Source organism: Nocardia sp. NPDC049149, from assembly GCF_043197455.1.
GTDB lineage: Bacteria > Actinomycetota > Actinomycetes > Mycobacteriales > Mycobacteriaceae > Nocardia.
The window spans coordinates 112,941-204,995 of sequence record NZ_JBICTD010000015.1; the positions used below are offsets into that span (position 1 = coordinate 112,941).

Genomic DNA, 92,055 nt, shown 5'->3' on the forward strand with positions numbered 1-92,055 from the left:
GGCCGCGGACACCGCGTTCGTCAGCGGGCTGCACCAGGCGATGATTCTCGCCGCGGTGATCGCGGCGATCTCCGGCGCGATCGCCTTCCTCACACTGCGCAAGGAAGACCTGAACGAGGCCGCGCTCGCGACCCCTGGCATTCCGCCGGAGGCCGACGATGTCACCCGGCCGCTGCGGCTGCCTGGCCAGGTCGACGGCCAGGTTCGCACCAACCGATAGGAGACGGCGTCGTGTATCTCATCGGCGGGCAGCGGCGTGACCACATCAAGCTGGCCATCTCCGGCACCTACTCGACCGGGAAGAGCACGACCACCGAGGCGCTGTCGCTGGCCACCGGCATCCCACGCACGCACGCCATGACCGCGCGCGAAATCCTGATGGAGATCGCGCCGGGCAAGACACTGAACGAATTGAACTCGATCGAGTTGTTGCAGCTCGGCCTGCGCCGGTTCGAGGAACGGGTGCACAACGAATCCGGCAGCGACTCTTTCATTTCCGACGGATCCGTGGTGCACGAGTGGGTCTACGGCACCGCCCGTTTGCAGGTCGGTATCAACCCGGGCGCGAACTGGGCGCTGCGGGCGATGAAGGCGGTCACGGGTTTCGGCCGCAAGGCGCCGGTGACCGACTACATCGAGATGTTCGGCGATATCGTCAAGGCGCGGGCCAGTGTGCTCTACGACGCGTATGTCCATCTGCCGGTGGAGTTTTCGCTGCGCGCCGACGGGCATCGCCCGGTCTCCGAGCCGTTCCGGCGGCTGTCGGACCAGACGCTGCTCGAGGTGATTCGCGGGCTCGGCGTGCCGTACGAGGTCGTCGGCGGCAGTGTGTACGAACGCGTCAGCCGGATCATCGAGCTGTTCGACCTCGATGTCGTCATGCCGATCGAGCAGGCGATCGACGAGGCGCAGCACCGGGTCGGCAGTTCTATCAAGGCGATCGAGGACGACGAGCGGTACAAGCAGGCACAGCGGAAGAAGTCGCTGAGCCGCCGAGTCACCTACGCCATGCGCTACTGAACTACGCTTGCGCCCTGGACAAAACGTGGGACCCCGAGCCAATCGCTCGGGGTCCCACGGTGTTTCGTTCGGCGCCGGTGCTTACGGGATGGTCAGCACCTGGCCGGGGTTGATCGCGTCCGGGTTGTCGATGCCGCTCGCGTTCGCGATCTCCTGGTAGCGGTTGCCGTCACCGTAGAAGCGCTCGGCGATCGCCCACAGGGTGTCGCCCGGCTCGACCGTGTAGGTCTGCGCGGCCGGCGGCGGGGGCGGCACCTCTTCGGCGGGGGCGGCAGGCGCCTCCGCGACCGGCTCCGGGGCGGCCAGCGGGTTGTCGGTCTTGGTGTTGGACGCCCAGAGTGCGCTGCCGTCCTTGCCGTACAGCACCACGTTGCGGTCCGCCTGCACGGTCAGCCGGTCCGCGTCCTTGCCGTTCGTCTCGGTCGACCAGGCCGCGCCCTCACCCTTGTAGAGCACGAAGTTGCCGTCCGCCTGCAGCGCCGCGCGCTCGACACCCTGATTGTGAGTCAGGGTGGACCACACGACATTTCCGTCCGGCTCGGACAAGACAAGGTTGCCGTCGCTCTGCAAGGTAAGGGTGTAAGCACCACCCTGCAGGGACTGGCCGAGTCCGAGTTCTTCACCAACGCGCAGTGTGTCGCCCACGGTTCTTCCTTTCGAAGTTTTGAAGAGCATCCGACCGACGCGCGCCGAAACACTCAAGCGCGCATCTAGGCCGAAGATACTGCGCATTGCCGGGTTACGGAGGGATTACGCGCTCGGTTCGCCGAAAGTTCACTGTGGGGTGTGTCCTATTGCCGATCTTCGGCAGATGTGCAGCTAATCGCGAGCGTTACCCATATGCGTACCTGCGCATTCGCGGCGGCCTTCTCAACCACACGAACACACCATGTCCCGCCGTTCCCACTAGGGTTGTCGCCATGACTCGAATGTCGGGCGGACGCGCCGCCACAGCTGTCGCCGTCGTGCTCGGGTGCCTGGTGGCGGCGGGCTGTAGCGGCGCCGATGACGCTGCGGCACAACCCAAGACCGGCACGACAGACAAGGTGGCGAGCACGCCGGTCGAGGAATCCAGTTCGAACCTCGGCAGGGAATTCACCGCCGACCCCACAATCGTTGGGGCACATGCGATCCCGTTCACTTCATGGACCAAGGTCGCCGACGACCGGATCGCGGTCAACTTCCAGTCCGGCTCGCCGGAATGCTACGGCGTGGACGCCACTGTGCGCGAGACCGATTCGGCCGTCACCGTGGAGCTGCGGTCCGGCTCGCGCGCCGACGCGGTCGGCCGGATGTGCACCATGATCGCGGTGTTCGGGACGCTGACCGTGTCATTGAAGGCGCCGCTGAAGAACCGTCAGGTGCTCAGCGCGGCCAAGTAGGAATACGTACTAGAGCACGGGCTCGCCGACCGCATCGGCAAGCCGCGCGAACTCATGGTAGCTGCCAGCTTGCGGTGGACCCCAGGTCTGCTGCGCCATGACCCGAAGCGGCATGGTGATCGACACGGCGATCTGCTCGGGTGTCTGCACTGTCGGATCGTCGCACCAGACGAACAGTCCCGAACCGAGGTTGCGCGCGCTCTGCGTGGGGCTCAGCCTGCTGCCGTCGACGAACAGCGCGGGATCCCACAGCTGATAGGCGACCGGGGCGGGGACGTTGCCTACGGCCGTCGGCCCGCCCGCGACGTAGTAGGTCGGGGTGAAGGCCGCGTTCCTGACCTCATGGCCCGCAGCAATGAGGTCGGCGGGCGTGCGGGCCGTGCCGAAGAACGGCAGCGGCAGCTGCGGGATGCCTGCCCTGCTCCAGTAATCGACGACGATGTCCGTGCCAAGGGTCAGGGTGCCCGCGCCGGTGTGCAAGCCGTCGTTCCAGATGCGCGGGCGCTTGCCGTTGGCACGCACGATGTCCGCGCCCCAGTTGATCAGGCCTGAGAAGGCATCCACCGGCTGGGCCTGCGGTCCGTAGGTGGCCTTCGCGTACGCGCCGATCTGCGGGTATTCGTCGAAGCTCGCGACCTTGGCGCCGTCGAGGAGGAACTCGTCCGCGCCGAGGTGCCAGTAGCGGCCGGGGAACAGCGGCAGGAATTCCTCGAGGATGTCGCGCATCAGGTCGTAGGCGCGCGGATTCGCGATGTCGATGGCCGCGTCGGAGACCCGCCCGCTCGCGCTGCGCAGCTTCAACTCGGGGTGCGCGGCCAGGATGCCGTTCATGTGGCCGGGGAAGTCCACTTCGGGCACGATCTCGACCTGATACCTGGCCGCGTAGTCGACCAGCTCGCGGATGTCCTGCTTCGTATAGTGCTGCGCCGCGGTGATTTCCGGGTGCCGGTCACTACCGAGCCGGAAGCCGAAGGTATCCGAGAAATGCAGGTGCAGCAGGTTCAGCTTGAGGTGGCCCATCCGGCGGATCTGCGCGCGCAACAGCTCGACCGGCATGAACTCGCGACCGACGTCGAGCATCAGGCTGCGTTCCCGATACTGCGGCCAATCGGTCACGGCGCCACCGGGTATCACGGTCCGCTGGCGCAGCAGCTGAAGTGCCGACCTGGTCGCATAGAACGCCCCCGCGGTGTCGGCGCCGCGCAGCTCCATGGTGTCGGCGACCGAAATCCGGTAAGCCTCCGGTGTTTCCGGTGCGTCCGGCACGGGCCCGGTGGTCAGGACAATGTCACCGACGCTGCCGGCCGAACCGGGTTGCGCGGCAATGTCGTTGCCCGTGGCCGCTTGCAACGACGCCGCGAAATCCGTTGCGGTCTCCCGCAATGCGTCCTGCGTGTACAACACCCGCGCCTGCGCGCCCAACGAGAAGCCCGCACCGCCGGGCTGCCACTGCTTGAGCGAAGGCACCGTCCCCGGCACACCCGGCTCGGCCGAGGCGGCCGGTGTCCCACCGAAACCCACCATGGCGGCGACGAGCACCGCAGCCACAACGGAAGCCACTGCGCGCACAGACATGCGGCTACTCTACGAAACCCGCACCGCCGACACCCTCGACAAACGCCGAACGCCACGTCGGCGGACCGACGTGGCGCTCGAAAACTGCCGACTCAGTGGGCGAAGTGCCGCGAACCGGTCAGGTACAGCGTCACCCCGGCCTCACGAGCCAGGTCGATGGTCTCCTGGTCCCGCACCGAACCACCCGGTTGCACGATGGCACGAATGCCTGCCTGCACCAGCTGCTGTGGTCCGTCGGGGAACGGGAAGAAGGCGTCCGAGGCCGCGACCGAGCCCTTGGCCCGATCACCGGCACGCTGGACGGCGAGCTGCACGGCGTCCACCCGGTTCACCTGTCCCATGCCGACACCGACCGACGCGCCGTCGTGTGCGAGCAGGATCGCGTTGGACTTCACGGCACGGCAAGCGCGCCAAGCGAATTCGAGGTCGGCGAGGGTCTCGGCATCGGCCGCCTCGCCTGCGGCCAGCGTCCAGTTGGCCGGGTCGTCACCCGCGGCGTCGAGAACGTCGCGCTGCTGCAGTAGCGCACCGCCGCTGATCGGGCGCAACTCGGCGCCACCGCGGCGCGGCGGCTCCGCGACCAGGATGCGCACGTTCTTCTTGCGCTGCAACACTTCCACCGCACCGCTCGCGTAGGACGGCGCGACGATCACCTCGGTGAAGATCTCCGCGACCTGCTCGGCCAGCTCCACGGTGACCTCACGGTTGGCCGCGATCACGCCGCCGAAGGCACTCACCGGATCGCAGGCGTGCGCCTTGCGGTGCGCCTCGGCGATGTCGGCACCGATCGCGATGCCACACGGGTTGGCGTGCTTGATGATTGCCACCGTCGGTGCGGTGTGGTCGTAGGCGGCGCGCCAGGCGGCGTCGGCATCGGTGTAGTTGTTGTACGACATCTCCTTGCCGTGCAACTGCTTCGCCTGCGCCAGCCCGAGACTGCCGTCGTTGTTGGCGTAGAGGGCCGCGGCCTGGTGCGGGTTCTCGCCGTAACGCAGCACCGCGGAGCGCTCCCAGGTGCCGCCGAGCCACCCGGGGAACAGTGCGGGGGTGGCGGCCGGTTCGCTCGCGCCCGCCGCGGGGACGAGCACGTTCGTCAGCCAGCTCGCGACGGCCACGTCGTAGCTCGCGGTGTGTTGGAAAGCCTTGGCCGCCAACTCGGTTCGCTCGCGGTAGGTGAACCCGCCGCCCTGCGCGGCGGCCAGCACGCGGTCGTAGTCACCGCTGTCGACCACCACCGCCACCGACGGATGGTTCTTGGCGGCGGCACGCACCATCGACGGCCCGCCGATGTCGATCTGCTCGACGCACTCGTCGAGGCTCGCCCCGCTCGCCACGGTCTGGGTGAACGGGTACAGATTCACCACCACCAGCTCGAACGCCTCGACGCCGAGCTCGGCCAGCTGGTCGATGTGTTCCTGCCTGCGGAAGTCGGCGAGGATCCCCGCGTGCACCCGAGGATGCAGCGTCTTCACCCGCCCGTCGAGGGTCTCCGGGAAGCCCGTGAGGTCCTCCACCTTGGTGACGGGGACACCGGCGCCTGCGATCTTGCTCGCGGTCGAGCCGGTCGACACCAGCTCGATGCCCGCGGCGTGCAGGCCGGTGGCGAGCTCGATGAGACCGGTCTTGTCGTAGACGCTCACCAGCGCCCGGCGGATCGGCCTGCGGTGCGCCGACTCCGTCACTGCTGCGGGATCGAGGGTTGCTTCGCTGCGCTCAGTCACCGGAGAACTCGCTCATCTGGGATAACTGCCTTTCGTCCGTCGGAAACTATCCCCCGGGTCGCGACCGCGGCGACGACCTGCGCCAGCAACCGCCGTTCGACAACCTTGATGCGCTCGTGCAGGCCTGCCTCGTCGTCGTCGGGCAGCACCGGCACCGCCTCCTGCGCGAGGATCGGGCCGGTGTCGACGCCCGCGTCGACCAGGTGCACGGTCGAGCCGGTGACCTTGACCCCGTAGGCGAGCGCGTCGCGCACCCCGTGCGCGCCGGGGAAGGCAGGCAGCAGCGCGGGGTGCGTATTGATGATCCGGCCGCCGAACCGGTCGAGGAACGCGGCACCGAGGATCTTCATGAATCCGGCCGAGACCACCAGGTCCGGCGCGTGCGCGGCGACCGCGTCGGTCAGCGCGGCGTCCCATGCGGTGCGATCGGGGAAGTCGTTCAGCGCCACTCGGAAATGCGGCACCCCGGCGGCGTCGGCGTGGCCGGTGGCCGCACAGGTCCGGTCGACGCCGACGGCGACGATGGTGGCCGGGAAGTCGGGCGCGGCGGCCGCGTCGAGGAGTGCGCGCAGCAACGAGCCAGTGCCGGAGGCGAGTACGACAACGGTCGCCGGGGACGCGGCGGGGATCCACGGCGCGTGCGGGGACGGCTGGGGGGCGACAGCCGGCGGGGTGGGTCGGCTCAGCGCTCTACTCCTGCGATCGATCGGACGGCGGACGGAAGAGCTCCGCCGCGTAGAGCCTAACGACCCTCGACCCGGTCACTTTCCGGCAGGTCCGCCTCGACCACCTCGGCGTCCACGATGTCCGGTGTGGTATCCGCGCCGGGTGTGCGGACCGTGCCGATCGCGGTCTGCTCCTCGACGAGCTCGCCGTCCACCGCGACCTCCAGGTCCGGTCCGTCGTAGTCGGCGTAGTCGTCTTCGTAGTAGTCGCGGTCCTCGGCGTAGTCGTCGTCGGCGTAGTTCTCGTCGGTGGAGTTCTCGTCGTCGTAGTAATCGTCGTCGTAGTAGTCGTCCTCGTCGTACGCGTCGGCGTAGTCGGCGGGCACCGTCCCGACCGGGACGAGGAACCAGCGCGCGAACACGAGACCGGCATAGCCGGGGATGGCCAACCACGCGAAGGTCACCACCGCGAAGATCGGCAGCTCCAGCCCGACGTGGCCGAAGGTGCCGAGATCACCGCCAGCGATCGCGCCGAGCAACAGCAGGGCAACGGTCGCCAGCCCCGCCGAGCTCAGCGTCGCCCACGGCGCGGTGATCCGATCGGTCGAGGTGCGCGCGAGATCCAGCCCGCCGAGCACGCCGATCGCGGCGGGCAACACCAACAGCACCGGCCACCAGCCCGCGGCGGGTCCGGTCGGCACCGCCGCCAGCAACGGCACAGCCGGAATCGGGCCGCCCACAACGGAAAACACGCCGAAGGAGGCGGCGCCGAGCTGCGTGCCAGCGCCGACGAGCACGCCAACCGCCAGCACAACCAGGTTCGGCAGGTAGGCCAGCGAGAGCACGGTCAGGCCGATCACCCCTGCGACATTGCCCGCGCTCTGGTAGGTCTCGCCGACCCGGGTGACGTGCACGAGAAACGCGATGACGACGATCGCGGACGCACAGCCGAGCATGCGCAACACCGCGCGGCCCGCGCCGTACATCCCGGAGATCGCCCACTCGGGCAGCCGCAGCAGCGTGAACACCTGCCGCCGGTTCCTGCTCGCGATCCCGCCAACGGCCGCAACCAGATACAGGCCGCCGACCCAGGCGAACGCGGCGAGGGTGTTCGGCGGTTCCAGCGCGACGACGCCGGAGGCGTCCTCCGCGACCGCGAGACAAATGGCGGTGATCAGCAGTGGTCCGGCCAGCGCGGCGCCGACGATCCAGCCGAGATCGGCGCGCGTGCAGTCCGGTTCGACCGCGCGGGCACATTCCCGCCCGGCCAGCCACACCACGAGCGCGGTCGGCACCAGCGGAAGCAGGCCGAGCGAGGTCTTGCCGATCACCAGCGGAACCTGGTGCACCCCAAGCCATCCCGCGGCGATCGCACCGGAGGTGCCGGTCAGGTCGCTGCCCGCGCTCAGCAGGGTGGCGAGCGCGAGCACGATGACGGCGGTCAGCGCGTAGGTCGTCGGGCGTCCTGCGACGAGCACGAGGACGCGCGCGCGTTCCGGGGTGAGTGACAGAAACCCGGCCTCGTCGGCGTCGGTGTGCTGCGGTTCCGGCACACCACGGGACCCCGTGGTTCGGCGCGCAAGGGAGTTTCTCGGAGCACTCATGACAATTCAGCGTGGCAGCTTCCCCGGCGTGAGCGGGTCAGGCGCGCCGCGAACGCACCGGGTTCACCCGCCCCGCCGGGGGCTGTCCTCGAAGGGAAGGGCCGCTACTTGTTGTCGTCGGACGGCCGGAATGCCTGGGTGGCCTCGTTGGTCGGGTCGGCGCTCTGCTCGCCGCCGAACGGCTGGGCCTGCGGACCGCTCGGCTGCGCAGGCTGCTGGCCGGACTGTGCGGGCTGGCTCGGCTGCCCGTAGTTCGACGCACCATAGGGCGACTGCTGCCCCGGCTGCGCGGCGCCGAAATGCTGGGTGGCGCTGTCGTCCTGGCGCGGCTGCGGCGCACTCGGCGCGCCGTACGGCGAACCCTGTTGTCCCGCACCGTAGGCCGTGGTCGGCTGGCTGTAACCCGGCTGCTGACTGTAAGACTGGCCGGGCTGCTGCCCGTAGGCCTGCTGGCTCGGCTGGCTCTGGCCGTACGGCGAAGCCTGCTGGGCCGCACCGTATCCCGGCTGCTGGCCGTACGGCGACTGCTGGCCGTAAGGCTGCGCGGGCTGCTGGCCATAGCCAGGCTGGCTCTGCCCGAACGACGGCTGGCTCTGGCCGAACGACGGCTGCTGCTGACCGAAGCCACCCTGTCCGTAACCGGGCGTTGCCGTGGCAGCGGGCCGCGGCGCGGGCGCCTTGACGATGCCTGCCTCGAACAGCACCGCGCCGATCGCGGCAACGGTCTGCGCGAACGCGAACACCAGGAGCAGGTATGCGCCCCACTTCAACTCGACGCCGTCGCCGAAGCTGAAGGACTGGACCGCGAGCGCGAGGAAGCCCGCCGTGGACGCCGCGGCCGCGGCGCCGGTCCAGTTCTGCTTGGGCAGCAACGAAAGCCCGGCCAGCAGGCCGCCGAGCAACAGGATGCCCAGCAGCGACGCGCCGGATCCGTCGAACAGGCTTGCCGTCTCGGCGCTGCGCACCGGGGTGCCGCCGAATTCGATCGGCTTGCTGCCGAGGAACGGCACGAAACCGAGCAAGAAGTTGATCACACCGAGCGCGGCGACCGCGACCGTCAATAAGAACGGAAGACCTTTGGCCTCGGCACCCGACGCACTCGAGCCGGAACTGGCACCACCACCCGGGGTCGAACCGAGGCTGGCTGACGTGGCGGGCGCGGGCTGGTTGTACCCGGAGCCCCCGGACGGGTATGACATGTCGGTCGTCTCCTAGGTCGAGTCGTACGTGGTCTGCTCTGGTGGATCTCTCCTGACGCTACTGCACTCTTTCGCCCAGGTCATCCTTAACCGAGCCCCCTTAGTGGCACTTAAGCGGCCTGAGGCCAGGTCGCAAGGCGTTTGCCAACAGCTAGCACCGGCGCGGCTGCCCATTGTTCACCCGGTGCACCATTTGCCCGAAAACGTGGCTCGGCCCGGAGCCGCGCGACGAACAGTCGCGCACTCCGGGCCGAGGCCGCCGAATGCCCTAGCGGGGCGAGATGTACCAGGCGCCCGCGCCGCCGGTGCACTCGTAGTCGCCCCATTCGCCGTTTTCGATGCCGATGTTGCCCTGCCGCTCACAGGTGCTGAGTGCCTCGTACGGGCCGAGGCGGGCCGGGTCCGGTGCGGCCGAGGCGAGGCCAGCGCCTGCGAATCCGGCGAACGTGATGGCGGCGATGGTGGCGATGCGTGCGATGGTCATGCTGTCAGTCCTTTGCTGATCGGTGAATATGGCAGTGTTTTGGTCAGCGCCGAGGGATCAGCTGCCAGGCGCCGTAGCTGCCGACGCAGTCGAAGTCGGCCCACTCGCCGTTCTGGATGCCCTGGTTGCCGCGAGCGAGGCACTGGTGCTCGTACTCGAACGGACCGGTGTTCCCGGGCGCGCTCGGCGCCGCCGAACCCGAGTCGAAGGGGCCCGCGAACGCGGGGGCGATGGCGCCGAAGAAGCCGGCGACGGTCAGGGCGGCGGTGGCGGCGACACGGGCGGCCGCGGTACGGGTGCTGGTCATGGTCCTTGCTTCCTGGTCAGGTGTAGTGCGTTGCGAGGACAAGATTCCCGGCCAGCCGTCTCAGCGCGATTTCACCCGCATTTCACGAGGTAAGACCGGGTTGCGGCACCGGAATCCACACGCAACACCCCGTTCCGACCACCGATCACTCGCGATCGAGGGCGGCGAGGCGGTCGGTGTACCGACGCCAGCCGAAGCCGGTCGTGGCGAACTCGGCGGTGACATCCGCGCGTTGCGCCTGCGCGGAAGCCCGGTCGCCTTCCGCGTGCAGGAGCACCGCGGAGAGCACGCGAGCCGCCAGCAAGGGCACGCCGCCGATGCCCGCGGCGTAGAACTCGTCGAGCAACGTTCGCGCCGCGGCGGTTTCCCCCTTGGCGATCAGCACGTCGGCCAGGTCGACGCGGGCCAGGCCTGCCGCCTCCTCCTCGTGCGCGAGGGCGGCGCGGCAGTAGGACTCGGCGGCGTCGAGCTGACCGGCGACGAGAGCCGCTGCGGCGCGGGTCAAGTCGTTCAGCGGCAGAATCTGCCGATCGTCGAGCCTGCGGGCGTAACGATCGGATTCCTCGGCGACGGCAAGCGCCTCGTCCGGCCGCCCCAGATCGAGCAAGGCCTTGGCTTGGTTGCTCAGACCGCGGGACAGGCCGTGCTCGTCGTCATGCGCGGCATCCACCTTGCTCGATCTGGTGTAGGCCGCGAGCGCCTCGGCCGGGTCGCCTGCATACAGGAGCGCGGTACCGAGCGCGTCGGCGAACGACGCGCCCTGCGTGTCACGCACGGCGACCCGCTCACCTTCGCGCAGCCGGGCAACAGCCTCCGGCAGCCTGCACAGTTCCACGTCGACGATGCCCTGGTAGTAGCGCACCGTCTGGGCGAGTTCGGCATCGTCGAGTGGCGCGGCCAGCTCGCCCGCCTTGGCCAGCTGCGCCGCCGCCGACTCCAGGTCGCCGACCATCAACGTGTGAAATCCGTAGTGGCTCAACGCTTGTGCCAGCTCGTGTGCGGGGATGTCCGGCGCGTCGGTGTGCCATTCCCCGGTGAGTGCGGCGTAGTGGCGTTGCGCCTCCCGGAACCAAGCCCTGGCAAGCCACGGCACATGCATGTCCACCGCGAGGCGCAAACCCTCTGGCGCCCTTGCCGTTCCTGGCGCGTTTTCCAGCGCGGCCAGAATATTCGGCCATTCCGCGAACACCGCGGCCACCGATTCGGCGGCGGCGAAATCGTCGGGTGTGCCGATCGAGCGCACCAGGTTTCGACACCATCGCAGGTGCCAGGCCCGCAGCTGTTCGGTTTCCCCCGCCTCCTTCAAACGGGCAAGCGCATAATCACGCACCGTCTCCAGCAGCACGAATCGCCTTGTCTCGCCATAGGTTTGCACCGTGACAAGGTTCCGGTTCACCAAATCCGCGACAGCGGGGGCGATATCGCCGGCCTCCAGCTCGCCGTCGGGGACCACCGCCTCGGCCGTCTCCAGCGTGAACCCGCCCGCGAACACCCCGAGCCTGCGCAAGACCGTGCGCTCCCGCTCGGCCAGCAGCTCGTGACTCCAGTCGAGCGCGACCCGCAAACTGGTGTGCCGCCCGCCTGCGGCATCGCGCGCGCCGCCGACCAGCAGTCGCACCCGGTCGTCGATCCGTTGTGCCAGTTGGGAAATCGTCAAGGTCCTGGTGAGACCGGCGGCCAACTCGATGCCGAGCGGCAGCCAATCCACCGCAGCGCAGATCGCCACCAGCTCTTCCCGCTCCGACGCCGTCACCAAACCGTGCAGCCCGGCGCGCTCGATGAACAACGCCACCCCGACGCTGCGGTCGAGCGGACCGAGCGGATAGACCGACTCCTCCGGCGCTCCGACCGGACGCTGCGACGTCACGAGAACAGTGAAACCGGTTGCCACCCCGACCAATTCGGCGACCGGATCGAGCAGGTGCTCGGCGTTGTCGAGGACGAGGAGCGGAGGCGGCGTGGCCGCCTCTCGGCCGAGCGCCTCGATGATCCCCGGCAGCGGGTGATTCGGATCGATCGATCCGTCCGACACCAGTCCCGCCGCCTCCAGCGCCGCGGCGACGGCGGGCAACACGTCCTCGGCCCGACCGAGCGGCGCCAACTCCACCAGCGTGACGGCCCTGCCGGACTGGCAGACCGAACGGGCGAGTTCGATGGCAAGGCGCGACTTTCCGCTACCGGCGACGCCGACCACCGTCGTCAGTCCCGGCACGGCGAGACGTGCGGTGAGCGTGGTGAATTCGCGGCCGCGGCCGACGAAGCTCGTCGCCGTGACCGCCACCGCCGAGGGTGGCCTCGTCCGGTGTTCCGTTGCCTCGGAACGGTTCACGGTGCTGTCATCAGAACCGCTGCCGTCAGCCACTTCAGCGGCGTTGGCTCCGATGCCACCCGCTCCAGCGCTATTCGCCCCAGCGCCAACCGCTCCAGCGCTATACATTCCAGCACCAGCCGCTTCAGCGCTGTACGTCCCAGCGCCAGCGGCTCCAGCGCTCTTTGTGCTACCCGCACCTGTGCCCCGGTTCGCCGTGCCCTGCGGCTCGCTCCGTGATTCTTCGCGCAGCGCAAACCCACTCGGGCGAGCGTCGAACGACACGCCTTCGGTCGATTCGGCACGATTCGGCGAAACCTGATCCGCGACCGCCACGCTCCGCGCGGGCTGACCGGGCCCGTCCCCTGCGGCAGCCGCCCGCAACGACGGATCATGGTCGAGGATGCGCATTTCCAACGCCGTGGTATCCGGCGAGGGATCGACGCCCAACTCCTCCGACAGCACCCGCCGCAACCGCGCCAACCGGTCGAGCGCATCGGCCTGGCGCCCGGTGCGATACAGCGCCAACGCCAGCAGGCACGACAACGGCTCGTGCAACGGATGCCGCGCGACCAACCCGGTCAGCTCGGTCACCACCTCCCCCGCCGCGCCGAGTTCGAGATTCGCCTCCAGCCCGGCCACGGTCAGCGACAGCCGCCAATCGTCGAGCCGCTCACCCTCGGCCGCCGCGAACGGAATGGTCCGCAGATCGGCGAGCGCATGCCCGCGCCACAGCGCGAGCGCCTCTCTCGCGGCCGCCGCGACCGCCGCGTAGTCACCGGCCCTGCGGGCCGCGTGTAGTCGCTGTGCGGCCGCCTCAGCGGCCAGCAGATCGGTCGCGGACACGACCGCCTGATACCCCGCAGGCGTCCGTTCGATCACCTCCGCCAGCGGGCCGAGCGCAGACCGCAGCCGCGACACCACGACTCGCAGCCGCTGCACCGGCCGCTCGACCTCGGCCCCCCACAAATCCTCGGCCAATCGTCTATCCGGCACCGGCACACGATTCGCCAATGCCAACCGCACCAACACAGCCCGTTCCAGCGGCCGATCGACGGTCACCCCCGCACCGTCGGCCAACGCCTGCACTGGACCAAGCACCAGCACATCCACGCCGACAAGCATGCCTTGTCCGCAACGTCCGTGTTCGGCCACCCACCGTTGCCGAGCGGCACTGAACCATCCGACCGCGTCGTTCGTGTCTCAGCGGAAGACCTCTGCATACCTCCGGGAATAGATCCACGGATGGCTGGTCAGGATGCGCGGCCACTGCCCAGGCCGAGCCCACCACCACACATGACGAAGGCCGCCCCTCGCATCCGGGGCGGCCTTCGTTTGTGCCGTCGGATCAACCGCAGCCGCGACGTCGCGACCCACGAATCGGCCGAGTACGACGAAGGCCGCCTCCCGGGTCCCGGCAGGCGGCCTTCACTGTCACAAACGAATCAGGCGGTGACGCTTGCCTTCTCCAGGATCTCGCGCGCGAGGGCGGCGGTCTCGGACGGCGTCTTGCCGACCTTCACGCCCGCGGCCTCCAGCGCGTCCTTCTTCGCCTGGGCGGTGCCCGCCGAGCCGGAGACGATGGCGCCCGCGTGGCCCATCGTCTTGCCCTCGGGAGCGGTGAAGCCTGCGACGTAGCCGACGACCGGCTTGGTGACGTTGGCCTTGATGTAGGCCGCGGCGCGCTCCTCGGCGTCGCCACCGATCTCACCGATCATCACGATCAGCTTGGTCTCGGGATCCTTCTCGAACGCCTCGATGGCGTCGATGTGGGTGGTGCCGATGACCGGGTCGCCGCCGATGCCGATGGCGGTGGAGAAGCCGAAATCACGCAGCTCGTACATCATCTGGTAGGTCAGGGTGCCCGACTTCGAGACCAGGCCGACCGGGCCCTTGCCGGTGATGTTGGCCGGGGTGATGCCGACCAGCGCCTCGCCGGGGGTGATGATGCCGGGGCAGTTCGGGCCGATGATCCGGGTCTTGTTGCCCTTCTCCACGTTGTAGGCCCACGCGTACGCGGTGTCCTGCACCGGGATGCCCTCGGTGATGACCACGAGCAGCGGGATCTCCGCGTCGATGGCCTCGATGATGGCGTCCTTGGCGAACTTCGGCGGCACGAACGCGATGGAAACGTCGGCGCCGGTCTCCTTGATGGCCTCGGCGACGGTGCCGTACACCGGCAGCTCGACCGCGTTGCCGTCCTTGTCGGTGTGCGCGACGGTGGTGCCCGCCTTACGCGCGTTGACACCGCCGACGACCTGCGTGCCCGCCTTCAGCATCAGCGCGGTGTGCTTGGTGCCCTCGCCGCCGGTGATGCCCTGGACGATGACCTTCGAATCCTTGTTGAGGAAGATAGACATTTCCGGGTTCCTTACTTGGCCGCTGCCAGTTCGGCGGCCTTGTCGGCGCCTTCGTCCATTGTCTGCGCAAGAGTGATCAGCGGGTGCGCGGCATCGACGAGAATTTGACGACCCTCGTCCACCTTGTTGCCGTCGAGCCGGACGACCAGCGGCTTGTTCGCCTCGCCGCCGAGGATCTCCAGCGCCTTGACGATGCCGTTGGCGACCGCGTCACAGGCGGTGATGCCACCGAAAACATTCACGAACACGCTCTTGACCTGCGCGTCGCCCAAGATGACGTCGAGACCGGCCGCCATCACCTCGGCCGAGGCGCCGCCACCGATGTCGAGGAAGTTGGCGGGCTTGACGCCGCCGTGGTTCTCGCCCGCGTAGGCGACCACGTCGAGGGTCGACATGACCAGACCCGCGCCGTTGCCGATGATGCCGACCTCACCGTCGAGCTTGACGTAGTTGAGGTCGTTCTCCTTGGCCTTGAGCTCCAAGGGATCGGTCGCGTCCTTGTCCGCGAAGGCCTCGTGGTCCGGGTGCCGGAACTCGGCGTTCTCGTCCAGGGTGACCTTGCCGTCCAGGGCGAGGATCTCGTCCTGCGGGGTGCGCACGAGCGGGTTGACCTCCACCAGGGTGGCGTCCTCCTTGACGAACACCTCCCACAGCTTCTGGATGGTCACGGCTGCCGCGTCGAGCACCTCGGCGGGCAGGTGGCCCTGCTCGGCGATCGAGCGGGCGAAAGCGAGGTCGACACCCTTGACGGCGTCGACGGCGATCTTGGCGAGGCGCTCCGGCTTGGTTGCGGCGACCTCTTCGATCTCCATGCCGCCTTCCACCGAGCACATGGCCAGGTAAGTGCGGTTGGACCGATCGAGCAGGAAGGAGATGTAGTACTCCTCCGCAATGTCCTTGGCTTCGGCGACAAGGATCTTCTTGGTGATGTGGCCCTTGATGTCCAGGCCGAGGATGTTCTGCGCGTGCGTGAACGCATCGTCCGGGGTAGCGGCGTACTTGACGCCACCCGCCTTGCCACGGCCACCGGCCTTGACCTGAGCCTTGACCATCACCGGCTTGCCGATTTCCTCCGCGATGGCGCGGGCGTCCTCGGCCGTGTCCGTGACGCGGCCCTCGGACGAAGGCACTCCGTGCTTAACGAAGAGCTCCTTCGCCTGATATTCGAAGAGATCCATGTACTCACCGTCTCGTCTGCGTTGTGATGACAACGTCTTTGTTGGCGGCCCGACGTCGGAAGCGGGTCGGGTCGGACTCTAATCAGTCACATGGACGGCCAATCGGCCACGTTCATCCTAAGTGGCGCAGGTCACGGGCCGATGCCCGCGGCGGGAAAACCGCTGGCCAACGCTACTCGCCAGTAGGTTGCTGACCGCGCGCCAGGTAAACCCGCCGAAGCAACGAGGCACGGCTGCGTCTACTACCAAACGTCGTCGACGAACCTCCCTCGCGTGCCCAATGCACAGAGGGATATTCCGTGGTGTTAGCGTGATCAATCTCACATGTTCGGACAGATGGGCTGCTGCGCTTGCGGACGATGCAATCGTTTCGTTACCGTCATTGCGGTCGATGTCACAGCACGGTCACGACTAGGAGGACGGCAAGCTTGATGCAGCACAGCACTCCGCAGATGGAGAGCCGTTCCGCAGTTGACCCGTCGACGCCGCTGATCAGCAGGCACCTCGGCCCCGCGAACATCTCCCGCTCCACGATGTGGCACCGCCGATGAACTATCGCTCCGCACTTGAAGATCGCGCTCGATCCGGACATCGTTATCGCAACGATGACGAATCGTTCGGCGCGCAGGCTCCGCACCGCGCCGCAAGGCCGTCGGTGGACCGGCCGAGGAACTCGCTGTACGCGACACCCGCCCGTCCGCAGGACGACTTCGGCGCCCCGGCGCACAACGACTTCGACGCCGCGCCGCGCGCCGACTACGGCAGCGCGACTCCGCAGCACGACTACTTCCAGGCCGCCGGCGCCAACCAGGACAGCGCGCACTACGGCGACAACTCCTGGAACGCGAACGACTCGTGGTCCCAGCAGGAATCGTGGGCCCCGCAGGATGCCTGGTCGCAGCGGGACTCGTGGTCCGACGGCGCCGCATGGAACGCGGGCGAGGCCTGGGCCGAGCACGAGTCCGCGACCCCGGACTACCAGGGTGCCGCCGACTATCACGGCACATCCGACTACAACAGCACCCCCGACTACGACGGCACTTGGGCGCCCGAAGAGTCGTGGGCGCCGGACACCGAGTCGGACGCCCCTGCCGCAACACCGACCGTGATCCCCGCCCGCCGCGCTGGCAAACGCGGTGGCGCACACCGGCTGCCTGCACCGCCCGCCGCCCTCAAGGGTCGTGCCGCGGTCGCCGCCGTCGCCGCGGGTGCGGTCGTCGCCGCCGGACAGGCCGCGTTGGCGTCCACCCCCGACGAGCCGTCGAAGACCATCGACTACCAGGCCGCGGGCCAGATTCACGAGATCGCCGCGCAGTCGGTCAGCCTGGCCGACCCCACCGCGTCGCCCGAATCCCCGCAGGTGCTCAACGTCGCCGGTCCCACCAACCTCGGCGACTTCAACGACATCCTGCAAAAGGGCCAGAAGTACGCACAGGACCTGGCCGCCCAGGAAGCCGCGAAGCTGCGTCCGCTGTTCTCCAAGTTCGCCGCGGGCACCTTCACCTCCGGCTACGGCGCCCGCTGGGGTGTGCAACACCTCGGCGTCGACATCGCGGGCCCCATCGGCACCCCGATCGTCGCCGTCGCCGACGGCAAGGTCCTCGAAGCAGGCCCCGCCAGCGGCTTCGGCATGTGGATCAAGCTGCTGCACGACGACGGCACCATCACGATCTACGGTCACATCGACACCGCCACCGTCAGCCCCGGCCAGCGCGTCATGGCGGGCGACCAGATCGCCACCATCGGCAACCGCGGCTTCTCCACCGGCCCGCACTGCCATTTCGAGGTCTGGCTCAACGGTAGTGACAAGATCGATCCGCTTCCGTGGTTGGCCACCCGAGGCATCAGCCTTGGGCCTGAGCGGGACTGAGGTTCCGGCAGGCCGGTTCCGGGAAGGTTTGTGGTCAAAGAGACACGAGCCGGGCTCGAAGCCGCCGCTCGTTGAAGGGTCGGTGGTCTTGAATCCTTGAGATCCGCACCCCTTCTGTGAATCCGCACCCTCTGTAGCAGCCCGGAGCACGTGCGGCAGTTGAACCACAGAGGGTCGACGCTATTCACAGAGGTTCTACGCCTTGTGAAGAGTGTGGAACCTCTGTGGATAGAGCAGACCTTGCGGGGTGGGTGATGAGGGGCACGGTTCGGGGGCGGGGTTTGGGGGCTAGCGTCGGAGGTATGGCACGTACATCGACGTACACCCAGTTCATTGCGCTACCAACGGAAGTCGTGTGGGAGGTGCTCGGCGACCCGGTGCGGTGGCCTGCGTGGAATCCGGCGGTTACCTCGGTGCGGTTGCATGGGCCGGTGGCGGTGGGGACGACAGGTGACTATCTGCCTAGGGGGCGGGTTTTCGAAGCGGTGCACGGGCGGACGGCGCCGCCGTTCGTCATCACCACGCTGGTGCCGGGGCGGGCACTGACGATCGAGCAGCCGGAGCCGGCCGGGCGGATGCGGATGGCGTGGACGTTGACGCCGCGCGACGGCGGCACCGAAGTCAGCCAGCAGCTCACGTTCAGCGGAGCCTCGGCGGCGGTCGCCAGAATGGTGGTTGGATCACTGCTGGAAGCGGACACGCGCGTGTGCTTCGCTCGGCTTGCCCAGCTGGCCGGGCTGGAACCAGCAGCGAATGCGCTGACGGCCGTGATCGCTGGTGGCACAGGAGCTTTGGGGAAGCACATCGCGGCCGACCTGACCTGCCGCGGACATCGGGTGACCATTCTCACCCGTCGGCGCGACGCTGGGCTGCCGTTCACTCAGGTGGAGTGGGACGGCAAGACGGTGGGCACTTGGGTTGCCGCGCTACGTAATCCGGGGCCGACGGCGATCATCAACCTGGCAGGCAAGCTGGTCGACTGCCGGCCCACCTCCCGCAATATCGACGAATTGCGGCGCAGCCGAGTCGATTCCACTCGTGCGCTGGTGCAGGCGGCCGCGACCCTCGATGCGCCGATCGACTACTGGGTGCAGGCAAGCACCACCGCGATCTGGTCGGACGCCGGCGAAACCCGGTGCACCGAAACAACACCGCTGCCGGTCGGTCTGCCACAGATGACCGGGGTGGCCGAACCGTGGGAGCACGCGTTCGACGGCGCCAGCGCCGCGCACTCGACCGTGCTGCGCACCTCGATCGTGCTCGACCCGCAAGCGCCAGCGCTGCGGCGCCTCGGCCAGTTGACCAAGGCGGGGCTCGGCGGTCGGGTCGGGCCCGGCGATCAGTGGTTCAGCTGGATCCACGTCGAGGACTGGCTCGCGATCGTCCGCGCCACGCTCGGCCTCGACCCGACGGTCACGCTGCCGGACGGAATCCTGGTGGCCGCCACCGACTTTCCAGTGCGCAACCGGGAGCTGATGGCCGCCCTCCGCAGGCACCTGCGCCGCCCGCCTGCCCCGCCGACCCCGGCGCCCATTCTGCAGATCGGCGCGGTCTTCCTCCGCACCGACCCGGCGCTCGGCCTCACCGGCCGCCACGCCACCTCCGAAGTCCTCCAGCCAGCCGGCTTCGTCTTCCGCTACCCCACCCTCGACGAAGCCCTGACCAACCTGTTGCCGTCCCGCTGACCAATCGAGCAGTTGACGAGCCACTAGATAGCCGATCGCGAAACCCGAAACGCACCACCCACGTGCGCGGCAAGCTGGATCGGGAGCCTTGACCGAAGCATTCGACCTGATCCGGCAACAACGCCCGGCATTGCGAAGCCAGGGTCGTCCCGGCGAACGCCATCTACGGATCCGAACTCGACTCACACGCCAGTCGCCGCATGGGAGCGTTGCGCCACTGTCGGCCGAGGATGCCGACCGGTGCGTAAACACCACCACGTCCCACCTAGTGAGACTCGCTCCCACGAGTGGTACATGGTTGAGGCGGCACGCCGCAAACGCCTCCACCATGTACCACTCGTGAACGATCCACAGCGAATGCACCGCGGGTCGCACCACAAGGGGTGCGGATCAGGGTTTTTGATCTTCCATCGAGTTCAGGACCCTGTTTGCTCTGGCCCGGCAAGCCCTCACAGTTTGACGAGGGTGCGACTGTATTGCGGGATGAGCCGGATCTTGCCTGCTGTACCGAAGTCGATGGTGACCGTCGCCAGCGGGCCGAACCCTTCGGCGGCGACCACCTTACCGAGCCCGTACTTGTCGTCGCTGACCCGATCACCTACGGCGAGAACGAGATTGGCGTTGTTGCGGGCCGCGCCGCCGGGGGCGGGGCGCCGCGGGCCGCGATCGGCGCGCACGCCGGGCCGCTGCTCGGACCAGCCGTCACCGCGAGTCCAGTCGCGTTCCATCCGATCGTCGTCACCGCGACGGCGGATGCCCCTTGTCGCAGGGGAGCCCGCGGGCTCCAGCCGCCGCCAGTCGATCAAATGGCCCGGAATCTCTTGCAGGAAACGGGATTCCGGATTCGATACCGGCTGCCCCCACCCGGACCGCACCACCGCGCGGGTCAGATACAGCCGCTTCCTGGCCCGGGTGATGCCGACGTAGGCGAGGCGACGTTCCTCCGCAAGCTCGGTCGGATCGCCGAGCGCACGCATGTGCGGGAATTGACCGTCCTCCCACCCGGTCACGAACACCACCGGGAACTCCAGCCCCTTCGCGGTGTGCAAGGTCATCATGGTGACCACGCCGGTGCCCTCGTCCGGAATCTGGTCGGTGTCCGCGACCAGCGACACCCGCTCCAGGAACGCGGCGAGCGACCCGGGATCGGGTTCCCCGTCGGCCGCTTCCGGCAGCAGGCCCTCCGCCCTGGCCGCCTCCGCGTTGTTGTGCGCCTCGGAGCTGAATTCCCGTGCGACACTCACCAGCTCGTGCAGGTTGTCCAGCCTGGCGCCGTCCTGCGGGTCGTCGGAGGCCTCCAACTCGGCCCGGTAACCGGTGCGTTCCAGCACCGCGTCCACGACGTTCCCGACGTCGGGAAAGTCGAGATTCTCCTGCACGCCCGCCGCCCTGATCTCCTCGAGCAGGTCGAGGAATCCGGAGATCGCCCGCACCGCACGGGTGTTCAGCAGCGCGACCTTGCCGTCGGCGGCATCCCGCAGCGCCGCGGCGAATCCGATCCCCCGCTGTTCGGCGTGCACGGCGACACACGCTTCGGCCCGATCGCCGATGCCACGCCGCGGGGTGTTCAGCACCCGGCGCAGGCTCACCGCGTCGTCGGGGTTCTCCAGCACCCGCAGATACGCGACGATGTCGCGCACCTCCTTGCGCTCGTAGAACCGGACGCCGCCGACCACCTTGTACGGCAGGCCCATCCGGATGAAAATCTCTTCCAGCGCACGGGAATTGTTGTTGGTCCGATAGAACACGGCGACGTCGCTGTAGTTGGCGTCGCCCTGATCGACCAGCTTGTCGATCTCACGCGCCACGAACGCGGCCTCGTCGTGCTCGTTGTCGGCGACGTAGCCGGTGATCAGATCACCCTCGCCGGAATCGGTCCACAGCTTCTTGTCGCGCCGGTTCTCGTTGCGCGAGATGACCGCGTTGGCCGCGGACAGAATGTGCTGGGTGGAGCGATAGTTCTGTTCCAGCAGAATCGTTTCCGCGTCGGGGAAGTCGCGTTCGAATTCCTCGATATTGCGAATGGTCGCGCCGCGGAAGGCGTAGATGGACTGGTCCGCGTCGCCGACGACGCACAGCTCGCTCGGCGGCGCCTCGTCCTCGCTTCGGTCTTCCCGGTGGTGGCCGACGAGCTCGCGCACCAGGACGTACTGGGCGTGGTTGGTGTCCTGGTACTCGTCGACCAGCACATGCCGGAACCGCCGCCGGTAGTACTCGGCGACCTGCGGATGCTGCTGCAGCAGCGCCACCGTTTCCCCGATCAGGTCGTCGAAATCCAGTGCGTTCGCCGCGCGCAACCGCCGCTGGTATTCGGTGTAGACCTTCGCGACCAGGCCGGGCAGTTCGGTTTCGTCGGACTCGGCATCCGCGGTGGCCTGCTGCGGCCCGATCAGTTCGTTCTTCAGATTCGAGATGGCGGTCGCGAGCAGTCGCGGCGTGTATTTCTTGGTGTCGATGTCGAAGTCACGGCTGACCATCGTGAGCAGCCGCCGCGAATCGTCGGCATCGTAGATGGAGAAATTCGAATTCATGCCGGGCAGCAGTGCCGCCTGCATGCGCAAGATGCGGACACAACTGGAGTGGAACGTCGATACCCACATGTTGTTCGCGCGCGGACCGACCAGTCCTATTACTCGCTCGCGCATCTCCGCGGCGGCCTTGTTGGTGAAGGTGATCGCCAGCACCTGGCCGGGGGTCACCCCACGCGCGGCAAGCAGGTAGGCGATGCGCCGGGTGAGCACCGCGGTCTTGCCCGACCCGGCTCCCGCCACGATCAGCAGCGGCGCGCCGGTGTGCACCACGGCGGCCCGCTGCTGCGGGTTCAGTCCGTCGAGGAGACGCTCGGCTTCTTCGGCACGCCGCTTTTCGCGGTCGACACGCCGCTGCTCCTGTTCCGTGTCGGACGGCGGCGGCTCGGGCACCGGCGCGCGCCGAGGTTCCCGCACCGCACGCACCTCCTGCCCAGCCGAGCCCGCTGCCTCGGCGTTACCACCGGTGACCTGCGGGTTATGAGTTGAATCCGGCTGCCGGGCGCGGCCGGCCTGCATCTGGGGAGCCACCGTGATGTCCATCGCCCATCAACGCTACCGGCGGGCACCGACAGAGATGAAGCCCCGGGTTGCCTGGATGTCCGCCGGGTGGAAACCGTGGCCGCCTTCTCAGCAGATTCACAAAACCAAACGTTTTGCACATCTACAGGCCCGTGGCAGACTGGCCACATGATCAGTGCCCCCGCGATAGACCCGTTTCGGTTACAAACCGGATATCGGTATCGCCGCACTAGTCGTTGAACGCACCATCCTGGGGGGACAATTACAAGGCCCTACCAGGTCTGTTTCATGGTGAAAGAACCGATCGGTAACGAGCCGGACTCACCCGCCGATCCATGTTCTGACACGAGGAGATGAATGATGAGCACCCCTGCCACGACGACCGGGTCCGATTCGGCGCTGCCGCAGAGCGAGGCGGAGATCGACAATCTCCGCAAAGAGATCGACCAGCTCGACGCTGCGATCCTCGCCGCCATCAAGCGTCGCACGGAGATCTCCCGGATCATCGGCCGGACCAGAATGGCCTCCGGCGGGCCCCGCCTCGTGCACAGTCGGGAAATGAAGGTGCTGGAGCGATTCAGCGAACTCGGCCAGGAAGGCCACACCCTCGCCATGCTCCTGCTGCGCCTCGGGCGCGGCCGCCTCGGTCACTGACCCGAGCACGTCCCGCAGCCGCCACGCGCGGCCCTACCGCCATGCGGCTATCGAGAGACAACCGCATCCCCAAGGCCGCCCCGGGTGTTCACACCCCCGGGGCGGTCGTTTTCATGTCTGGGAGAGGCACAACCCCGCCGGCATCAGCTGAGGGCGATGTACTTGGTGGAGAGGTATTCCTCGATGCCTTCGGTGCCACCTTCGCGGCCGAAGCCCGATGCCTTGACGCCGCCGAAAGGTGCTGCGGGGTCAGAGATTACGCCGCGGTTGATGCCGACCATGCCGGACTCCAGGCCCTCGGCGACGCGCAGCGCGCGGTCGAGATCGCGGGTGTAGACGTAGCTGACGAGGCCGAACTCGGTGTCGTTGGCGGCGGCGAGACCTTCCTCTTCGGTCTCGAAGCCGACGATCGGTGCGACCGGGCCGAAGACTTCCTCGCGCAGAATCCGCGCCTGCGGCGGCACATCGCTGAGGATGGTCGCGGGGTAGTACCAGCCGGGTCCGCCCGGCGCCTTGCCGCCGAGACGGACCTGCGCGCCCACCGAGACGGCATCCTCCACCAGCTCGCTGACCGTGGTGAGTTGCTCCTCGTTGATCAGCGGGCCGAGGGTGGTCGCCGGGTCGGTGCCTGGCCCGAGGGTGACGCTGCCTGCCATCGCCTCGACGAACTTGGTGGTGAACTCGTCGAGCACCCCGTTCTGCACGTGGAAGCGGTTGGCCGCGGTGCACGCCTCGCCGCCGTTGCGCAGCTTCGCCAGCATCGCGCCCTGCACGGCCGCGTCGATGTCCGCATCGTCGAACACCACGAACGGCGCGTTGCCGCCGAGCTCCATCGAGGTGCGCAGCAACCCGTTGGCCGCCTTCTCCACCAGCTTCTTACCGACCTCGGTCGACCCGGTGAAGGTCAGCTTGCGCAGCCGAGGATCGTCGAGCAGCGGCTGGGTCACCGCCCCGGACCGGCTCGACGTGATCACCGAGAGCACCCCGTCCGGCAGCCCGGCCTCGCTGCAGAGCTTGGCGAGCAACAGCATGGTCAGCGGCGTCGCCGAGGCAGGCTTGACGATCATCGTGCAGCCCGCGGCCAGCGCAGGCCCGATCTTGCGGGTTCCCATGGCAAGCGGGAAGTTCCAGGGCGTGATCGCCAAGCACGGCCCGACCGGCTGCTTGTGCACCATGATGCGTCCAGTGCCCGACGGCGCGTGCAGGTAGCGCCCGTGCACCCGGACAGCTTCCTCGCTGAACCAGCGGAAGAACTCAGCGCCGTACTTCACCTCGTTGCGGCTCTCCGCCAGCGCCTTGCCCATTTCCAGGGTCATCAGCAGCGCGAATTCCTCAGCCCGCGCGGTGATCTGCTCGAACACCGTGCGCAGGATCTCGCCGCGCTGCCGCGACGGCGTTGCCGCCCACTCGGCCTGCACCGCGGCGGCCGCGTCCAGCGCGCGCACCGCGTCCTCGGGGGTGGCGTCGGCGACCTGGGTCAGCACCTCGCCGGTGGCCGGATTGTGCACCGCGAAGGTGCCACCGCCGGTGGCCGCGACGGGCCCGCCGATCCACAGCTGCGTCGGGACGGATTCGAGAACTTCACGTTCGGACACCATGACGCCAGCCTAATCCCGGCGGCTCCGCCGGAGTCCGTTCCGCGGACGCCGCGCGGTCGACCGTGGCGAAGGGGAGTTTGCCGTGCGCGCGTGCCGGGCGGTGAGTAACCTCGGCGAGCGTGAGCAGCGACATCACCGCGACGGCGGCCTGGCGGAAACTGCACGAGCACTTCGACGGGATCGCGGGACGCCACCTGCGGGATATCTTCGCCGATGATCCGGCTCGTGGTCGTGAGCTGACCATCGATGTCGCCGACCTGCATATCGATTACAGCAAACATCGCCTCACCAGGGAAACGCTGCATCTGCTCGTCGAATTGGCGCGAGAGGCACGGGTCGCCGAGCGCAGGGACGCCATGTATCGGGGCGAGCACATCAACACCTCGGAAGATCGTGCGGTCGCGCATATCGCGTTGCGCTTGCCCGAGGGTGCGTCGCTGACCATCGACGGCGCGGACGCCGGCGCCGATGTGCACGAGGTACTGCGTCGGATGGGCGATTTCACCGATGCGCTGCGTTCCGGCGCGTGGCGTGGCGCGACCGGCGAACGCATCAGCACCGTCGTCAATATCGGGATCGGCGGCTCCGATCTCGGCCCGGTGATGGTGTACCAGGCGTTGCGGCATTACGCCGACGCCGGGATCAGCGCGAGGTTCGTCTCCAATGTCGACCCGGCCGATCTGGTGGCCAAGCTCGACGGACTCGACCCGGCGACAACGCTGTTCATCGTCGCTTCCAAGACCTTCACCACCCTGGAGACGCTGACGAACGCCACTGCCGCGCGGCGCTGGCTGGTTGCCGCGCTAGGCGAGGACGCGGTGGCCAAGCATTTCGTCGCCGTCTCGACCAACGCGACGAAGGTGGCCGAGTTCGGCATCGACACCGCGAACATGTTCGGCTTCTGGGACTGGGTCGGCGGCCGCTACTCGGTCGACTCCGCGATCGGCCTCTCGGTGATGGCGACCATCGGCAAGGCGCGCTTCGCCGAGTTCCTCGCCGGAATGCATGCCGTGGACGAGCATTTCGCGAACGCCCCGCTCGACGCGAACGCGCCGGTGCTGCTCGGCCTGCTCGGCGTCTGGTACTCGAACTTCTTCGGCGCGGAATCCCGTGCAGTGCTGCCCTATTCGAACGACCTGGCGCGCTTTCCCGCCTACCTCCAGCAGCTGACGATGGAGTCGAACGGCAAGTCGGTGCGCGCCGACGGCACGCCGGTCAGCACCTCCACCGGCGAAATCTTCTGGGGCGAGCCAGGAACCAACGGCCAGCACGCGTTCTACCAACTGTTGCACCAGGGCACCCGCCTCATCCCCGCCGACTTCATCGGATTCGCCAGGCCGACCGACGATCTGCCGACCCGCGACGGCACCGGGAGCATGCACGACATCCTGATGAGCAACCTGTTCGCGCAGACCAAGGTGCTCGCGTTCGGCAAGACGGCCGAGGAGATCGCCGCCGAGGGCACCGACCCGAAGGTGGTGCCGCACAAGGTGATGCCGGGCAATCGGCCGAGCACCACCATCCTGGCTGCGCAGCTCACCCCGTCGGTGGTCGGACAGCTCATCGCGCTCTACGAGCATCAGGTGTTCGTCGAGGGCACCATCTGGGGCGTCGACAGCTTCGATCAGTGGGGTGTGGAACTGGGCAAGCAGCAGGCGCTCGCGCTCGCGCCGCTGCTGACCTCCGCGACCGAGCCTGCGTCGCAGGGTGATTCGTCCACCGATGCGCTCATCGGCTGGTACCGCGGCAACAAGTAGCTTCGGCGGGGCTGAATCACTCAGTCTCGCAGCACGATCTCGTAGTGCCCGGCACGCTGCCGCAGCACCAGATCGGCGCGGTCCTTCGTGGTCGCAATCAGGTCGGCGTTGCGCAGGTCGCTGTCGTGCACTTTGGCCAGCGCCGCCTCGAGACCGCGACCGCCGCGAATGTGGCGGCGCACCAACCGATCCTCGAGCACGTCACGCGGCGCGTCGAGGTACCAGCACTCGTCGAGCAGTTTCCGAACCGCGGACCATTCCTGGTCACCGAGATCGTCGAGCAGCAGATAGTTGCCCTCGACGATCGCGATCGTGTGCTGTTCGAAGACGACGCCGGCCGGAATCGGGTCGTGCACCGAGCGGTCGAAGATCGGCCACGGCACCGGGGCGCCGATCGGGGTGTCGCGCAATCTGCGCAGGTTGCCGACGAACCCCGTGGTGTCGAACGTGTCCGGCTCCCCTTTGCGCGCAAGGTTTCCCGCCGCGTCCAGCACCTCGTTGGTCAGGTGGTAGCCGTCCATCGGCGCGATCTCGGCGCAGCACACCGTGATATCGAGCGCATCCCGGATCCGCGCCGACAGGGTGGACTTGCCGGCACCCGGCGGACCGGCGATGCCGAGCAGGTACCGCCCGTCTCGCGCAGCGGCGTGTTCGCGCACCCGCTGCGCCAGCCAGCCCACTGACGTCTCGACCCGTGCCCCTACCATCGCGGGTCACCCTAACCGAGGGCGCGCGAACGGGGACCGGATCGGGGTCAGACCAAGGCTCTTTCGATGATGGCTCCGGTGTCGACCCCGGTCGGCAGGGTGCCGAACGCGATGCCCCAGTCGTCGCCGAGGCGGGTGGCGCAGAACGCGTCGGCCACGGCCGGATGACCGTGGCGCACCAGCTGCGCGCCCTGCAGCACCAGCGCCATCAGCTCGACGATGCGGCGGGCGCGATATTCGATATCGCTGAGATCGGCGAGTTCCTTGCCGACCTTGGCGATCGCGTCGTCGAGCCGCGGGTTCGCCCCACGCGCCAGCGAGACCTCGGCGAAGTACGCCTCGACCGTCTCCGGCTGACGGCCCATGGCGCGCAACGCATCCAGCGCCGCGACATTGCCCGAGCCTTCCCAGATGGACATCAGTGGCGCCTCACGGTAGAGCCGTGGCATGCCGGACTCCTCGGCATAGCCGTTGCCGCCGAAGCATTCCAGCGCCTCGGCGGCGTGCGCAGGCGCCCGCTTGCACACCCAGTATTTGGTGACGGCCAGCGCGATGCGCCGCAACGCCGCCTCGGCCGGATCGCTGCCTGCGCGGTCGGTCGCACCGGCCAGCCGCATCATCACGGTGGTCGCGGCGTCGGACTCGATGACCAGGTCCGCCAGCACATTCCGCATGGCGGGCTGATCGATCAGCTTGGCGCCGAACGCCTCTCGATACCTGGCGTGATGGGCGGCGAATACCGCCCCGGTCCGCATCCCGGTGGCCGAACCGATCACGCAGTCCAGGCGCGTCATGTTCACCATCTCGATGATGGTCTTGACCCCGGCGCCTTCCGCGCCGACGAGCCAGCCGGTGGCGTTCTCGTATTCGATCTCGGAGGAGGCGTTGGACTTGTTGCCCAGCTTGTCCTTGAGTCGTTGAATGCGAATCGGGTTGCGGGTGCCGTCGGGCAGCACTCGGGTCAGCAGGAAACAGGACAGGCCACCGGGTGCCTTGGCCAGCGTCAGGAACATGTCCGACATCGGCGCGGAGGTGAACCACTTGTGCCCGACGATCCGGTACGAGCCGTCGGGTTGCGGTGTCGCCGTTGTGGTGTTGGCGCGGACGTCGGAGCCGCCCTGCTTCTCCGTCATCGACATGCCCGCGATGAGCCCGGCCTTGGTCGAGGGTTCGCGCAGCCCGAAGTCGTAGACCCGGGAGCCGAGCAGCGGCTCGTAGCGCGCCGAGAGTTCCTTGTTGTGTCGCAGCGCGGGAACAACGGCGTAGGTCATCGAGATCGGACACATGTGGCCTGCCTCGGCGGCGCCCCAGGTGAAGAACTTCGCCGCACGCGCCACATGGGTGCCGGGCCGGTCGTCGAGCCACGGCGCACCGTGCAACCCGTGCACCACCGCGACTTTCATCAAGTCGTGCCAGTGCGGATGGAACTCGACCTCGTCGATCCGGTTGCCATAGCGGTCATGGGTGTGCAGCACCGGCGGATACTCGTTGGCGATGCGGCCCCACTCCTGCGCCGCGGATCCGCCTGCGAGCGTGCCGAGTTCGCGCACCTCGGGTTCGGCCCAGCCCGCACCCTCGCGGTGCAACCCTTCGAGCAGCGCCGGATTGCGCGAGACGTCGAACGGTGCGATATCGGGTACCTGGTTGAACACTTCATGCGTCTGCATCGGACACTCCTGATTCCGGCCGAGCGACGAGTCCGCTCGATGCCGCGCGCACGCCGAGTGCACGCAAGGCGAAGGCAATGAGTTCGGGGACAACACTTTCCCCGTGTTGCGCCGTGGCAAGCGGACCGACAAGCACCTCGCCGATCGCGCCGACCAGCGCGGCCGCACTGATCAACGGGTCTTGCGGAGGCAGCTCGCCGGACGAAACACCGTCCGCGACAGCCTGTTCGAAGGCCGCGGCGAAGGCGCGCCGGAAGCGGAGGCGTTCCGCGTCGACCGCGGTGTCGACCGGTTCGACGAGCAGCACGTAGGCGAGTTTCGGATTCTTCATGGCGCGTCCGGCGAAGGTCTCGACCGCCGCGGTCACCCGCTCGATGGCCGTGCCTGCATGGCTGGCGGCGGCAACGGCGGCCACTTCACGGATGACGACTTTGCGGAACACGGCGGTGACCAACTCGGTCTTGTCTGTGAAGTTCTTGTAGACGGTGCCGGTGGCAACGCCGGCCTCCGCGGCGACCGCCGCCATGGACAGGCCCGCGAATCCCGATCTGGACAGCACCTCGGTCGCGGCGGCCACGATCAAGCCCGCCTGCGCATCTAGGCGGGCCTGCACAGCAGGGGTTCTGCGGTAGGCCACGCAAGAAGTGAACCATGAATTCATTTCTTGCCACAAGGGCGGTTTTGCAACGTATGTTCAGGGCGTGAGCAGACTAATCACAGTCAACGCCCGCACGGGCGCCACAGAGTCGAACAGCAGCGGGGTGTGGTCATGAGCGTGCGAATCGAACGCAGCGGTCCGGTGACCACGGTGATCCTGCACCGCCCCGAGGCACGCAACGCGGTCGACGGTCCGACCGCGGCGGCACTGGCCGACGCCTTCCGCGAATTCGACGCCGACCCCAACGCCGCGGCGGCGGTGCTGTGGGGCGACGGCGGCACCTTCTGCGCAGGCGCCGACCTCAAGAGCCTCGGCACCGAACGATCCAACCAGGCCACCGAGGAGGGCGACGGCCCGATGGGGCCGACGCGGATGCGGTTGTCCAAGCCGGTGATCGCCGCCGTCTCCGGTTACGCCGTCGCGGGCGGGCTCGAGCTCGCGCTGTGGTGCGATATGCGAGTTGCCGAGCAGGACAGCACCTTCGGCGTGTTCTGTCGCCGCTGGGGCGTGCCGCTCATCGACGGAGGCACCCTGCGCCTGCCCCGGATCATCGGCAGCGGTCGCGCGATGGACCTGGTGCTCACCGGCCGCCCGGTCGACGCCGCGGAGGCGCTGCAGATCGGCCTGGTGAACCGCGTCGTCCCGACCGGCGAAGCCCGCAGTGCCGCAGAACAACTCGCCGCCGAACTGGCCGCCCTCCCCCAGGCCTGCCTGCGCTCGGACCGCATGTCACTGCTGGAGCAGGACGGCATGGACGAGGCCACTGCGCTCCGCAACGAATTCCGGCACGGCGTGACCGCGCTCGCACACGGGGCGCTCGAGGGTGCCCAACGCTTCGCCTCCGGCGCAGGCCGCCACGGCGCCCGCGCATGAATCGGCCCGAGGAACCGAGCGCCGGGCACAGCGCATGCCGATCAGCCGTGCGCGCAACGCGATTCGGGCCAGGCAGGAGGGAGCGGTAGCCGTGCGAGCGCCGGGCCGGTTGAGTGTCGTCGACGAGATCTTCCTGCGGACCCATCGCGGCCTCGGCACTCCCATTGCGCTGCAAGGGTTGTGGCGCACCACCGACCGTATCGAGCCCGACCTGTTGCGGCGGGTTCATGCGGCGTTGCGCACCGGCCCGCTCGGGCGGCGGGTAGTACGCCCTCGGATACCAGGGGCGCGCCGCGCCTGGCAGGCGAACACAGACGCGCATCCGCTCGTGCTCGCCGATCGGCCGCTACCCGTTGCCGCCCTCTTCGAGTGGGCCGACGCGCAGGGCGCCGACCTGGATCCCGAGTTCGGTCCTGGCTGGCGGCTGTCCGCGACCGCACTGGACGACGGCGGTTCCCTTGTCTCCCTGACCTGTTCCCATGCGCTCGCCGATGGCCGGGCACTGGTCCTGGCCATCGACGACGCGATGGGCGGCCGGTCCTTGGCAGCCGGACCCGATCACGCACGCACCGAAGCGCTCGATCCGCACGCTGTTGGCTCCGAGTCGGATTGGGTCGATGCCCGACGCCAGTGGTCGACCGTCCTGCGCGGCACGGCGAAGGCGTTGCGCGGCGGCATTCCTGAGCGCCCGCATCCCCCAACAGCCCGCGAACCGGTCCGCACCACCGGCGCGCCAACGCACAGCGCAGTGCTGCAATGTGCCGTCGCCGACTGGGATCGCGCCGCCGCCGCGCACCACGGCACCGCGAACAGCCTCTTCCTCGCATTGGTCGCGAACACACTGTGGGCCACCGGATTCCCGAACGACACGATCGACGCCAGCCTCCCGGTCGACACCCGCGACGAACCCCGCGTCGACAACGACCTCGCGATGACCGATATCACCGTCGACCGCACCGACACCCCGGCGACGATCCGCGAAAAGTCCCGCGCCGCTTACGAACATCGCATGTCGAGCCCCGGCGGCATGCCCGAGGAGCTGCTTCAGGTGATCCCCGACCGCTGGGCCTACGCGCTGTCCAAGGGCGCTGGCGAGCGAGACATCCTGTGCTCCAATATCGGCGCCATGCCTGCCACGCTGCGCACCCTCGGCCCCCATCGCTGCCTCGGCGTCGCCGCCCGCGCGATCCACCCCGGCCTCACCGCAGCACACCTGCCGCGCACCCGCTTGTCCGGCTACCTGTGCCGCCTCGCCGACGACTACGTGCTTTCGCTGGTCAGCCTGGACCCGGATCGCGTCGAATCCGGTTCCGCACTGGCTACCTTCGCCCGCAAGACCCTCGAGCTGCCGGTCCGCGTGTGGTGAGCCGAATTCACTCCGCGGTGTCGAGGTCGTGCGCGGTCAGCGCCGCCGCGAACAGCTGGGCGTGGTCGGCCCGGTTGGGGTCGTACCCGGTGAGCGTGCCGACCCGGTTGAGCCGATAGTTGAGCGTATTGCGGTGCACCACAAGGGCCGCCGCCGCTTGCTGGCGGTTGTAGTCGTTGTCGATGAGCGCGCGCAGCGCGTCGAGCAGATGCGGCTGGTCGTGTAGCGGATGCAGCAGCGTGAGCAGCCAGGAGCGTGCCGGACCCGGCCGTGCGAGCTGATACTGCAGCGCCACGTCCGCCATCCGGTACACGGCGGTCGGTCGCCGCAGTTGATAAGCGAGCCTGGCGATTTCGCCCGCCTCCGCCGCGGCGTCGGGTACGTCATCGATGCCTGCCGCGACGGCCAGTCCGGCAACCGTCCGCACTCCGGCGGCGTGCGCGACCTTGCTCACGAAAGTGTCGAGTGCACCGGCGAATTCGCCGGCCGCGCTCGGCACCAGCACCACCCCGCCGCCGCGTTCGACGGTGCTCAGCACCCGGTCCGACACCGCGTCGATCTCGGCCTGCACGATCCGCAACACCGGCCGCGCACCGGACGCAGGATCCGACTCGGCGACCCGGAAGACCAGTACCTCGAACCCGCCGTCCAGTGCGATGCCGAACCGCTCGGCCAGCAGATCGGCGGGCGATCCGTGCAACAGCGCCTGCGCCACAGTACGTTTCGCCTCGCGCTGCTCCCAGTGCAGATCCTGCCGCTCCCGCAGGTACGCGCCGGCGACACCGGGCGTCACCGCACCGAGGTAACCGAGCACGGACGGCACCGCGGCCAGGAGTTGTTCGCGCTGCTGCGGTGACGTCGCCGTGGCGGCCACCGACTTCCAGGCCGCGGCCGCGCCGAAGTGATAGACCGACAGCACGGTGTCGAGCGGGATCCCGGCCCGTGCCCGCCGCACCGCGACATCGATCAGCTCAGTCAGTTCCTCCTGCTGCGGCGGCCGCCCGTCGACCAGCGATCGCAGGAACAACCGCAGGTTGGCCTCAACGGCGTGCGGCAGATCGTCCTTCGCATCGGCCGACAACTCCCGATAGTCGGGCACCGCGACGAGCACCTCGGACAACAGATCTCGGGCAACGTCGGGCAGCACGGACCTGATGTATTTCGAGAGTTCGTCCAGCGCGGTGGCATCGGTGCGAGCGGTCATCCGCACATTGTTTGCACAGACAAACCGCTGCGCACAACACCTAGCCGCGAACCGGTCCGATTAGTGCATCCGACCAACCCAAATCCCGTCCGATGCACAAACATCGACCACAATCCCTTGGCATCCGAACGATGATCCACACCACAGCGGCCTACTGGGCGACGTCCTTGCGCTCGTTCCCGACCTCGTGCCGATAGCCCACAAGCACGGTGCAGATCAACGACAACGCCACCACGGTTTCGGCGATGAAGAACGAGCCGAAGTCGATCACCGAACCGATGGGTGGCGCGCCGGGCACCGCGTTGCGCAACGGGATCATCGCGAACAGCACCGCGGCCATCAAAGTGTTGGCGGGCCAGATCAGCCCGCGCTTGCCGGACAGCACGTAGAACGCCGCCGTCCCCGCCGCGAGGGCCAGCCCGAGCATCAGCACCATGACGAATAGCGCGAAGGTGAGCGACGCGGTCGACCTCGACACGGTGACAACCGTGCCGATCGCATCGCCGCGCTGCTCCTCATCGATCTTCGGCAGGATCTTGAAGAAGGCATCGAGGCTGTACAGGCTGAACACCATCGGCACGGGTCGGTCACCGCTCGCCGCCGTGGCATCGATGTTCACCCGGTACTTGTCGAACGGGTAGTCGGTGATCATCCCGCCGCCACCCATCGCGATCCTGACCTCGGAGGCCGAGATCGTCTCGCCTGCCTTGGCCAGGATCGGCTCGGGTTTCACGCCGTAGAGGTCGATCGTGGTGTCGGCGCGGAATCGGCCGAGTTCATCGGCCAAGGCACCACGCGGCATCGGCGTCACCTGGACAGACATTTCTTGCAGGGCGGCGTCGATCTGGATCACCACCACGTCGAGATCGACGCGGTCGGCGTCGTCGAGATGGCCGATCAGGTGCACCGTCTGCACGTGATCCTTCTGCAGCTGATAGAGCGTCAGGCTGACGACGATCGCAACGGCGACCACCAGGACGGCTGCCAGCGCGGCGAAGGTCTTCCGGAATCTCGTCACGCTCGTCTCCAGCCCTGGTGTGGTGGTGCGAAACAGCAACCACCACACCATAAGGGCCGCTCAGCTACGCCGAGGCTAACAAGCGGTGTGTCGAGCTCAGCGCACCGGCAGCAGCGCGCTGTCGGCCCGGTCGAGCACGTCGCTCGGCACCGGAATGCCCGGCTCGAGGTCGGGCGAATCGATCGGCTCGCCCCACACCTGGCGCACCGGCAGCACACCCGACCACACCCCGCCCGCGGCGATATCCGCCGGATCGTCGCCGGGGCCGCCCGCGCGGATCTTCACCGAGGCCTCGGCGAGGTCGAGCGCGAGCACCATGGTCGCCGCCAGCTCCTTCTTGTTCGGCGGCCGCACCCGCGCCCACGCGCCGGGCGCGGCGTGCTCGGTGATCACCCGGAGCGCGTGCAGCCGCTCAGCGGTGTCGGTGATCTCCGCCGCACGGCCGTGCACCACCGCGGAGCGGTAGTTCATCGAGAAGTGCATCGCCGAGCGGGCATACACGATGCCGTCGACCAGGGTGATCGCGACGGAGATGTCACCTGCCAATGCCGCGCGCAGGTTGCCTGCCCCGGTCGAGCCGTGCAGGTACATGGTGTCGCCGTCGCGTCCGTAGATGGTGGGCAGCACCACCGGCGCACCGCCGAGCAGCACGCCGAGGTGGCAGATCATCCCTGCATCGAGTACCGCTTCCAGATCGGCTCGATCGCTGCGTCCACGTTCCTTCGACCGGGTCAGCGTGCTGCGCGGGGTCGACGACAGCGGGGTTCTTGGAGCGGCTGAATGGGTCATATGACCAGGATCGGGTGCCGAATGGCACTATAGAAGGACCAATTCGAGAAAATTTGAACAGTCCATTCACGAGGTGACCGGTGCTCGACGAACTCCCCATCACGCTGGACCGCGCCCGCTCGGAACCGCTGTCGGTGCAGGTGGCCGCAAGTCTCCGAGACGCCGCAAGCAATGGACTGCTGCGCGGCGGCGACCGGCTGCCGTCCTCCCGCTCGCTGGCCGACCGGCTCGGCGTGAGCCGCACCGTGATCGCCGCGGCCTACGACCAACTGCACGCCGAGGGCTGGATCAGCGGCAAACGCGGGTCGGGCACCTACCTGACCACCGCGCCGCCCACCACACCCGCGCGCGCGATCGTCCACAACGGGGTGGGTATCGGCCCGACGCTGCTGGACCTGGAACCGGGCGCACCGTGTACCGACGCGATCGACCGGCCCGCCTGGCGCCGGGCCTGGCGGGCCGCCGCCGACGGCTCGCCGCTGGTGCGCAAAGACCGTGCGGGCGAGGCGGAATTCCGCACCGCGATCATCGAACACCTGCTCCGGCATCGCGGGCTCGGCGCAGGCGCCGAAACCACGCTGCTCGCCACCGCCGGAACCAGTTCCGCGGTAAGCGAACTCGCGGCCGCCCTGCTCCGTCCCGGCGACAGCGTCGCGATGGAGGACCCCGGATATCAGCGTGCCGCAGGCGCTTTCCGCGCCGCGGGAGTCCACGTGCACCCCGTTCCGGTCGACGCGGCAGGCCTGCGGGTCGACCTGCTTCCGCCGAACATCAGAGCCGTGTATTGCACACCGGGACACCAGTTTCCGCTCGGCCCCCGGTTGCCGGCCGCCCGCCGCGTCGAGCTCGTCGACCATGCACGGCGGGCCGATCTGCTGATCATCGAGGACGACTACGACGGCGAATTGCGTTACGACGCCGCACCATTGCCGCTGCTGGCGGCGATGGCGCCGGACGTGGTCGTGCACCTCGGCACCACGAGCAAGATCCTCTCGCCGAGTCTCGGCGTCGGCTGGCTGGTCGCCGCGCCGGAAATCACCGACGCGATCGTCGCGTATCGGCAGCGCACCGGGACCAGTCCGAGTCCGGCAGGCCAACAGGTGTTCGTCGCGCTGGCCGCGCACGGCGATCTGGCAAGGCACCTGCGCAGGCTGCGCAGAGAGCTGCCGCCACGGCGGGCCTTCGTGGTCACCGAACTCCGGCGCCGCGGGCTCGACGTGCTCGGCGACGACGCCGGTTCCCACGTGGTGGTGCCGCTGCCCTCGGCCGACGCGGAGGAACGCGCGGTGGCCGCCACGCAGGCGCAAGGGGTCGGTCTCGACCCGCTGATGCGCCATCACCTCGGCCCGGAACGGCACCACTTCGGTGTCGCCCTCGGCTACACCGCGCTGTCGTGGCCGGACCTGGCCGAGGCGGTGCCGATCGCCGCCGCGTGCCTGGCCCGGCCGTAGCATGGTCGGCATGACCGAACAGGACGTGCTGGCCAGGATCAAAGCCCTCGTCGATCAGGAGCACGAGCTCCGCGCCCAAGCCACGAAGGGCACGCTGGACCCCAAGGTGGAACGCCAGCAGCTCGCCGAGCTCGAGGTGATGCTCGACCAGGCCTGGGATCTGCTGCGACACCGCAGGGCACGCATCGATCAGGGTGAGTCGCCCGATACCGCAGAACCGAGCTCGCCGGGACAGGTCGAGGGCTACCTGCAGTAATCGCGATCATGTCGAGTGCACCTACCGAATACGACGTCATCGTGATCGGTGGCGGGCCTGCGGGCGAGAACGCCGCGGCCTACGCCATCGCCGGGAGCGACCGCACCGCGGTGATCGTGGAACGCGAACTCGTCGGCGGCGAATGTTCCTACTGGGCCTGCGTTCCCAGCAAGGCCCTGCTGCGGCCGGGGCACGTGCTGTCCGCCGCGCGCGCCATGGACGGGATCACCGCGACCGGCCTCGACGTCGAGGCCGTGCTGCGCAGGCGCGACGCCTTCGTCCACGACCTGGATGACGCGTCGCAGGTGCAGTGGGCCAACGACACTCGCATCGACGTCGTCCGCGGCACCGGCAGGCTCGTCGGTGAGCGGCAGGTCGAGGTCGACGGCACGGTGCTGCGGGCAAGGCAGGCGGTGGTGCTGGCCACCGGTACCCGCGCGAGCGTTCCCGACGTGCCAGGGCTGCGCGACGCGCTGCCGTGGATCTCCCGCGACGCCACCAATCTGCACGAGGTCCCGCGGCGCGTGGTGATCATCGGCGGCGGCGTGGTGGCCTGCGAGGCGGCCACCTGGCTTGCCTCGCTCGGCGCGGACGTCACCATGATCGTGCGCGGCACGGCGCTGCTCGCCAACGCCGAACCGTTCGCGAGCGAACGCGTCGCCGCCGCACTGGAATCGAGCGGCGTCAAGGTCGCGCTCGGCACCGAACCGACCTCCGTGCACCGTCCCGATGCCAAAGACACCGGCGAAGGACGCATCCATGGCGGCACGGTCACCGTGCGGCTGCGCAGCGCCGACGGCGACACCGAGCTCGAAGCCGACGAGATCATCGTGGCCGCGGGCCGCACACCGGCCACCGAAGGCCTGAACCTGGCCGCGGTCGGACTGCCGGACGGCTACGTGTCCGTCGACGACCACCTGACCGTCCGCGACGTGCCAGGCGACTGGCTCTACTGCGTCGGCGACCTGAATCACCGTGCCGCCCTCACACATATGGGCAAGTACCAGGCACGGGTGTGCGGCGACGTGATCGCGGCCCGCGCCGAGGGCACGCCGCTCACCGACCCGAAGTTCACCGCAAGCGCCGACCACGGCCAAGTCCCCCAGGTGGTCTACACCGCCCCCGAGGTCGCGTCCGTCGGGCTGACCGAGGCGGCCGCCCGCAAAGCAGGCCACTCGATCGAGACGGTAGAACTCGACATCGCAGTCGCCGGATCCGCGTTGGCCCGCAACGATTTCGCAGGTCACGCAAAGTTGGTCGTCGACACCGCCACCGACACCCTCCTCGGCGCCACCTTCGTCGGCCCCGAGGTAGGCGAACAACTGCACGCGGCCACCATCGCCGTGGTCGGCAAGGTGCCGCTGGCAACTCTGTGGCACGCGGTGCCCGCGTTTCCTGCCGTGAGCGAATTCTGGCTACGTCTGTTGGAGGCGCGGCGCGCGTAGCTACCATCGGTGGATGGTGGCATCGACAGATATTCGGACCGCTGACGGAGTCGTGCGCGGTCGTCGTGGCCGCCGCGTGTTGCGCTGGCGGTCACTGCCCTACGCGGCCCCTCCGGTGGGTGACTTGCGTTTTCGGGCTCCGCAACCGGTCACGCCGTGGGCCGGGGTTCGTGAGAGCACCGAGTTCGGGTTCGCGGCGATGCAGCATCGGGCAGGTGCACGGGTCGGGCCGCGCAGTTACCAGCCGACCGCAGAGGACGCGCTGACACTGAATGTCACCGTGCCGACGACCCCGTCGAGCGCACCGCGCCCGGTGCTCGTCTTCATCCACGGCGGCGGCTACCTCACCGGCACGTCGGCGCTCGCGCTGTACTCCGGCGGGCGGCTCGCGGTGCGCGGGGACGTCGTGCTGGTGTCGCTGAATTATCGGCTCGGCGCATTCGGCTACGTCGATTTCGGTGAGTTCTCCACGCCGGACCACGTTTTCGAGTCGAATCTCGGCTTGCGCGACCAGGTCGCGGCGCTGGCGTGGGTGCGCACGAATATCGCCGCGTTCGGCGGCGATCCGAACAACGTGACCATCTTCGGCGAGTCGGCGGGCGCGCACGCGGTGCTCAGCCTGCTGGCCACGCCCGCCGCGAAAGGCCTTTTCCATCAGGCCATTTCGCAGAGCCCGCCGGCCGACTGGGCGATGACCGCCGCGGATGCCCGCACCTTCGCCCTGCGCTGCGTCGACAAGCTCGGGGCGACGCCGGACACCGCGGCGAAGGCGCTGCTGACGGCGAGCGCCAACGACATTCGCCGAGCCGTCGACCGCACCAGCAATCGGGTGCTGCGCGAACGGCGCGGCCTGTTCCCCATTGCCCCGGTGGTCGACGGTGATCTTCTCCCGCAGGCGCCCATCGATGCGATCGCCGAGGGCAACGCCCACCGCGTTCCGCTCATCATCGGCACGAACCGGGACGAGGGCACGCTGTTCGCGAAGTTCGCCGACTCACTGCCGACCACGCCGGACCGACTGCGCGCCGCGGTAGGCGACGACGCCGAATCTCGGATCGCGGCAACATATCCCGGCTATCCGGCGGCCAAGGCCGCGGTGCGGGCCGGTGGCGACTTCGTCTTCTGGCGCCCGTCGGTCACCGTGATGGCCGGGCACAGCCGCTATGCACCGACCTACGCCTACCGCTACGACTTCGTGCCGCGCGCAGCACAGCTCGCCGGTCTCGGCTCGACACACGCCTCCGACCTGATCCCGGTCTTCGGATTCGGCGAATCGCCTGCCGGCCGCGCCATCACCGCGCCTGGCGGCCGCCGTGGCCTGCGGGCCGTCACCGACCAGTTCCAGGACAACTGGCTGGCCTTCGCCCGCACCGGCGCGCCGCTGCCGTCCTGGCCCGCCTACACCGAAGACAGCCGCACCACCATGATCATCGACTCTCCCGCCCGGTTGGAGCACGATCCCGACAAGGCCAAACGCCTTGCCTGGCAAGGTGTCCGAGTACCGACCCTGACTACTTGAGCAGCCGGGACATCCTGCGGTCGGCGAGGATCTTCCCGCCGGTCTGGCAGGTCGGGCAGTACTGGAAGGAACGCTCGGCGTAGGAGACCTCGCGGACGGTGTCACCGCAGACCGGGCACGGCAGGCCGGTGCGCGCGTGCACCTGCATGCCGGATCGTTTCTCGCCCTTCAGGCGGGCGGCATCCTGGCCGACGGAGCGCTGGACGGCGTCGGTGAGCACCGCGCGCATGGCCGCGTACAGCTCCGAGACCTTCGCCGCCGCCATGGTTTTCGTGTTGGCGAACGGCGAGACCCGTGCGGTGTGCAGGATCTCGTCGGAGTAGGCGTTGCCGATGCCTGCCAGCAGGGTCTGGTCGACGATCGCGGTCTTGATCCGCTGCGAGGTGCCGCGCAGGATCTCGGTGAACTGCTCCTCGGTCACCTCGAGCGCGTCCGGACCGAGCCGCGCGATGCCGGGCACCAGCTTCGGGTCGTCGACGATGTAGACCGCGAGCCGCTTCTTGGTGCCCGCCTCGGTGAGGTCGATGGCGGGCGTCGCGCCCTCCGGGGTGAAGAAGTGCACCCGCAACGCCAACGGGCTCTTGCCGCCCGGCTTGGGCGGCGTCTGGCTCGGTTCATCGATCCAGCGCAGCCAGCCGCCCCTGGACAGATGGGTGATCATCCAGAGCTCGCCGCACTGCATCCCGAGGAACTTCCCCCAGCGACCGGCGCCGGTGACGTCCCGCCCGGACAACGCGGTCACCGGCGGATCGAAGGTCTTCACGGCGCTCAACGCCGCGACATCCACGCGCCCGACCACCGCGCCGACCGCATGTTCCCGCAGAAACTGCGCCAGCGCCTCCACCTCAGGTAGTTCGGGCACACGCCAAGATTACCGGCGACCACCGACAACCACATCGCGCAGCAGATAGACGTCGAAGATCCACCCCTTGCGCGCCCGCAGTTCGGCGCGGCGGCGCACGATCTCTTCTTCGACCTCACGCAACGGCCCCTCGATCAACGTCTCGTCCGGCATCCCGAGGTAGGCGCCCCACCAGATGTGCACGTCCGCACCGGGCACCTCGGTGAACGAGCAGTCACCGTCGAGCAACACCACCGCCGAACCGCTGAGCCCGTCCGCCCGCAGCCGCCGACCGGTGGTCACCTGCACCGGCTCGCCGATGCGGTGCAGCACCATCCGATGCCTGGCGGCCAGCGCCTGCACGCTGGTGACACCCGGAATCACCGTGTACTCGAACCGCATCCGCCCGCGCGCAAGCACCCGCTCGATCATCCGCAACGTGCTGTCGTACAGCGAGGGATCACCCCACACCAAGATCCCGCCGACCCCGTCGGCCTGCGCGAACGCGGCCTCTAGCACCGCAGACCTGCGCTCGTGCCAATCCTCGACCACCCCTTGGTAATCCGCGGACGCCCGGTCCCGAGGCGGGTCGGCGATGTCGACGATCCGATAGGGCCGATCGACGTGCTCGGCCAGGATCGCGGTCCGCACCTCGACCAGCTCGCGCTTGTCCTCGCCCTTGCCGATCACGAAGAACACGTCGACCTGACGCATCGCCTTGATCGCCTGCACCGTCACCTGGTCGGGGTCGCCCGCGCCGATGCCGATCACATAGAGCTTGTGCATGCGCCGAGCTTGCCAGGCCGCGGGAAGACTAGAGTGGCCAGGCGTGGCGACCGATACCCAGTACGAGGATTTGCTCCGGCTGGTGCTGGACTCCGGCACGGCGAAGACGGATCGCACCGGCACCGGAACGCGCAGCATCTTCGGCCATCAGCTGCGCTACGACCTGTCGGCGGGCTTCCCACTGATCACCACCAAAAAGGTGCATCTCAAGTCGATCGTCTACGAGTTGCTCTGGTTTTTGCGCGGCGACTCCAATGTGGGCTGGCTGCAGGAGCACGGCGTCACCATCTGGGACGAATGGGCCGACGCCGACGGCGAACTCGGCCCGGTCTACGGCGTGCAGTGGCGGTCGTGGCCGACACCGGACGGCATGCACGTCGACCAGATCTCCGAGGTGCTGCACACGCTGCGCACCAACCCGGACTCCCGGCGCATGCTGGTGTCCGCATGGAACGTCGCCGAGCTGGACAAGATGGCGCTGGCGCCGTGTCACGCGTTCTTCCAGTTCTACGTGGCCGACGGCAGGCTGTCCTGCCAGCTGTATCAGCGCAGCGCCGATCTGTTCCTCGGCGTGCCGTTCAATATCGCCAGCTACGCATTGCTCACCCACATGGTGGCCCAGCAGACCGAGCTCATCCCCGGCGATTTCGTCTGGACCGGCGGCGACTGCCACATCTACGACAACCACCTCGATCAGGTCACCGAGCAGCTGACCCGCGATCCGTACCCGTTCCCCACGCTGCACCTCCGGCCTGCGCCGACCCTGTTCGACTACGCCTACGACGACGTGGAAGTGGTTGACTACCAGCATCATCCGGCGATCAAGGCACCGGTGGCGGTGTGAGTCCGCGCACCGTCGGGCTGATCTGGGCGCAAACCCCCGACGGAGTGATCGGTGTCGAGAACACCATCCCGTGGCGGGTGCCCGAGGACACGGCGAACTTCAAAGCGGTCACCATGGGACATCCGGTGGTGATGGGCAGGCGCACCTGGGACTCCCTGCCTGTCAGATTCCGCCCGCTGGTCGGCAGGCGCAACATCGTGGTGACCAGGCAGCCCGAGTGGACCGCCGAGGGCGCCGAGCGCGCCGGATCGGTGGCCGACGCACTAGCACTGAGTGGCGACGACACCGTGTGGATCATGGGCGGCGGTGAAATCTACCGCGCCGCCATGGATTTCGCGTCCGACCTGCTCGTCACCGAAGTGGAGAGCACCGTCGCAGGCGATGCGTTCGCCCCAGAGATCGGCCCCGAATGGACGGTCGACGACGACGCACCGTGGCAGGAGTCGACGTCGGGCCTCCGATACCGCATCCGCCGCTACACCCGCCGCGAAACCAACTGAACAGCAAACTCTCCGCATCGATCATTGCAGCCGCACAACACCGTTCGATCACAGAACGCCCCTGCCGTGCAAACACCACCCGTGACCAGGCACGGTCGGGCATACTCCAGGGTAAGCGGGGCCGGGCCTTCGTTCGTTCGTGCCCCCGAGCCGGTGCGACCAGCCCTCGCATCGGCTGCTGTCATTGCGAAAGGCGGTCCATGGACAAGAAATCGCTGACTGCGGTTGCCAGGCAACAGCTCAAGCTGGCCAGCACCGCCACGAGCGGACGCAGTTCGCAAACCATCTACGGAGGTCACGCGAATTCGCTGCGGCAGACCGTGGTCGGCCTCAGCGCGGGCCAGAGTCTGGCCGAACACGACAATGCGGGCGAAGCCACCCTGCTCGTGCTCAGTGGCACGCTGACCTTGATCAGCGGCGACAACGAGTGGAAGGGCTCCGCTGGCGACCTGATCGTGGTGCCCAAGGCCAGGCACAGCGTCAAGGCGGTCGACGACGTCGCCTTCCTGTTGACGGTCGCCAAGTAGTAACCGCAACGGCTGCGGCAATCGCGGTGCCGCTCGGTCGGCGGCGCCGCGGGTGGCACTAGGCTGATGATCATGAGTGAGCCGCAGCCGATTCTCGATCCGCTCACCCCGGCCGCGATCTTCCTGGTCGCCACCATCGACGAGGGCGGCGAGGCGGTCGTGCGGGACACCATCGCCGATCTTTCCGGCCTGCGTCGCTCGGTCGGGTTCCGGCTGCCGGGAGCAGGGCTCAGCTGCGTCACCTCGATCGGCTCCGCGGCGTGGGATCGGCTCTTCGCCGGACCGAAGCCCGCCGAGCTGCACGAGTTCCCCGGCTTCGTCGGCGAGCACCACCAGGCTCCCGCGACGCCCGGCGATCTGCTGTTCCACATTCGCGCGGAGAACCAGGACGCCTGCTTCGAGCTGGCCATGACGATCGGCGATCGGCTCGCAGGCGCGGCGACGATCGTCGACGAGACCGTCGGTTTCCGCTACTTCGAGCAGCGCGATCTGCTCGGCTTCGTCGACGGCACCGAGAACCCCGAAGGCCGATCCGCCTATGCCGCCGCGCTGGTCGGCGACGAGGACCCCGAGTTCCGCGGCGGCAGCTATGTCATCGTGCAGAAGTACCTGCACCCCATGGCGGACTGGCGGGCGCTGACCGTCGAGCAGCAGGAGAAGATCATCGGGCGCACCAAGCTCGACGACTTCGAGCTCTCCGACGCCGACAAGCCCGCCGACTCGCACGTCGCGGTGAACACCATCGTCGACGCCGACGGCACCGAGCGTCAGATCCTGCGCGCCAACATGCCGTTCGGCAGCGTCAAGGACGGTGAGTTCGGGACGTACTACATCGCCTACGCAGCGACGCCGAGCGTCACCGAGCTGATGCTCACCCGCATGTTCGTCGGCACCGAAGAGGCGGCCTACGACCGGATCCTGGACTTCTCCATCGCAGTCACCGGCACATCGTTCTTCGCGCCGTCGTTGGACTTCCTGGAAGAACTTCCGCCACCGCCGGCGTCGGCGACGGCGGAAGCGGTGCAGCCCAACGACATCGGCTCGGGCTCACTCGGTATCGGCACGTTGAAAAGGAGCATGCAGTCATGAACAACCTCCATCGCGAACTCGCGCCGGTCACCGACGAGGCATGGTCGGCGATCGAGGAAGAGGCGACACGCACCTTCAAACGGCACATCGCCGGGCGCCGCGTCGTCGACCTGTCCGGCCCGCACGGCCTCGACTACGCCGCGGTCGGCACCGGGCACACCACCCAGATCGCCGCGCCCGCCGAGGGCGTGCTCGCCAAGCAGCGGATCGTCGCGCCGCTGGTCGAGCTGCGGGTGCCGTTCCGGCTCTCGCGCGAGGAGCTCGACAATGTCGAGCGCGGCGCCAAGGACACCGACCTCGATCCGGTGAAGGATGCCGCGCAGCGGATCGCGTTCGCCGAGGATCGGGCCATCTTCGAGGGCTATCAGGCCGCGGGCATCACCGGCGTGCGGGCCAGCTCGACCAACGATCCGATCTCGCTGCCCAACGATCCACGGCTGGTGCCGGAGTCGATCGCGCTCGCGCTCAGCGCGCTGCGCCTCGCCGGCGTCGACGGGCCCTACTCGGTGCTGCTCAGCGCTGACCTGTTCACCGCGGTCAGCGAGACCTCCGACCACGGCCATCCGATCCGCACGCACATCGAGCGCCTCATCCCGGACGGCGAGATCGTCTGGGCGCCCGCGATCGACGGCGCGTTCGTGCTGACCACCCGCGGCGGTGACTTCGATCTCCGCCTCGGCCAAGACCTTTCGATCGGCTACCTGTCGCACGACGCCGAGTCGGTGCAGCTGTACTTCCAGCAGAGCCTGACCTTCCTGGTGCACACCGCCGAGGCCGCGGTCGCGCTGCAATCCTGAGTTCCCGCTCGATATCCCGCACGCACGCGCGATGGCCGTGCGGGATATCGAAGGAAATGCGGGAGCACCTGGCGGCCGGTAGCGTGTGCCGCAGCAGGCCGGAAGCAGGTGGATGAGATGACAATGGTGCGGGCGGGTGTCGTCCCCACACAGCGCGCGGCGCTCTACAGCGTCCTCGGGATCCTGGCGACCGTCGTGATGGCCGCGGCGATCGTCGGACTGTTCGGGGTGAACCGTGTGTTCACCGGATTGCTCGTCGGCGCGATCGCGGGCGTCGCCGTGATGGCGGCCCTGTTCACCCGGGACGCCATCCTGCTCACTGAACAGGCGATCTACCGGCGCACGCCGTGGACGGTATCCAGCATCGACTGGGACCGCGTCGTCGCAGGCCGCTTCACCCTCGACGACCGCGCGCGCTGGTCGCTCGCCCTCGACCTCTCCGGCGGCGACGAACAACACGGCGAACTGGTCCTGCTCTCGATTCCGCCGGTGCTCCGCCCGGTCTCCGGCGCCTACGACCTGCGCAAGCGCGAACAGGTCAACGAAATCCGAGCCCTGCTGCGGCACAAACGAATCCCGGTCACCGTGCTCCCCGAGATCGCGGGTGCGCTGCAGCAGCACTGGCAGATCGCGCCGCCGACCCGCTGATCTCGGCACGGGCCTACGCAGCGACGCGACCTTACGCGGCTGGCGGTTCGAGCCGGTCGAGCAGTTGTTGTGCCGCGGTGCGCAGCGCATCCAGGTCGCCGGGCCAGCCGAGCACTCGAAGTACCGCGTCGGGGATCGTCCGCTCGGCGGCAGCCGGTACGACGCCTTCGTCCGAGCGAATACTGATCACCATCTCGACCAGCCGGAACGGCAGGGCTTGCGCGTCGGCGATGCCTGCGCCGCCCACCTCGGACAGCACCGCCGCAGCCAAAGCCTCGTAGTGCCTGCGCAATTCGTCACGGCGGAGCCGGAAGGTCGCGAATCGGGGGGTGCGCACTTCCGGAAGGAGGTAGAGCGCACCGAGATTCCAGCGCGCCGCACAGAGTTGCCTGACGTCGAAGGAAGCAAGTGCGTAGAGGCGGGTCGGAGCCGACTCCGGGACCGCGCCCAGTCGGCCTGCGAGTTCCAGTGGGGTGGTGACGGTTTCGGCGAGGAGCGCGTCGAGGATGTCGTCCTTGGCCGCGAAATGGTGGTACAGCGAAGCCTGCCTGATGCCGACGGCATCGGCGATCACCCGGGTCGAGGTGTTGGCATACCCGTTGGTGGTGAACAACTCTCCGGCGGCGTCGAGGATCTCGGCGCGCGGTGTCCCGCCGCGACGGAGTCGCTGCGCTATCCGGGGACGGCCGGGGCCGAGGTTTGTCACAGGGCCCATTCTGGCAGGCGGCGCGACGCGGCGATCGTGCCCACCCCCGCCACATGGCATATTCCTGCCATTTACTGCGGACGCCCGGAAATATACCCGTAACCGGGGTTAGCGTAAGTGATACATGCGGGTCACGAAAAGTGCGATCACCTCCTTAAAACTGTCATCTGATAGGTATTGGCCGCATGCTTAAGGACCCGCCATGGCCGCAACACTGACCTCTGCCCCACCGCCCGACACCAGTGCGGACGGTATCGACCTCGCCGGATTCGGCTATCAGCCGGTGCTGCATCGCAAACTCGGCCGCTACGCCTCGTTCGCGGCAGGGTTTTCCTTCGTCTCCATCCTCACCACGATCTTCCAGTTCTTCGGCTTCGGCTATTCGTTCGGCGGCGCCGCATTCTTCTGGACCTGGCCGATCGTCTTCGCAGGCCAGTTCCTCGTCGCGCTCAATTTCGCCGAATTGGCCGCGCATTACCCGATTTCCGGCTGCATATATCAGTGGTCGCGGCGCCTCGGCGGCGAGATCGTCGGCTGGTTCGCGGGCTGGCTGATGATCATCGCGCAGATCGTGACCGCCGCCGCGGCCGCCATCGCACTGCAGGTGGTCCTGCCGTCCATCTGGAGCGGCTTCCAGCTCATCGGTGAGGACAGGGCACTCACCTCGGCCTCGGGCGCGACGAACGCGGTGCTGCTCGGCAGCGTGCTGCTGGTGATCACCACGCTGATCAATGTGATCGGCATCGATGTGATGGCACGGATCAATTCGATCGGCGTCACCGTCGAGATCGTCGGCGTGCTCGCGATCATCGCGCTGTTCTTCAGCAACACCGAGCGCGGTCCCGGCGTTGTCCTGCAGACCGACCAGGCGGCGCCGGGCCCGTACTGGGCCGCGTTCCTGGTCTCGGGGCTGATGGCCGCCTACGTGATGGTCGGATTCGATTCCGCCGGTGAGCTTTCCGAGGAAACCAAGAACCCGCGCCGGGTGGCGCCGCGCACCATCCTGACCGCGCTGTCGGCGTCCGCGCTCGGCGGCGGGCTGCTGCTGATCAGCGCGCTGATGGCCGCGCCGAGCCTGTCCGACGGGGCACTGGCCACCGACGGCCTCGCCTACGTGCTCACCGCCAAGCTGAACAGCCCGGCGGGCGCGGTGCTGCTCGGCTGTGTCGCGGTGGCCATCACGGTGTGCACCTTGGCAATTCAGACCGCCGGATCGCGCCTGATGTTCTCGATGGCCCGGGACGGGAAGCTGCCGTTCGCCAAGCCACTCGGCGTCGTGCACAACCGCTTCGGCACCCCGGTCCTGCCGTCGATCGTCATCGGTGTGCTCGGAATCGGTTTGCTGCTGGTCAATCTCGGCAACGCGGCGATCTTCGCCACGCTCGCCAGCGTATGCATCGTGACGCTGTATCTGGCCTATCTGCTGGTGACGGTCCCGTTGCTGGTGCGGCGTTTCAAGGGCTGGCCCGCCGAGGACCCCGACACAACGCTGTTCAGCCTCGGCCGCTTCGGCATTCCCATCAACCTGCTCGCCGTGGCATGGGGCATCGCGATGGCGGTGAATCTGGCGTGGCCGCGCGCCGAGGTCTACACCCCCAAGGGCGGCGGCTGGTGGATGCTCTGGGCCGCACCGCTGTTCGTGCTGCTTGTGGTCGCGGTCGGCGTGCTCGTGCACTGGTTCGTGCGCACGGCGCAGCGCGCCGAAACCGCTACGCAGCCCGCCTGACTCAGCCGCGCGGTGGTGGCGTCGGCCACCACCGCGCTGTGTGAATCGAACTGACAGTGAATCGAACTGACAGCGAACCGAACTGACAGCGCATCGAACCTGACACCACCCGGCGAAGGGAGCATTGATGACCAGCACCGCATCCACCATGGGCGCCATGGCGCACGCTCGCGCACAGGCAGCCGCCGCGGCCGTCGCGGAGCCCGCACTGCCCGAGGGCGTCGACGCCGCCACAATCACGTTTACCCAGCGCATTCCAGCGAGCGGCTACGCCAACGTCGTGCTCGGGCGCGGCACCCGGATCCGGTTGTCCGACCCGGCGGGCGCCGCGTGCGCGCATCTGCTGCTGGTGCGCGCGGACGCACCGTGGGAACGACTGAATGTCGCTGACACCGTGAAGGTTCCGTGGCAGGCCTACCTCGGCAACGGGCATCCGCTGCTGTCCGACCAGGGCCGCGTCCTCGCCACCGTGCTCGCCGACACCTCGGGCCGCCACGACACTCTGTGCGGGCCGACCGCCGAGGCGAGGCAGTTGCTTCGCCTCGCCGGGGCCAAACACGGTCTGGCACCGCGGGATATCGGCCCGACGGTGTCGTTCTTCCGCGGGATCCGCGTCGAGGCCGACGGTGCACTGACCGCCACCGGCAGCGCCGCCGCCGGTGCGTCGGTCGACCTGCTGATACATCTCCCGGTGACCCTGCTCGTCGCCAATGCCGCACATCCGCTCGACGACCGCGCCGCCACCGACCTCGATGTCGTCGCATGGGCGGCGCCCGCGGACCTCGAGGTCACGCACAACACTGAGCCGGAATATCAACGGGCAGTGCAGAACACCGAACGAGCCTGGATCGCCGCGCGCACGCCGGAGGTAACGCCATGACCAGCACGGAGCGCACCGTCGTGCGCGACGAGACCGTTCCAGCCCGCGCACCGTGGTCCGCGGTGGTCCGGGCCGGTGAGCACCTGGAGATCATCGATCTGCACGGCAACCAGGCGGTCGACTGCCTGCTGTACTCGGCCGCCGACCACACCGACCGCTACAGCGCCCAGGCCACGGTCGCCGCACAGCGCAACATCTTCCTCACCACCGGCAGCGTGCTGCTGACCGACACGGGCACCGCCTTGATGACCGTGATCGCCGACGAGGTCGGCAACCACGACACCATTGCGGGCGCCTGCTCGCAGGAGTCGAACACGCTGCGCTACGGCCACCACACCCGCCATCAACACGCGTGCGTGGAGAACTTCCTCACCGCGGCGATGCAGTGGGGCCTCGGCAAGCGCGACCTGGTGTCGAACATCAACTGGTTCATGAACGTTCCGGTGGAGCCGGACGGCACCCTCGGCATCGTCGACGGATTGTCCGCGCCGGGAAAGAAGGTCACGCTGCGTGCCGAGATCGACACCCTGGTGCTGGTGTCCAACTGCCCGCAGATCAACAACCCCTGCAACGGTTTCGACCCGACACCGGTCCGGATGGTGGTGACGCGATGACCCACGCAGAACTACACCCACGCGCCGCACCGCCTGCCCGTGCCGCCGAGCCGCAGGCAACGCAGACCCACGCCGCCGACTGCTGCCCGCCGCCCGAAGGACAGCCGGGAGCCTCGGTCACGGTGGTGCGCCCCGGAATGCTTACCACCGTGCAGGATTGGCCAGGAAGGACCGGCTACTGGCACGTCGGCGTGCCACCCTCGGGGCCGATGGACGACCTGTCGTTCCGGCTCGGCAACCGAGCGCTCGGCAACCCCGAGGGTGCGGCCGGACTGGAGTGCACGTTGACCGGGCCCGCCCTGCGCTTCTCCGCGCCGACGTGGGTATGCGTCACCGGGGCGCCCGTGGACATCACCGTGGGCGGCGCACGCGTGCCGCAGTGGCGTACGGTCCTGGTGCCTGCAGGTGATGTCCTCGAAGTCGGCGCTATGCGCGGCCCAGGAATGCGGTGCTACGTGTTGTTCGCCGGCGGCCTCCAGCTGCCCGAATATCTCGGCAGTACCGCCACTTTCACGCTCGGACAGTTCGGCGGCAGCGACGGCGGCGCCCTGCGCGCCGACGACGTGCTGCCGCTCGGGGCACCGTACGGCGCCGTCACGTCCGGCGTCCCGGCCGACGATCAACCGGCGATCACCGAACGCTGGGAACTGGCCGTCACCGAGGGCCCGCATGGCGCACCGGAATTCTTCACTCGCACCGACGTCGACACCATCCTCGGCACCGACTACGCGGTGCACTTCAACTCCGACCGCACCGGCGTTCGCCTCATCGGCCCCAAGCCGGAGTGGGCCCGCACCGACGGCGGCGAGGCCGGGCTGCACCCGTCGAACATTCACGACACCGCGTATTCGGTTGGCGCACTGGACTTCACCGGCGACACCCCGATCCTGCTCGGCCCGGACGGCCCGAGCCTCGGCGGTTTCGTCTGCCCGGTGACCGTCGTCGCCGCGGACCGCTGGAAGCTCGGGCAGCTGGCGCCGGGGAATGCCGTCCGGTTCGTGCCCATCCGCGGCGAGCGCGCCGCCTCGCCGCGCGAGCTCGGCCCTGGCCGTCGCGCCGCCTGGCCCATCGTGCTGTCGTCGGGCGGCGACGGTGACGACGGCGTGCTGCGCCGGGCCGAGGTGGACGACGAGACCGGGGTGACCTATCGCCGGGCGAGCGACGACGCGGTGCTCGTCGAATACGGCACCATGACATTGGATCTCGGCCTGCGCGCCCGCGTGCACGCCCTCCATCAGCACCTGCTCGCGGCCGGTGTGCGTGGCGTGACCGAACTGACCCCCGGCATCCGCTCACTCCAGATCCGGGTGGACCCGCACGTCCTCCCCGTCACCGCTGTCCTCGATCTGCTTGCCGAGGCCGAGGCACAGCTGCCCGCCGCCGACGCGCTCGTCGTCCCCAGCCGCACTGTGCATCTCCCGCTCTCCTGGGACGACCCGTCCACCCGCGAGGCGATCACCCGCTACATGCACGGTGTCCGCGCCGACGCGCCGTGGTGCCCGTGGAACATCGAGTTCATCCGCCGGATGAACGGATTGGCTTCGGTGGCAGACGTTTACGACACCGTCTTCAATGCCGAATATCTCGTCCTCGGCCTCGGTGACGTGTATCTCGGCGCACCGGTCGCCACCCCGACCGACCCGCGCCACCGCCTGGTGACCACCAAGTACAACCCGGCCCGCACCTGGACCCCGCAGAACGCGGTCGGCATCGGCGGCGCCTACCTGTGCATCTACGGCATGGAAGGCCCCGGCGGCTACCAATTCGTCGGCCGCACCACCCAGGTCTGGAACCATCACGCAAGCACCGCACTACCCCCTGGTGCGGACCGTTCCACCGCGGGCGTGGAAACACCATGGCTGCTCCGCTATTTCGATCGCATCCGCTGGTACCCCGTCGAGGCGGACGAACTCCTCGCCCGTCGTGCCGATTTCGCCGCAGGCCGGATCGACGTCGACACCGAAGACGGCGAGTTCAGCCTCGCCGAGTACCGAAAGTTCCTCGCCGACAACGCCGCGTCCATCGACGCCTTCCGCGCCACCCAGTCCGCGGCCTTCGGCGCCGAACGCAGCTCATGGCGGGCCGCCGGGGAGCTCGCCTGAGCTACCAGCCGAAAAGCTCTGCCATGTCGATCGCTTCGTCGTCCCACGTCCGTTCGAGCGCCGCGCGCTCGGCCTCCGGGAGATCCGGCGACCAGCCACAGCGGCGCCAGAACTCTTCCCGGTGTTCCTGGGTCAATGGTCTCGGTTTGTCCATGGCCGCACCTCACCGACAGTCCTGCTGCACTGATTGTGGGCCTGTTCCGGCAACGACATGCCGGAACAGGCCAACGGACTGTGCATTTCAGCGCAGATCGCGGAAGAACTCCCGGATGTCGGCCGTCAGCAGTGCAGGCTCCTCCAGTGCCGCGAAGTGACCGCCGCTGTCGGCCTCGATCCAGCGGGTGATCGTGTGCTCGGGTTCGGAATAGCGCCGGATCCCGATGTCGTGCGCGAATACGATGACCCCGGTGGGCACGCCGGAGTTCACCTGCGGCGTGCCCCAGCCGCCTGCATGGGCGTAGCCGACGTACGCCGCCGAACCCGCGGTTGCGGTGAGCCAGTACAGCATCACGTTGGTCAGCAGCCGATCCCGCGCAATGATCTTGTCCGGGTCGATGTTTCGCGGATACGTCCACTCACGGAACTTGTCCATGATCCAGGCGAGCTGCCCCACCGGCGAATCCACCAGCCCGTACGCCAGCGCCTGCGGACGAGTGGACTGAATCGCGATGTAGCCGAACTCTTCCTGCATGAACGCCTCGATCCGGCGGACCCGATCCTGCTCCACTGCGGTCAGGCTCGCGAATTCGTCCTCGGCCAGCGGCAACGGCGGCATGGGGCCGGGTCCACCGTTGACGTGCACGCCCGCAACGCGTTCCGGCACGGTGCGGCCGACCTCAGGGCTCACCGCCGCGCCGATGTCACCGCCCTGCACGCCGTAGCGCTCGTAGCCGAGCCGGTGCATGAGCTCGGCCCACGCTGCGGCGATGCGCTGGACCGTCCACCCCGTCTCCGTCACCGGACCCGAGAAGCCGAAGCCCGGCAGCGCCGGAATCACCAGGTGGAAGGCGTCTTTCGGGTCGCCGCCATGGGCGGCGGGATCGGTCAACGGGCCGATCACGTCGAGGAACTCGGCCACCGAGCCAGGCCAGCCGTGCGTCATCAGCAGCGGCAGCGCCCCGTCGTGCGGCGAACGGACGTGCAGGAAGTGGATCGTCTGCCCGTCGATTTCGGTGGTGTACTGCGGAAAAGTGTTGAGCTCGGCCTCGGCCGCGCGCCAGTCGTACTCGGTGCGCCAGTAGTCGACCATGTCGCGCAGCCAGGTGGTCGGCACGCCGGTGTCCCAGCCGTCACCAGGCAGCGGCGCGGGCAGGCGCGCACTGTCGAGTCGGGCACGCAGGTCGTCGAGCTGCTGTTGCGGGATGTCGATGCGGAATTTCTGGATCTCGTTGCTCATGAACTAGACGATATGACCCACCTAGGACAGCTTCTGCCCTAGCTTTCCGGCAGACTGAAACTCATGTTGGAAACCTCCGCACGGCTGCTTCGGCTGTTGTCGCTGCTGCAGACGCCCCGCGATTGGACAGGCACCGACCTGGCCGAACGCCTCGAGGTCGATGTGCGCACCGTGCGCCGCGACATCGACAAGCTGCGCAACCTCGGCTATCCGGTGGAAGCCACCGCCGGTGTCGCGGGCTATCGGCTCGGGGCGGGCGCGAAACTGCCGCCGCTGCTGCTCGACGACGACGAGGCGGTGGCGGTCGCGATCGGGCTGCGCACCGCCGCGGGCGGCACCATCACCGGCATCGAGGACAGTTCGCTGCGTGCCCTCACCAAGCTGGAGCAGGTGCTGCCGTCGCGCCTGCGGCACCGCGTGAGTCTGCTGCAATCGGCCACCGTCGTGGTGCAGGCAGGCGGGCCAACCGTCGATCCGGATACCCTCACCGCGATCGCGGGCGCGATCAGGGACAGTCACCGCCTCCGCTTCGACTATCGGAGTCATGACGGGGCAACGTCATTGCGCGTCACCGAGCCACATCGACTGGCACACACCGGCCGTCGCTGGTACCTGATCGGCTGGGATGTCGATCGTGCCGACTGGCGCACCTACCGGGTCGACCGGCTGCATCCTCGCATCCCGACCGGCCCGCGCTTCACTCCGCGCGAAGCGCCCGATGTCGACCTGTCCGGCTATGTTTCGCGCGGCGTTTCGAGTTCGCCGTACCGCTACGTCGCCAGGATCACCCTCGGGGTCCCTGCCGAGGTCGCCGCCGAACGTATCGCACCGACCGTCGGGGCACTCGAGGCCGTCGACGCCGAAACCTGCCTATTACGAACAGGATCCAACTCCCTCGACGAACTGGCGATCTTCGTCGCCAGCTTCGGCTATCCGTTCCGGGTGCACGAGCCGCCCGAGTTCGTCGCCCACCTCCGCGAACTCGCTACCCGGCTGGCGAATTCGGTCGACTGATCCGCACCACAGCGATCAGATCGCAAGCACCGTTTTGCCCTGGGCGTGCCCATCGGCGACATGCTGCACACCGTAAGTCCGTCAACCGAAAGAGCTCATGGCCAAGACCTCGACCAACGGCACCTCGCGCCCGCCACTCAACCGGGAAAAGGTGCTGCACACCGCCATTCGACTCGCCGACGAGCAGGGACTTGCCGCGCTGTCGATGCGCAAGCTGGCGCAGACGCTCGGCGTCGAGGCGATGTCGCTCTACAACCACGTTGCCAACAAGGACGACCTGCTCGACGGCATCGCCGATCTGGTGGTCGCCGAGATGGCCGCCCCCACGATCGACCAGGAGTGGAAAGCGGCCATGCGGGCGCGGGCGACCTCGGCGCACGAGGTGCTGTTGCGGCATCCATGGGCCACCGGACTGATCGGCTCCCGCCTCAATGTCGGCCCGGCCATGCTCCGCTACATCGACGCCACGCTCGGCTGCCTGCGCACGGCGGGCTTCTCCTATCAGCAGGCCGATCGCGCCTGGAACGCGATGGACAGCCACATCTACGGATTCACCTTGCAGGAGGTGAACTTCCCGTTGCAGCCGGACGAATATGCCGCTGCGGCAACACAGTTCCTGCCGCGCATCCCCGCCGACGAGTTTCCCTACATGAACGCGCTGTCACAGTTGGTGATCGACGGGGAGCACACGGGCATAGCCGATTTCGACTTCGGCCTCACCCTGATCCTCGACGGGCTCGAACGCCTCTTGACCGGCGGCTGACGCCGCCGAGTCGATCATTCGATGCCGACCGTCGCATCCGGATTGGCGGCATCGCGAACAATGCGCAACGCGGCGATCAGCGCATCGAGCTGCGCTGGCGTCAACAATCCGGTGAACCAGCGCTCGACGCCTGCCAGATAGTCCGGCAGCGCCTCCGCGAGCCGCACCGCGCCCGCCTCGGTCAGCACCGCGTACGCACTGCGCCGATCGCCGGGATCGAGCTCGCGCTCCACCAGTCCCGCCCGCGCCAGCCGATCCACCAGCCGGGTGACGCCGCTCGTCGACAGCCTGGTCTGCGCCGCCAGATCGGACATGCGCAGTCGCCGCCGCGGCGAACGACTCAGGCGCATCAGCGCATTCATGTCGAGCCCGGACAGTCCGTGCGCCTTCCAGACCGGCGCCAACCTGCCGACCACGCCCTCGTGCGCCTCGAAGAGCAGGCCCATCGTGGTCAGCCGTTGGTCATCGAAGAGGTCCGTCGCGTCCATGTGCCCCAACCTACCCGAAATGATTGACATGAGGATAGTTGACACGAGGAATACGGTGTTGTAGAAACATGACTACGCAATATTCCTCGCGTCAACTAATGGAGTGCTCGATGTCTGACACCACCCACTGGGTCGCCGGTTTCCGTTCCGCGGTCATCAGCCCGGACGAACAGATCAAGCTCACCCAACCGCGCGCCTTCGCCGACGAGACCGTCCGCCAGGCGCTGCACCTGGCCGGCGGCGGCGAGCAACTCCGGATCCGCCTCACCAACCGTTTCGGGCACGCCCCGTTGGTCATCGGCGCTGCCAAACTCGCACTCCGCAAGTCCGGCAGCGCGATCGTCACCGAGACCGACACCGCGCTGACCTTCGACGGCGCCGCACAGGTCAGCATCCCCGCGGGCGGCGAAATAGTCTCCGACGCGGTCGAACTCGCGGTCGCCGCAGGCACCGATGTGACACTGAGCCTGTATCTACCCGGCGACACCGGGCTCGCGACCTATTCCCATCAGGCCACCGAAATCGCCTACGTCGCACCAGGAGACGTCACCTCGGCACCGGATCTGACCGCCGCCGAGGAGGTGCCTGCCCGCTTCTTCGTCGCAGGCGTCGATGTGCTTGCCCCCGTGGATGTCCCGGTTGTCGTGGCGTTCGGCGATTCCTGGTTCGAGGGCGTCGGGTCGACCATCGGCGCGAACCGCCGTTCGGTGGACGCGCTCAATGCGCGGCTGCCGCGCGGTTGGGCCGTCAACCAGGGCATCGGCGGAAACCGCCTGCTGACCAACGAGATCGGCGTGCCAGGGCTCGACCGGTTCAGCCGCGACGTCCTTTCCGTCCCCGGCGCCGCCGCGGTCGTGATCAACTTCGGCATCAACGACCTCATCCTCGGCGGCATGGCCGACCAGCCGTCCGCCACCGCCGACGAACTGATCGCGGGCTACACCGAGCTGGCCCGCCGCGCGCACGCCGCGGGTCTCACCATCCACGCCGCCACCATCGGCCCCTACGCGGGCTGCATCTACGAAGGCCTGCCCATTGCCGAAACCCAGGCGACCCGCCGCCAGGTCAACGAATGGCTGCGCGGCACCGACGTTTTCGACTCGATCTTCGACGCCGCCGCCGCCGTCGCCGACCCGGCGCGCCCCGATTTCATTCGCCCCGACCTCGACTCCGGCGACGGCATGCACCTCAACGACGCAGGCCACCGGGCAATGGCCGAATCCATCGACACCGCAGCACTTCTCCGCTGAGCCCAGCCGGCTCCTCAGGACCGACCATGGTCCCGAGGAGCCAGGCCGCGCAGCACGAGGGCAAGGCCCTCACGAAACTCCTCCGACGCCGGGATCGTCCGCGCCTGAGCTGCCGTTTCCGCAACCAGCGGGTAGTCCTCGACCGCCACGCGTGCCATCGTGGCGGTGCCTGGCCCTGCGAGCGAGGCGTAGTGCTCGTTCTGCAGGAAGCCGAACAGGAAGGCGATCAGCGTGCGCTGCGCGATCAGCCGGTCACGACCGGCGAAGCCACCCTCCGTCAGCGCCGACAGCATCGTCTCGATCAGCCTGAGCGACGCCGCCGTCGACTGGCGATGCCGCAGCACGAGCGGCACCGTCGCCGGATGCTTCGACACCGCGGTGCACATCCGCTGCAGCAGTGTCGATATCCTTTCGCGCCATGGCATTTCGGGCGGCAACGCCGTCTCGATGTCGACGAAGATCCGATCAACCACGAGGACCTCGAGCGCTTCCCGATCGGCGACATAGCGATACAGCCCCATGGTGGCCATGCCGAGCTCTGTGGCGACCGCGCGCATCGTGAGCGCGGCCAGACCGTCACGGTCGATGACCGCGAGCGCGGCCGCCGACAGATCTCCCTGAGTGAGCGAACGAGGACGTGGCATGGGTTGACAGCGTACAAGGTACGCGCATACTAGATGTAGGCGTACTACGTACACCTACGAAAGGAATTCGCATGTCATTGCCGACCACCGTCTCTGGGCGCACGCTGATCGCCGCCGACGGCACCGCGGTCCAGGTACCGGACCCCGACCACCTGATCCACCTGCAATTCCGCCGCTTCGCGGGCTGCCCCGTCTGCAACCTGCACCTGCGCTCGATCGTCACCCGCCTCCCCGAGATCACCGCAGCAGGCATCCACGAAGTCGTCGTATTCCATTCCAGCGCACCAGAACTCCGCAAATACACCGACGAACTCCCCTTTCCCGCCATCCCCGACCCCACCCGAGATCTGTACCGCGAGTTCGGCGTCGAATCCGCCCCGAAAGCCCTCCTCGACCCCCGAACCTGGCCCGCCATCCTGCGCGGCGTCACCCACGACGCCTTGGCCACCCTCCGCAACAAGCAACCGGCACCCCCGACCTCCCCCGAAGGTGGCCGTCTCGGCCTGCCCGCCGACTTCCTCATCGCCCCCACCGGCCAAGTCCTGGCCGCCAAACACGGCACCCACGCCGACGACCAATGGTCCGTCGACGAACTCCTCACCGTCGCAACGGCTTCGCAGTTCACGCCGTGAATCGACCTGCAGTCTGGTCGACGGGTCCTACTCCGTGGTGACGATCGTCAGGTCGGTGGGTGCGTCTGCTGGGTCGGCTGGGGTGACGAACCAGTGGGTGACCTCGCCGTCGGTGAGGTCGTCGAGGTGGGGGCCGCCGGAGGGGAGGACCGAGAGGGCGCCTGCGGTGGCGGAGGCCAGGAACTCGAGGAGAGCGGCGCGGCCGGTGGTTGCCGTGGTGTAGGTGGTGGATTCGTAGGTGATGGCGTAGTGGGCGCGGATCTGCTCGGCGTTGGCCAGCGCCTCGGCCTGGGACAGTGTGACGATCTCGTTCGCGGTGGGGACGACGAAGGCCGGATGGTCTTCGCCGAGAGGGCGGACTCGGTCCGCGTACGAGACCGGGTGCGGCGCCGCCGCGGCCAGGTCCTGCTGGACCTGCCGGTCGGCGGGCACCAGCCAGCGGATATCGCTGTCCGGGTCCGGGTTCATGGTGATCCCGAAACCGGCTCCGGCGGCGGTCATCTCGGCGGCGGTGAGGTCCGCGGCGAACAGGCATGCCGCGCCTGCCTTCTGGACGGCCCAGATCGCGACGGTGGTGTCCACGGAGCGTGGCAGTGCTACGGCGACAATGTCGCCGGGGCCGACGCCACGATCGATGAGGACCCGCGCCAGTTGTGCGGAGCGGCGATCCAAGACCTGGTACGGGATTTCGTCGCTGTCGTCGAGCAGCGCGGGCGCATCGGGGTCCTCCTCGACCACTTCGGCGAGCACCTTGGCAACCGTGCGCGCCCCGACTCGACTCGCCGCGTCCGGGTTGGCAACCGTTGCGGTGCTGGTAGATTCGGCGAGCAGCCGGGCCCGCTCGCCGGCATCGAGGATGTCGATGTCGCCGACGAGCCGGTCCGGATCGCCAGCCAGCGCATCGAGCACCCGAACCAGCCTGGCAGCAAGGGTTTCCACGTCGTCCGCGGTGAACCGGCTGCTCAGATACTTCAGCGTCAGCTCGAGGGTGTCCGCGGCGGTCACCGCCACGGTCAACGGGTAGTGGAGCGCGTTGTCGGCCGTCGACGACTCGTCGACGGACGCTGCAGGCATCGCGTCCCGGTCCGTCGGCACGGACTCGAACACCACCAGGGTGTCGAACAACGCGCCGTGGCCGACGACCCGCTGGATATCGGTGAGACCGATGTGATCGTGCTCGAGCAGCTCGGCCTGATCGCGCTGCAACCGCTCGAGAAGTTTGCCGATGCTTTGGCGCTCGTCGATCCGCAGCCGCACGGGCACTGTGCACAGACCGACCATCGACGCGACGCCGGATCGCCCGGACGCGGTAGCGCCGAACACCACATCGCCACGGCCGGTGAGCCGTCCGAGCAGGATGCCCCAGGCCGCCTGCACCAGCGTCGGCATCGTGACGCCGAGTTCGGTGGCCTGCTCGGCGAGTTGACGGGTGCGGTCGGCGTCGACCGCGACGACCAGCTCGCCGATCTCGTACTGCTCAGCGGTACGCGGTTGCGGCGCAAGCTGAGTCGGCTCGGTGACGCCGTCGAGCGCGGTCGCCCACGCCACCAACGCTGCCTCGTGGCCGCGCTCCGCCGACGACTCGGCCGGGAAGACAGACACCGGATGGTCACCGGCGTACTGCTCGACCTCCACCGCCAGACTCGCAACGGAGGACGCCTCGAACAGCACCCGCACCGGCAGCTCGGCATCCAATGCCGCACCGAGCCGCGTAACCACCTGGCTGGCCAGCAGTGAAGTACCACCGAGACCGAAGAAGTCGTCATCAGCACCGACTCGCTCGACACCGAGCACCTCGCTGTACACCGAGGCCACGAGCTCCTCGATCGGCGTCGACGGTGCACGGAACACCAGAGCCGCCTGCGTGATTCGGGAATCACCGATCTGCGGCGTGCCATCGGCACGAACCCGGTAGCCCAGCTCGCCGTCGGCGTTCCAGGCCACCAGGTCACCGGTGCGATACATCCGAGCACCCGGCCGGAACGGATTGGCCACGAACCGATCCGCGGTCAACGCCGCGCAATCGACATAGCCCCGCGCGAGTTGTGCACCGGCCAAATACAACTCACCGGGCACACCGTCTGGCACCGGGCGCAACCGCGAATCCAGCACATAGACCTGACTGTTCCACTCGGGTACACCGATGGGCACCGAGGTCTGATCCGCCGCGCTCACCCGATGACTCGTGATCGAGACAGCGGCTTCGGTCCGACCGTAGAGGTTGAACAGCTCGGTACGAGTGTGATCGCGCAGGAACTGTTGTGCCAGTGCGCCTGGCAACGCCTCGCCGAGGAGCAGGACCCGCCACAGCGAGTTCGGGAACGCACCAGCGGTCAACGCCTCCAGCATCGACGGCTCCGCATGCAGCGTGGTGATCCACTCGGTAGCCATCAACTCGTTGAGATACGCCGGATCTCGATCTCCATCCGGACCGGCGATGACCAAACGGCCACCACACACCGCCGCCGACCAGCACTCCCATACCGCAATGTCTGCCGTCACAGGAGTTTTCAACACAAACGCATCAGCAGCATCGAGCCCGAACTCACTCACCTGCCACTGCAATTGATTCACGACCGCACCATGCGAAACCGCGATGCCCTGCGGCTGACTTACCGGGAACAACACATACGCCGTATTCGAAGTCCGCAACGGCGCAACCCGCTCCGCGTCCGTGACCGGTGCCTTGTCCAGCTCGGACAACGCGATCCCGTCGATTCGCACCACGGGTGCGATATCGGTATCGAACCCGGCGTCGACATTGGTCAGCACGCACACCGGTGCCACGGTTTCGAGGATGTAGTCCGTACGCTCGACAGCCTGATCTGGATCCACCGGCACATACGCACCACCAGATTTGACCACCGCATACATGGCAACGATCAGATCCACCGACCGCCGCAACGCAAGAACCACCCGCGACTCCGGGCCAACACCCAACGAGATCAAATGCCGCGCAAGACGATTCACCCGCGCATCGAGTTCACCGTAAGTGACCGAGGCGCCGTCCTCGGTGACCAGCGCGACTTCCTTCGGTCCCGTCGCCACGCTCGCGTCGAGCAACGACGCCAGCGTGGCCGCCGAATCCACCGCGTAGTCGGTCGCATTACGCCCCGACACCAGCTCGGTCCGTTCCGCGGCATCGAGCAGCTCGATGTCATCGATCGCGGTGCGCGGCGCGGCAAGGAGCGCATCGAGCAGTCGCACGAACCGATCGGCGAAGCCCTGCACCGTATTCCGATCGAAGATATCGGTGGCATAGGTGAAGACACCGGTAATGCCTTCCGGCGCAGCAGTATCGCTGTAACGCTCGGTGGCGGTCAGGGAAAGATCGAACTGCGTGCACCCGGTGCTGATATCCATCCCGGCCACCGTCAGGTCCGGCAGCTCCAGCCCGGCCTGCGCCGGGTTCTGGAACGCCAACCCCACCTGGAACAGCGGATGCCGTGCGGTGCAGCGCTCCGGGTCGAGCACCTCCACCAGCCGCGCGAACGGCAGCTCAGCGTTGACGAACGCCTGGATGTCGGTATCGGATTGCCGCGCAAGCAGTTCAGTGAACGTCGCCGCGCCGTCGATGCGGCTGCGGAGGACCACTGTGTTCGCGAACATGCCGATCAGGTCGTCGAGGACCTGCTCGCCTCGACCCACGGTCGGCGTGCCGATCGCGAAGTCGCCGGTACCCGACAACCGAGCCAGCAGCACCGCGAGCGCGGTGTGCACGACGGTGAACAGCGTCGTGTCTTCGCTCCGCGCGAGCTCGAGCAACGCCGCATGGGTCGCAGCGTCGAGCTGCACGCCAACCTTGCCGCCGGCGAAAGACCGCAGTGCCGGGCGCGGACGGTCCGCAGGCAGATCCACCCGATCGGGCAGCCCAGCAAGCGCGCCGCGCCAGTAAGCGCTTTGCTCGGCCGCCAACGACTTCGCGTCGTCTGCACTACCCAACAACGCACGCTGCCAGCTGCTGTAGTCGGCGTACTGCACCGCAAGCGGAGTCCAGTTCGGCGCCGCTCCTGCCGAGCGCGCCGCGTAGGCGATCAGCAGATCCCGCGTCAATGGCCGGAAGGAGGAACTGTCACCGCAGAGGTGGTGCAGCACCATCGCAAGGACGTACTCGACCGCGGCCGACGGTTCGGTGACGTCCGTTGTCTCCCCGGCAATTTGGAACAGCACAACCTTCATCGGCACCTCGGTGGTGACGTCGAACAGCGTCGAAGTCAGTGCCACCACGGCGGATTCGATATCCGCGGGGGAAACCACCCGCACCTCGACCCGCGGCACCGCCTGGGCTGGCGGCAGGACCACCTGTACCGGACCCGCGTCGGTCTGCGGGTAGATCGTGCGCAGGATCTCGTGCCTGCTCACCAGATCCCCGATGGCGGACCGCAGCGCGGCCACATCCAGCGCACCGGTCAGCCGCACCGCGATCGGCACGTTGTCCGCGGCCGAGTCCCGATAGCACCGATTGAGGAACCACACGCGCTGCTGCGCGAACGACAGCGGAAGATGTTCCGGCCGTGGCGCAGCGACCAGCGCGGTGCGTCCGGCCGCATCGGTCCGCTGGGCGACCCGCACCGCCATCGCGGCGACGGTCGGCGCATCGAACAGCAACCGCACCGGCACCCGAGTGTTCAGTACGGCACCGAGGCGCGCGGCGACCTGGGTGGCCAGCAGCGAGGTGCCGCCCCGTGCGAAGAAGTCGTCGTCGAGTCCGAAACGTTCGGCGCTGCCGACCTCCGTGTCGGGTCGCTGCTGCGCGTCCTCACCCGAGGTCCGCAGCACTTCGGCGAAGATACTCGCCACGATCTGCTCGATCGGCGTAACCGGCGCACGGAACACCGCCTGCTCGAGCATCGGCCCCGGCAATGCCTTCCTGTCCTGCTCGCCGCCCCGGAAATTCAGCTCCCCGTTGGCATCCCACGCCACCAGGTCGCCGGTGCGATACATGCGAGCACCAGGGACGCCGAACGGGTCGGCGACGAACCGCTCGGAAGTGCGCTGTGCGCGACCGAAGTAGCCACGCGCCAACTGCGCACCCGCCAAATACAACTCACCGGACACACCGGGCGGAACCGGCCGGAGCCTGGCGTCCAGCACATAGACCTGACTGTTCCACCCCGGCACACCGAGCGGTACCGAGGCTTGATCTGCTTCGGTCAGCAGGTGGCTGGTGACCGATACCACGGCTTCGGTCACGCCGTAGAAGTGATACAGCGACGTGTTGAGGAGACCCACAGAGTTGTTGCGCCGGAACCGTTGTGCGGTCGCCACGGGCAGCACCGCGCCGACTGTCAGCACCCTGCGCAGTGACGAGGGCATCCGGCCACCGGACTCGGTGAGCAGCGAATCCAGCAGCGACGGCGCCGCATACAGCGTGGTGACCCCGGTGTTGCGCATCAATTCGTTCAGGTATGCCGGATCACGGTGGCTGTCGACAGCCGAAAGCACGAGGCGGCCACCCGATACCGCCGCCGACCAGCACTCCCATCCCGAAAGGTCACCTGTCGCCGCGGTCTTCAGCACGATCACGTCCTCGGTGCCGAGGCCCAAGCCCGCTACTTGCCACTGCAACTGGTTGACGATCGCCCCATGCGGCACTGCGACGCCGCTGAACTGACCGGCCGAATCGGGCGCAAAGATCACCGCGGCGGTGTTGGCCGGGGTCAGCGCGCCACGCCTCTCTTCGGCTCTCACCGGCGTGGACGCGAACCCGGACAGATCCAGGGCGTCGATCTGCACGACATCGGCTGCCGCGCTACGGAACCCGTCCCGACCGGTGGTCAGCACGCACGCCGGTGCCGCGAGTGCAAGCAGGTCACCGGTTCGCTCTCCAGGTTGATCCGGATCGATCGGCACATACGCCGCGCCCGATGTCGCGACCGCGAACATCGCGACCACCAGATCGATGGACCGCCGGATCGCCAGCGCCACTCGGTCTTCCGGGCCGACACCGCGTTCGATCAAGTACCGCGCCAGCCGGTTCACCCGTGCGTCCAGCTCCGCATAGGTGAGCTCGAGCAGGCCGGTCGGCGCGTCGGCGACCAACGCGACCGCATCCGGAGTCGCCGCGACCGTGGCCGCAAGCAGTGAAACCAGCGTCGCGTCCGTGTCGACCGCGTGCGCGGTGTCGTTCCAGGTGGTCAGGATCCGGTCGGTCTCCGCTGCCGCAAGCAGGTCGATCGCACCGACCGCGACGGTCGCGTCGGCGACGACGGCGTCGAGCACCCGCACGAACCGATCGGCGAAGCCACGCACCGTGTCTTCGTCGAACAGGTCGATGGCATAACCGAATTCGGCGCTGATCCCGGCGGGCACGCCGTCTCCGGCGTATCGGTCGTCCAGCGTGAGATGCAGGTCGGTCCTGGCCTGTCGCGCGTCGACGGTGTACGTGCGCACCGTGAGACCTGGCAGTTCGATGCTGGTCTCGGTCGGCTGCCGACCCGAAAGACCCACCTGGAACAGCGGATTGCGCGCGGTCGAGCGCATCGGGTCGATGACCTCGACGAGGCGCTCGAACGGCACATCGCCGTTCGCGAACGCCGCCAGGTCACGCTCCTTGACGTCGGCGAGCAGATCGACGAACCGAGCACCCGGCTCGACCATGGTGCGCAGCACCAGGGTGTTGTCGAACATGCCGATCAGGTCGTCGAGTTCGTGCTCCGTCCGGCCCGCGATCGGCGTGCCGATCGCGATGTCGTCGGCGCCGGACATGCGCGCGAGCAGCACAGCCAACGCCGCATGCAGCACCATGAACAGCGACGCATTTGCCGCGGTGGCAAGGTCGTGCAGGCGCGCATGGTGCTGCGGAGCGATCTCGAAGCGAATTGCCTTGCTCTGGAACGACTGCACGGCTGGTCGCGGCCGATCAGTCGGCAGCTCCCACCGATCGGGCAATTCCGCGAGTGCGGTCTGCCAGTACGCGATCTGTTGTGCGGCCAGCGCTTCCGGATCGTCCTCGGATCCGAGCCTCGTGCTCTGCCACAGCGTGTAGTCGGCGTACTGCACCGGCAGCGGCTGCCAGTGCGGCGCCTCACCTTCCCCACGAGCGACGTACGCGGCCATCAGGTCTCGGGCCAGTGCGCCGAGCGACGATCTATCGGCGGCCACCTGGTGCACAGTGAACGCGAGCACATGCTCGTCCGGCGCTGTCCGGAACAGCGCAACGGCCAGCGGCACCTCGACGGTGACGTCGAAGGTGGTCTGCGCGAAAGCGATGACCTTGCCGGGCAATTCGTCCTCGGTGACATCGACCGGCGTGAGCGCAGCCTGCGCCGCGGGCTGAATCACCTGGTGCGGACCGTCCACCGACCACGGATAGATGGTGCGCAGCACTTCGTGGCGAGCGATCACATCGCCGATCGCCTGGTCCAGCACGGTCACGTCGATGCTGCCCGACAACCGCACGGCCAACAGGATGTTGTCGACCGCCGAAGTGGCCGTATCGAACTGGTTGAGGAACCAGTAGCGCCGCTGCGACTGCGCGAGCGGGATCCGCGCGGGACGCTCGCCCACCACCATGGCGGCAGGCACCTCGTCACTCTGCTCAGCCTTGCGCTCGTTCAGCAGCGCGTGGTCACCGATCGGTCGATCGGGCTCAGCCGCAACGTCTTTCAGAAGCCGGGTGAACCGCTGACCCAGTTCCGCGATCGTCGCCTCGTCGAAAAGATCAGTGGCATAGACGAGCTCGGCACTGATCCCGGCCGGGGCGGACACAGCACCGTGCGGTTGCGCCGCATTCCGCTCCGACAACGTCAGCCGCAGATCGACCTTCGCCGCCTCGGCAGGCAGCTCGACGCCGCTGACCGTGACCCCCGGCAGCTCCACCCTGTGCTCGTCGCGGCTCTGGAACGCCAGCATCACCTGGAACAGCGGATGCCGCGCCTGCGAGTGCGCCGGGTGCAGGATCTCGACCAGCCGCTCGAACGGCAGGTCCGCATGGTCGAACGCGGCGGCATCGATGGCGCGCACCGAGCGCAGCAGAGCGGTGAAGGTCGCGCCTGCGTCGACCGCTATCCGCAGCACCACAGTGTTGGCGAATGCGCCGATCAGTTCGTCGAGCGCGCGCTCGTCACGACCAGCAACCGGCGTACCGATCGCGATATCGTCCGCACCGGACATCCGGGCCAGCAGCGTCGCGAGCGCGGCATGCGCAATCATGAACAGCGTCGCGCCCTTGGTGCGCGCGAGATCGGCGAGCAGCCGGTGGGTTTCGACGTCGATCTCGAATACGTGTGTCACACTGCGACCGGAAGCGACGGCGGGTCGTGGCCGCCCGATGGACAGATCGAGTTGCTCGGGCAGCCCGCGCAACGCCGACGCCCAGTATCCGATCTGCTTGGCGAGCAGCGATTCCGGATCATCCTCGACGCCGAGCACGCCACGCTGCCACAGCGCGAAGTCGGGGTACTGCACGTCCAGTGGCCGCAACGCGGCTTCGCCACCCTCGACGCGGGCGCCGTAGGCGGTCAGCACCTCCCGGGCGAGCATGCCCATCGAGTCGGCGTCGGCCGAGATGGCGTGCACCACCAGCGCGAGCACGTGCTCGGTCGGGCTGGTCTCGAAAAGCCTTGCCAGGAACGGCACCTCGCTGGACACCTCGAACGCGGTCCGTGTCAGCTCGGAAAGCTGTTCGGGCAGTTCGGCCTCGGTCACGTCGAACGGCGCCAGATCGGGGATAACCTCGCCGGTGGCGACGATCTGCTGCTGCGCGACGCCGTCGACCTCGGGGTAGCAAGTGCGCAACGATTCGTGCCTGGCCAGTACATCGGCAACAGCGATTTGCAGCGCCTGCCGGTCGAGCAGACCCGACAGCCGAACCGCCACCGAGCCGGTGTCGACGGCCGAGGCGGGATCGACCCGGTTACGCGACCACAGCACCTGCTGTGCCAGCGACAGCGGCACCAGCGCGGGCCGCTGCTGCGGCACCAGCGCGGGCCGCGTATCGCCGCAGGCACGCGCCTGCGCCAGCGCCGCGAGCGCGACCACTGTCGAGTCCTCGAACAGCTCGCGCACGCCCAGGTCGATGCCCAGCTCGGTCGACAGCTTGGCCGCAACTCGCAGCGCGCTCAACGAGTTGCCACCGCGCGCGAAGAAGTCGTCGTCGAGGCCGACCTGTGCCAGGCCGAGCACCTCAGCGAACGTGTCGGCGACGATCTCCGCCACCGGTGTCGTCGGCGCACGGAAGACCGCTGCCTCGGAGACAGGCGCGGGCAACGCATTCCGATCGACCTTGCCGAAGGCGTTGCGCGGGATCTCGTCCAGCACCATCACCACGGACGGCACCATGTCGGCGGGTAACCGCTCCGCCAAGTCCTCGCGCAGCAGCTCGACGTCCACTCGGACACTCGGCGCCGCAACGACATACGCGACGAGTTGGTCTCCGGTCCGTACCTCCGAGTGGATCACGACGACCGACTGAGCGATCTCGTCCAGCGCGGCGAGCGCGGCCTCGACCTCACCGAGTTCGAGGCGCACCCCACCAAACTTGACCTGGAAGTCGTTGCGCCCCAAGTACTCCAGCTCACCGTGCACCGGCTCACCCGCCGCCGACGCACCGTCCCTCGTCGAATCGCTCAGCGCCGCCGGAACCCATCGGACCAGATCGCCCGTGCGATACATCCGCGTACCCACCCCGAACGGATTCGCCACGAACCGATCGCAGGTCAGATCCGGCCGCGCGATGTAGCCGCGGGCCAGCTGACTGCCCGCCACGTACAGCTCACCCGCGACACCCACCGGAACCGGGCGCAACCGCGAATCCAGCACGTACACCTGAGTGTTGAACACCGGGGCACCGATCGGGACGGTGTCGGCGTCGGCATCGGTCACCTCGTGGCGGGTGACGTCGACCGCGGCCTCGGTCGGTCCGTACAGGTTGTGCACCGCGGCGCCGGTCAGCGCACGCAGCCGGTGGGCGTGCTTCGGCACAAGCACCTCACCGGACACGAACACCAGGCGCAGGGAAGCACACTGCACCGCGGCGGAAGGCCCAGAGGCCGTAGCTTGCGTCACCGCGGAGGGACCCGCGTCCGACGCCGCCGAACTCAGGAACAGCGCCAGCATCGACGGCACGAAGTGGGTGACGGTGACCCGCTCGGCGCCGATGAGCTCAGCCAGGTACGCCGGATCCCGATGCCCGCCGTGCTCTGCGACCACCAGGCGGGCACCGATCTGCAAGGGCCAGAAGAACTCCCACACCGACACATCGGAGGTCGCAGGCGTCTGCTGCAGCACCGTGTCGGTGACATCGAGCGGGTAGGCCGACTGCATCCACACCAGGCGGTTGACGATCGCCGAGTGCGGAACAGCGACGCCCTTCGGGTGCCCGGTCGCACCGGACGTGAAGATCACGTACGCGGTGCTCGACGGACGCAGTGGCGCCCAGCGATCCGCGTCGGTGATCGGCGCCTCCGACAGCCCACTCAGGTCGAGCAGGTCGACGCGGACCTGCGCGGTATCGACGTCGAGGTCGCGGCCAGAGGTCAGCACGCACACCGGATCCGCGGTGGCCAGAATGTATTCCGTGCGCTCGGCCGGATGATCCGGATCCAGCGGCACGTAGGCGCCGCCCGCAACGAGGACCGCGTACATGCTGACGATGAGATCGGCGGAGCGCCGCATACCAAGCGCCACCTGCGATTCCGGGCCGATACCGCGGGCGATCAACCAGCGCGCCAGCTGATTCACCCGGCCCGCGAACTCGTCATATGACAGCGTCACGAAGTGACTCGATGGGGGGTGGTGGCCGGGCGACGGGTTGGCCTGCATCACAAAGCGACTCGACGAGGGACGGTCGGACGACGCGAGGGCCAGACCTGTCCCCTGGAACGTCAGCGCGGTCGCGTCAGGGGTGCGTTCGGCCTGCTCGTAGAACATCGAGACGAGCGTCGCGGCCGAATCCACCTCGTGCGCTGTGTTATTCCACTCGGCGACGACAAGTTGACGCTCAGCGGTGTCGAGCAGCTCGATATCGCCGACTGGCGCACCAGGTTCGGCGGTGATCGCGGCAAGGACCAGGAGCAGCCGATCGACGACGCGCCGCATGGTCTGTTCGTCGAGCAGCTCACGCCGGTAGCGTGCGCGGATCCGCAGCGTCGAATCCAGCTGCGCGACAAGCGTCACCGGGTAATGCGTGACATCGGCCGCCTCGAGGCCGGCCACCGCGATCCCGTCGATGGCCGCGGCTTGCTCACGAATGCCTGCGGCAACCAGCGGGGCGGACTCGAACACGACCAGCGTGTCGAACAGGCCACCGACGCCGACCGCGGACTGGATCTCCGCGAGGCCGACGTGGTGATGGTCGAGCAGCTCCGCCTGCTCACGGTGGATCCTGATCAGCAGCCGCCGCACGGTCTCGGCCGGATCCAGCCGCACCCGCACCGGCACGGTGTTGGCGAGCACGCCGACCATGCCCGCCACACCGGTCAGCTCCGACGGACGCCCAGACACGGTGGCGCCGAACAGCACATCGTCGCGCCCGGTCATCCGGCCGATGAGGATCGCCACGGCAGCGTGAAGGACGGTGTTCGGGCTGACGCCCAGCGATGCGGCCAGCGCGGCCAGCCCAGCGGTCGCCGACTCGTCGAGCTCAATTGAGTGCACGCCGGACTGCGCGGTGATCTCCCGCCCGGCAGCGGGTCTGGCAAGCAGTGTCAGTTCGGATACCCCGCGCAGCGCGCTGACCCAAGCGTCGAGGGAGGCCGAGTGATCCTGCTGCGCAGTCCATTCCAGGAAGTGCCGGTAGGAGTGCACAGCAGGCAGCGCGCTGGTGTCCGCGTCGGCGGCGTACAGCGCGAGCAGGTCACGCACGAGCAACGGCATCGACCGGCCGTCGAGCAGGATGCGGTGGTACGACATCACCAACTGCCAGTGCCCGATGTCTGCTGTGGCGTCGTCGGGTCCCGTCACGGTGCCCCGAGTTACCTCCCCTGCCATCCGGATCAGCATGAACCGGACCAGCGGCGGCTCGGCCAGGTCGAAGCGCTCGCCGCGGTCGGAGGCGAGGAGCTCGTCGCAGACGTCCTGGTCGACCCGAACGTGCTCGGTCCACGGCACTTCGACGCTGTCCAGCACCAGCTGCACGGGATTGCCGTCGTGGTCGGCGCTGAACGCAACGCGCAGGTTCTCGTAGCGATCCACCAAAGCCTGTGCCGCCGAAAGCAACCGGGCCGTATCGAGCTGGCCGGTCAAGGTCAGCACTAGCTGGCCGGTGTAGACGTCCACCGATGCGGCAGCCAGCCTGGCATGGAACAGCAGCCCCTCCTGCAAGGCCGACAACGGCCAGACATCGCCGACCCGAGGGAAACGCCGCTCCCAGCCGTCGATGTCGCGCTGCGTGCAGCGCACCAGAGCGAAGTCCGACGGCGTGTGCCCACCGGCATCAGGCGAATTCGCGTGCTGGACAACCGCTTCCAGTGCACTCACCCACAACGCAGCGAATTCCTGGACGGCGGCGGCACCTACGAGCGTCGAGGGGTAGCCGATGTGCGCGGTCAGCTTGTCGCCGACCACGATCACGGTGATGTCCAGCGCCGCCGTCACGGGGAGGCACGCGCCACAACCGCCATCGAGTTCGCCGAGATCGGCGGCGGGGAGCCAGCCGGCGTCAGGCCCCTCACCTGCAGCGAGGCGGCCACGGTAGGTGAACCGCACCTGCCCCGGCGGTGCCGCAGGCAACTCTGCGGCGGTCTCCTGGTTGAGATGCCGCAGCAGGCCGTAACCGATGCCGTGATCCGGCACCGCGCGCAGTTGCTCCTTGACCGCTTTGACTGCCTGACCGAGCGCGAGCCCACCGGCCAGCGCGGCATCGACGTCCATGCCGGACAGGTCGAAGCGGACCGGGAAGCTCACAGTGAATCGGCCGACGGTGCGCGAGAGATCAGCACCGGGAACGACATCCGATGCCCGGCCGTGGCCTTCCAGCCAGAGCAGCGGCGCAGCCTCGCCGTGCGCACCCGCCACCCGGGTCTGCCACTGCGCCAACGCCAACGCCAACGCGGTCAACAGACCGTCCTGCACGTCACCGTGGAACAGGGCGGGGACCGTGGTCAGCAGCGCCTCGGTGACCTCCGCGGCGACCTCGACCCGCAGCTTCTCGACGACGTCCGAGGTGTCGCCCGCCGGATCCAGCGGGCGGTCGGTCAGCAGCGGATCGGCCGCGCGCACCACCGAACGCCAGTAGTCCAGCTCGGCAACGCGTTCGGCGCTGCGTGCCACCCGTTCGAGCGCATGCGCCCAGGCCCGCATCGAGGTAGCCGGTGCGGGCTGTTCCGTGGCCGCACCGGCAGTGTGGCTGTGCCACGCCGCAGCGAAGTCCGGCACCAGAATGCGCCATGAGGCATCGTCGACCACCAGATAGTGCCCGACCACGATCAGTCGTCCGGCTCGCGCACTGCTCGACGGCTCCATCCACACGAACCGAATGACAACGCCCGCAGCCGGATCCAGTCGATTGAGCGCGGAATCCATTGCGGCGGTGGCGATCTCGGCCAGCCCAGCGCTATCGACATCGGCGTCGAAGAGGGTCTGATCAATCAGCGCGTCCACATCGACTGTGCCCGGCGCCGCGGTCTCGAGCACCCACTCCTGGTCCACCTGACGCAGGCTCGCCCGCAACATGTCGTGCCGATCGATGACCGCGCCGACGGTCGCGACGATGTCCGCTCGGTCAATGCCGACCGGAAGCTCCAGCGCGAGTGTCTGATTGAGCCTGGTGAACCCATCGGGGCGCTGCGTCATGCACCGGACGACCGGCGTGAGCGGGATGGTGCCGACACCGCCGCCGGGCAGCTCGGCAAGCACGACCGCGGTCGCTGCCGCGCGCTCCGTGGTCTCGGCGACATCGGCAGACCCGTCCACCGCGCCCCGCTCGACGCCGTCCCGTGGCGTGGCTACCAGACTCGCGGGCGCGGACAAGGCCGGAGCCCGCTCGGCGGGTGCGGGCAGCGCGCGCCGGTCCAGCTTTCCGCTGACCGTCAACGGAATCCATTCGAGCCGCACCAGCGCCGACGGCACCATGTGGCCGGGCAGCAGCGCCGCCGCGCCGTCGCGGATCTGGTCGAGCACCGGGACGGTGTCCGGCTCGGCGACGACGTAGGCCACGATCCGTTGATCGCCTGGCTTGTCCTCACGCACGATGACCGCCGCCTGGGCGATTCCTGGTTGAGCGAGGATCGCGGACTCGATCTCGCCGAGCTCGATCCGAAAGCCGCGGACCTTCACCTGGTCGTCGGCGCGGCCCAGATATTCCAACTCGCCGAAGCGATTCCAGCGCGCCAGATCGCCGGAGCGGTACAGGCGCGCGCCCGCCTCCGCGTCGCCGAGCGGGTCGGCCACGAATCGCGTCGCCGACAGGCCGGGACGGCCGAGGTACCCGCGCGCCAACTGCGTTCCCGCAACATAGATTTCACCGGCGACGCCGACCGGAACCGGCCGCAGCCGGTGATCGAGCACGTACACCCGCAGGCCGGCGACGGCCCTGCCGACCACGGAACCCGCGGCAGCCGCGATGGTCGCGGCGTCCAGCGCACGGTACGACACGTGCACCGTGGTCTCGGTGATGCCGTACATGTTCACCAGCCGCGGCGCTTCGGCGCCGCGGCGGGCCACCCAATCGGCGAGCCTGCGCAGTTCCAGCGCCTCGCCGCCGAAGACCACGTAACGCAGCGCAAGCGGCGAAACGTCCGGCGCGGCATTGCGATCCGCTTCGGCCAGTTGATAGAACGCGGACGGGGTCTGGTTGAGCACCGTGACCTGTTCGGCGCGCAACAGTTCCAGGAACTGCTCCGGCGACCGCGAGGTGTAGTAGTCGACGACCACCAAGGTGCCGCCGAACAGCAGCGGACCCCACAGCTCCCACACCGAGAAGTCGAAGGCATAGGAGTGGAACAGCGTCCACACGTCGTCGGGACCGAAACCGAAGTCGCGATCGGTATTCGCGAACAGCCGCACCACATTCCGATGTGTGACCGCGACACCCTTCGGGCGGCCGGACGAGCCCGATGTGTACATCAGGTACGCGACGTGATCGGGCGACAGCGCGGCGTTGCGGTCGGCGTCGGCGATCGGCGCGTCGTCGGCGTCTTCGATATTCCCGGTCTCCACCGCGAACCCGTCGAGCACCACGCTCGGCAGTGTCACCGGAACCCGTACCTGGACCGTCGAATCCAGGATCACACTCGTCGGCTGGGCGTCGGCGAGCACAGCGGTGATGCGATCGACCGGGTAGGTCGGGTCGACGGGCACATAGCCCGCACCGCTCTTCGTCACCGCGACCAGCGCGACCACCAGGTCGAGCGAACGCGGCAGGATCACCGCGACCAGCGTCTCGGGCCCGGCGCCGTCGGCGATCAGCCTGCGCGCCAGCACATTCGCGCGCCGGTCCAGCTCGGCATAGGTCAGTGTCTCGACCCCGAAGCGGGCCGCCGTCCGGTGCGGGTGCTCGGCAACTGCGGCGTCGAACAGCGTATCCAGGGTCGGCGCCGGACCACCGAACCGTCCTGCGGCACTGTCCATTCCAGAGGACACCCACAGTTGCGTGACGGCGAGGCGCTCGTCTGCACCGAGCAGATCGATGTCACCGACCGCGATCCGCGGATCTGCGGCGACGGCGTGCAGCACGCGCACCAACCGATCGGCGAAGACGGCGACCGTCGCCGGGTCGAACAGCTCGGTCGCGTAATTCCACGACATGCCGAGCCCACCGTCCGCGGCCACGCCGACGGTCAGGTGCACATCGAACTGGGCTGTGCCCGTCTCGAATTCACCGATCCCTGCGGCGACACCGGGCAGCCCGACCAGCTCGAGTTCGTCAGCCAAAGCCGTCTCGAAGGTCAGCGCAACCTGAAACAGCGGGTGATGTGCTCGCGAACGCTCCGGGCTGATCACATCCACCAGCTGTTCGAATGGCAACTCGGCGTTCGCGAAGGCGGCAAGATCGGTGCGGCGGACCTGCTCGAGCAGCTCGCCGAAGCGCACCGCCGGATCGACCTCGCTACGCAACACCACGGTGTTGGTAACCATGTCGTCGAGCCCACGTTCACGACGCCCGGACACCCGGGTGCCGATCGCGATATCGGTGCTGTTGGACAACCTGCCCGCCCACACCGCGAGCGCGGCGTGCACGACCATGAACAGCGTGACACCGTGCTCGCGCGCACGTCCGGCCAGCGCGGCACGCAGGTCGGCATCGATCGAGAAGTCATGCGTACCACTGGCATTGCCGACGACCTCGGGCCGCGGCCGATCGGCGGGCAACTCGATCTGGTCCGGCAGATCACGCAACTGCGTGGTCCAGTACTCGAGCTGCCCGGCGGCCACAGACTCCGCGTCCATCTCGGGTGCATCGTCTTGCCCGACAGGGGCTGCCATCCTGGCGGCCACACCGATCACCGTCGATGCCTCGAACAGCACACGAACCGGAACCTGAGTGTTCAGCGCGACACCGAGGCGGGCCGCGACCCGAACAGCGACCAGCGAATCGCCGCCGAGCGCGAAGAAGTCGTCGTCCAAGCCGATCTGCTCGACACCGAGCACCTCGGCAAAGGCATCGGCGACGATCTCCTGCACCGGCGTGACCGGGGCACGGAATGCCTTGGCCGCGACCGTCGGTGCGGGCAGTGCCTGGCGATCCAGCTTGCCGGTGACATCGAACGGGAACTCGTCGAGCACCACGAACGCCGAGGGCACCAGATACGCCGGCAGCCGCCCCGCGAGATCGGCCCGCACCGCGTCCGGGCTGAGGGTGCGACCCGGATCGGCGATCAGGTAGCCGACGAGGTGCTCGCCGGTGTGCTCCTCGGTGCGGACGAGCACCACCGCCTGACTGACGGCATCGACGGCAAGCAGCGCGGCCTCGATCTCGCCGGGATCGAGGCGCTGCCCACCCAGCTGCATCGGAAAGTCGTTGCGGCCCAGGTACTCCAGCTCACCATCGGCCGCCCAGCCGTCCCCGCGTCGGGAAGGCGGTATCCACCGGACCACATCACCCGTGCGATACATGCGCACACCGGCGCCGAACGGATTGGCCACGAACCGTTCCGTCGTCAGGTCGGGACGCCCGACGTAGCCGTGCGCCAGCTGGGCGCCCGCGAGGTACAGCTCACCCGCGACGCCCACCGGAACCGGGCGCAGCCGCGAATCCAGCACGTACACCTGAGTGTTGAACACCGGGGCACCGATCGGCACCGTGCCGGTGTCCGCGTCGGTCACCTCGTGGTGGGTCGCATCGACCGCGGATTCGGCGGGGCCGTAGAGATTGTGCAGGCGGGCACCGGTCATGGCACGCAGCCGCTGTGCGGCCGCCGCGGGCAGCCCGGCACCGCCGGAAAACACGTTGCGCAGCGTGGTCGCCTGACCGATGGCGTCCTCGGCCACGCACCTGGCCAGCAGCGACGGCGCGAATTGCACTGTGGTGACGGACTCTTCCGCGATCACCCGCAGCAGGTAGGCCGGGTCACGGTGGCCGTGCGGCGCGGCCAGCACCAGTCGGGCGCCGACCTGCAACGGCACGAAGAACTCCCACACCGACGCGTCGACGGTGGCCGGCGTCTGCTGCAGCAGCGCATCGTCGGCGGCCAGCCCGTACTCGGCATGGGTCCAGACCAGGCAGTTCACGATCGAGGCGTGCGAGACCGCAACGCCTTTCGGTGGTCCGGTCGGGCCGGAGGTGACGATGACGTAGGCGGTGTTGGCAGGCCGCAGCGGCTTGTGCCGGTCCGCGTCGGTCAGCGGTTCGTCGGAGAAGCCGGACAGGTCGAGCTCATCGATGCGAACCTGTCGTGCGACCGTGCTGTCCAGGTCGACTCCCGAGGTCAGCACGCAGACCGGGCGGGTGGTCTCGAGGATGTGCTGGATGCGCTCGGCCGGATCATCCGGATCCATCGGCACGTAGGCGCCGCCGGCCGCATTGATCGCGTACATGCCGACGACGAGTTCGAGCGAGCGCCGAATACCGAGCGCCACATAAGATTCCGGGCCGACGCCGGCTTCCTTCAGCCAGCGCGCCAGTCGGTGCACCCGAGCGGCAAACTCACCATAGGAAAGGGTCGCGTTATCGTAAGTCACCGCCGCCGCGTCCGGCGTCCGCGCCACCTGGGCCTCGAACAGCGAAACCAGCGTCGCGGCGGCATCACCCGACTGCGACGTCAACGCCGCGTCGATGGGAAATTCGGTGTCGTTCCACTGCTCGAGCACCAGCGTGCGCTCGGCGTCACCGAGCAGTTCGATATCGGCCACCGCGACGTCGGCGTCGGCGGCCACCTCGCGCAACACTCGAATCATCCGTTCGGCGAATGTCGCGGCGAATGCGGCATCGAACAGATCTGTGGCGTAACGCAGTTCGACGTCCATCGCGTTTTCGGACCCCGGCACCGCGCTGAGCAGGAGCTGCAGGTCGACCTGCGTCGTCCGCTGATCGATATCGAGCCCGGCCACGGTCAGGCCCGGCAGCTCGATGGCGGCGCCGCCCTGGTTTCGGAAGGCGAGCAGCACCTGGAACAGCGGATGCCGGGCCGGTGCGCGGACCGGGTCGAGCGCATCGACCAACCGCGCGAAGGGCAGGTCCGCGTGCGCGAACGCCTGAATGTCCTTGGTACGCACCTGCGCCAACAGATCAGCGAAGGACTGATCGACGTCCACCTGTGTGCGCAACACCAGAGTGTTGACGAACGTGGCGACCATGCCGTCGAGCACCTGTTCGGCACGACCCGCGACCGGGGTACCGATAGCGATGTCACCTGTGCCGCTGAGCCGGGCGAGCAGCGCCGCAAAGGCGCTGTGCACCACCATGAACAGCGTGGCGTCGTGCGCGTGCGCCAGCCGGTTCAGCTCATCGATCAACGCACCGGGCACCCGGAACCGATGTGTCCCCGCCGCATACGACGCCACCGCAGGCCGCGGCCGTGCGGACAGCCGCAGTTCGTTGGGCAACCCGTCGAGCGCAGTGCGCCAGTAGCCGATCTGCTGAGACAGCAGCGACGCCGGATCATCCTGCGAACCAAGCATTTCCCGCTGCCACAGCGCGAAGTCCACGTAGTGGACGGCGTGCGGCGCCCAGTCCGGTTCCGACGCCGTATTGCGCGCGAGGTAGGCGGTCATCAGATCCCCGACCAGCGGCCGCATCGAAAAGTCGTCCGCGGCAATGCGATGCACCACGAGGACGAGGACATAGTCCTGATCGCCGAGCTGGTAGGCGCACAGCCGCAGCGGCGGCTCAGCGGTCACATCCATGCCGCGCTCGACGAATTCGGCCATGGCGCCGAGCACTCCACCCTCGGCGACCTGGACGACCGCCAGGTCCGGGATCGCCCTGATCGCGGGCAGCACCCGCTGATAGGCCACCCCGTCCCGCAACGGGTAAACGGTGCGCAAGGATTCATGCCGCCCGACTACATCGGCGATCGCGCCGCGCAGCGCGTCCAGATCCAGTGCGCCCGTCAGGCGCAGGGCGATCGTGCTGGTGTCGGCGGCCGAGTCGGCATCGAAGCGGTTCAGGAACCACACCCGCTGCTGTTCCGGCGACAGCGGCGGGTACTCGGGCCGTGCCTGCGCCGTAAGCGCTTGGCGCGCACCGGTTGCCACCCACGACGGCAGGCGGGCTGCCAAGGCCGCCACGGTCGGCGCCTCGAACAGCGCGCGTACCCCGATCTCGGTGTCCAGTGTCATGCTCAGCCGCGCCACCAACTGGGTGGCGACCAGCGGGTTGCCGCCGAGCTCGAAGAAGTCGTCGTCCACGCCGACGCGTTCGCGCCCGAGCAGCTCGCCGAAGGCCTGCGCGACGATCTCCTCGATCGGCGTGGTCGGTGCGCGGAATCGCTTGGCCGCGAACACCGGAGGGGTCACCGCCCTGCGCTCGCGCTTGCCGCGGCCCAGGTATTCCAGCACGCCGTCCGTCGCCCAGCGAACCAGATCGCCGGTTCGGTACATCCGCGCGCCCGCCGCGCCGAAGGGATTGGCGACGAAACGATCCGCGGTGCGGCCTGCGCGGCCGAGGTAGCCGATGGCGAGCTGATCGCCCGCAAGATAGAGCTCACCTGCGACACCCGGTGCGACGGCGTGCATCCGCGCGTCGAGCACGTAGACCTGGGTGTTCCACACCGGCCTGCCGATCGGCACCGACCCGGTATTTGCTTCCGTCGCTTCGTGATACGTGACGCTGCCCGTTTCGGTGGGTCCGTACAGGCAGTGCAGCCTTGCGTCGGTCAGCTCACGCAGCCTTACCGCGGTCGCCGCGGGCAGCGCGGCGCCCGAGACGAATATCTGCCGCAGCCACGACAACAGATCGCGGTTCTCGTTCCCGAGCGTTGCGACGAATGCCGACAGCATCGACGGCACGAAATGCGTCGTGGTGATGCCGTGTTCGGCGATGAGTTGCGCCAGATACCCCGGATCCCGGTGTCCGTCCGGCTTCGCAACGACCAGCCGCGCGCCGGTCTGCAAGGGCCAGAAGAACTCCCACACCGATGCGGCGCGAGCCACCGGCGTCTGTCGCAGCACGGCGTCGCCGCCGCCGATCGGGTACCCCTGCTGCAGCCAGCGCAGCTGGTTGACGATCGCGTGATGGCTGACCGCAACACCTTCCGGCCGACTGATCGACCCGGCGCTGAACAGGACGCAGGCGGTATGGCCCGGCCGCAGCGGTCGAGTGCGTTCGGCATCGGTGAGCGGCTCGCCGCTCGAGGTGGCGATGCCGGGCACACCCTCGATGCCTTCGATCGCGATGACCGGGACCTCGCGCTGCAGATCGATGCCGAAACCATCCGCGGAGCGGTACAGGATCATCCGCGGGCGCGCGGTGTCGATGATGTGATCGATCCGGTCGGCGGGCTGATCCGGGTCGAGCGGCACATAGGCCGCACCCGTCTGCAGCACCGCGTACATCGCGATGACCAGCTCGTTCGAGCCTCGGATCGACAGTGCGACAAGCGATTCCGGTCCGACACCGGCGCCGATCAGCTGTCTGGCGATCCGGTTGGCCCGCACCTGCAGTTCCCGGTAGGTGAGCCGCTCCTCGTCGAAGACCAGGGCCACCGCGTCCGGGGTGGCCGCCGCTTGGGCGTCGAACAGTGACACCAGCGTTTCACCGGGCACCTGCCGCGCGGTGTCGTTCCACTCGACGAGCACCTGGGTGCGCTCTTCGGGCGACAGCAGGTCGATGTCGCCGACCGGCACCGTCGGGTCGGCGGTGACCGCCGCGAGCACTCGATCCAGGCGGCGGGCGAACGCCGCCACCGTCGCCTCATCGAAAAGATCTTCGGCGTAACGGAATTCGGCTGATATCCCGGCGTACTCGCCGTGCTCGTCTTTGGTCTCGTGCAGGGTCAGCTGCAAATCGACCTTGGCCAGTCGCGTGTCGTAGTCGACGCCGCGTACGGAAAGCCCAGGCAGTTCCACGGTGGCCTGCCCGGTGTTCCGGAAGGCCAGCAGCACTTGGCACAGCGGGTGCCGCGCCTGCGAGCGGGCCGGGTGCAGCACCTCGACCAACCGCTCGAACGGCACGTCGGCGTGCGCGAACGCGTGCAGGTCCGTCTCACGGGCCTGCTCGAGCAGGTCGGCGAAGCTCGCCGCGCCGTCCACGTCGGTGCGCAGCACCAGCGTGTTGACGAACATGCCGATCAGCTCGTCCAGCGCCGCCTCACCGCGGCCTGCCACCGGGGTGCCGATGGTGATGTCGCCGGTGCCGCTCAGCCTGGCGAGCAACACGGCGAGCGCGCTGTGCATCACCATGAACAACGAGGCACTACCCCGATGACCGAGTTCGACCAGCGCGCGCCGCATTTCACCGGAGATGACGAACGGGTGGGTGCCGCCTCGATACGAGGCGACGGCGGGCCGAGGCCGATCCGACGGCAGCACCAATTCCGCGGGCAGGCCGGCGAGTTCGCGCGCCCAGTACCGAATTTGCGTGGCGATCAGCGAACTCGGGTCGCTCTCGGCGCCGAGCACCTCGCACTGCCACAGCACGTAGTCGGCGTACTGAACCGGCAGCGCAGGCCAGGCAGGCGCCTGCCAGGAGGTGCGGGCGACGTAGGCCTCCATGAGGTCGCGAGCCAGCGGCCGCATCGACCAGTCGTCGGCCGAGATGTGGTGCGCCACGACCCCGAGCACGTACTCGCTCGCGCTGATCTCGAAAAGCTTTGCCCGCAAAGGCACCTCGTTGGCCACGTCGAAGGCCACCGAGGCGAGCTCGACCAGGTGCCCGAGCAGCAGGTGCTCGGCCACCGGGATCGGCGTCAGATCGGGCACGATCTGCGCCGCCTCCCGTACCACCTGCACCGGCCCGGTCTTGGTCTCCGGGAACACGGTGCGCAGCGACTCGTGCCTGTCGATCACGTCGATGACGGCGACCTGCAACGCGGCGATGTCGAGGGCGCCGGAGAGCCGGATGACGAGCGGGATGTTGTTGACCGCCGACTCGGTGTCGAACCGATTGCGGAACCACATGCGTTGCTGGGCAAGCGAAAGCGGCACCTGTTCTGGCCGCACCCTGGCGACCAGCGCCTTGCGCGCGCCGTCACCGACCTGCGCCGCCACCCTTGCCGCGAGCGCGGCGACCGTGGGCGCCTCGAACAGCGTGCGCACCGGCACCCTGGTGTCGAGTGCGATGCCGAGGCGGGCGACGACCTGGGTCGCGATCAGCGAGTTCCCGCCGAGTTCGAAGAAGTCGTCGTCGACCCCGACCCTGACGATGCCGAGCACGTCGCCGAAGATCCGCGCGACGATCTCCTCGATCGACGTTGTCGGCGCACGGAATTCGGTGGCCTCGAACATCGGGGCAGGCAGCGCCTTGCGATCGAGCTTGCCGGACAGGTTGCGCGGCAACGCGTCCAGCACCACGATGGCCGACGGCACCATGTACGCGGGCAGCGTGCGGCGCACGCTTTCCTCGATGTTGTCGATGTCGACCGGACCCGCCGCGCTCACCACATAGGCAACGAGCCGATCTCCGACGATGGTGTCGACGGTGAGCACGACCGCCTGGGTGACGGCCGGATGGTCGAGCAGTGCCGCCTCGATCTCACCGAGCTCGATGCGCTGACCGTGGAACTTCACCTGGAAGTCGTTGCGGCCCAGGAATTCCAGCACCCCTGCGGTGCCGAGCTCGGGATCACGCGCCGCCACCCAGCGCACCAGGTCACCGGTGCGGTACAGGCGAGCGCCCGGTTTGCCGAACGGGTCGGCGACGAAGCGTTCCGCGCTCAGATCGGGGCGGCCGTGGTAGCCACGGGCGGTCTGCACGCCGCCCAGGTACAGCTCGCCGGGCACGCCGACCGGCACCGGGTCGAGGCCCTCGTCCAGCACGTAGGCCTGCGTGTTCCACACCGGGCGCCCGATCGGCACCGAGACGGGTGCGACCTCGTCGACGTGCCATGCGGTGGCATGCACGGTGTATTCGGTGGGGCCGTACAGGTTGTGCACCGCCGCGGTGGAGAACCGCCGGAACGCGGCGACCGTGCCGGGCGGCAGCGCCTCACCGCTGAGGAGAACCACACGCAGCGAGGCACATTCGGTGGTCGAAGCGGCTCCGGCGAACACCGGGAGCATCGAAGGCACGAACGAGGTCATGGTGACCTGATGGCGTCCGATGAGCTCCGACAGATACCTCGGGTCGTGCTGTCCTTCGGGCGCGGCGATGAGCAGGCGCGCACCTGCGGCCAAGGCGCCGAACAACTCCCACACCGACACGTCGAAGGTGACCGGGGTCTTCTGCAGGATCACGTCGGCAGGACCGATCCGGTATTCCGCGATGAGCCACGCGATCTGGTTGAGCATCGAACTGTGCGGCACCGCAACGCCCTTGGGCGCGCCGGTGGAACCGGAGGTGTAGAGCACATACGCGGTGTTGCTCGCGCGCAACGGCGCCCGCCGGTCGGCGTCGGTGACCATGGCGTCACTGAATTCGCTCAGGTCGAGGTCGTCGACGGCGAGCACAGGACAGCCGGGCGCGGTGACATTGTCGGACAAGGTCGTCAACACACAGACCGGCGCCGAGGTCGCCAGCACGTACTCGGTGCGCGCCGCCGGGTGCTCGGGATCGATCGGCACGTAACCGCCACCCGCGGTGAGGGTGGCGTAGAGGGCGATCAGCATGTCCACCGAACGGCGGATGCCGACGGCGACGAGCGTTTCGGGGCCGACGCCCTCGGAGATCAGCTTGCGCGCCAGGCGATTCACCCGCGCCGAGAATTCGGCATACGTGTGCGCCACTGCGCTTCGGACCGCATCGTCGAACAGCACGGCGAGGTCGTCGGGCCGCGCACGCACCTGCTCGGCGAACAGATCGAGGACCGTCGCGGCGGGCAGGTCGTGCGCGGTCTGATTCCAGCCGGTGAGCACGGTCGCGCGTTCCTCGGCGTCCAGGAGCTCGATCTCGCGGATCGCGGAATCCGGTGTGGCGACCACGGTATCGAGCACACGCAGATAGCGGCGGCCGAAGGCGGCGACCGTTGCGGCGTCGAACAGGTCGGTGGCGTAGGACACGGTGACCGTCATGCCCGCGGTGGCGCCGTCGGCGCCACGCCCTTCGGTGATCGTCCATTGCAGGTCGAAACTGGCGATGCCGAGGTCGAGTTCGTCGGCGGAGACCGAGAGCCCTGGCAGTTCCAGTGTCGCGTGCGACAACTCCTGGAACGACAGCAGCACTTGGAACAGCGGATGGCGGGCCTGCGAACGCGCCGGGTTGAGCACCTCGACCAAGCGCTCGAACGGCACGTCGGCAAAGGCGAACGCGGCGAGGTCGGTTTCCCTGGTGCGGGTGAGGAACTCGGTGAACGACTCGGCGCCGTCGATCTCGGACCGCAACACCAGCGTGTTGACGAACATGCCGACGAGGTCGTCGAGTGCCGGCTCGCCGCGCCCGGCAACCGGGGTGCCGATGGCGATGTCGCTGGTGCCGGACAGCCGCGCGAGCAGCACCGCGAGCGAAGCGTGCATGACCATGAACAGGCTGACGCTGTTGGCGCGGGCCAGCGCCGAAAGGCGCTGGTGCAGTTCGGCATCGATCGCGAACCCGACACGGCCCCCGCGCAGGCTCTGCACCGGCGGGCGCGGGCGATCCGTCGGCAGGTCGAGCCGGTCGGGCAGCCCAGCCAATGCCCTACGCCAGTAGGCGATTTCGCGCGCCGCCAGCGAGCCGGGATCAGACTCGGCGCCGAGTACCTCGCGCTGCCAGATGCTGAAGTCCTGATACTGCACCGGCAGCGGCGCCCAGGTGGGCGCCCGGCCCGCTACTCGCGACAGGTAGGCCGCGGCCATATCGCGCGCCATCGGCCCGAAGGAGAAGCCGTCGGCGGCGATGTGGTGGACCACGAACGCGACCGCGTACTCGGTGCCGCCGGTCACCGCGAAGATCCGCACCCGGATCGGCAGCTCACGCGAGACATCGAAGCCGGTGGCCGCGAATTCGCGGAGCGCGCTCGATAATCGGGCTTCCTCGATCGGCTGGATCTCGATGCCCAGGTCGACCTCGCCGGCAGGCAGCACCTGCTGGTATGCGCCGTCTTCGGACTCGGGAAAGATCGTGCGCAGCGACTGCTGCCTGGTCACCACGTCGCTGAGCGCGGCCTCCAGCGCCACCACATCGACCTGGTCGCGCAGCCGCAGCACGAACGGCAGGTTGTAGGCAGGCACCGTCGGATCGAACTGGTTGAGGAACCAGATCCGCCGCTGCGCCAACGCCAGCGGCACCCGCTCGGGCAGCGGCTTGGCCACCAGCGGCGGCTTCGCTCCGTAGCTCGAACCTGCGCTGTCGGCGCGCGCGGCCAGTCCGGCCACCGTCGGGGTCTCGAACAGCGCGCGCACGCCGACGGCGGTGCCGAATGCCGCGCCGACGCGCGCGACCACCTGGGTGGCGACCAGCGAGTTGCCACCCAGATCGAAGAAGTCGTCGTCGACACCGATGCGGTCCTGGCTCAGCACGTCGGCGAAGATGCCGGCGATGACGTGCTCCGCCTGCGTGCGCGGGGCCAGGAACCCGGTCGCATCCGCGCGGAACAACAACTGTGGCAAGGCCTTTCGGTCCAGCTTGCCGCTGGTGTCGAGCGGGAACGTGTCCAGCACCACGGTCGAGGCAGGCACCATGTAGCCGGGCAGCTTCGCAGCCGTGAAACGGGTGAGCTCCGCCGGATCGACCGAATGCTCCGGTGCGGCAACGACATAGGCCACCACCTGCGGGCCGGTGGTGGTGTCCACCACCAGCACAACGGTCTGGCCGACCGCGGGATGCGCGAGCAGCGTGGTCTCGATCTCACCGAGCTCGATGCGCTGGCCACGGAACTTCACCTGGAAGTCGGTCCGGCCGAGGTACTCGAGCGTGCCCGCGTCGTTCCAGCGCACGAGATCACCGGTGCGATACATGCGTTCGCCGGTGTCGGACAACGGGTTCGCGACAAACCGATCCGCGGTCATGTCCGAGCGGCCGACGTATCCGCGCGCCAGCTGGCATCCGGCCAGATACAGCTCACCCGGCGCACCGATCGCAGCGGGTCGCAGCCGCGAATCCAACACGTAGACAGCGACATTCCATGCCGGTATGCCGATCGGCACGGTCACCGTATCGGCGGCGGTCGCCTCCCAGTAGGTCACCGACACTGCCGCCTCGGTCGGGCCGTACAGATTATGCAGACCCGCGGAGCTGATCGCACGGAATCCTGCGGCAGTCTCCGGCGGCAAGGTCTCGCCGATCACGAGCACCGTACGCAACGTGACGCATTGCGCCGCAGTGGCATACGAGACGAACTCAGCCAGCATCGTGGGCACGAAGTCGGTGACCGTCACGCCGTGCCGGTCGATCATGTCCGCGACATACAACGGGTCCCGATGCCCGTCCGGCGCGGCAATGACCAGTTTCGCGCCGACCATCAACGGCAGGAAATAGCCCCACAGCGACACATCGAACGTCGTCGCAGTCTTCTGCAGATACACATCGTCAACGGCCAACCGGTACTCGTCGAGCATCCACAACAGCTGATTGACAATCGCTTGGTGGGTGACCGCGACGCCCTTGGGCCGCCCTGTCGAACCAGAGGTGTAGATGACGTAGGCCGTGTTCGCCGGGCGCAACAGCGCCAAACGATCCGCATCGGTCACCGGTGCATCCGAGTACCCCGACACGTCGAGTGTGTCGATCCGTATCTGCTGCACCGACTTCGGGAGCTCCAGCTCATCACCAGAAGTCAGCACACAGACCGGGCTCGCGGACTCGAGAATGTAAGCAGTGCGCTCAGCCGGATGATCCGGATCCACCGGCACATACGCGCCACCGGCCTTCAGCACCGCATGCATGCCGATCACCAAATCCAGCGACCGCCGCATACCCAGCGCCACAAGAGATTCCGGACCCACACCATCCGCGATCAGGAACCGCGCCAACCGGTTCACCCGCGCACCGAACTCCGCATACGTCAGCGTCGCGGAGCGACTCGATGAGGGGTGGTGGTCGGGCGACGGGTGGGCGAGCTCCGCACCGTCGAAATCGAGCGCAATGTTCTCCGGCGTCAACGACATCTGCGCATCGAGCAACGCAGCCAGCGTGGTGTCGGGCACGTCCTGCTCGGAGTCGTTCCACTCCACCACCGAGCGCGCCCGCTCGTCGGCGCTGGTCAGCTCCAAGCTCCACACCGCAGTGTCCGCCGCAGCCGCCAAGAACCCGGCGAAGAACTCCAGAAAACGCGAATGATGCTGCCGCGCTTCCTCTTCGGAGTACAGGTTCGGGTTGGTCTCGAAGTCGATGCGCGGCGACGCATCCGCCTCGGACTGATAGAAGTTGACGCCGAGATCCTCGATCCGCCCCATCGAGAGCACCCGCATCGTGCCGACGGTCGCACCCAGCACGATCCGTGGATGGAACAGCACGATGTTGACCAACGGCGCCGCCTGCCAGCCCCCGGGGACGACCGCATCATTGCCCGCCGCATCACGGCGGATGTCCTCGTGCCGGTAACGCTGATGCCGCAGCGCCCCCGACACCTGCACGCGCACCTGTGCGAGCAGGTCGGCGATCGTGGTGGCGTGGTCGACCCGCACCCGCAGCGGCACGATATTCGAGGTCGTACCACCGGAACGCCGCATCACGGCAGTGGTGCGCGCGGTCACCGGCAAGCTCATGACCACGTCCTGCGCGCCGGTCCACTGCGCCAGATATGCGGCGAACGCGGCAAGCAACAACCCGGCAGGCGATGAATCATGGCGCGCGACAGCGGCTTCCAACAACACACCGTGCTCGTCCGACAGCACCGCGCCAGTCACGCCGTTGCGCGCGGCGGGCGGAGCCGAACGCCCGGCCAGGCTCGTGCCCGCCGCCAGATCGGTGACCCGATCGGCCCAGTACGCCCTGTCCGATGCGAAACGCGTGCTCGCCCGGTACTCCATCTCCTGGTCGTAGAGCGTGCGCAGGTCAGTGGCCTCGGCGGCCGCGATCGTGTCGCCGTTCACCAAAGCCGTGTAGATCTCGGCGATCCGCGCCACACTCGTCACCGCGGCGAAGCCGTCGAGCGCAATGTGGTGCGCCCGCAGGTACCAGTACCAATGCTCGTCGGCGAGTTGCAGCCCGGCGATCCGCACCAGCCGGTCCTCGGTCAACTCCAGCGGGCGACCGCACTCCGCGCGCATCCACGCCATGGCCGCCGCGGCCGGGTCGGCTTCCTCCCGCAGATCCACATAGTCGACCTGATAGTCGTCCGCCATGGTGTGGTCGACGTATTGGTAGGGCTCACCATCGCGCTCGACGATGCGCAGGAAGCCGGACTCGAGTTCCGACGAAGCGGCGACGAGGGCCTGGCCGAGCACGTCCAGCTCGAGCACGCCGTGCAACTCGACGTACTCGGCAACGGTGATCGGCACCTGCGGATCGGCATGCTGCGCGTACCAAATGCCCAATTGCGCAGGGGAAAGCGGAAAGTAGTCGGCCGAATCAGCGTGCGCCTGTACGCCACCAGCTTCGTCGTTTCCGCCGAAATCCAGCCGGTCCAACCGTAACCTCGCTTCCGGAACACCATGCAAGCGCTCCCCGACGACACCCCGGCAGGACGCGCACCCAGCACGGCGTGGCGCCCGCGTCTCGGGGCTTCAATTCTCTTGATCAATCAGTCAAAAAAGCTCAGCGGCACCCGTGTTGCATTCCTCACATCCTGCGCGACGCGCTGGGCGCCCGGCACGGCGGGTCACCGATGGCGCACCCTGGCCGGATCGTAGAGATGGGATTCCACGCACGACACCGAGCCCGACACGGCGCGGCCGACCAGGATGACCGCCGCCTGCCGCAGCCCGGCGGCCGCAACCTGATCGGCGATATCGGTGAGGGTGCCGCGCAGCACCAGCTGATCGGGTTGGCTGGCGCGGTAGACGACAGCGACGGGACAGTCCGCGCCGTAGTCGGCAACGAGTTCGTCGGCCAGCTCGCGGATCCGCGTGATCGCCAGGTGCAAGACGAGTGTCGCTCGGGTGCGGGCGAACCCGGCCAGTGCCTCGGTGTCGGGCATCGCGGTCGAGCGGGCCTGCGTGCGGGTCAGCACGACCGACTGCACGACCTCGGGCACGGTGAGTTCGGCGCCGAGCAGCGCGGCGGCCGCGGCGTAGGCGGGGACGCCAGGGGTGACGTCCCACGCGATGGCGTGCGCGTCCAGCCTGCGGGTCTGTTCGGTGAGGGCGGAATACAACGACGGGTCGCCCGAACACAACCTGGCCACGTCCTTGCCTGCGCGGTCGGCGCGCACCAGGTGTTCGGTGATCTGGTCGAGGTCGAGGTGCTGGGTGTCGATCAGCTCGGTTTCGGGCGCGCAGTGCGCGAGCACCTCTGGATCCAGATAGGTCCCCGCGTACAGGCACACCGGCGAGGAACGGAGCAGGGTGACCGCACGCACGGTCAACAGGTCGGCCGCGCCCGGCCCGGCCCCGATGAAGTGCACGGTCATGCGGAAGAGTCTATGGCCCAACGGCCGCGGCGGTCCGCGCCCGAGTACTGCCTCAGGCGGTGGCGTCCATGTGCGCGATCACCTTGGTCGGGCGCAGCCGCACGACCAACTCGCCGGGCACCCCGTTGCGCTTGCCGAATTCCTCGGCACGGTCCGCGCCCATGTAGCGGCCGCCGATCTCGGTGGCGGTGCGCACCAGCTCGTCGAGGTCCTCGGACAGGGTCACGGTGCCCTGCAACTGCACCGACGAATAGGGGTGTGCCTCCAAGTCGACACACACCGAGACGCGGCCGTCGCGCGCGAACGCCTTGCCCTTGGCGGTGTCCTTTCCGGTGTTGAACACCAGCTCGTCGCCTTCGAGTACGAACCAGACCGGCGTGACCATCGGCCTGCCGTCGGCGGCGACGAACGCCACCTTTCCCGTCCGCGTGCCGTGGGAGAGGAACTCGCGCACCTGAGGATCCGTGAGGGAAGCCATGGGGCAACCCTAAGCGCAGCGGTGGAGCCGGATGAGGCAGCGAGGACCGCATGTCGCAGAACGCCGCGGACTTCGAACGTGCAACTCAGATGGCACCTTGTTCGCGGGCGCGGGCGACGGCCGAGGTGCGGGACCGGACACCGAGTTTCGCGTAGATGTGCACCAGATGGGATTTGACGGTGGTCTCGCTGAGGAACAGCTCCTTGGCGATCTCCCGGTTGGATCGGCCGTCGGCGACCAAGCGCAGCACCTCGATCTCCCGTTGGCTCAGGGTGGTGTCGGCCCGCCGGACCCTGGTCATCAGTTTGGAGGCAACGGCGGGCGACAGCACGCTCTCCCCCGCGGCCGCCGAACGCACCGCGGCCAGCAATTCGGTCGGTGGGGTGTCCTTCAGGATGTACCCGCAGGCGCCTGCCTCGATGGCGCCGAGGATGTCGGCGTCGGTGTCGTAGTTGGTCACCACCAAGACATTCGGTGGCTGCGGCAAGGCACGCAGCTCGGCGGTGGCGTCCGCGCCGGAGCGACCGGGGCCGAAGCTCAGATCCATCAACACCAGATCCACCGGCGTGGTAGCGCAGAACGCGACGGCCGCCTCGGCGGTGGGCACATCGGCGACCACCGTGATGTCGTCGCCGCCGTCGAGGAGGGCGCGCAGGCCTGCCCGCACGATGGCGTGGTCGTCGGCGAGCAGCAGGCGGATCATGCGTGTGCTCCCGGCGGCGTATCACGAAGGGCGGGTGTCGAATCAGTGACTTCAGCCGGTGTCGCGACGGTGGGCTCCAGCGGGAACGCGACGGTGACCGCGGTGTGCCCAGGCTCCGATTCCACGATCATGCTGCCGCCCTGCTGCTCCACGCGCGAACGCATCGCGGCGAGCCCGAAGGAACCAGAAGGCGAGCGGTCGAGCACGGCCGGGTCGATGCCGATGCCGTCGTCCACCACATCGAGCAGCACCTCGGCGTCGGAATAGGTGAGCGTCAACCGCATTCGGCTCGCCGCCGCGTGCCGCACCACATTCGAGACCGCGCCCTGCGCGATGCGCACCAGCGCCGCCTCGACCGGCATCGCCAGCCGTTCCGGTGCACCCTCGACCACCAGCTTGGTGCTGAGCCCCGGCGCCGCGGCGCGCGCGCAGATGCGCTCCAGCGCCTGGGCCAGCGATTGGCCGTCCAACGCGGCGGGCGCCAATTCGGCGATCAGCCTTCGGGTTTCGGCGAGGTTCTCCGCGGCGGTCTCCCTGGCCAGCCGGATCTGTTGCAGGGCAGGATGTTCCGGCGCCGACTGTTCGGCGGCGTGCAGTAGCAGCTGAATGCTGCTCAGTCCCTGCGCGACGGTGTCGTGGATCTCCTGCGCCAAGCGTTCCCGCTCGGACAGCTTGCCCGCCGTGCGTTCCCGGTCCGCGAGTGCCGCTCGGGTGCTCATCAATTCGTCGATCAACCGCTGCCTTTCCGCCGACTCACGGAACAACGCCTGATAGCCGAGGCCGATGCCGACGGCCACCGCGGCGCCGAAGAGCGGACCGATCACCCCGGCGACCGACCAGCCGCGATGGGCGCCGAAGCCGAGCACCGCGATCGCGGTCGCCGCCGCCACCGCGAGCAGGCTCCACGGGCGCGGCAGCAGATGCAGATAGAGGAAGAACAAGCCGAAGGCGAGGTACCCGGCGTCCGGCGCGACAACGACCAGACCGAGCCACACCACGGTGAGCGCCGCCAGCCACATCGACGGCCCGCGGCGGCGACCGCTCAGCGCGGGTCCGGCGAAGTACATCGCCAGGAAGAGCACGGTCAACGTGATGACCGCGACCGGGTGCGGCGCACCGGGCAGCAGCGCACGCACCGCCGTCACCACGGCCAGCGCCGTCACCAGCACGTGCAGTCCGACCCGCAGCGCGGTGAAGACAGAGGTGAGCGGTGACGAGTGCACCCTGTCAGCTTATGTGCGGCTACCTCGGAGGCATCCATCGAAAGGTGTAAACCGCCGCCCACCTTTCGACCAGGTTCCTTTCCTTCCCGCGCGCGATGGCTCGGCGCCGTCCGCGCGGAACAGTGAAGGCATGTTCGTCGCACTCCGAGATCTGCGCGCCGCCCGCGGCCGCTTCCTGCTCATCACCCTGGTCGTCACGCTGGTTGCGCTGCTGGTGAGTTTCTTGAGCGGGCTCACCGCCGGTCTCGCACACCAGAACATCTCGGCCGTGACCTCGTTCCCCGGTGACACCGTCGTCTTCGCAGACAGTGGCGCAGCGCCGTCCTTCGACGCCTCGTCGCTGACGCAGGAACAGGTCGCGGCATGGCAGTCCGCCGCCGGACCGAACGGCACCGTCGATCCGATCGGCATCAGCCACGGCAAGGTCGATCCGAGCGGGCGGGCCGCCGTGCAGGTCGCGCTGTTCGGCACCACGGGAACAGCATTGGGCAATCGCTCGGCAACCCAGGACGGCACGGTGGTGCTGAGCACCGGCGCCGCCAAGGATCTCGGCGCGGCCGCAGGCGACACCGTCGCCATCGCCGGACGTCCCTTCACCGTCGCGGGCGTGCACGGCGACGACTGGTACAGCCACACCCCGGTGGTCTGGCAGACCCTCGCCGACTGGCAGGCGACGACGCCGCGTGCCGGTGCGGCGACCGTTCTCGCGGTCTCCGGGGTGCCCGACCAGAGCGCACCCAACGCCGCGGCGCACACCCAGACAACCAGCGTCACCGGCGCACTCTCCGCGCTGAGCGCCTACAAGGCGGAAAACGGCTCACTGACCTTGATGACCGTATTGCTCTTCGCCATCTCGGCTTTGGTGATCGGCGCCTTCTTCACCGTGTGGACCGTGCAGCGCATGCCCGACATCGCCACCTTGAAAGCACTCGGCGCCACCTCCGGCTCCCTGGTCCGCGACGCACTCGCCCAAGCAGCCGTCGTGCTCACCGCAGGAGTCGCCGTCGGCCTCGGAATCACCGCCACCGCAGCAGCTTTCCTCGGCGACGCCCTCCCCTTCGTCCTGAGCCCAACCACCACCCTCCTCCCCGCCGCCGCCCTCATCGCGCTCGGCCTACTCGGCGCCACCTTCGCCCTGCGCTTCCTGTTCACCACCGACCCACTCACCGCGCTCGGCGCGGGACGCTGAGCCACTGGAGTTTTCGAGATCATGAGCACCGCACTGACCGTCGACAACGTCACCCTGACCTACCCTGATGGCGTCGGCCGCCTCACCGCCCTGGACCAGGTGAGCCTGCACGTCCAAGGAGGCAACGTTGCCGCCATTACCGGCCCCTCCGGCTCCGGAAAGTCCAGTCTGCTCGCCGCAGTATCCACCTTGATCCGCCCCGACTCGGGCCGTATCGATCTCCAAACACCCACCGGCAGTATCAATCTCGCTAACGCCAGCCGCCGTGATGCCGCAGCGCTTCGCCGCTCCACCATCGGCATCGTCTTCCAACAACCGAACTTGATTCCCGCCCTGACCGCCCTCGAGCAACTCGAGGTCATGACCCACCTGGGCCAACACCTCCACACCACCCGCCACCAGCGCCACGAAACCCGCACCAGGGCAATGGAACTCCTCGATGCCGTAGGCCTCGCCGACCAACACGCCAAACGTCCCGCGCAACTCTCCGGCGGCCAGCGTCAACGTGTCAACATCGCCCGAGCCCTGATGAACAACCCCGCCCTACTCGTCATCGACGAACCAACAAGCGCCCTCGACACCGAACGAGGCTCCGCCATCATCGATCTCATCCTCACCATCGTCCACGACCACAACGCCGCCACCCTCCTGGTCACCCACGACCGCACCCACCTCCACCGCATGACCACCATCCACACCATGACGGACGGTCACCTCACCGAAACGTCGAACCACACCGAAAACTGGAACGTTCCAAAGCAATTCGTTCCAAAAACCGCCTGACACCAGCCATTTCCCTGTCGGTGGCCACTGATAGCCTCCGCGCATGCCCAGCCATTTGCACGAGCGACTAGGGCGTGTTTCGAAGTCCGCTGGTGGTGGCTGCGCGTAGCGGCGCCACCACCAGCGTTTTCGGTGGAAGCTGTTGCCCGCGTTGGCATA

The 92,055-nt window shown here is 68.3% G+C and carries 60 protein-coding genes (1 of these 60 cut by a window edge); 29 read left to right on the top strand and 31 right to left on the bottom strand.

What is annotated here, in order from left to right; genetic code table 11:
• Together ACGFNJ_RS40400 and ACGFNJ_RS40405 are read left to right on the top strand one after the other, a co-directional pair.
• On the top strand, positions 1–220 hold the final stretch of the coding sequence (locus tag ACGFNJ_RS40400) for an MFS transporter (protein WP_393461271.1). It extends 1,397 nt beyond the left edge of the window; 220 of the gene's 1,617 nt are visible here — the last part of the coding sequence; the start codon falls outside the window, past its left edge; it ends in the stop codon at positions 218–220.
• An 11-nt stretch (positions 221–231) separates the two neighbouring features.
• Positions 232–1,020: an AAA family ATPase gene (locus tag ACGFNJ_RS40405; protein ID WP_393461273.1), complete on the top strand. Its 789-nt coding sequence runs from the start codon at positions 232–234 to the stop codon at positions 1,018–1,020.
• A gap of 81 nt (positions 1,021–1,101) precedes the next feature.
• Here ACGFNJ_RS40405 and ACGFNJ_RS40410 read toward each other — a convergent pair whose 3' ends face one another.
• Positions 1,102–1,665 carry a LysM peptidoglycan-binding domain-containing protein gene (locus tag ACGFNJ_RS40410; RefSeq protein WP_069161660.1) on the bottom strand — a complete coding sequence of 188 codons (564 nt, stop codon included), beginning with the start codon at positions 1,663–1,665 and terminating at the stop codon, positions 1,102–1,104.
• A gap of 275 nt (positions 1,666–1,940) precedes the next feature.
• Between ACGFNJ_RS40410 and ACGFNJ_RS40415 the strand changes: the two genes are divergently transcribed.
• Positions 1,941–2,402: a hypothetical protein gene (locus ACGFNJ_RS40415; RefSeq protein ID WP_393461276.1), complete on the top strand. Its 462-nt coding sequence runs from the start codon at positions 1,941–1,943 to the stop codon at positions 2,400–2,402.
• A gap of 9 nt (positions 2,403–2,411) precedes the next feature.
• Here the strand turns inward: ACGFNJ_RS40415 and ACGFNJ_RS40420 are convergent, their stop codons facing one another.
• The 10 genes from ACGFNJ_RS40420 to sucC all read right to left on the bottom strand — a co-directional run bounded on the left by ACGFNJ_RS40420 (position 2,412) and on the right by sucC (position 15,803).
• Complete coding sequence (locus tag ACGFNJ_RS40420) at positions 2,412–3,977, bottom strand: family 20 glycosylhydrolase (RefSeq protein ID WP_393461278.1); 1,566 nt, start codon at positions 3,975–3,977, stop codon at positions 2,412–2,414.
• A gap of 92 nt (positions 3,978–4,069) precedes the next feature.
• Positions 4,070–5,659, bottom strand: coding sequence for a bifunctional phosphoribosylaminoimidazolecarboxamide formyltransferase/IMP cyclohydrolase (gene purH, locus ACGFNJ_RS40425; RefSeq protein WP_393461381.1), 1,590 nt, complete (start codon positions 5,657–5,659; stop codon positions 4,070–4,072).
• A 35-nt stretch (positions 5,660–5,694) separates the two neighbouring features.
• Positions 5,695–6,327: a phosphoribosylglycinamide formyltransferase gene (gene purN, locus ACGFNJ_RS40430; protein ID WP_393461383.1), complete on the bottom strand. Its 633-nt coding sequence runs from the start codon at positions 6,325–6,327 to the stop codon at positions 5,695–5,697.
• 113 nt (positions 6,328–6,440) lie between these two features.
• The gene (locus ACGFNJ_RS40435; RefSeq protein ID WP_393461280.1) at positions 6,441–7,967 is read right to left on the bottom strand and encodes a DUF6350 family protein; all 1,527 of its coding nucleotides are present in this window, start codon (positions 7,965–7,967) and stop codon (positions 6,441–6,443) included.
• Between the two features lie 104 nt (positions 7,968–8,071).
• Positions 8,072–9,166 (bottom strand): DUF5336 domain-containing protein, encoded by a 1,095-nt coding sequence (locus tag ACGFNJ_RS40440; protein WP_393461282.1) that lies wholly within the window; start codon positions 9,164–9,166, stop codon positions 8,072–8,074.
• A gap of 268 nt (positions 9,167–9,434) precedes the next feature.
• Entirely contained in the window at positions 9,435–9,650 is a 216-nt protein-coding gene (locus ACGFNJ_RS40445; protein WP_393461284.1) for a hypothetical protein, read from the bottom strand.
• A 43-nt stretch (positions 9,651–9,693) separates the two neighbouring features.
• Positions 9,694–9,957: a hypothetical protein gene (locus tag ACGFNJ_RS40450; RefSeq protein WP_393461286.1), complete on the bottom strand. Its 264-nt coding sequence runs from the start codon at positions 9,955–9,957 to the stop codon at positions 9,694–9,696.
• Positions 9,958–10,102: 145 nt separating this feature from the next.
• On the bottom strand, positions 10,103–13,390 hold the full coding sequence (locus ACGFNJ_RS40455; RefSeq protein WP_393461288.1) for a BTAD domain-containing putative transcriptional regulator: 3,288 nt from the start codon (positions 13,388–13,390) through the stop codon (positions 10,103–10,105).
• Between the two features lie 320 nt (positions 13,391–13,710).
• Positions 13,711–14,625 carry a succinate--CoA ligase subunit alpha gene (gene sucD, locus ACGFNJ_RS40460; RefSeq protein ID WP_069161670.1) on the bottom strand — a complete coding sequence of 305 codons (915 nt, stop codon included), beginning with the start codon at positions 14,623–14,625 and terminating at the stop codon, positions 13,711–13,713.
• A gap of 11 nt (positions 14,626–14,636) precedes the next feature.
• Positions 14,637–15,803 carry an ADP-forming succinate--CoA ligase subunit beta gene (gene sucC / locus ACGFNJ_RS40465; RefSeq protein WP_393461290.1) on the bottom strand — a complete coding sequence of 389 codons (1,167 nt, stop codon included), beginning with the start codon at positions 15,801–15,803 and terminating at the stop codon, positions 14,637–14,639.
• Positions 15,804–16,350: 547 nt separating this feature from the next.
• On the opposite strand from sucC, the gene ACGFNJ_RS40470 reads away from it, so the two are divergent.
• Together ACGFNJ_RS40470 and ACGFNJ_RS40475 are read left to right on the top strand one after the other, a co-directional pair.
• A complete protein-coding gene (locus tag ACGFNJ_RS40470; RefSeq protein WP_393461292.1) occupies positions 16,351–17,673 on the top strand; it encodes a M23 family metallopeptidase in 1,323 nt (440 codons plus the stop codon).
• A gap of 302 nt (positions 17,674–17,975) precedes the next feature.
• Positions 17,976–19,358: a DUF1731 domain-containing protein gene (locus ACGFNJ_RS40475; RefSeq protein WP_393461294.1), complete on the top strand. Its 1,383-nt coding sequence runs from the start codon at positions 17,976–17,978 to the stop codon at positions 19,356–19,358.
• A gap of 449 nt (positions 19,359–19,807) precedes the next feature.
• On the opposite strand, the gene pcrA is transcribed toward ACGFNJ_RS40475, so the two are convergent.
• On the bottom strand, positions 19,808–22,429 hold the full coding sequence (gene pcrA / locus ACGFNJ_RS40480; RefSeq protein ID WP_069161674.1) for a DNA helicase PcrA: 2,622 nt from the start codon (positions 22,427–22,429) through the stop codon (positions 19,808–19,810).
• A gap of 339 nt (positions 22,430–22,768) precedes the next feature.
• Here pcrA and ACGFNJ_RS40485 point away from each other — a divergent pair, with 339 nt between their 5' ends.
• Complete coding sequence (locus ACGFNJ_RS40485) at positions 22,769–23,062, top strand: chorismate mutase (protein WP_069161717.1); 294 nt, start codon at positions 22,769–22,771, stop codon at positions 23,060–23,062.
• 143 nt (positions 23,063–23,205) lie between these two features.
• On the opposite strand, the gene ACGFNJ_RS40490 is transcribed toward ACGFNJ_RS40485, so the two are convergent.
• Entirely contained in the window at positions 23,206–24,660 is a 1,455-nt protein-coding gene (locus ACGFNJ_RS40490) for an NAD-dependent succinate-semialdehyde dehydrogenase (protein WP_393461297.1), read from the bottom strand.
• Between the two features lie 119 nt (positions 24,661–24,779).
• Between ACGFNJ_RS40490 and pgi the strand changes: the two genes are divergently transcribed.
• The gene (pgi, locus tag ACGFNJ_RS40495; protein WP_393461299.1) at positions 24,780–26,417 is read left to right on the top strand and encodes a glucose-6-phosphate isomerase; all 1,638 of its coding nucleotides are present in this window, start codon (positions 24,780–24,782) and stop codon (positions 26,415–26,417) included.
• A 20-nt stretch (positions 26,418–26,437) separates the two neighbouring features.
• Here the strand turns inward: pgi and ACGFNJ_RS40500 are convergent, their stop codons facing one another.
• The 3 genes from ACGFNJ_RS40500 to ACGFNJ_RS40510 are packed head-to-tail and all read right to left on the bottom strand — an operon-like array spanning position 26,438 to position 29,428.
• Positions 26,438–27,124 (bottom strand): nucleoside/nucleotide kinase family protein, encoded by a 687-nt coding sequence (locus ACGFNJ_RS40500; protein WP_393461301.1) that lies wholly within the window; start codon positions 27,122–27,124, stop codon positions 26,438–26,440.
• Positions 27,125–27,171: 47 nt separating this feature from the next.
• Positions 27,172–28,791 (bottom strand): acyl-CoA dehydrogenase family protein, encoded by a 1,620-nt coding sequence (locus ACGFNJ_RS40505; RefSeq protein WP_393461303.1) that lies wholly within the window; start codon positions 28,789–28,791, stop codon positions 27,172–27,174.
• On the bottom strand, positions 28,778–29,428 hold the full coding sequence (locus ACGFNJ_RS40510; RefSeq protein WP_393461305.1) for a TetR/AcrR family transcriptional regulator: 651 nt from the start codon (positions 29,426–29,428) through the stop codon (positions 28,778–28,780). Before ACGFNJ_RS40510 ends, ACGFNJ_RS40505 begins: the two co-directional genes overlap by 14 nt.
• A gap of 132 nt (positions 29,429–29,560) precedes the next feature.
• On the opposite strand from ACGFNJ_RS40510, the gene ACGFNJ_RS40515 reads away from it, so the two are divergent.
• Together ACGFNJ_RS40515 and ACGFNJ_RS40520 are read left to right on the top strand one after the other, a co-directional pair.
• A complete protein-coding gene (locus ACGFNJ_RS40515; RefSeq protein WP_393461307.1) occupies positions 29,561–30,322 on the top strand; it encodes a crotonase/enoyl-CoA hydratase family protein in 762 nt (253 codons plus the stop codon).
• Positions 30,323–30,356: 34 nt separating this feature from the next.
• Complete coding sequence (locus ACGFNJ_RS40520; protein ID WP_393461309.1) at positions 30,357–31,688, top strand: hypothetical protein; 1,332 nt, start codon at positions 30,357–30,359, stop codon at positions 31,686–31,688.
• Between the two features lie 7 nt (positions 31,689–31,695).
• Here ACGFNJ_RS40520 and ACGFNJ_RS40525 read toward each other — a convergent pair whose 3' ends face one another.
• From ACGFNJ_RS40525 to ACGFNJ_RS40535, 3 genes are all read right to left on the bottom strand, one after another.
• The gene (locus ACGFNJ_RS40525) at positions 31,696–32,892 is read right to left on the bottom strand and encodes a PucR family transcriptional regulator (protein ID WP_393461311.1); all 1,197 of its coding nucleotides are present in this window, start codon (positions 32,890–32,892) and stop codon (positions 31,696–31,698) included.
• Between the two features lie 151 nt (positions 32,893–33,043).
• A complete protein-coding gene (locus ACGFNJ_RS40530) occupies positions 33,044–33,910 on the bottom strand; it encodes a DUF4436 domain-containing protein (RefSeq protein ID WP_393461313.1) in 867 nt (288 codons plus the stop codon).
• Between the two features lie 96 nt (positions 33,911–34,006).
• The gene (locus tag ACGFNJ_RS40535; protein WP_393461315.1) at positions 34,007–34,699 is read right to left on the bottom strand and encodes a pyridoxamine 5'-phosphate oxidase family protein; all 693 of its coding nucleotides are present in this window, start codon (positions 34,697–34,699) and stop codon (positions 34,007–34,009) included.
• Positions 34,700–34,779: 80 nt separating this feature from the next.
• On the opposite strand from ACGFNJ_RS40535, the gene ACGFNJ_RS40540 reads away from it, so the two are divergent.
• The 4 genes from ACGFNJ_RS40540 to ACGFNJ_RS40555 are packed head-to-tail and all read left to right on the top strand — an operon-like array spanning position 34,780 to position 39,370.
• On the top strand, positions 34,780–36,150 hold the full coding sequence (locus tag ACGFNJ_RS40540; protein ID WP_393461317.1) for a PLP-dependent aminotransferase family protein: 1,371 nt from the start codon (positions 34,780–34,782) through the stop codon (positions 36,148–36,150).
• Between the two features lie 10 nt (positions 36,151–36,160).
• Positions 36,161–36,406, top strand: coding sequence for a DUF2630 family protein (locus tag ACGFNJ_RS40545; RefSeq protein ID WP_393461319.1), 246 nt, complete (start codon positions 36,161–36,163; stop codon positions 36,404–36,406).
• 8 nt (positions 36,407–36,414) lie between these two features.
• A complete protein-coding gene (locus ACGFNJ_RS40550; RefSeq protein WP_393461321.1) occupies positions 36,415–37,851 on the top strand; it encodes a dihydrolipoyl dehydrogenase family protein in 1,437 nt (478 codons plus the stop codon).
• A gap of 13 nt (positions 37,852–37,864) precedes the next feature.
• Positions 37,865–39,370: a carboxylesterase/lipase family protein gene (locus tag ACGFNJ_RS40555; protein ID WP_393461323.1), complete on the top strand. Its 1,506-nt coding sequence runs from the start codon at positions 37,865–37,867 to the stop codon at positions 39,368–39,370.
• Here ACGFNJ_RS40555 and ACGFNJ_RS40560 read toward each other — a convergent pair.
• Both ACGFNJ_RS40560 and cobF read right to left on the bottom strand, forming a co-directional pair.
• Positions 39,363–40,232: an Fpg/Nei family DNA glycosylase gene (locus tag ACGFNJ_RS40560; RefSeq protein ID WP_393461325.1), complete on the bottom strand. Its 870-nt coding sequence runs from the start codon at positions 40,230–40,232 to the stop codon at positions 39,363–39,365. The two genes, ACGFNJ_RS40555 and ACGFNJ_RS40560, sit on opposite strands and share 8 nt — an antisense overlap.
• Before the next feature lie 9 nt (positions 40,233–40,241).
• On the bottom strand, positions 40,242–40,997 hold the full coding sequence (gene cobF / locus ACGFNJ_RS40565) for a precorrin-6A synthase (deacetylating) (protein WP_393461327.1): 756 nt from the start codon (positions 40,995–40,997) through the stop codon (positions 40,242–40,244).
• Between the two features lie 43 nt (positions 40,998–41,040).
• Here cobF and ACGFNJ_RS40570 point away from each other — a divergent pair, with 43 nt between their 5' ends.
• The 6 genes from ACGFNJ_RS40570 (at position 41,041) to ACGFNJ_RS40595 (ending at position 45,402) form a co-directional block, all read left to right on the top strand.
• On the top strand, positions 41,041–41,841 hold the full coding sequence (locus ACGFNJ_RS40570) for a thymidylate synthase (RefSeq protein ID WP_393461329.1): 801 nt from the start codon (positions 41,041–41,043) through the stop codon (positions 41,839–41,841).
• The gene (locus ACGFNJ_RS40575; RefSeq protein ID WP_393461331.1) at positions 41,838–42,341 is read left to right on the top strand and encodes a dihydrofolate reductase; all 504 of its coding nucleotides are present in this window, start codon (positions 41,838–41,840) and stop codon (positions 42,339–42,341) included. The genes ACGFNJ_RS40570 and ACGFNJ_RS40575 overlap by 4 nt, the downstream gene beginning before the upstream one ends.
• Before the next feature lie 200 nt (positions 42,342–42,541).
• Complete coding sequence (locus ACGFNJ_RS40580; protein ID WP_393461333.1) at positions 42,542–42,868, top strand: cupin domain-containing protein; 327 nt, start codon at positions 42,542–42,544, stop codon at positions 42,866–42,868.
• 72 nt (positions 42,869–42,940) lie between these two features.
• Complete coding sequence (locus tag ACGFNJ_RS40585) at positions 42,941–43,957, top strand: Dyp-type peroxidase (RefSeq protein ID WP_393461335.1); 1,017 nt, start codon at positions 42,941–42,943, stop codon at positions 43,955–43,957.
• Positions 43,954–44,754 (top strand): family 1 encapsulin nanocompartment shell protein, encoded by an 801-nt coding sequence (locus ACGFNJ_RS40590; protein WP_393461337.1) that lies wholly within the window; start codon positions 43,954–43,956, stop codon positions 44,752–44,754. The genes ACGFNJ_RS40585 and ACGFNJ_RS40590 overlap by 4 nt, the downstream gene beginning before the upstream one ends.
• Positions 44,755–44,871: 117 nt before the next feature.
• Positions 44,872–45,402 carry a hypothetical protein gene (locus ACGFNJ_RS40595; protein WP_393461339.1) on the top strand — a complete coding sequence of 177 codons (531 nt, stop codon included), beginning with the start codon at positions 44,872–44,874 and terminating at the stop codon, positions 45,400–45,402.
• 31 nt (positions 45,403–45,433) lie between these two features.
• Here the strand turns inward: ACGFNJ_RS40595 and ACGFNJ_RS40600 are convergent, their stop codons facing one another.
• Positions 45,434–46,117, bottom strand: a complete 684-nt coding sequence (locus ACGFNJ_RS40600) for a TetR/AcrR family transcriptional regulator (RefSeq protein WP_393461341.1) — start codon at positions 46,115–46,117, stop codon at positions 45,434–45,436.
• 193 nt (positions 46,118–46,310) lie between these two features.
• Between ACGFNJ_RS40600 and ACGFNJ_RS40605 the strand changes: the two genes are divergently transcribed.
• The 4 genes from ACGFNJ_RS40605 (at position 46,311) to ACGFNJ_RS40620 (ending at position 51,430) form a co-directional block, all read left to right on the top strand.
• A complete protein-coding gene (locus tag ACGFNJ_RS40605) occupies positions 46,311–47,834 on the top strand; it encodes an amino acid permease (RefSeq protein WP_393461343.1) in 1,524 nt (507 codons plus the stop codon).
• A 127-nt stretch (positions 47,835–47,961) separates the two neighbouring features.
• Entirely contained in the window at positions 47,962–48,714 is a 753-nt protein-coding gene (locus ACGFNJ_RS40610; protein ID WP_393461345.1) for a DUF1989 domain-containing protein, read from the top strand.
• Entirely contained in the window at positions 48,711–49,328 is a 618-nt protein-coding gene (locus ACGFNJ_RS40615) for an urea amidolyase associated protein UAAP2 (RefSeq protein ID WP_393461347.1), read from the top strand. The genes ACGFNJ_RS40610 and ACGFNJ_RS40615 overlap by 4 nt, the downstream gene beginning before the upstream one ends.
• Positions 49,325–51,430: a 5-oxoprolinase/urea amidolyase family protein gene (locus ACGFNJ_RS40620; protein ID WP_393461349.1), complete on the top strand. Its 2,106-nt coding sequence runs from the start codon at positions 49,325–49,327 to the stop codon at positions 51,428–51,430. The genes ACGFNJ_RS40615 and ACGFNJ_RS40620 overlap by 4 nt, the downstream gene beginning before the upstream one ends.
• 1 nt (position 51,431) lies before the next feature.
• On the opposite strand, the gene ACGFNJ_RS40625 is transcribed toward ACGFNJ_RS40620, so the two are convergent.
• Positions 51,432–51,584, bottom strand: a complete 153-nt coding sequence (locus ACGFNJ_RS40625; RefSeq protein WP_393461351.1) for a hypothetical protein — start codon at positions 51,582–51,584, stop codon at positions 51,432–51,434.
• 87 nt (positions 51,585–51,671) lie between these two features.
• Positions 51,672–52,826, bottom strand: coding sequence for an epoxide hydrolase family protein (locus tag ACGFNJ_RS40630; protein ID WP_393461353.1), 1,155 nt, complete (start codon positions 52,824–52,826; stop codon positions 51,672–51,674).
• 63 nt (positions 52,827–52,889) lie between these two features.
• Between ACGFNJ_RS40630 and ACGFNJ_RS40635 the strand changes: the two genes are divergently transcribed.
• Both ACGFNJ_RS40635 and ACGFNJ_RS40640 read left to right on the top strand, forming a co-directional pair.
• Entirely contained in the window at positions 52,890–53,840 is a 951-nt protein-coding gene (locus ACGFNJ_RS40635; protein WP_393461355.1) for a helix-turn-helix transcriptional regulator, read from the top strand.
• A gap of 97 nt (positions 53,841–53,937) precedes the next feature.
• Positions 53,938–54,603 (top strand): TetR/AcrR family transcriptional regulator C-terminal domain-containing protein, encoded by a 666-nt coding sequence (locus ACGFNJ_RS40640; protein ID WP_393461357.1) that lies wholly within the window; start codon positions 53,938–53,940, stop codon positions 54,601–54,603.
• Positions 54,604–54,617: 14 nt separating this feature from the next.
• Here the strand turns inward: ACGFNJ_RS40640 and ACGFNJ_RS40645 are convergent, their stop codons facing one another.
• Positions 54,618–55,091: a MarR family winged helix-turn-helix transcriptional regulator gene (locus tag ACGFNJ_RS40645; RefSeq protein ID WP_393461358.1), complete on the bottom strand. Its 474-nt coding sequence runs from the start codon at positions 55,089–55,091 to the stop codon at positions 54,618–54,620.
• Positions 55,092–55,201: 110 nt separating this feature from the next.
• Between ACGFNJ_RS40645 and ACGFNJ_RS40650 the strand changes: the two genes are divergently transcribed.
• Complete coding sequence (locus tag ACGFNJ_RS40650; protein ID WP_393461360.1) at positions 55,202–56,341, top strand: GDSL-type esterase/lipase family protein; 1,140 nt, start codon at positions 55,202–55,204, stop codon at positions 56,339–56,341.
• Between the two features lie 14 nt (positions 56,342–56,355).
• Here ACGFNJ_RS40650 and ACGFNJ_RS40655 read toward each other — a convergent pair whose 3' ends face one another.
• Positions 56,356–56,985, bottom strand: a complete 630-nt coding sequence (locus ACGFNJ_RS40655) for a TetR/AcrR family transcriptional regulator (protein WP_393461362.1) — start codon at positions 56,983–56,985, stop codon at positions 56,356–56,358.
• A gap of 71 nt (positions 56,986–57,056) precedes the next feature.
• Here ACGFNJ_RS40655 and ACGFNJ_RS40660 point away from each other — a divergent pair, with 71 nt between their 5' ends.
• On the top strand, positions 57,057–57,617 hold the full coding sequence (locus ACGFNJ_RS40660) for a peroxiredoxin-like family protein (protein ID WP_393461364.1): 561 nt from the start codon (positions 57,057–57,059) through the stop codon (positions 57,615–57,617).
• Positions 57,618–57,644: 27 nt separating this feature from the next.
• Here ACGFNJ_RS40660 and ACGFNJ_RS40665 read toward each other — a convergent pair whose 3' ends face one another.
• The 5 genes from ACGFNJ_RS40665 to ACGFNJ_RS40685 form a co-directional block, all read right to left on the bottom strand.
• Positions 57,645–86,579, bottom strand: a complete 28,935-nt coding sequence (locus tag ACGFNJ_RS40665) for a non-ribosomal peptide synthase/polyketide synthase (protein WP_393461366.1) — start codon at positions 86,577–86,579, stop codon at positions 57,645–57,647.
• A 191-nt stretch (positions 86,580–86,770) separates the two neighbouring features.
• Positions 86,771–87,520, bottom strand: coding sequence for a precorrin-4 C(11)-methyltransferase (cobM, locus tag ACGFNJ_RS40670; protein ID WP_393461368.1), 750 nt, complete (start codon positions 87,518–87,520; stop codon positions 86,771–86,773).
• Between the two features lie 52 nt (positions 87,521–87,572).
• The gene (locus ACGFNJ_RS40675) at positions 87,573–87,998 is read right to left on the bottom strand and encodes a PPOX class F420-dependent oxidoreductase (protein WP_393461370.1); all 426 of its coding nucleotides are present in this window, start codon (positions 87,996–87,998) and stop codon (positions 87,573–87,575) included.
• An 85-nt stretch (positions 87,999–88,083) separates the two neighbouring features.
• Positions 88,084–88,701, bottom strand: a complete 618-nt coding sequence (locus ACGFNJ_RS40680; protein WP_393461372.1) for a LuxR C-terminal-related transcriptional regulator — start codon at positions 88,699–88,701, stop codon at positions 88,084–88,086.
• Entirely contained in the window at positions 88,698–89,924 is a 1,227-nt protein-coding gene (locus ACGFNJ_RS40685; protein WP_393461374.1) for a sensor histidine kinase, read from the bottom strand. Before ACGFNJ_RS40685 ends, ACGFNJ_RS40680 begins: the two co-directional genes overlap by 4 nt.
• A gap of 130 nt (positions 89,925–90,054) precedes the next feature.
• On the opposite strand from ACGFNJ_RS40685, the gene ACGFNJ_RS40690 reads away from it, so the two are divergent.
• Positions 90,055–91,113, top strand: coding sequence for an ABC transporter permease (locus tag ACGFNJ_RS40690; RefSeq protein ID WP_393461376.1), 1,059 nt, complete (start codon positions 90,055–90,057; stop codon positions 91,111–91,113).
• Positions 91,114–91,131: 18 nt separating this feature from the next.
• The gene (locus tag ACGFNJ_RS40695; protein WP_393461385.1) at positions 91,132–91,896 is read left to right on the top strand and encodes an ABC transporter ATP-binding protein; all 765 of its coding nucleotides are present in this window, start codon (positions 91,132–91,134) and stop codon (positions 91,894–91,896) included.
• Positions 91,897–92,055: the final 159 nt, after the last annotated feature.

Bases quoted from the DNA above. Each gene is read 5' to 3' on its own strand.
- ACGFNJ_RS40415 (WP_393461276.1), top strand. From the start codon at position 1,941: ATGACTCGAATGTCGGGCGGACGCGCCGCCACAGCTGTCGCCGTCGTG.
- ACGFNJ_RS40420 (WP_393461278.1), bottom strand. From the start codon at position 3,977: ATGTCTGTGCGCGCAGTGGCTTCCGTTGTGGCTGCGGTGCTCGTCGCC.
- ACGFNJ_RS40435 (WP_393461280.1), bottom strand. From the start codon at position 7,967: ATGAGTGCTCCGAGAAACTCCCTTGCGCGCCGAACCACGGGGTCCCGT.
- ACGFNJ_RS40440 (WP_393461282.1), bottom strand. From the start codon at position 9,166: ATGTCATACCCGTCCGGGGGCTCCGGGTACAACCAGCCCGCGCCCGCC.
- ACGFNJ_RS40445 (WP_393461284.1), bottom strand. From the start codon at position 9,650: ATGACCATCGCACGCATCGCCACCATCGCCGCCATCACGTTCGCCGGA.
- ACGFNJ_RS40450 (WP_393461286.1), bottom strand. From the start codon at position 9,957: ATGACCAGCACCCGTACCGCGGCCGCCCGTGTCGCCGCCACCGCCGCC.
- ACGFNJ_RS40455 (WP_393461288.1), bottom strand. From the start codon at position 13,390: ATGCTTGTCGGCGTGGATGTGCTGGTGCTTGGTCCAGTGCAGGCGTTG.
- sucD (WP_069161670.1), bottom strand. From the start codon at position 14,625: ATGTCTATCTTCCTCAACAAGGATTCGAAGGTCATCGTCCAGGGCATC.
- sucC (WP_393461290.1), bottom strand. From the start codon at position 15,803: ATGGATCTCTTCGAATATCAGGCGAAGGAGCTCTTCGTTAAGCACGGA.
- ACGFNJ_RS40470 (WP_393461292.1), top strand. From the start codon at position 16,351: ATGAACTATCGCTCCGCACTTGAAGATCGCGCTCGATCCGGACATCGT.
- ACGFNJ_RS40475 (WP_393461294.1), top strand. From the start codon at position 17,976: ATGGCACGTACATCGACGTACACCCAGTTCATTGCGCTACCAACGGAA.
- pcrA (WP_069161674.1), bottom strand. From the start codon at position 22,429: ATGGACATCACGGTGGCTCCCCAGATGCAGGCCGGCCGCGCCCGGCAG.
- ACGFNJ_RS40485 (WP_069161717.1), top strand. From the start codon at position 22,769: ATGAGCACCCCTGCCACGACGACCGGGTCCGATTCGGCGCTGCCGCAG.
- ACGFNJ_RS40490 (WP_393461297.1), bottom strand. From the start codon at position 24,660: ATGGTGTCCGAACGTGAAGTTCTCGAATCCGTCCCGACGCAGCTGTGG.
- ACGFNJ_RS40500 (WP_393461301.1), bottom strand. From the start codon at position 27,124: ATGGTAGGGGCACGGGTCGAGACGTCAGTGGGCTGGCTGGCGCAGCGG.
- ACGFNJ_RS40505 (WP_393461303.1), bottom strand. From the start codon at position 28,791: ATGCAGACGCATGAAGTGTTCAACCAGGTACCCGATATCGCACCGTTC.
- ACGFNJ_RS40515 (WP_393461307.1), top strand. From the start codon at position 29,561: ATGAGCGTGCGAATCGAACGCAGCGGTCCGGTGACCACGGTGATCCTG.
- ACGFNJ_RS40520 (WP_393461309.1), top strand. From the start codon at position 30,357: ATGCCGATCAGCCGTGCGCGCAACGCGATTCGGGCCAGGCAGGAGGGA.
- ACGFNJ_RS40525 (WP_393461311.1), bottom strand. From the start codon at position 32,892: ATGACCGCTCGCACCGATGCCACCGCGCTGGACGAACTCTCGAAATAC.
- ACGFNJ_RS40535 (WP_393461315.1), bottom strand. From the start codon at position 34,699: ATGACCCATTCAGCCGCTCCAAGAACCCCGCTGTCGTCGACCCCGCGC.
- ACGFNJ_RS40545 (WP_393461319.1), top strand. From the start codon at position 36,161: ATGACCGAACAGGACGTGCTGGCCAGGATCAAAGCCCTCGTCGATCAG.
- ACGFNJ_RS40550 (WP_393461321.1), top strand. From the start codon at position 36,415: ATGTCGAGTGCACCTACCGAATACGACGTCATCGTGATCGGTGGCGGG.
- ACGFNJ_RS40555 (WP_393461323.1), top strand. From the start codon at position 37,865: ATGGTGGCATCGACAGATATTCGGACCGCTGACGGAGTCGTGCGCGGT.
- cobF (WP_393461327.1), bottom strand. From the start codon at position 40,997: ATGCACAAGCTCTATGTGATCGGCATCGGCGCGGGCGACCCCGACCAG.
- ACGFNJ_RS40580 (WP_393461333.1), top strand. From the start codon at position 42,542: ATGGACAAGAAATCGCTGACTGCGGTTGCCAGGCAACAGCTCAAGCTG.
- ACGFNJ_RS40585 (WP_393461335.1), top strand. From the start codon at position 42,941: ATGAGTGAGCCGCAGCCGATTCTCGATCCGCTCACCCCGGCCGCGATC.
- ACGFNJ_RS40590 (WP_393461337.1), top strand. From the start codon at position 43,954: ATGAACAACCTCCATCGCGAACTCGCGCCGGTCACCGACGAGGCATGG.
- ACGFNJ_RS40595 (WP_393461339.1), top strand. From the start codon at position 44,872: ATGACAATGGTGCGGGCGGGTGTCGTCCCCACACAGCGCGCGGCGCTC.
- ACGFNJ_RS40600 (WP_393461341.1), bottom strand. From the start codon at position 46,117: ATGGGCCCTGTGACAAACCTCGGCCCCGGCCGTCCCCGGATAGCGCAG.
- ACGFNJ_RS40605 (WP_393461343.1), top strand. From the start codon at position 46,311: ATGGCCGCAACACTGACCTCTGCCCCACCGCCCGACACCAGTGCGGAC.
- ACGFNJ_RS40610 (WP_393461345.1), top strand. From the start codon at position 47,962: ATGACCAGCACCGCATCCACCATGGGCGCCATGGCGCACGCTCGCGCA.
- ACGFNJ_RS40615 (WP_393461347.1), top strand. From the start codon at position 48,711: ATGACCAGCACGGAGCGCACCGTCGTGCGCGACGAGACCGTTCCAGCC.
- ACGFNJ_RS40620 (WP_393461349.1), top strand. From the start codon at position 49,325: ATGACCCACGCAGAACTACACCCACGCGCCGCACCGCCTGCCCGTGCC.
- ACGFNJ_RS40625 (WP_393461351.1), bottom strand. From the start codon at position 51,584: ATGGACAAACCGAGACCATTGACCCAGGAACACCGGGAAGAGTTCTGG.
- ACGFNJ_RS40630 (WP_393461353.1), bottom strand. From the start codon at position 52,826: ATGAGCAACGAGATCCAGAAATTCCGCATCGACATCCCGCAACAGCAG.
- ACGFNJ_RS40635 (WP_393461355.1), top strand. From the start codon at position 52,890: ATGTTGGAAACCTCCGCACGGCTGCTTCGGCTGTTGTCGCTGCTGCAG.
- ACGFNJ_RS40640 (WP_393461357.1), top strand. From the start codon at position 53,938: ATGGCCAAGACCTCGACCAACGGCACCTCGCGCCCGCCACTCAACCGG.
- ACGFNJ_RS40645 (WP_393461358.1), bottom strand. From the start codon at position 55,091: ATGGACGCGACGGACCTCTTCGATGACCAACGGCTGACCACGATGGGC.
- ACGFNJ_RS40650 (WP_393461360.1), top strand. From the start codon at position 55,202: ATGTCTGACACCACCCACTGGGTCGCCGGTTTCCGTTCCGCGGTCATC.
- ACGFNJ_RS40655 (WP_393461362.1), bottom strand. From the start codon at position 56,985: ATGCCACGTCCTCGTTCGCTCACTCAGGGAGATCTGTCGGCGGCCGCG.
- ACGFNJ_RS40660 (WP_393461364.1), top strand. From the start codon at position 57,057: ATGTCATTGCCGACCACCGTCTCTGGGCGCACGCTGATCGCCGCCGAC.
- cobM (WP_393461368.1), bottom strand. From the start codon at position 87,520: ATGACCGTGCACTTCATCGGGGCCGGGCCGGGCGCGGCCGACCTGTTG.
- ACGFNJ_RS40675 (WP_393461370.1), bottom strand. From the start codon at position 87,998: ATGGCTTCCCTCACGGATCCTCAGGTGCGCGAGTTCCTCTCCCACGGC.
- ACGFNJ_RS40680 (WP_393461372.1), bottom strand. From the start codon at position 88,701: ATGATCCGCCTGCTGCTCGCCGACGACCACGCCATCGTGCGGGCAGGC.
- ACGFNJ_RS40690 (WP_393461376.1), top strand. From the start codon at position 90,055: ATGTTCGTCGCACTCCGAGATCTGCGCGCCGCCCGCGGCCGCTTCCTG.